We start from the raw sequence: 115,343 nt of genomic DNA on the forward strand, positions 1-115,343 counted from the left end.
AATTTCTATTTGAGTTTATAACTGAACGGAAAAGGTCTGAATCGAATGTATAAGTTTAAAAACTTAGAGTGTATAGATAGTGTACCTTTTCCGTTCTTTAAAATATAAAAAATTTAAATGCAAATCTAAAGGAGTGCTTCGACCAGAGGAAGAAGTGTATCGAGAATAGGGTTTTGGATCAAAAAAGCTGTTCTCGATACATTTTGTTTTCATGAGCTCTCAACTTCGCTCGAGGTGACATGAAAACAAAACACTCGAACTGACGCTTTTTTTTACCATATTTTCAATATATACAACGGTTTAGATTTATTATATTTTTATTTCATTGTTCACTTACACATCCAATTCAACAACAATCGGGCAATGATCACTATGTTTTGCTTCCGATAAAATAACGGCTCTTTTTAATTTATCTTGCAAGGGCGTTGATACCATTCCATAATCCAAACGCCAGCCTTTATTATTGGCTCTGGCATTAGCCCTATAGCTCCACCACGAATAATTATGTGGATCTTTGTTAAAATGCCTGAACGAATCTATAAATCCGCTATTGATAAAATTGCCTATCCATTCTCGCTCTACAGGCAAAAATCCAGACACGTTTTTGTTACGCACGGGATCATGAATATCTATAGCCTCATGACAGATATTATAATCGCCCAAGATGACCAGGTTTGGATGTTGCTGTTTAAGTGAATTTATATACTCTTGAAAATCGGCCATATATTTTAATTTATGCTCTAACCGATCCATATTGGTGCCGCTGGGTAAGTATAAGCTCATTACCGATACTCCATTAAAATCAGCTCTTAGGTTACGCCCTTCAAAATCCATGTAGTCTATCCCGGTACCATATTCTACATGATCTGGAGCCGTTTTGGATAAAATTGCTACACCACTATACCCTTTTTTCTGGGCACTAAACCAATAGTTATGCGAGTACCCGGCTTCTGCAAACACATTAAGATCCAATTGGTCTTTGTTTGCTTTTATTTCCTGAAGGCATATAACATCAGGATCTGCTTGCTGTAACCATTCTATAAAACCTTTGTTTAATGCGGCTCGAATTCCGTTTACATTATAGGAGATGATTTTCATGAACTTTTGGATTTTTAATTTTTTAGTAAAAATAAGATTTACTGCAATTCTGTCGTTATGATATACAAAATAAACATATTGAATTCATCTGAACATATTTTGATAAATTTTTATGATCTTTAATGTAAACAATCACAAATCATGAAAAACATGTTTCTTAAAACCGCTTGCTTTATCCTTATATTAAGTACTCTTAATTGTACTTCTGCACAAAAAGCAGGAGCTACAGATACTTCTGAAACGAAAACAGATGCTCAAAATATCCCTGCAAAAGAAATGATAGAAAAAGGATTTAGCAAAGGCACTTTAACCGCTAGCAAATCTGAAGGTTGTCCTTTTATCCTTAATGTTGAGGCGTATAAAGACAATTTAGATCCTATTAATTTAAATGATTTTTTTAACCCCGATGAAGTTCCTGATCAGGTATGGGTAAAATATGCAAATCTTAGAATGCCGAGTAGATGTAATGATGCCCGACCAGTATCTCTTTTAGAAATTCGTACACGTAAGGAATAAGCTATTGCACTATAAACTTAGCAGATCTATTTTTTTCATTCTTATCGCCTAAACGCACAAAATAAATCCCAGTACTGGCATAAGACATGTCTAATTCGTATACAAATCTTCCATTAGCGTTTTTTTCTACGAAATTAGAAACGATAATTTGGCCTGTTATTGTAAAAACATTCAGCTTCAAGCGTTCTTCTGCACCAGGGTCGCTCATCGTAATCAAAAACTGCCTGTTTGGACGATTAACCACGATCAAATCTAATATTGGAGGTTGATTATCCCCAATATTTACGGTATAATCGTGAGTAGTACCAAATTGCATAGATAAACAAGGATCATTAAGATCTTCTTGGGTATTTTCTTGGGTATCGCCCGCTCGTACCCTAAGAAGATGAGTTCCGGTAGTGGCATTGCTTCCTAGTGAAAAAACAAAACTCTGATCTTTATTTGCTTCTCTAATGACTTCATTACTCAATAATCGTTCAGTATCTCCAAAAATTCCATCATCGTTAAAATCAATCCAGAGTGACATCTGTTCTATTGCATCTCTGGCAAACCCAGATTGAACTGTAACTCTATATAACCCAATAGGCCCATCTAGATTAATAACCAAATTTGTAAAATTTTCATAACCCGAATTACAAAGGATAGGGGTATTAGAGATATTTGTCAGTTCAAATGACGTAATACCATCACCTTGCAATCTACAATTTGAAGTTGGAAAACACGATTGATGTTCTATGTCTAGTATGATACGATCATTTTCGGCATTTTCATCGCTAGTTAATGCTGTTCCTATCTCGAAGGTATATGTTTTAAATTCTAATAGATTTGCCGTGGTATTAAATGTATACTCGGCAGATTCTCCTGGCTCAATTGTCCCCGTAAACACCTCGTTAATGGTTCCTTCATTGTCCAAGATATAAAAAACAGGAATATTAGATTGTGGTGCTATTCCAAAATTCTGAATAGTAATGGTAATCGGTTCATTAGAAGAAATTCCTGATCCGGTTACTGGAGAAACTAACCGTACTGCGCCTACATCATTTTGAAGCAAACCTGATACCTCAATGGTAGCACAATCATTTTCGGGCACGCTGTCTGAGGCGAGATTTGTTTCGGCTGTTATCACAAAGTTATTATCTAGTGTAAGATCTGCTGGAGTACTAAAAATGAAAGACATGGTTTCTCCTGCGCTAATGGGTCCCGCAAAAACTTCGTTGACAGCAGTACCTCCATTAATCGAATAACTTACCGGAATATTAGTTTGAGTCGAAGTTCCAAAGTTTTGAATCGTTACTTCAATTTCTTCGGTAGCCGTAAAAATTTTGCTTAAAGGGTTATCTATACTAACAACACCTACATCATTGGTTACATCATTGGCAATTTTAAAAACACCTACAACATCTCTGGCATTATCTCCGGTATCTTCAAAATATTCGGCAATATGCCAAAAAGTAGCATCATCAACAGGGTCGATACTAAGATGTGCATAATCTCCATATCGTTTTCCATTATTGCGTTGCACATCGGTCCCTATTATAATGGTTTCTTCAGCAATTGTCATAGTCCCTAACGGATCTGTTGCTAATCTACCTGTATATCGAATTGAAGCAAAGCTATCTGCCGTTGCTCCATCTGCAATGGTTCCCATCGTGGTGTAGCCCATGCCTATATTTCCGAAAACATCCATGGCCATACTAGCGCACCAGGCACTTTTTCCATCAGGTGAAGTATAGGTTCCTTCCTGAAATATTGTCCATGGTTCTCCGTCACCATTTTGTCGTAACTCGTACCAGCGTATCGCCGCAACATTATCGATATCCCCACCAGATCCATCTGTTCTATCATCAATATCGATAACAAAATTAAGTACAACTGTATTATAACTACAAAACCTACGGTAATTGGTGGCGTACATAACAGCCCCTTGTATCGCATCGATATCCTGGCCATCTGTGCCCGGTTGTGGTAGATTGCCAAAATCTCCACCATCAAATGTAGAATCAAAAGGAGTTACGGCTAATTCTTCGGCTTCAACAATGGTTGAATTACTCGGAGTAATCCAATCTACATTAATAGTCCATAATTTTAAGATATCCCCACCAATAGGAACACCTGCCCATCCATCATCCTGGTAATAAATAATTTTTGCATCCCCTGGAGGAGGCAATACTTTACCTGTAGCATTAAATGAAGCTGGGCTATAAAAATTATCAATTTTTGCTCCTGGCAACGGAAAACCAACCATTTTTACATCCTCTTCACCCGCCAACATTTTTTCTCGTTCAATAACATACACCACCTCGCTGGTTTCTTGCGAAAACTGATCTTTATTGGCTGTAATATAATATCCATCTGACCAGATAGAGAATTTGGTATAATCAGGAAAAGTACCTGTATTAAATCGATAGGTAAACCAACCATCATTTACTGGATCTGGTCCTTGAGATACTGCCACTAAAAATCCATTTGGAGTACTGCTAAATTCTGTAATCACAAATCTATCGGCAAAATTATCGTAAAACACTATGGGGTCTCCTTCGGTTTCGCCAGGAAAAATATTAGCTAAAGAAGTTGAAGAAACTATTGGAACACCATTTCTGTCATGTATTGCAAATGCAGAATTTTTTGCACTTAGATAGTGATTTGGTCCAATTGCTCCTGTAGGATCTGAAGGCGATTCTACTCTTGAATTTACTTCAAAAACCTGAGATGGTGCTTTACCCGCTCTTAAGTTTTGAGCACTTTTTTGTTGTACTAGTAAAGGATCTATCCCTAGAGGTAATCCTTTACCAGGAATATGTTTATTACCATCTGTTCTTCTATATTCTTTACCCCCTTCGCGAGGTTTTTCAGGAATTAATTTTTTTCCTAGTAATGAGGTTACCTCTCGCATATACGCAGCTTCAGTAATCAATGTAGCTTTATTGATTTCTTTTCTTTGAGAGAAACCAATAAAAACAGAAAATAAAAAGACAATTACTAAAACCTTATTCGGCATCATAATCAGGAATTTATAATATGCGTTACCCTATACTTTTGACTAAAATACGATTAAACTTCAAAACATGAATAACGATCAAATAGTAATTATGTAATACATGCAAAAAAGCTGCCAAAAGATTTGACAGCTTTGTATTTTATGCTCTTCATTCAAAGCGATTATTTCAACCAATATTCTGCATCGGTTTTTTCTGAAATAAGCGATTTTAATTCGGCAATAGGAACTCTTTTTTGTTCCATTGTATCTCTATCTCTAATAGTAACTGTTTGATCGTTTAACGTATCATGGTCTACAGTTATGCAAAATGGAGTACCATTAGCATCTTGTCTTCTGTAGCGTCTTCCTATAGCATCTTTTTCATCATAGATAACATTAAACTTCCATTTTAGGTCATCAACAATTTGTTGCGCAACTTCTGGCAAGCCATCTTTTTTAACTAGTGGAAGTATTGCTGCTTTTATTGGAGCTACAACTGCAGGTAATTTAAGTACAACTCGACTACTACCATCTTCTAAAACTTCTTCTTGTAATGCTGAAGAAAAAACAGCAAGGAACATTCTGTCTAATCCTACAGAAGTTTCTACTACATATGGTACATAACTTTCTTTTAATTCTGGGTCAAAGAATTGTAATTTTTTACCTGAATATTCTTCATGAGCTTTCAAATCAAAATCGGTTCTAGAGTGAATCCCTTCCAGTTCTTTAAATCCAAATGGGAAATCAAACTCTATATCTGCTGCAGCGTTGGCATAATGTGCCAATTTATCGTGATCATGAAAACGATACTTTTCTTTCCCTAATCCTAGAGATAAGTGCCAGTTTAATCGGGTTTCTTTCCAATAGTCGTACCACTTCATTTCTTCTCCAGGGCGAACAAAAAATTGCATTTCCATTTGCTCAAATTCGCGCATTCTAAAAATAAATTGACGAGCTACAATTTCATTTCTAAATGCTTTTCCGGTTTGTGCAATCCCAAAAGGAATCTTCATACGTCCGGTTTTCTGCACATTAAGGAAGTTTACAAAAATCCCCTGAGCGGTTTCTGGTCGTAAATAAAGATCCATAGCCGAGTCTGCAGAAGCTCCTAATTTTGTTCCAAACATAAGATTAAACTGACGCACATCGGTCCAGTTTTTAGACCCTGTTTCTGGGCAACCTATTCCTAGATCTTCTATTAATTGTTTAAAACCTGCAAGATCATTTTCTTCTTGAACTCTAGTGAGTTCTACAGTAATTCTGTCAATTTCTTTTTGACGTCGAACAACATTAGCATTGGTACTTCTAAACTCATCTTCATTAAAAGCATCGCCAAAACGTTTTTTAGCTTTGGTAATATCCTTTTCAATTTTCTGATTGATTTTTTCTCTGAAATCCTCTACTAAAACATCGGCTCTATATCTTTTTTTAGAATCTTTATTATCAATAAGAGGATCATTAAATGCATCAACATGCCCTGAGGCTTTCCAAGTGGTGGGATGCATAAATATTGCTGAGTCTAGCCCTACAATATTTTGATGCATGTTTACCATGCTTTTCCACCAATACTCTCGTATATTCTTTTTAAGTTCTACTCCATTTTGACCATAATCATATACCGCACTTAGTCCGTCATAAATTTCACTAGAACCAAAAATGTACCCATACTCTTTGGCATGGGCTATAACCTTTTTAAATTTATCTTCTTGCTTTGCCATTATATTTATTCTCTTTTTTAAAAATACTATGTCACTTTATCCTTGAGACACCTATTTTTAAAATTGGTCCCGCAAAAATAGTTGAATTTAAATGAATTGGAAATGAATTTGGTCAATTAATAGTTAGAGTAGGTAATTTCTGATAAAAGCATAAAAAAACCGTCATATTAATTAAAACATGACGGTTCAATTTTATATAAAAAGAATTATTTCAATTCAAACTGTGTATTAGAAATCATTCTTGGTCCAGAGAAAAGGTTTACTACATAGTTTCCTTTAACTAATTCTCCTTCAGCTGCATCTACAAGAACACATACATCTAAAGCTTCATTTTCATAAAATACTTTGTTACGACCACTATACGTAAGTACAGCATCATCAAAGTTTACAGAAACTTTATCACCGATAAGGTTATTTTCTGGATTAATTACCTGTACAAAAAGTTCTTTATCTCCTTTTTCAGTAAGCTTGTTTGGCGAAAGCGTAAAACATACTCTTACTTTTTCTGCCTTACTAGCTTTTGAAGATGTTGAAATTTTACCGCTATTACGCACACGTACACCTTCTGCTTTTATATTTGCTGCAGTAAGTGCAGATCCTCTTTCAACGATTTCAGCAAGTTGTGCATTTTGTGTTTGTAAAGAGTCAGATAAGATAATTCTCTGATTTAATGCCACAGAAGTACTATCTAGATCTGTTGCTAATTGAGCATTTGCAGTCGTTAAACTATCGGCAAGTTTAAATAATCTTTCGCGCTCTCTTTTTAGTTTTCCTACTTCTCTTCTGTAGCGAGAAATTAAAGCCAAATTAGCATCGTTGTCTTTTACACTATCTAATAACACAACAATACGCTCTTTTGCCTTAAGTAAATGGTCATCCATTACTTCGTTAAGCGCGATAGCATTGTCATATTTTGTGATCAATTCTCCTAATTCGCTTTCAATAAGATCTTTTTCTTGTTGCAAAATTGCTTTATTTTGCTTCTCTTCGTTGTAAAACTTATACGTAAATATCCCTAAGATAAGCAACAGTGCTCCTAGAACACCGATAAGGATTTTAAGGGTTAAGTTATTGTTTTGAGCTGTCATAATATTTAATTTCTAATTTTTGATGGTTATTTTCAATCGCTAAATATAATAATTAATGTTAATCTGCCTAATAAAATGCTAAGAGACTTAGCCTACTTATTTTATCCTACATACTGTGCTGCCTGCGACAGTCCATTACATAAGAACGAAAGGTTGCTATGTACTTCTTGTCGACATGAGCTCCCTTTGGGCAATTTTCATAACGTAAACGCAAAAAAAATTGAAAAAGTATTTTATGGTCGTATCAAAATTGAAAATGCTGCATCTTTACTTGTATTTGAGAAAAATGGAAGGGTACAAAACTTAATTCATAACCTAAAGTATAGAGGGCGAGAAGAAATAGGAGAAGAATTGGGCAAATGGTTAGGGGAAAAACTAACTCAAATGCCTAATTATCAATATGTTGATATTATTATCCCTGTACCTCTACATAAAAAAAGACTTCGAGAAAGAGGGTATAATCAAGTAGAAAAGTTTGGAATTGAAATCTCCCGAAAACTAAATGCGACTTATATAGATTCTGTACTAAAAAAAATTTCATACTCTCAAAAACAATCTAAACGAGGAAAAGGAAGTAGATGGGACAATACTTTTGAAACATTTGGTATACAAAGCGAGTCTTTGCTCATAAACAAACATATTTTGTTAGTTGATGATATTGTGACCACCGGAGCTACTATAGAGGCTTGTGTACAAGTATTAGAATCTATCCCGGGCATTAAAATTAGTATTGCTACTATGGCAATAACAGAATAGGTTAGAATTCTTACTTTTGATCGCAATAATATAACATCAATTAACAGTAGTTATTAAAATCAAGAATCTTATTCCGTTTTTTTGTTTTTTAATATAGTTGTTTCTTTGTGGTTTAAATTGGCTAAAGAGATATGAGCAAAAAATTAAATATGGTATTGGTTACTTTGATGCTACTGGTTCTTGTAATTAGTTGTGCAAAAAAAGGAACAATAAACGGAGGGCCAAAGGATGAGACTCCGCCAGTGTTTATTAAAGCTACGCCACCAGATTTCTCTACAAATTTCAATAGTGATGAGATTCGAATTTATTTTGATGAATATATCACATTAAAAGATCCACAAAAACAAATTATCATATCACCTCCAATGGATCCCAAGCCCACTATTACTCCACTTGGAGGGGCCAATAAATTTATAAAGATTAAATTTTTAGATACCTTACTAGAAAACACTACATACAGTATCAATTTTGGCGAAAGTGTTGTCGACAACAATGAAGGAAATCCTAATCCTTTTTTTAGATATGTATTCTCTACAGGTGATTTTCTTGATTCATTGAGTATCAAAGGAAACATAACCGATGCCCTTCAAAAAAAGACAGATCCTAATATAACTGTCGCTTTATATGAAATTGACGAAGAGTATTCTGACTCTCTAATTTATACCAAGGTACCGCGCTATGTTACTAACACTTTAGATTCTACATCTTTTAATTTCTATAATTTAAAAGAAGGAAAATTTAAACTTATAGCATTACAAGATGCGTCTAACAATTATACATACGAACCTAAACTCGATAAGATTGGGTTTTATGAAGAAATTGTGAATTTACCTGAAGATACTGCCAAAGTTTTTAATATTACTTTGTTTAAAGAAATTCTTGATTTTAAGGCTATAAAGCCAAAACAAGTCTCAAAAAACGAATTTATTTTTCCGTTTGAAGGAAATGCAGACAGTATGAAAATCAAGTTGCTTAGCCAGGCACCAGATAATTTTGAAACCAGAACAATTCCTGATAAAGAAAAAGATACGCTTCACTATTGGTTCAGACCCTTTTTCGAAGCTGATTCATTAATTTTTGAGGTCACTAATTCAAAATATCAAGATACTTTGATTACCAGATTTAAAGATCAGTACAAAGATTCGCTAAAACTCTCTTCGGTATATGGATCGTCCCTACCTCTTAATAAAAATGTTCTTATTTCGGCAAGTACTCCATTAGACAGTATTAATGAACAGCAAATTACACTCACCGATAAAGATACTATAGCTGTCCCGTTTTCAATTGCTGTGGATACATATAAAAACGAGGCGAAGGTTGTCTTTGAAAAAGCAGAACAAAATATTTATTCTTTAACATTTTTACCCGAAGCGATCAAGGATTTTGTAGGCAATGTTAACGATACAGTATCCTTTAATTTTAGAACTAAGAAATTGGCAGATTATGGAACCATTTTTCTTACATTGGAAAATGTTGAGTCTTATCCCGTATTGGTTCAAATAACTAATGAAAAAGAAGAGGTAATTTTAGAACAAGTTTCTACAAAACAAGAAACATTAACTTTTGACTATCTTGATCCTGCAAAGTACCTAATTAGAGTAATCTTTGATACAAACAACAATGCCAAATGGGATACTGGTAATTTCTTACAGGGAATTCAACCAGAAGTTGTTCGTTATTTCCCCGAAGCCATTGATGTAAGAGCTAATTGGGAGATAAAACAAACCTTTATACTAGAGTAATTTAAACTGATCTGCATCCTGCAAAAACGGAAGTTTTTTTCGTATTTCTAAAATATGAGACTTCTCTAAAGTGATATATTGAACGGTTTCCGTTTCTATAGGATTTTCCTTTAGAACAGAGTTGCCCAATACATCATATACTGCAGAATGACCATTGTATTCATATCCTTTTCCGTCAACGCCAACTCGGTTTACACCAATGCAATAAGACATGTTTTCAATTGCCCTAGCTTTTAGTAAAACATCCCAAGCATTTATTCTAGGTTTTGGCCAACTGGCAACATACAACAAAACATCATACGCTGAAGTATTTCTCGCCCATACTGGAAACCGGAGATCATAACAAACCTGCAGTTTGATTTTCCAGTCTTTATAGTCGACTATAACTTCATCCTGACCTGCTGTAAACACCTCTTGTTCTTTTGCCAACGTAAACAATTGATGCTTATCATACTTCTTATATGTCCCGTTAGGAAACATAAAAATTAAACGATTATAATATGAGTTATCTTCTTTAATGATAAGGCTTCCTGCTATAGCACAATTCTTATCATTAGACATTTGCGTTAACCATTGCAAAGTCTCTCCTTCCATAGTTTCGGCAACCTCAACAGCATTCATAGTGAATCCCGTATTGAACATCTCGGGTAAAACAATAAGGTCAACTTTGTGAGAAATTGAATTAATTTTTTGTGTAAAAGCCTCTCGGTTTTTAAGAGCGTTTTCCCAAACCAAATCAGCTTGAATAAGTGCTATGTTCAAAGTCGAATTCATAGGTTAAAAATAGTAAAACTAATTGTAGATAAATTAGGTAACCTTTATACAGGGTATTTTTCCATGATTACATTTAAGTCTTTTTCATCTTCCATATATATTGGTAGATGAAACTCATCTAGTTTTTTTAGAGTCTTTAATAATGCTATCTGTTCACTTTGGGTTAAACTTCCACTTACCATTTTTGCTGCTTTATGCGCTTCTGAATATGCTTTTATAACATTTTGTTCTCCAATTTTGGTTACTCGCAATAATTTACCTCTTTTGTCATCGGGATTAGGAAACTGTTCGATAATCTTATTTTTAAGTAAACGCTTAATCACTTCCATACCAGAAGACTTATCATACGCCATTTTCCTGATCAAATCCGTTTTTCCTATAGATCCCGATCGATGAAGTATTGCTGTAAAGGCAAAATCCATATCGGTGGCAAATGGTAAATCAACCAAAGCAGATTTGATATATGAATTAGAATACCTACTCATTCTACCAATATATGCAGCTATTTCTGCTTCAATACTATGACCAGTTATCTCATACTCCTCTGTAGAAACGGTTTCATCCAACCGCTTAGACAACCAATTTGCAAATGATTTCATCTGTATATCTTGATCTTTTCTATCTTTTACAAACTCTCCTGTGAGGTCGATTAACTGCTTTATTAACTTGTAAATCTTCATCAAAACTATTATTTAACACTAAATTATAATAATATGCTATTATAAAATACTTTTTTGTTTAATATTTGCACAAAAAAATTAAACAATTTATTTAAGAATGCTCTTAAACTATTAAAAACCTATGATTATGAATACCAAAAATACTGTTTTAGTACTTTCTTTACTATTAGTTTCAAATCTGTATGCACAAGTATATGGTGAATTGTCTGGAAATGTAACAGATCAAACTGGTCAGCCTATTTTAGGAGCTTCAGTTTTTCTTGAAGGTACAGAAAAAGGTGCACAAACTGATTTTGATGGAAACTATCGCATTGAGAATATAACTCCAGGATCCTATAATCTAATTGTTAGTTATGTCGGTTTCGAAACACAAACAAAATTTAATGTTATTGTACGATCAAAAGGAACATTACCGAGTAATTTTATACTTAATGAATCTACTGAAGCACTGGATGAAGTGGTAATCAGTAATGCAAATAAAATAAGTAGACCTAAAGAAACTCCATTATCCACACAATCCTTATCGGCCGTAGAAATTGCTACATATCCAGGAAGCAACAATGATGTGGTACAAGTTGCACAAACGCTTCCGGGAGTGTCTCCATCCATTGGAGGTTTCCGTAACGATTTGATTATTCGCGGTGGGGCTCCAAATGAAACTGTTTATTATCTGGATGGGATGGAAGTGCCCAATATTAATCACTTCAGTACACAAGGTAGTGCAGGAGGACCGGTAGGACTTATTAACGTATCTTTTATTGATAATGTTACCTTATCCACTTCTGCCTTTGGAGCTCAATATGACAATCCTCTTTCAGGAGTATTACAGTTTAGTCAACGCACAGGAAACAACCGAAACTTTAGTGGTAACTTTCGTGTTAGCGCCAGTGAAGCAGCACTTACTCTAGAAGGGCCGCTCGGAAAAGGTAAAGCCGAAGAGGCAAAAACCACTTTTCTGGTATCGGCAAGGCGCAGTTATCTTCAATTTTTATTTGAAGTTATTGGTCTTCCCTTTAGACCTAATTATTGGGATTATCAATACAAAATAAACCATAAAATTGATGCATATAATGATATTAACTTCATTGGCCTAGGGTCTATCGATGATTTTTCGGTAGAAGCACCAGAGGATTTTGATGCAGAGCAGCAAGCACAATTAGAACAAGCTCCTTTCATAAACCAACGTACCAATGCAATTGGACTATCATGGAAACGACGCTTCAAAGATGGATCCGGCTTTATGGAAACAACAGTGAGTAATAACACTTTAGTTAATGAGTTTACACGATATGAAGATCCCGAAAATGAAACGGGAGTCATTTTTAGAAATGATGCAACTGAGTCTGAAACTAAACTCCGATATCAACTAACAAAATTCTTTGGTGATTGGAAGCTTACTACGGGTTTTAACACTCAATATTCCGATTATAGCAACGAAACACTAAACCTAACCGATAATAATATTTTTAATACCGAAATTGATTTTGTAAAATACGGTTTGTTTGCAAATATGACTAAATCATTTTTTAATGATAAACTAGACCTGTCCTTTGGCTTTAGAGTTGATGATGACACTTTCACAGAAGAAGACAATTTATTATCTACATTTTCTCCGCGATTCTCTCTCTCTTATGAGTTTAAAGAAAACTGGAGATTAAATGGTTCTTTAGGAAGATATTACAAATTACCACCCTATACTATTTTAGGATTTAGGGATAACAATAATGTTCTGGTAAACCAAGATGTAGATTACACCGTGAGTGATCATTATGTACTCGGCTTACAACATTATTTTGGTCCGTCATCAAATATCTCTTTAGAAGGGTTTTATAAGCGATACGAGGATTATCCAGTTTCAGTTCTAGATGGTGTATCCCTTGCCAATAAAGGCGCGGATTTTGAGATCTTAGGAAGTGAAGATGTAGCGACTGTTGGTAGAGGGCGAAGCTATGGAGCAGAACTTCAATTTCAACAAAAGCTTTCAAATAGCTTCTATGGCATATTTGCTTATACTTGGTTTTATAGTGAATTTACTAGTTTTGATAGAGATACATATCTCCCTTCGGTATGGGATAGCCGCCATCTTGTTTCATTTACAGGAGGATATAAATTAAATCGAAATTGGGAAATAAGTGCCCGATATCGTTTTGCAGGAGAAACGCCTTTTGTACCAACAGATTTAGACGGCACGCTTGCCAATTACCCCGAGGTTATTTTGGATTATAATCGTTTAGGTGAAGAAAAACTAGATATCTTTAGTCAACTTGATTTGCGAATAGACAAGAAATGGAATTTCAAAAACCTATCTCTGGACATTTTTGTCGAAGTTCAGAATATCTTAGGGCAAGAAATACCCCAACCTACGGAGTATGGTTTGAATAGAGATACCAACGGAACCATTCTTCAACCTCGAAGTTTAGCGGTGATCGAAACAGAATCTGGACAAATAATACCTAGTATCGGAATCGTAGTTGATTTTTAAAAGGGTACATAAATAGTTCAATGTATTCAAAGTCTTCTAGAATATTTCTGGTTGATTTTGGATACATTTTTGACACTTTTTTACGAAAAAATCAAAGACTTTGTTAAAAAACCCGATTCAACACACATTTATTTTATATCACACTTCAATTTGGCTTCTCTTTTTCTAGAAAATCCTTATTTTCGCAGACTTAATAGAAAGAACGATCAAATGAGCACGAAGTTTCCTGAATATAAAGGACTTGACTTACCCAAAGTAGCCGACGAAATACTAGAGTATTGGCAACAAAATAACATTTTTGAAAAGAGTGTTAGTGAGCGTGATGGGGCAACGCCATATGTATTTTTTGAAGGACCTCCTTCAGCAAATGGACTACCTGGGATTCACCATGTAATGGCTCGTGCAATCAAGGATATTTTTTGTCGTTATAAAACCCAAAAAGGATACCAGGTAAAACGTAAAGCAGGATGGGATACGCATGGCCTGCCCGTAGAACTTGGAGTTGAAAAAGAATTAGGAATTACCAAAGAAGATATCGGTAAAAAAATTACCATTGAAGAATATAACGAAGCTTGTAAAAAAGCAGTGATGCGTTATACCGATATCTGGAATGATCTTACACAAAAAATAGGATACTGGGTAGATATGGAAGATCCATATATTACCTACAAATCCAAATATATGGAAAGTGTATGGTGGCTACTATCACAAATCTATAAAAAAGGATTGCTGTATAAAGGATATACTATCCAACCATATTCTCCAAAAGCAGGTACAGGACTAAGTTCTCACGAACTTAATCAACCCGGAACATATCAGGATGTAACCGATACTACTGTTGTGGCCCAATTTAAAGCCAAAGAAGAAACACTACCATCATTCTTGCAAGATGTGAAGGGTGATATCTATTTTCTTGCCTGGACGACAACACCTTGGACACTGCCTTCAAATACAGCATTAACTGTGGGCCCAAAGATTGACTATGTTCTCGTTAAAACATTTAATCAATACACTTTTGAGCCTATACATGTTATTCTTGCCAAAAACTTAGTTGGAAAGCAATTTTCCGGTAAGTTTATGCAGGTAGAAACAGAAGAAGAAATAAGCGCATTCAAAGAAGGAGACAAAAAAATTCCATTTTACATCGTTAAAGAATGTAAAGGAGCAGATCTCGTAGACATTCGCTATGAGCAATTATTGGATTTTGTTCAGCCCTATCACAATCCGGAAAATGCTTTTAGAGTTATTGCTGGGGATTTTGTAACCACCGAAGATGGTACTGGGATTGTACATACCGCACCTACCTTTGGTGCGGATGATGCTATGGTAGCCAAACAGGCTAAACCAGAAGTACCTGCAATGTTAGTTAAGGATGAAAATGACAATTTAGTCCCTCTGGTTGATTTACAAGGTAGATTTACAAAACATGTAGGAGAGTTTGCCGGCAAATATGTTAAGAATGAATACTATGATGATGGCACTGCTCCAGAAAAATCTGTCGATGTAGAAATTGCTATTAAACTAAAGATAGAAAATAAAGCCTTTAAGGTAGAAAAATATGTACACAGCTATCCTAACTGCTGGCGTACAGACAAACCAGTATTGTATTACCCATTAGATTCATGGTTTATTAAAGTAACGGATTTTAAAGATCGTATGCACGAACTTAATCTGGGTATTAACTGGAAACCAAAAGCAACTGGTGAGGGACGTTTTGGTAATTGGTTAGCAAATGCCAATGACTGGAATTTATCTCGATCTCGTTTTTGGGGCATCCCATTACCTATCTGGAGAACTGATGACGGTAAAGAAGAGCTTATTATTGGTTCTGTTGAAGAATTAAAAGCCGAAATGCAAAAGGCATTGGAGGCAAAAGTGCTTGAAGCAGATATTTTTGCTGATTTTGTTGTTGGTGATATGAGCGAGGAGAACTATGATAAGATCGACCTTCATAAAAATGTGGTCGACAAAATTATTTTAGTTTCTCCAACAGGAAAACCTATGAAACGTGAGAGTGATCTTATCGATGTATGGTTTGACTCTGGATCCATGCCATATGCACAATGGCACTATCCTTTCGAAAATAAAGAAAAAGTTGAATCTGGTGATCGCAAAGCAGATTTTATTGCAGAAGGAGTAGATCAAACACGAGGGTGGTTCTATACACTACACGCTATTGCTACCATGATTTTTGATGATGTGGCCTATAAAAATGTCGTGTCTAATGGCCTTGTATTAGATAAAAACGGACAAAAAATGTCCAAAAGATTAGGTAATGCAGTAGATCCATTTGAAACCTTAAAAGCCTATGGTCCTGATGCCACTAGATGGTATATGATCAGCAATGCGAATCCTTGGGATAATCTAAAGTTTGATTCTGAAGGAATTGCAGAAGTACGTCGTAAATTTTTTGGCACATTATACAATACATATTCATTCTTTACGCTTTATGCAAATATTGACAACTTCACTTATGCTGAAGCTGACATCAATTTAGCTGAACGCCCTGAGATAGATCGTTGGATTCTAAGTGAGCTACATACGTTAATCAAAAATGTAGACGAATATTATAATGATTACGAACCAACAAAGGCTACCAGAGCTATTTCAGATTTCGTACAAGAAAACCTAAGTAACTGGTTTGTACGTTTAAGTAGAAGAAGATTCTGGAAAGGTGATTATGAGCAAGACAAAATATCTGCATATCAGACGTTATATACTTGTATGCTAACCGTTGCAAAATTAGGCGCAGCTGTAGCACCATTCTTTATGGATCGATTGTATAAAGATTTGATAACCGGCACCAAAAAAGAAACGTTTGAAAGTGTACATCTTGCGCATTTTCCAGAATATAACGAAGCTTTTGTGGATAAGGTATTAGAGCACAAGATGCAAAAAGCGCAAACCATCTCTTCTTTAGTCCTTTCTTTACGTCAAAAAGAAAAGATTAAAGTTAGACAACCGCTACAGCGAATAATGATTCCTGTGCTTAATGATGCAGATAAAAATGAGATAAATGACATTGCCGAACTAGTAAAAAGTGAAGTAAATGTGAAAGAAATAGAGCTTATAGATGATGCTTCGGGTATCTTAGTAAAACAAATTAAGCCTAATTTTAAAGCATTAGGCCCTCGTTTTGGAAAAGATATGAAGTTGATTGCCAATAAGATACAAGAATTCGATCAAAAAACTATTAAAATTCTTGAACAAACAGGGCGTTTTGATGTAGAAATTAATGATAAAATTATTACATTAGAAACCGAAGATGTAGAGATCAGCTCTCAAGATATTGAGGGGTGGTTAGTTGCGAATTCAGGTTCATTAACGGTAGCATTAGATGTTACTATAACTCCAGAGCTAAAAAAAGAGGGAATAGCCAGAGAACTTGTAAATAGAATCCAAAATATTCGTAAGGATAGCGGATTTGAAGTGACTGATAAAATAGAAATCGTTTTTCAGAAAAATGAAACCGTTCAAGAAGCTGTTGCAACTAACGAAACCTACATCAAAAACGAAACCTTAACCGAGACAATTGAATTTGCAAAAGACATAATAAACGGCACAGAAATTGCGTTTGATGACATTGCAACCCAATTGATAATAAAAAAACATTAAGATATGGCAGAAGATGTAAAAGTAAGGTACAGTGACGCCGATTTGGCGAAGTTTAAGGAAATTATCCTTGAAAAAGTGGAAAAAGCAAATAAAGATTTGGAATTGCTACAAAGTGCTTACAAAAATGACGGAAACAATGGTACAGATGATACTTCACCAACGTTTAAGGCCTTTGAAGAAGGAAGCGAAACTATGTCTAAAGAAGCTAATACACAACTTGCAATACGACAAGAGAAATTTGTACGCGATTTAAAAAATGCGCTATTACGCATTGAAAACAAAACCTATGGTATTTGCCGCGTAACCGGAAAATTAATTAACCCCGAAAGATTAAAATTAGTTCCTCATGCTACACTAAGCATTGAAGCTAAGAATATGCAGAGCTAAGAGTTAACAATCGTCTATAATTTATTTAAGACCCTACGAGTTTATAACTTGTAGGGTTTTTTTGGAAAAAGACATTGTATTACTCATCATAAAATTCTACAAGCTAACTGTATGAGTGTATATAAACCAAAATAAAATACTATTTTTGTCCGTCGTTGCTTTCAAGACCAATGCAAACCAATATTTATGTCCTTAAAAAAATCCATTTTAGTTATAATTTTAGTTTTGTTGATTGACCAAATCACTAAAGTTTATATTAAAACTCATTTCACATTACATGAAGAATTACCTGTTTTTAGTTGGTTTAGAATTGTATTTGTAGAAAACAAAGGAATGGCATGGGGTTTTGAACTTCCGGGCAGCTATGGAAAATTAGTTCTTACTCTTTTTAGGTTGGTAGCTATTACCGGAATTGGATATTGGCTATATGATTCTGTACGCAAGAATAGTCCTAAAATACTTACATTTTGCATTGCGTTAATCTTTGCAGGAGCTTTTGGAAACATTATAGATTCTATATTGTATGGAGTTCTTTTTGATGCCAGTACAAATATCAACGTTGCAAGTTTCTTACCTGAAAATGGAGGCTATGAAAGCCTGTTTTATGGCAAAGTGGTTGATATGATTCAATTTACATTCTATGATGATATTCTACCAGAGTGGATACCAATTTGGGGAGGTAGTCATTTTTCATTTTTTGATCCCGTATTTAATATTGCTGATTCTGCGATAAGTGTTGGTGTATTCTTGCTAATCATTTTTAACAAGAAAGCTTTTCCAAAAGGCAATCTAACCTAATACTCTTACAAAATCGTCTAACTTTATAGGCTTAGCGAGATAATCAGAAACAACATCAATAGATTTAGCTCGGTCAATATCTCTTGTATCTATAGAAGAGCTTACCACATAAAGATCTATAACATCGCTTATATCATTACGGATTTTTGAAAATTCTTTTAGAAATTCCCAACCATCCATTATAGGCATATTTATATCCAGAAAAATAACTTGAGGTACTTCTACTTCCAAATCTGTGCGAATGGATTCATGAAAAAAATCCAAAGCTTCTTTTCCATTATTAAAGACAAGTACCGATTGAGATAATCTCTTTAATTGAATAATTTTACTAACTAAATTTATATAAATACTATCATCATCGATGATGCAAACACTTTCTATATTTTGGGACATTATTTTGGGGGTAAAAAATTATATGTACCTAATATAGAACAAAGTATCCTTGAAAACAAAAAATGTTAATTAAATCTTAAAACGATGTGTTTCTCGCGGAGTAACACAAAGGTCTAAACGTATATCTGTTGGTAAAACTTCTTTTATTTGGGTTTCAGCAGGAAAAAGAGAAAGTCCTATTTTTATAGTTTCTGGGTCACATTTACTTAAAAATTTGTCATAAAACCCTTTTCCATAACCGATACGGTTTCCTTGCAAATCAAATGCTAAAAGTGGGACAAAAACCACTTCTATTTTGTCTTCGGGAATAGAAATCCCTTCGGTAGGCTCTGGAATACCCCATGAGTTTATTTTTAATTTTGTAGTATCTGTTAGTAAGATATGTTCTAAGGTATTGTTTTCAAAATTACTCTTAGGTATAATTACATTCTTATCTTTTCCTTGTAGTATTTGCAGAATATACTCGGTATTGATTTCTTTTTGTTTTTCTATTGGTAAAAAGATGTGATAGTATGATTTTTCCCAGATCGGTAATTGAAGTGATTGATTAGCAATATCTATACTTGAGTTATCCAGTTCTTCAGCACTTATCTGTGTTCTTAATTTTTTATATTTTTCGCGCAGTTCTTTCTTATTCATTTACTAGTTCTTTAGTAATCCTAAAAATAGCATCTCCTTTATATACTATTGGAGATTCATTAGCATTAATAATATATCCCTCATTGTGAGCTTTAACCACATGTCTCATTTTACCGTATGGATCAGTAATTGTTGCCAGAATTTCATCTTTTTGGACATGTTTTCCTACTGGTATTTTAATATGAAGTAACCCACTATATTTTGCGCGCAACCATACACTTTTGTTAATCAAAATACTATGAGAATCAGCTATAGGCACAGTAAAATCTGTATGCAGCATTTCTAAATGATGAAGTATTCTCATTGTACCTTGCACGCCTTCTCTTGCAATTTCTTTACTACTATTTTGAGATTTCCCTCCTTCAAATAATAAAATATCTTTGGCTTTTTTAGCACAAGTAGCACGATATGATCCTTCAAGGTTTTTGGATAAAAGAGTAAAAGGTGCATTAAATATTTTGGCAAACGCTACGAGTTTTTCATTTTTAGGATCTACTCTAATATGAGGAGCATTAAAACGACTAGCTCCTCCGGTATGAAAATCCAAACAAAAATCAGCTACTGGAAGAATTTCATTAATGAATTGATGTGCAAATCGACTTGCTAAAGAACCATTTTTAGTCCCAGGAAAAACCCTATTCAAATCTCTTCCATCAGGAAAAAATCGATCCATATTCAGGAAACCGAATACATTAAGTACTGGGATACAAATAATACTTCCTCTCTTAGGTTTGTTGATTTTTTTTGCTATAATCTGTCTTACTACTTCTACGCCATTAATTTCATCCCCATGAATTCCTGCAGTAATAAGTACCGTTGGGCCGGGTTCTAATGACCTTTCAATTATAATAGGTATCTCTACTTTTGTAGATGTATATAATTTAGCAATATTAAAATTTATGGTAGCACTTGTTCCTGGTAAAACTTCTTTACCAAGAATATTGAGTATATTTTCTTCATTCGTTTTTGTCATAATGTCTTACAAACTTCTTTCGATATAGCGTATTATAGATTTTGCAATATCATTACCAGTAGCATTTTCTATACCTTCTAAGCCTGGAGAAGAATTAACTTCTAATATAAGTGGCCCTCTATTACTTTGCAACATATCTACTCCTGCTACTCCCATTTTTAACGCTTTTGCAGCTAGAATAGCGGCTTGTTCTTCATGTCTACTTAATCTAATCACTTTGGCAGTCCCCCCTCTATGTAAATTTGATCTAAACTCTCCTTCTTTTCCTTGTCTTTTCATAGCACCTACGACTTCACCATCTACAACTAAAACCCGTATATCTGCTCCTTTTGCTTCCTTAATATATTCTTGTACAATCACACGAGCTTGCAACCCATTAAAAGCTTCCAACACAGATTCTGCAGCAGTTTTGGTCTCTGCCAATACTACGCCCAATCCTTGAGTTCCTTCTAACAATTTAATAATTAATGGAGCTCCACCTACATGAGAAATCACCTCAGATACGTCTTTAGAATAATTCGTAAAAACGGTTTTTGGAAGTCCTAGCCCCGCCTTGGATAATATTTGTAAACTTCTTAGTTTGTCTCTGGATTGTATTAGCGCTTGCGATGTTAGTGTTGTAAACACATTCATCATTTCAAACTGTCTTACTACAGCCGTTCCATAAAAAGTTGTAGAAGCTCCAATTCGAGGTATAACAGCATCAACATGATCTAGTCTTCTACCTCTATAATAGATCTCTGGTTTTTGTCTTTCGATAACTATATCACAATTAAGGGGATCTATTACTTGTACATTATGTTTGCGCTTTACCGCAGCTTGAACCAATGCATTAGTAGAATACAAACTCGCACTACGCGACAAGATTTTTATATTCATTCTAGTTTTTGATTATAAGACTGGTTTTCTAATTGAGGGTCAACTAAAAATTTTCCACTTAAAAATTTACGACCAATTAACACAGGAAAACGCATATCTTCTCGTGGTGATAACGTTAAGGTTATAGGAAAGGTTTGGCCAAATAATGTAATTTGAGTTCGAATGGCATATCGCACTTCTACTTTGCCGGTATTACTTTTTACGGCAGAAATATCATAATTTTTGAATGTAAATCGTTTGCCATTATACTCTGGATGAGTAGCATCCAAAAAACTACATTGCAAAGTTTGATCCATTTCTCGAATATCAACACAATGGATTGATGACGTATAAGCGCCTGTATCCATCTTCGCATCGATATCCTTCAATTCTAAAAGAGGAAAATCTGCTTTATCAGTCCTGCCAATTATTTTCTTTTCTTTTTCCAAAAAATTATTGATAAATAGGACTACTAATGTAAGAAAAAACAAGATGTATTGCATTGTATACCTAGTTTTTAATCTTATAATAGTCAATCAGCAAGATTTAACACAATTTAAATCTTATAAGTTTGTACGCAGATTCCGGTAAACTCTTAACTTTACCATTAGAATATGCAACAAGCTTCTTTAGACATACAAATTAAAACATTGCCATCGAGCCCAGGGGTATATCAGTATTACGACAAAGATGATAAACTGCTATACATTGGTAAAGCCAAAAATCTTAAAAAAAGAGTAGCTTCCTATTTTACTAAAAGTCATGATAATTACAAGACTAAAGTTCTCGTAAAAAAAATCCATTCTATACGACATATCGTTGTTGAAACCGAGACCGATGCATTATTATTAGAAAATAATTTAATCAAAAAACATCAACCCAGGTTTAATGTGATGTTAAAGGATGATAAAACATATCCTTGGATTTGTATCAAAAAAGAACGTTTCCCAAGAATTTTTCCTACTAGAAATTTAATCAAGGATGGTTCAGAATATTACGGCCCGTATACAAGTTTTAAAACGGTAAACACCTTATTAGATCTTATCAAAGGATTATATCAACTTAGGACTTGTAATTACGATCTGTCTCAAGAAAAAATAGACAATGGTAAATACAAAGTTTGTCTCGAATACCATTTAGGCAATTGCAAAGGACCATGTGAAGGGTTACAGCCTGAAAAAGAATACAATGAAAACTTAGAAGCTATACGCCAAATTGTAAAAGGTAATTTTAAAGATTCTTTACATCGATTTAGGCAGCAAATGATTGCCCATGCAGAAAAAATGGAATTTGAAGATGCCCAACGAATTAAAGAAAAAATTGAGGTTTTAGAAAATTATCAGGCCAAATCTACAGTTGTTAACCCCAAAATAAGTAATGTAGATGTGTTTTCAATTATCACAGACGAATCTTTTGGATATGTCAATTTTCTTCAACTATCTTATGGGGCCATCATAAGATCTCATACCGCCGAGATTAAAAAGAAGTTAGAAGAATCAGACAAAGAACTTCTCGAATTAGCAATTATTGATATACGCCAGCGTTTTGGATCTAAGTCTAAGGAAATATTCGTTCCTTTTGACGTAAATGTAGGCGAAGGATTAAAAATTACTATCCCACAATTAGGTGATAAGAAGAAAATTATTGACTTGTCTTTAAGAAATGCAAAATACTACAGACAAGAACGTTTTAAGCAAATTAAAATCATTGATCCTGATCGTCATGTAAAACGTTTGATGGCGCAAATGAAAAAAGATCTTAGGCTTCCAGAAGAACCCAGGCATATAGAATGTTTTGACAATTCTAATATACAAGGAACCAATCCGGTTGCCGCATGTGTGGTTTTTAAAAATGGTAAACCCAGCAAAAAAGAATATAGAAAATTTAATATAAAAACTGTAGAAGGGCCAAACGATTTTGCCTCTATGGAAGAAGTAGTATATAGAAGATATAAACGTTTATTAGATGAAGAACAACCCCTACCTCAACTTATCATTGTCGATGGTGGAAAAGGACAACTTTCATCGGGATTAAAAGCCCTGGACGATCTTAACTTAAGAGGCAAAATTACAATTATAGGTATTGCCAAAAGATTAGAAGAAATTTATTATCCGGGAGATTCGATCCCATTATATTTAGATAAAAAATCAGAAACATTAAAAGTAGTACAACACCTTCGAAATGAAGCCCATAGATTTGGAATTACTTTTCATAGACAAAAAAGAAGTAAATCTGCATTAGATACCGAGCTTGATTCTATTCCGGGTATAGGAGAAAAAACGGTAATCGAATTATTAAAAAACTTCAGATCTGTAAAAAGAATACGCGAAGCATCAAAAGAAGAGCTTGCTCAAGTGATAGGAGATTCGCGCGCAACCAAAGTGTTTAATTATTATCTTTCTAAAAAAGACGAATTGTGACCATAAAACACATTATAAAGACTATTTTGATCAGGGTATCACTTATACTTATATTCTGTGTTTCGTTTTCTATGTGGTCGCAAGAAAAACAAGATACAGAACCTCAAGATAATCCTGTTGCAGAAGATGTAAAAGTCGGTTTAGTATTAAGTGGAGGTGGCGCAAAAGGACTGGCACATATTGGCGCTTTAAAAATTATTGAAGAATCTGGTGTGCGTATTGATTATATTGGTGGAACAAGCATGGGAGCTATTGTAGGTGCTTTGTACGCTTCTGGATATCGAGCGCAAGAACTTGATTCTATTTTTAGATCTGTAGATTTTGACACCTTTATACAAGATCAACTACCCAGAGACGCTAAAACATTTTATGAGCGAGATGACTCAGAAAAATATGCAGTGAGTCTTCCCTTTGATAAGTTTAAAATTGGTTTGCCTAAAGGATTATCAAAAGGGCAAAATTTTTATAATCAATTTTCTCGCTACACCTCACATGTTAACGATATTAACGATTTTGGAAAACTACCTATACCTTTCTTCTGTATTGCAACGAATATTGAAACAGGAAAACAAATACTTCTTGACAAAGGATATTTACCAGAAGCTGTTGCTGCCAGTGGGGCACTACCTTCTATATTTAGCCCAATAGAATTAAACGGAGTTTTAATGACTGATGGTGGGGTTTCTAACAATTTCCCTGTAAAGGAAATTAGAGATAAAGGTGCCGAAATTGTAATTGGAATTGACGTACAAGATAGCTTAATGTCTGGAGATCAATTAAACTCTGTGGATAATATCCTATTGCAAATTAGCAATTTCAGAACCTACAATGCAATGAAAGATAAAATCCCTGAAACCAATATTCATATCAAACCTGAAATAATGGAATTCTCGGTAATGTCTTTTGACAAAGCAGATGAAATTATTGCCAGTGGAGAAAAAGCAGCCCAAGCTAATTATGAAAAACTAAAAAACATTGCCCGACGCCAAAAACCTTCAAAACCTAGACCCAGAATTCCTAAAAATGACGAAACACTATTAATCAACAGCCTAGTGATTACAGGAAACACTAGATATACAAGAGCTTATATTAGAGGTAAGTTAAAACTCAAAGTCCCTAGAGTTACTACCTATGAAAAGTTAAATGAAGGTATCAACAACCTATCAGCAACAGGAAATTTTGATAGGGTAAGTCATCGATTAGTAGACAAAAATGAAGGAAAAGAGTTAGTCGTTAATGTAAAAGAAAGTGATAATAAAATGTTATTGCGCTTTGCATTACATTATGATAATTTGTACCAGACTGCTGCTTTGGTAAATATTACCAGGAAAAGTTTATTCTTTAATAATGATGTTCTATCTGCAGAAGCAGCTCTTGGAGACAATATTCGCTACAACGTAGACTATTATATCGATAAAGGGTTTTATTGGAGCACTGGATTAAAATACAGTTATACCAACTTTACAAAAGCCATAGATTTTGATTTTATCGGACAATTTGGGGAAATCCCAGATCTTGATATTAATACAATTGATGTGGATTATACAGATTTAAATGCTCAGGTATATGCTGAAACATTATTAAGCCAAACCTTTTCGGTGGGATTAGGAGCCGAATATAAAAGGCTTAGGATTATTTCTGAGACGTTTGGACAAGATGAGAATGCCGTTCCAGGTACTGTATTTGACAATAGTGATTATTGGAGTGCTTTTGGGTATTTTAAACTGGACACCTATGACAACAAATATTTTCCGACCAAAGGATTAGTTTTTGAAGGAGGTATACATACGTATCTTTTTTCTTCTGATTTCACAAATGATTTTGAAGAGTTTTCTATCGCCAAAACACAATTGGGATATGCTGCGCCATTATCAAATAGGCTGGCGTTAAATGTTAGTTTTGAAGCCGGCACCAAGATTGGAAACGCTTCATTAAACTCATTAGATTTTCTTCTTGGTGGTTTTGGAGCCCGTACCATTAATAATTTTATCCCATTTTATGGGTATGATTTTTTAGGCATTACTGGGCAAAGTTTTGCCAAAACTACAGTGACTTTTGATTATGAAATCTTTAAAAAAAATCATTTAAATGCTTCGGCAAATTTTGCCAATGTAGGCAATAAATTATTCAGTACAGGAAGATGGTTTGAATCCCCAGAATTTTCTGGGTATGCTCTTGGATATGGATTAGACACTTTTGCAGGTCCAATACAAATTAAATATTCTTTCTCTCCAGAACTGGACCAAAGCACATGGTACTTTAGTGTTGGATTTTGGTTTTAAATCTTCTGGAACCATTCAAAAAAAGACACCTTTATATTTAATATCCTTAAAAGACATTAAAATCTATATTCTTTTCTCTGGTATCTTTATCTTTTGTAAAGGAAATATTTCCGATATTTGTATCATTATGAGCTTGTTTTGGCAGGATTTATTATTACTATTACACTATCTTATTAAGCGTAACCCAGAATAAGGCAGGTTATCTTTCATTATTATATTGAAAATAATCGTTTACTATCAAATACTAAAACATCATGCCTTTTTATCATACTCTAGGAGAAATACCACCTAAACGCCATACCATCTTTAAAAAACCTGATGGCAGTCTTTATTACGAACAACTATTTGGAACCATAGGCTTTGATGGTATGTCCACCAATATGTACCATTGCCATAGACCAACTCAAGTGAAGGAAATAAAAGGGAGCTACAGTGTTGCCCCAAGGATTTCAATAAAAAACAATATAAAATCATATCGTTTTCATGGTTTTAAAGTTAGCCCTGAAAAAGATTATTTACAAAGCAGAAAAAATGTTCTTACTAATAGTGATGTAAGTATTATTTTATCTTCTCCACAAGAATCAACATCAAGTTATTTTTATAAAAACACAGATGCCGATGAGCTAATTTTCGTACATCGAGGAAGTGGTAAATTTAGAAGCCATTTAGGAAATCTTGATTTTAAATATGGTGATTATATCTTAATTCCCAGGGGTACTATTTACAAACTTGATTTTGAGACTATAGATAACCGTTTGTTTATTGTTGAATCTCGGAGACCAATATACACTCCTAAAAGATATCGTAACTGGTTTGGTCAGCTTCTTGAACATTCTCCATTTTGCGAAAGAGACCTAAGAGCCCCGTATGAATTAGAAACTAATGATGAAAAAGGCGATTTTTTGATCAAAGTAAAAAAACAGGATGAAGTTTTTGATATGATCTATGCAACGCATCCTTTTGATGTTGTTGGATATGATGGGTTTAATTTTCCGTACGCTTTTTCGATTCATGATTTTGAGCCCATCACTGGAAGAGTGCATCAACCGCCACCAGTGCATCAAACTTTTGAAACTGATGCTTTTGTGGTATGCTCTTTTGTTCCTAGGCTATACGATTATCATCCAGATGCTATACCTGCACCTTATAATCATAGCAATATAGATAGTGACGAAGTACTGTATTATGTTGATGGAGATTTTATGAGTAGAAATGATATCGATGCCGGTCATATTTCATTACACCCGGCAGGGATTCCACACGGGCCTCATCCAGGGGCTGTAGAAAGAAGTATAGGTCAAACCAAAACTGATGAACTAGCAGTTATGGTAGACACTTTCAAGCCCCTTATGGTAACCGAAGAAGCTATGAAAATAGCAGACGATGATTATCACAAATCATGGTTAGAGTAGTCAATTAGAAATATTAAAGACAATATCATTCTAATAAAAAGATTAAGAAGAGCGCATAAAATCTTAAATAGAATTATAAAGTCTTCAGTCAAATCAATAAATAATCGGAAAAATGTTAAATTATAGAACTGACATAACTCCCCATATAAGAGCTATGTGGTAATTAGGATTTGATTCATTTAATTCTAATTTATTCAGAGAAAACATTCTCTCATTTTCTAATTACACATTAACTAATACAAAAAAATATGTCAACCAATATAACACCTCAAGATTTAGAAAAAGTAGTTCCACAAGCAGAGGATTTTTTACCGCTTTTAGGAACCGATTATGTAGAACTTTACGTGGGCAATGCCAAACAAGCAGCTTATTATTATCAAACGGCATGGGGATTTGAACCCATAGCATATGCGGGTTTAGAAACAGGGCGTAAGGACAGTGTTTCTTATGTACTTCGGCAAGATAAAATAACATTAGTACTTACTTCACCGCTGCAACCCGATGGTGATATCAATAAGCATATTAATGCACATGGTGATGGTGTAAAAGTAGTTGCGCTTTGGGTAGATGACGCCACTAAAAGTTATGAAGAAACTGTAAAACGTGGTGCCAAATCATATATGAAACCAAAAACTGAAAAAGATGAACACGGAAGTGTTGTTTTTTCGGGAATCCACACCTATGGAGAAACGGTCCACATTTTTGTAGAACGAAAGAATTATCATGGCGCTTTTTTACCTGGATTCATGGCCTGGAATAAACCTTATAAAACGGCTACTACTGGACTAAAATATATAGATCATATGGTAGGAAATGTAGGATGGAATGAAATGAACAAATGGTGTGAGTTCTATGCCAAAGTTATGGGGTTTGCTCAATTAGTATCCTTTGATGATAAAGATATTTCTACAGAGTATACTGCCCTAATGAGTAAAGTAATGAGCAATGGTAACGGGCGTATTAAATTTCCAATAAACGAACCAGCAGAAGGAAGAAAAAAATCTCAGATTGAAGAATATATTGACTTCTATAATGGTGCTGGTGTACAACATATGGCATTGGCAACAGATAATATTATTGAAACCGTTTCTGATCTTCAAAATAGAGGAGTCGAATTTCTAACAGTTCCAGCCAGCTATTACGAAACCGTATTAGACAGAGTAGGCGAAATCGACGAAGATCTTGCCCCTCTTAAAGAATTAGGAATCTTAATTGATCGCGACGACGAAGGCTATCTTCTTCAAATTTTTACCAAACCCGTATTAGATCGACCAACTATGTTTTTTGAGATTATACAACGTAAAGGAGCACAATCTTTTGGAAAAGGTAATTTCAAGGCACTATTTGAAGCCATAGAAAGAGAACAAGAGCAAAGAGGAACTCTTTAAAAATAAGTGTTTTATACTTTTTTGAATATTCTAATCAAGAATGTTAATATCTTATAGAAATTGAAATATTGTGATTATTTTTATAAGTTTTTGTTAAATTTCGTAATAAAAAAACGTTTTCGATTGATAATTATTCAAAAAAAGTTGATATTTGCAAATATGAGTGGAGTGGTTACCACTTATATCTAAAACAATAATTATTCTCATAATTTAAGTTTTTAGTTGGTTAATAAAAGTAAAAAAGAGAGCTGTGGTGGCTCTCTTTTTTTGTTTACATTTTAATACATTGATAACACTTTCATTTTTATCTCTTTACATTAAATAGTACTTTTGGAATAGAAATTGTAATTAAATAGAAAATTATATGTTTATCTATTGCTAGTAAAGCCCTAAATTATGAAAAAGCCTATTTTAATATTACTTCTATTGAGTATGTCAATTACAGTTTCTGCTCAAGAAAATCATAAAGCATTTGATTCTGGAGAATGGTTTAGATTTAGAATACACTATGGCTTGTTTACTGCAAGTTATGCAACGCTAGAAGTTAAAGATGATACTATAAATGATATTCCTGTTCATCATATAGTTGGTACAGGAAAATCTTCTGGATTATTAAGCGTATTTTTTAAGGTTGAAGATTATTATGAAACCTATATAGACAAAAACGAAGTTAAGCCCTATAGGTTTATTCGTAAAATTAATGAAGGAGGTCATACCAAAGACATAGAAATTAATTTTGATCATCAAAAAAGTCAGGCGTTAGTATTTAACAAAAAATACAATACAAAACAGAAGTTCCCCATTCAATCTAATGTACAGGATATGATGTCTTCTTTTTATTATTTGCGTAATACTATAGAAACATCTTCATTAAAAAAAGGTGATGAGCAGTATGTAAATATGTTTTTTGATAATGAAAACTACCCTTTTAAGTTAAAATTTCTAGGAAGAGAGGTTATTAGAACTAAAATGGGTAAAATTGCATGTTTAAAATTTAGGCCATATGTTATGGCAGACAGAATCTTTAAAGAAGAAGAAAGTATGACGGTTTGGGTTAGCGATGACGACAACCGTATGCCAGTACGAATAAAAGCTGATATATTAGTAGGCTCTATCAAAGCAGATTTAGATGCTTTTAAAGGCCTTAAACATCCTTTTAAAATTCTAGTAGATTAAATGAATCAACCCATTAAACCAGAAATTGCTGAAAAAATACAGCAATTAGAAAGAAAATTTAAAAATTCGGGCCAAGATTTGGGATCATACCTTGACGGTCTCCTTCATGATAGATATCTAACCTATTGGGATTATATTCATCTAGACACCCTACTCAGTTTACAAATACCAAGGACTCATTTTCCTGATGAAGAAATTTTTATAGCCTATCATCAGATCACAGAGCTTTATTTTAAACTTATCATACATGAGCTAAAACAAATCATAGACGATAAATTACAAAACGCTAAGTTTTTTACAGAAAAACTACATCGCGTTAATCGTTATTTTAGAGTGCTAATTAATTCTTTTGATGTTATGATCAAAGGGATGGACAGAGAACAATTCTTAAAATACAGAATGTCTCTTCTTCCGGCTAGTGGGTTTCAATCGGTTCAATTTCGACTTATCGAAATTTATTCAACTCCACTAACAAACCTGGTTAATCCTAAAGAAAGAGGACAATTTTCTGAACAAGATCCTCTTGAAGAGGTGTTCGAGCATTTATACTGGAAATTTGGTGCTACGGATTTAAAAACCGGAGAAAAAACTCTTACCTTAAAACAATTCGAATATAGATATACACCAAGAATGATGCGTATTGCTCATCAAGTAAAAAGCAGTACTATATTCCATAAATACCTCGATCTGCCAGAAAAAGAGCAAAATAACGTGCACCTTATCGAAGCATTACGTACTTTTGACACCAATGTCAATATTAATTGGTTATTAATGCATATGGGTGCTGCCTATAGGTATCTCAATAAAGAGAAGGGTGAAGTTTTAGCTACTGGAGGGACCAATTGGAAAAAATTTCTACCACCTAGTTTTCAAAGGATTACATTTTTTCCTAATCTTTGGAGTGAAGAAGAGAAGGAAAATTGGGGCCAACAATGGGTTGCACATCAGTTTAATACCACAAAATAAAATAGTCGTCAGTTGAAGCAAATAAGTTACTTGCTACTTATAGCAGTAGTAGCATTTTCGTGCCAAAAGGAAAAGAAAGAAGCAAAGGTTGTTGTTCCTGAAGAGATTAAAGAAGAAACACCTCCTGTGGTCAAAAAATTTGGTTATATCTTAGATCATTTTAGTGTAGTCAATGATACCATACGACCAGGAGATAGTTTTGGAGCCATTATGGATACTCATGGCATTAGCAGATCAAAAGTATTTGAGATCACAAACAAAATCAAAGATACTTTTAATGTTGCACGGATCATGGCAGGAAAACCCTATATGCTTCTTAAAGCTAAAGATACTACAGAAAAAGCTCAGGTATTTATATATCAAAACAATAAAATTGATTACACAGTAATTGATTTCAGAGATAGTATTATAGCTACAAAGCGTAAAAAACCAGTAAAATTAGTAGAAAAAACTGCTTCTGGAACCATCAATAGTAGTTTAATGCAAACTTTTGATGATTTAGACCTTAATTTTCTGGTTGCCTACAACATGGCAGACATATATGCCTGGACCATAGATTTTACCAGACTTCAGGCTGGAGATAGATTTAAAGTTATGTATACCGAAAAATTTATCGACGATACTATTCCTGCAGGAATTGACCAAATAAAAGCAACTTATTTTGAGCATAGAGGTAAACCGATATATGCATTTAGATTTGTAGACGATTCAATAAATGGCTCTATAGATTATTTTGACGATGAAGCTAATAATTTACGCAGGGCATTTTTGAGAGCTCCAGTAAAATTTAGCAGGATTTCTTCTAGATACAATCTCAGACGTAGAATTAAATACTATGGCAATAAAATAAGACCACATAGAGGTACTGATTTTGCCGCTCCTATTGGGACACCCATATTAGCTACTGCAGATGGTATTGTTACAAAATCAGAACGTAAAGGAGGTAACGGCAAGTATGTAAAAATAAGACATAATGCTACTTATGACACCCAATATTTGCATATGAGCAGACAAGCCGTAAAAGTTGGACAATTTGTAAGGCAGGGTGATGTTATAGGATACATCGGTATGACCGGTAATACCAGCGGACCACATGTATGCTACAGATTCTGGAAAAACGGAAAAGAAGTTGACCCTTTCAAGCAAGATCTACCAGCCTCAAAACCTTTAGCTGATAGCTTAAGGCCGGGATTTTATAAACATATAGAACCTTTAAGAACTGCTTTAGACAGTGTGCCATTTAAACCACAAGAAACTATTTTATAATATTATGTCATTACCAACTATTAACCCAACCACCACAAAAGCCTGGGAAGCCTTAAAATCTCATTACGAGAATATAAAAGATACGCATCTTAAAGATCTTTTTAAAAACCATGAAAATCGAGCTCATCTTTTTTCTGTCCAATGGAAAGATTTTTATGTAGACTATTCTAAAAACAGAATAGACAAAACCACTAAAAAATTATTACTTGACCTTGCCAAAGAAGTAAAACTTGACGAAGCTATACAATCCTATTTTGGAGGAAGTATCATAAATGAAACCGAAGAAAGAGCAGTACTACATACCGCACTAAGGGTTCCTTCAAGCCATACAATAGAGATTGAAGGCAAAAATGTAATCCCCGAAGTTGATTCGGTAAAAGAAAAAATAAAAGGATTTAGCGATCAGGTTATTTCGGGTAGTTTAAAAGGATATACTGGTAAAGCATTTACTGATATTGTAAATATTGGTATTGGCGGATCAGATCTTGGACCAGCAATGATTACAGAATCTTTAGAGTTTTATAAAAATCATCTTAATGTGCACTTTATCTCTAATGTAGACGGAGACCATGTACATCAAAACTTAAAAGGATTAGATCCTGAAACAACCCTGTTTGTGGTAGTTTCTAAAACTTTTTCTACTCAAGAAACATTATCTAATGCAACTACAGCAAGAAACTGGTTTACACAACACGCTTCAAAAGAAGCAGTAAGCAAGCATTTTGTAGCGGTATCTAGTAATATTCCTAACGTAACTAATTTTGGGATTGCTGAAGAAAATATTTTTCCATTATGGGATTGGGTAGGCGGACGTTTTTCACTTTGGAGTGCTGTAGGATTGTCTATTAGTCTTTCTGTAGGGTATGAAAATTTTGAAGCTCTATTAGAAGGAGCACATGAAATGGATGAGCATTTCAAAAATACTTCTTTTGAAGATAACATACCTGTTATTTTAGGAATGCTTAGCATTTGGTACAATAATTTCTTTGAAGCCGAAAGCGAAGCGATTATTCCTTATTCTCAATACTTACATAGATTACCTGCATATTTACAGCAAGGAATCATGGAGAGTAATGGAAAAAGTGTAGACCGTAATGGTAACCCTGTTGCATATCAAACCGGAACTATTATTTGGGGTGAGCCCGGTACCAATGCTCAACACGCTTTCTTTCAGTTAATTCATCAAGGCACAAAATTGATTCCGGCAGAGTTTATAGGTTTTAAACATTCTTTGTTTGAAGATCAAGATCATCAAGATAAGTTAATGGCAAATTTCTTTGCACAAACAGAAGCATTGATGAATGGTAAAACAGAGGCCGAAGTTGTAGAAGAATTAACATCCAAAAAACTTTCTCAAGAGAAGCTTAAACAATTACTGCCTTTTAAAATCTTTGAAGGAAACAAACCAACAACAACAGTTCTAATTGACAAACTAACTCCAAAAAGTTTGGGTGCATTAGTATCCATGTATGAACAACGTATTTTTGTACAAGGTGTGGTGTGGAATATCTTTAGCTATGATCAATGGGGTGTAGAATTAGGAAAACAATTAGCTACAAAAATCTTAACAGAAATTAACAATTCACAAGTTTCTGAACATGATTCTTCAACACAAAAATTACTACAGCACTATTTAAGTAAGTAAATTAAAACAGATAAATATTTAGAACCAGCCTGATTATTAGGCTGGTTTTTTCATTTCCTGACGCTTTTCTGACAGCAATGTTGCATAAAATTATGCCACAATAATTAACATTTCTTTAGTTAATAACTTGTGAATATCTTCAATTGCCTGATAACCAGCATCACTTTGAAATATACTTACCTTTGATTGATGGTTTTTTTGTTAAAAACTCTTAACATTAAGGTAAACTTAGTTTGCAGAAAGATTCGTTCTTTTGCGGCGATTAATTAACTCAATTATTTATAATGAAAAAGATTACATTTTTATTTGTTGTAATCCTAATGGCATTCGTTGGGGAAACGTATGCACAAGGGGTGGTAACAGGAACAGTATTCGACGGTGAATCAAATGCACCATTACCAGGAGCAAACGTAGTTCAATTACGAACTTCTAACGGATCATCTACGGATTTTGATGGTAAGTTTTCTCTTAAAGTAGATAGCCCTACAGGAACTATTAATATTTCTTATGTAGGATTTGGATCTAAAAACATCGAGTATGATGTGACTAACGGAGATCAGGACCTAGGTACAATTACATTAAACCTGGATAACTCTCTAGAAGAGATTATCATTGTAGGTACAGGGGTTATCGATTTAGCTGATGATAGAAAAACACCTATCGCAGTGTCTACTATTAGAGCTAATGAAATTCAGGAAAAAGCAGTTGGTAATGTTGAATTACCAGAAATTATCAAAAGTACACCTTCTGTATTCGTTTCTAACCAAACTGGTTTTGGAGATGGTGCTTTATTTGTAAGAGGTTTTGATGATACTAATACGGCCATCCTATTGAACGGTCAGCCTATCAACTCTCAGGAAGATGGGCGTGTATTTTGGTCTAACTGGGCAGGTCTTTCAGATATTGCTAATGCAGTACAGGTACAACGTGGTTTAGGATCTTCTAAATTGGCTATCTCTTCTGTAGGAGGTACGGTAAACATCGTAATGAAAGCTGCCGACAGAAAAAAAGGTGGATTTGCTAGATTCTTAGGAGGTAACGATAGTTATGCCAAAGGAACGTTGGCGTATGATACAGGAATGAATGATAAAGGATGGGCTTTTTCTGTATTAGTAGATTACTGGCAAGCACATAGAAAATGGGCTGAAGGTACTTTTGGACAAGGACAAACATATTTTTTTGCTGCAGGATATAAGCCAAACGAAGAGCACACATTTAATTTCTTAGTTACTGGTGCTCCTCAAAAACATGGGCAAAGATGGTCTCAAAGTGATGAAATCATTGCTGCCAACCCGAGATATAACCAACATTGGGGATTCACTGAAGATTTTAATCCAACAGCAGGTAGTAATGGACAGTATACTTCTAACATTGAAACAGAAAGAGGGAATTATTACCACAAACCAGTAGCCAATTTAAACTGGGACTGGACTATTAGTGATAAATCTGAATTATCTTCTGTATTATATGCATCATGGGGTCGTGGAGGATCGATAGGACCAAGAGGTGCTAGAACCTTAAGAACTGATGATCCTGACGGAGATGATGGGCCTTTAAGAGGGCAAGTAGATTTTCGTGCAATTGAAGAGCGAAATGCTGGAATAACTGGAGGTATAGGAGATAATGAAGCTCGTGAAGGATATGTAAGAAGAAACTCTGTAAACAATCACCAATGGTATGGGTTGATCTCTAACTTTAACACAGAATTGACAGAGAAAATCTCATGGAATGTTGGAGTAGACTTTAGATTATACCGTGGAGATCACTTTAGGCAAATTACTGATTTTCATGGACTACAAGGTTGGGCTAACGACCGTGCAGATGGAGGTTTAATTACTGAAACATTTGATTCTGATCCATGGTCTGCTTTATTCAACTTTGCAGACGAAGATCAACGTGTTGAATATGACTACTCAGAAAATATCAACTATCAAGGAGCTTTTTCTCAGATAGAATATGCTGGAGATAAGTTTAGTGCATTCTTCCAGGGAGCAGTTTCTAACCAATCTTTTAAGAGAGAGGAGAGATTCTTTAATGATGAGGAATCTGATCTTCTAAATAAAATTGGATATAACCTTAAGGGAGGATTTGGATATACTATTGAAGATACTCATACTTTATACTTGAATGCAGGATATTATTCAAGACAACCGTTCTTAGATAATGTATTCCAGTCAATTAGAACATCTAATGATTTTGTTCAACCAGAAGTGGATAATGAAGATATTACTGGTGTTGAATTAGGATATCGTTTTAAGATGAATGCCTTACAAATTAATTTTAATGCGTACTATACCAATTGGGATAATCGAGTTATCTTATCAAGTGGTCGTGTAGATCTTAATCCTGTTCAAACTCCAGATGACCCAGATGATGATACTAATACTAATATCTTTGATAGAGGTGTTAATCAAATTCATATGGGAGCAGAAGCAGAATTTGTATATAATGCGGCTAGCTGGATGGATTTAAAAGGATATATTTCTGGAGGTTCTTGGAGATTTAATGGTGAAATATCAAAAGAAGAATATAATGATGACACCAATGAGTTAATCTCTTCTGAGGCCGGTCTTGACTTAAATGGAGTAAAAGTTGATACAGCTCCTCAATTTACTGCTGGTCTTGGTACCAAAGTAAATGTAATCGAAGGACTTTCTGTTGATGCTAACATCAACTATTATGCACAACACTACTTAGATGATCCTGATAGTAGAGGTTTACAAACTAAGAATGTTGGAAAAATAAAGCCATTCTCACTTACTGATGTAGGGTTAACGTATAACTTTAAGTTCGATACAAGCAAACTTGTATTTAGAGCTAATGTATATAATGTTTTTGATGAAGTAAGACAGCAGTCTACTGATGATTTCGGAACTTTATTTACTAACGGTGTAACGTTTAATGGTTCATTAAGTTATAAGTTCTAAATCAAATTAGAATAAAATTGTTAAAACCCTCATCGATGATTATCGAATGAGGGTTTTTCTTTTATGTATCCACTGTCTCCTTAGATCTTTTTAATTAATCTACAATTGTTCTGGATTGTTGATATTCGTTGTAAAACTCTGCGTTGATATATTTATACCGTAATAATAACGGATCAATAATTTCCCGTAATAAACGATTGGCCTCATCTACATGTCCACGCAATGTTTTCTTGGAGGCATTAATCTTTGCCTGACGTTGTCGTGTAACCCCCACCAAAGGAGCATATTCATCTAAGGTGGTCTGAAAATCTTCTACTTCAGACTCAGTAACTCCATAATCAGAGGTAAAGGTTTGTTGTAAAGGTACAATCGTATCGGCCATGATACCCGCATAGGTAACCAATTCGGTTTCTTTAAGACGTTCCAGGCCAGACTTACTGGTAATTAATTTTTCTTTTAAGGTTTCATTTTGTGTAAGTGCAGCATGAGCGGTAAGCGCACCAGATAACATCAACGTTTTTTGTTCTACTGCAGAACGTATTTGGTTTTTGTCCCGAGTTTGTCCTTTAGTATTTAGAGAAGCTTCTTTATCCAAAAGACTAATCGCTTTTACTTCGCTATCAAAATTGGTTTTGGTTTCAGCAAATTTTGGATTTCCACTCCATATCGAGGTGTTGTTTTCCAAAGTGTTTTTTACTGCAATAAACATTCGGTAATACTTTACTTCTTCTTGATTCATTTGTGTGAATTTATAGTTTTAAAAGTTTGAAGTCACAAACCTACAGCAAATAACCATATGATTTTCTGGGGATTAAACCCCTTTTTGATGCAGAGGTTTCCGACAATTTGGGTTTGGGGTGTACTCGATAATCGAAATTTTCTTGTTTTCGATACACCAAATCATAGATTTGGCACTCAAACTGACGAAAATTTCTTATCCAGCATTCACGTTAACTATGCTTTTAAATTAGAAAATCACGTCAATTCGAGTGCTTCGACTTTAGGAGAAGTATATCGAGAATAGTGATTTTTCAAATCGAAAGAAACTTATTATTGATACTATTTTTATTCATTTTCTTGCAAAAAAATCGACTCGAACCGATCATTGTTAACTAACCCATTTGTATTGTTACTCCCCACAAGTATAATGTAAGCCATCTGATCTTCATTGTTACACAAAGTAAGGGTGTTGTTATCTACCTGAAGTGCATTGTTACGCGCCTGACTGACATTGTTACGTACCGGAAACGCATTGCAATGCATCAGACTGACATTGTTACAGATCCGAAGTGTATTGTTATGTACCTGTTGGCTATTGATATACACCTTTAGGATATTGTTAGATCCATGACGGTTATTGTTATTCTATTATTTTCTTACTACTCATCTAATTGTCATCCCAGCGTGTCACATTGAGCCCTTCGACAAGCTCAGGGCGAGCTTGTCGAAATGTAGGCGGAGATCCACACATACTACTTGGTCTTTTTGTTATGTGGATTCCGTGTCAAGCACGGAATGACAGCTTCTTTATATTATACTTATTCCTATGTTGTCATCCCTTTGCAGAAAGGGATCCATTCTCGTTTTCACTTAACCCTTTTTCTATAATGGTTTCCTGCCAAAGTTTATCCTGAGCGATAGACGAAGGGCAGGAATGACAAATAAACACTACTCCACAACGATCTTTCTTAACGCCCTTCCATAAGGAGTTTCTAATACAATGGCATAGACTCCTGTGGACAGTCCAGACAGGTCAAATGGGATACTATACTCAGATTGCCTATCCTGCTGTTGTTGTGCCATCATACGATTACTGATTAAGCTAAATACCTTGATATCTACCTTACCTATATCACCCAGGGTGATATCTACCGTAAACTTACCTCTACTTGGATTAGGATAAGGTAGAAAATCTTCGATCTTCTTTGCACTATCTTCTTCCTGACTCTCTGGACCCACACTAGTTTGTTGATCAATGACTAATACCGTTTTCATTTGTATCTCTTCGCAATCTCCCAACTTGGTTAACAGCCCAACTTCATACTCTCCGGCTTTGTCAAAGGTTAAGATCACTTCATCCTGATCTTGCTTTTCTATATTTGCCTCTTTAGGTAAAATCCATTCTATACTATCGGGTAGAGGGTAACTAAGATCAATCAATATCACATCGTCTCCCGTAAATACCTGGCTCGACACCCCAAACTCGGCATCAATCTCGGCTTCACTAAGCACAACAGTTATACTATGGGTAGCTACACATCCCTTTTGATCGGTAGCCACTACAGTATAGGTTGCTGCTGTGTTGGGGAGTGTTACCAAAGCAGTACTACTGCTAAATCCATTGTCTGAGCTCCACAGATATGTAATAGGACCTTGACCTGTTATGGTAGCGTCTAATACAGGCTCTTGATTGACACAAAACGTTTTAGTATCAGGTAGAGGAATAATCAACTCATCTGGGTTAACCACCTCATATGTACGTTGTTGGGTGCCATTAGGTAAGCCGTCTATGGTAACCGTATAGAATCCAGCACATAAACCTGTAATGTTACTACCAGTCATTCCATTATCCCAACTATAGGTAAACGTCCCTATCCCTTGATTTACCAGTAATGAGATAGATCCGTCACAGCCCTCAAAACAGGTAGGATCGGTAATGGTTTCTTCAATAATATCAGGTTGAGTAATGGTAAAATTGGTTACTAACACACATCCATTGATACTTCCTGTAGTTGAATTTGCATCGCTGACCACCAGCATATATTCTCCGGCCTCTAATGTGGTAATATCTTCACTAAAAGAAACAAATCCATTGTCAGCACTCCACTCATAACTATAAGGTGGTGTACCGCCTTGTATAGTTACCGAAATAGCACCATCATTACCTCCAAAACTGGTTACCTCATCTTTGATGTCAATAAACAATTCTATCTCGTCGGGTTCATACACAAAAATATCAGTCAGTGTATTAGAAAGACACTCATTTTGGTTACGTACAGTAATATCATAAAACCCTCCGGTTACAATTGGAATCTCATTACCTATCATAGGGGTCCAGGTAGTAGTTCCTGCTAATTGATATTCATAACTCGTACCCCCATTTAGATCCAGAGTAATTTTACCATTGGCATCGCCATAACAAATCATATCGGTAGCTACCGGATTGCTAATAACTACTTCGGCTGGATTTGCTAATGGGATTACAGCCGAACTTATTACCGTTTCTGGGATTGAGAAGTCTCCTCCTGCAGGGATCACCTCTAATCGATACTCTCCCCATGATAATCCCTCTGCACTTACCGTAACGGTAGCCATCGGATCGATGTTCCCTGTTTGTATTGGAGCTGCTTCACCTACTTTATACCATCGGTACGAAGCACCATTTGTAACTTCGATCTCTATTTTACCATTGGCATCATTAATACATAAAATCTCTGTAACAATAGGAGTACCTAATTGAGGCACCGGAAGAGAACTTACCGTTAATACATCGGTATCTACACTACAACCTATAGCATCTGTTACCTCGACAATATAATCATCTGGCAATAGATCTATAAACGTTGTTGAATCTGTGGATATGTTTTCTTTACGACTCACTTCTGTATTAGTACCTGATTCTTTAAGAATATACGTATATGGCCCTGTACCATTACTGGTCGATACAATAAGTGCACCACTGGCCGAAGTTGGATTATAGGCCGGTTTGGTAACACTAGTACCCGGTGCAAAAATGCCCAACGAATTGGTGATCTCATTAATGGTTACTAATCCTGTAGTGGTGCCTTCGCAAATCGTACTACCAAATCTACGGCGTGAGAGAAAACGATATCCTACACCCTGATCCAACTGATCAAAAACATTGGATGATTGCCAATCTCCACTTCCTGCAATACTATACTCTAAAACGCCTGCACCAAAGTTAGTGCCTCCTGTAGAAGAAAGTGTTACTATACCCTTAGCACCAACACATTCTGGTTGAATCGTATTTGTTATCCCTGTGACAATCTGAGAACGGCCATCAATAGTAAACCGTGGCGTAATCTCTCCGCTTTTGACGGTAACTGAAGTACCACTAAATCGTACCTCCTGGTAAACAATATAATAGTTACCCGGTTCTAAATTACGTTGGGTAGCACCACTATACGTATCATTACCGTTATTAGTTAACGAAGGTAAAAGATGATCGGTATATGCCTGGGGCAACGTACCTGACTCTGGATCACCTGTAAAATCACCAGGATTTCCCTGGTAAATAAAATAACGCATCTGGTACCCTGAAGCGATATCATTGTCAAATGTTAATCGAGCACTACCGTCATTAGCACCATAACAACTGGTATTAGTAGGAGAAGTACTTACCCAACCCGGTGAACAGGCCTTGACATCAAATGAATACGGATCAGAATATAATACATCACTAGTAAAGGTGGCAGAGACCTTATATCTTAAAAACAATGTTCTGTTAACAAAATCATCAGCTTTTGCACCTAGAATTTCTTTGGCTGTATAGTTAAGAGGAAATCGATTTCTATGATTTGTTATGGGTTTCCATCGATTATCTAAATCTCTGTACTCCCAAGCTATATTTGGTTTACTTGCAACTTGATTGTTATACTTTTTAAACAATTTACCTTCTTCTGGACACGGGGATGGGTTCTCAATGTCTAATTTAGGTAGAAATATAGCTTGATATTTTACATAAAGACACACATCAGGAATATCAATATTTCTAAATTCCTGCATTGGAGAGAGTGATCTGGTAATTCTTTCATTACAAAACCATGCAAAAACACCACAAACTCCACTGCATCCATCGGAGACATCATCATTATAACCAAATCGATAACCAACACGAAGGTCAACGGTATTTTCCGAAATGTTATATTTGCCCTGATTGTATGCATAACCTTTTCCATACATCAACTCTCCCCAACGCTCTCTATCTGCATTTTCATTATAATAATCAATTTCGTCCCAATAGACAGTCTCATCTTTTAAGACATAAAGCTTATTCTGGCTAAAACCTGAATACGTATATCCCAATACAATACATAGTACAATAAAAATTCTTTTCATGTTTTTACTTTTTCCCTGTTTTAGCCCTTACTTATTTTTGATTTGTGTTTTAGATTCCTGCCTGCATTTCGACAAGCTCAATGTGACACGCAGGAATGACAATTTATTTATACTCTACTTGTTCTTATTTTGTCATCCCGTTGTAGAACGGGATCCATATTTGTTTTCTCTTTATCATTCTACTATAATGGATTCCTGCCAGCTCAATGTGACACGCAGGAATGACAGTTCTTATGCCTATACACGTGTTCTTGTCATCCCTTTGTAGAAAGGGATCCACTAATGTATTGATTATTCTATATCGTGATTTTAACATATTTACTTTATTATGGATTCCTGCCTGCATTTCGACAAGCTCAATGTGACACGCAGGAATGACAACATATTATTTTTTTAATACTTCACTGTTATCTTTTTTAGTACTGATGGCGTGCTTCCCTTTACCAATACTTGTAACCCATAGGTATATTCTGATCCTGCTTCAAGCTCTGTATCCTTATAGGTATCCTTTGTTCCCTCAAAGGTTTTAAACAGTTGTAATTTTTTATCCCCATCACCACGATACAAACGATATTCAGCAATAGCATCATTTTTTACCTTCCATGATAATTGGATATATCGCAATTCTCTATTGGCTACTCCAGAAAACTTAATATCTTCTGCTTCAATAGTTTTTGGAGCAATAGTAACTTCAATAGGAGTCGCTGGTGAACTTTCTAAACCCGATGTATCCTTAGCCATTACGGTGTAGCTATACACCTTGTTTTGCTCAGCACTTTTATCGACATACGTGGTATCAGTTATATTTGTTTTCTCTATAATATTTTCCCATAATCCGCCTGCTACAGACATATCCTTACGATATACTATATGAGCCATCACATCATCACTGCTACTTGGGATCCATACTACCTGCACTCCTTCTTTAGTAACTTCGTATTTTGATATCACCGCCGGCGAAGGAGGGGTTAGATCTGGTTTATCGATAGCGAGCATCTCAGAAAGATCAGAGGCATTATAGCGTTGATCTTCTGCCGTTATCTTATAGTATATCTTTTTATTCATATTCTTGACGGCAATTGTATCGGTATATTGATTATCTCTTACTTCAGAACGTGTGATCTGCGTAAATTCTGCATTAGGATTATTGGCTCTATATACGCGATATCCCAGCATGTCTTCTTCGGTATTAGGAGTCCAGGATAATTGTACGACTCCGGTAGTATCGATGACTCCGCTTAATCCTACAGGAGGCTTTGGCGGAATAGAATCTATAGGTTGTACTATGCTAGGAAACGATTCACTTTCGGCCCCATTTTTTGCCTTGGCAACGATCACAAAATAGTTTATTCGCTTTAATCCTTTATACGTTATTGTTCTTGCAGTAGGCAGAATACCATCTTTAACGGTAGTAAAAGGGCCATCATTTTTGTTGCTTCTTCTTAGTTCAAACCCAGTGATGAGCTCATTCGCTTCTTTTGGGAACTTCCAATCCAAAATTACGGTATTGTTATCGGGTATCTGTTTTTGAGAGATATGAGGAAGAAAATTCAATCCTTTTTCAGCTTTTCCTTCCAGAATATCAGATGGTGGGCCCATTTCTCCAAACGTAGTTTTACCTTTTACCCGATAGTAAAACATCTTATCATTTGGAATCGAATCGTTATAAAATAGTGAGTATGATGGTGCATCCTTTGGTTGCTGCGCATTAAATACCGGAGACCCACTTAACGGCGTGTACTTAATTTTATCCTCTGATCGTTCTACTATATAATTAGTGTAGATACTTTGCAGTAAATTAAAATTCCAACTTAATACAACATTACTGTCCCCAAAATCTCCTGCCAACCCAATGGGTTTTGGTAATTCTTCATACAAATCCAAACTTGTAAACACAGAGCCTTCATTAATCTTTATGGATTCTTCTGGGGGTATAGCAACAGACACTTTGTAAAGATATTTTTCTCCCTTTTTTGCTTCAGTATCTATCAAACCCCAGCCGGCAAATAGTGCAGCTTCATAACTTTGCTCTGCAGCCACCAAACCAAAAGTAAATCTTTGTTCAAGCTCTTTGTTAATTGCCACCACGCTTTCCATCGTATTCATAGCATCGACGGCAAAAGTTTCACCATATAATGACTGTGCAATTACGGCTGCATTTTGATCTTTTTTGGCAAGAGGCTCCCATTCCATTAAAGGTTTAGGCTTTAGTGCTGTAGCGGTTAGCATTTGGCTTTCTTTAGGAAGTACTGCCTCTCCATTTCTGGATATGGTAATACGTTCTACAAGGAAACCGTATTGGTTTGCTTTTTTCCAGGCATTGGGTTGATCTACTGCCCAACGTAACATTACCTTATCCTGTAAAGGACGAACTACTACTTGTACCGATGCCTCTTGTTGAGCGGTGGCAAGAGTAGATATAAACAGTAGAAAGAACAACACCCTCACCCCAGCCCTCTCCCTCAAGGGAGAGGGAGCATTGGGATATATTGCTCTAGTTCTGTCATCCCTTTTTATAAAGGGATCCACTAACACATTGATTATTTCGTCTTTAATTTTTAACATTTTTACTCTTCTTTGGTTTCCTGCCTACGCAGGAATGACAAAATCACTGTTTTTTTATTATTCATTTTCCTTGTCATCCCTTTGTAGAAAGGGATCCACTAACGTATTGATTATTCTATATCGTGATTTTAATATATTTACTTTATTATGGATTCCTGCTTATGCAGGAATGACAATTCTTCTCTACTACTCAAACCAATCATGGCTTAAATCATTCCAACCTAAATTATCTTCTTCGATTAAATTAATCTTCCACTGTCTTTTCCATTTTTTAATTCTTTTTTCTCTTATAATAGCATCGTTTACATAAGGATGTACTTCAAAATACACTAGCTTATCCAAACCATACTTTTTTGTAAACCCTTCGATGAGTTTATTCTTATGTTCAAAAATGCGTCTTTCCAGATTATTTGACATCCCAACATACAGCGTTCCATTCTTTTTATTAGTAAGGATATATACATAATATTGATGTTCTGGTTTTAACATTTTTACTCTTCTTTGGTTTCCTGCCTACGCAGGAATGACAGTGCTTTTATTATTCATTCAATACTTTTCTGCTTCGTTTTGGATTCTTGCCTACACAAGAATGACAATATTATTATTTTTATTATTCATTTTCTTGTCATCCCTGCGTAGGCAGGGATCCATTACTAGCATTAAGTATTCTTCTGTCTTTTGGATTCCGTGTCAAGCACGGAATGACAAAATTCATTTTAATCATTCTTATATTTAATCTCATATCCTTTTTTATAGATATCCCCCGGAGTTCTATATATCAATTGAGCTCTAAAATCTCCTAAAGGCAATGCCGGGAAAGGCGTTTCAATCAAATATTCATATTTATCATACATGGCTCTATTTATAGTATTGCCATTTACATATCGGTTTACAATTCTATTTCTAAGATAAACCATATCCTTTTTATATTGATATGGAAGGTTGTATATAAATGGAATACGATTTTTTACCCAATACGAATCAGGGTTCTTTTTGTAATTTGCCAAATATTCATTTCCTAAATAAAACGATCTTACCGGGGGCACTCCTAATATTTTTTCATCGCGATCCATTATAATATTTCCATCCAAAGGATATTCTTTATAGATCATTGGGTTTACCAACCTCTTATAATAACTATCTTTTAATAGTGCTTCAGCATATATCAACGACTTAGAATCGGTATGCTTATTCCCTACTATATCAGGAGCATCAAAAGTTTCATAGTTAGCCACTTCTATCGACATGGAATGTACATCTGCATAGATAAAATTGGTTACATGATTTGTAAACTTAAGGTCTCGTACTTTTTCTTTGAAAGTAGCATATTGACTGGTCTTAAACGTGTAGTCCAGAATTGACTTAGGTGTTGCATTAGATACTTTTGCACTACTAGCTTTTTTATTTGATACTGTTGCTGTACCACTGGCACTTACTGTTTCTGTGCTTCCACTTGCAGGATCAAACCAACTTGTATCTCCTTCTTCATCATCGTAAGTAATATCGGTTTCTTCAACAACAATCTCTGTAGGCACTTGTTGTCCTGCAGGAAAAGCGAGTAATCTAAATTCCAGATCAGATTTTAGATCCGTTTCAGGAATTGGAAAATATACGATAGCTTTTTGCATATCATAAGAAGCATCAGTACGGCGTATAACTCCTGTTTGTGATCTAAACTCTCCTTTTATGGCAAATCTATTATCAAATAAGTAATCTTGATTTTGTTTTAGCTTTACATACCCTGTTGTATATTCTTCTGGATGAAAATTCTTTTGTTTTGGCACTGGATACAGATACGCAATATTTCCCCATGGGATATGATCTGGTGCTTTATCTGTAGTAAAAGTAACCTCTCTTTTCTCGGTAACAGGCTTTCCATTTTCGGTAAGGGTGACAAAGGTTTGAAAAATCTTTTGTTCAAAACTTACCTCAACCGTGGCGGTTACCTTTTTTTGAGATGGTAATGATTTTCGTGGGAAGAACGTTACAGCATCATTAGTGTCGTTCCATTCTAAAGTACCTTCTATCTCCTTACCTTCAGAAGTTAGCGTAAATTGTTTAAGATGCAATCTAAATGTTTTTACTCCCTCGTCGGTATCAACAACAAACTCTGTATTTGCCGGATAATTAAATACTGCCTGCGGCGCCGTAAATACATCAATCTTTTGATTACCATCTGCCGGAGAAACATCAGAGATGATCGGAACCCCAACCGCATCTCCTACATTTTCTAATATACATTCTTCTCCAATATCAATTTTAAGACGCATTCTACCTTTAACCAATCCACCAAGAATATTAAAATACATCCCTACAAATCCCTCAAAATAGGCAGGATTAGGAAACTGCCCTCTAAGCATAGCTGCTAATCCAGCTTCTGCAATCAGGAAACGTCCTTTAATAAATCTAAGATCTACATGTACTCCAAAGGCTCCATATAAATACGCATACACTTGCCCCATCGAGTACCAACCGTCGTTTCCAACAGGACCACTACGCCCTCGACATTTCGCATTAGGGAAGTACCCATGCATTACATCAAATCCAACACCGGCTTCGAGAGATGCAAAAAAGACCAAATATTCATAATTACGACGATACGTAAAACTCAATCCAAAGGCAAAACCTCGAGCTGCATCAAGTTGATTATCTTTTCTATTATTATCCAAGATATCATCTCCTAATATTTGAATTACTCTTGGGTGCGGATCCAGCTGGCTGGGTAGTTTGTTTCCGGTCATAAAATATCCCCCAACCTCAAACTCTACACTCTTACCAATCGAAAATACTAATGATAATCTACGTTGGGGTGTTCCCACATGCAGATACCAGTCTTTAGGGCCTGTATGTATTTTAGCAAATCCGGCAAAATTGTCTGGGCCACCACCACGAACACCTTTAGTTTTCATATAGAGCTCAAACTCACCATCAAAAGTGTTGTTTACAAAATCTTTTTCTATCCCAACATACACTCCGATTTTACCTTGAGATGCAATATCTCTTTGGGGAATGGCTTCTTTAGACAATCCAAGAAAATTACCATGTTTCTTTAGCTGGTCTACTATTTTGGCATTTTTGGTCGCAAAGTCCTGGATTTTCTTTTCTATACCGGTAAGCGCTCTTTTAGGAGTGAGTGCCCCTTTCTTGCCCTTGGACATGAATGATCCTTCTCCCATAAAGCCGATCCTATTCAGACCTCCTCTGGTATTGAATTCCATTTCAAGATATGCTTTGCCACTAAAAGCATCGGCATTTACGGTACCAACCTCTACACCAGCGCGTAGTCCTAAACCTGTATTTTCGTCGGGTTCGTATACAGCATCAGATGGAGTAAACCCATTACTATTACCGCTTACTTTTTTCATTCGGTTTGATAACCCTCCTACAAAAGAGTTAATCAAAAGTTTACTTTTACCAGGATTATTATTTCGTTCTGTCCAAATATCTACAAACCAATATCTGAAATCTTTGCTTCCAAACATGGCTTTACCATTGGCAGTAAAATTAAGCTTCTTGAATGATGCCGAGAGACTTCCTGAGAATCCATTGCCATAGATAGGATCATCTTCCATGACTTTTAAGCTACCTTTTAGTGTAAACCCACTCTTTTCATAATCAATCTCTATGCCCCCAACTTTTACTTTATGGAATTTCCATTTATGTACTGGGGCATCTGTGGGTAATTTTCCGAGAACCTCTAAACTGGTTGTTGCATGAGACCCATTCTTATCCAAGTTGATCTTAAGGTCAAACGCTAAACCTACCTGGTCTTGCCCGCGGTTTACCATTTGTAAGTCGCTTATAGTAGCAGGAAACAGCATTAAATTGATATCACCCTCATAACCAAACTGCTTGGCCTGGATAAATCGTTTTCCGGGTTCGGTTTGTAGTTCGAGCTCCTGAAACGTTATCCCTTGCATGCTAAACCCTTTATTATCTTTTTGTGATGAATCGGGAGCTGCTTCGGTGCCTTCATCTTGATCTATCTTACCAGCCATCGAAAGGCTACCTGTAAGATTAGCATATGGATATACCTTATCATCTTTAACTTTTACGGCTACACTAGAGTTTTTTTCTAATTGCATATGCCCCAGAAAAACAGGGGTATTGTATTCTCCTTTTAGGGTTACTTTCAAGCCATATTCTTTTGGAGCTATCCAACCCTCGTATCCTAATGGATCTTTCATTACGGGTACTTTAATATCTCCTCGTATAGCACCTCTTCTAAGGGCATTAACTGCTAGTGTTACTCCAACAGAATCTATACTAAACCCCCATTTTCCTGCTGCTCCTTCATCTTGACTTAAAATATTGTTTGCATAAAAATCTCCTGAAACTCCGTAACTATCGATCACCAGGTGTTGCGCTCCAAAACTAACTCGCTTTTTTCCTGATTTAATTCGTTCTATCCCTTGTGGTAACCATACCTTAACTTCTTTAGCATACACCCCTCGCCACAAACTTTGCTCTTCTAACGGAAACAGATCCTGATACTCCTTTGGAAACACCAGATTATCAGCATTACGAGAATCACTAAGGTCCAACACCGCTTGTTCGATATGAAATCCCCACCCTTTGAAACCGTTGATTTCAAATTTTGGAAGAGATACTTCGAGTAATAGGTCATTCCAACCTTTTGCTTTGATGCTAAACGAGGTACCTACATAACAGTTTGTATCTATAATCTTATTTTTATTTTCGTCTTGCAAAAGATTGCCTTCTTTATCTTTTGCATACTGATTGTCGGTACTGGTACCGCACACATAATTACCCTGGTCATCAATTGGCAGTAATACATTACGGGATACACGAAGGTCTCCTTCTAGTGAGATCTCTTTTAATCCCGAGCAATCAAATTCTACAAAAGATTTTTCACCAAAGGTTCCTGTTTTAAGGTTGACATCTCCTTTGAGCGTTAGCAACCAGTTATCTCCATTAATCGGAATAGCCTGATCACCCAATAATACCAGTTTCATATCCCCGATAATCGCACCATCATGTGAGAGTTTAATCCCTTCTGCTCCAAAATAGAGTTCCCGCGAAGGCTCTCCGTTAGGTCCTTTTACGGGTATAATTAACTTTGCCCAGGCATTAAACTCGGCATATTTAGGTAAAAACTTTACCTCAGTGATGGCTAGTTCTACCTTATTACCCGAGGTAGAATCTTTTTTGCTCAGTCCTACAGGTAGCTCTAACAACTCTTTACCTGTAATGATCTCTGCAAAGTTTTGCAGTTTTTTTATTTCGTCAAAAGCGGCTTTTGCTTTTGCTTTTAACTTATCTACTTTAGGATTCTGGGGAAAGTTTTCTGCCAGATAGGTTGTATTAAACTCTGGTACTCTTTTAGCAAGAGGAATCATAAACGATTGCTGCTCTAGTTGTGCAGCATCTAGTTTAGGAAACGCCCTGAATTTTTGAGATACATTTGGTTTTGCTGTTGTATTGGTAACACCCAACACCCCTTTTTTAAGCAGTAGCTGCTGTTGTAGCTGTGATAAATGTTCTGTATTTGCCGTATACGATAGTACCGTGTCCTTATCTTTTGAAGGAGTGGTAATACCCGGGGTATTTGTATCAACACCATCAATCCCCGCTAAGGTGATTAGAGGTAGTAGAAGGGTTAGTATACGTAGGTAGTAGTTTTTCATACTATTTTGGGTTGATGGTTCTTTCTCTTAATTGTCTTAAATGATAACTTCTTTTAATTACTCTAGCCAATATTTTCATTGAAAATATCTTCTCTCAAAAATTTTCTGCCCCAACCTTCATTTTCTGATATTGGAAATTTTTGAAAGAACTTGATGTTTGGTAATGTAATACCTCTTTCTTCCATTACATCTATGATTTCTTGTAAATATTTTAATGTGTCTGGAGAATTATTTATAATAGAAGAGTATAAATCACGAGTGCCTATTTCAAATAATTTATCTATAATATAATTTATTGTATTATTTGAATTTTTATATAGTAATGACAACTTTTCATATTCATCTCTATCTATATATTCCATTTCTTTTGAAGAGTAATCAGCATCAAACATAATTGATTTAGGAGTAGACTCAGCCATAGGATAGTGCCAATTTCCAACTTCATCTTTAGTATAAGCCCATAATAAATTGAAAATATACAACCAATCAAGATTTTCTTTTTCATAAAACCTTATCGCATTTTCTAAGCAAATTATAGCGTAAGCTACTCTTCCTCTAATTGAAATATTACTAAAATCTAAATTCATAACTATTCACTTGTTACGTGCATTCCTTTAAAAATATCCTGACACTCGACACATCTTACCACATCTGAAACATTTCCATTTGGTCGGATATCGATGGTGTGAATTTGAATATCTTCCCATTTTGCTCCATTATGCAAAGCTTGATTTACAGTTCTTCCGCTAAGTCAAAGACTTTGTTAAGCGAGTTGTTTTTATGTTTTATTACTACTACTTTCATAAGTAATCAAGATTATTCACTACATGAAAAACTAGCTTAAGACAAGTTATCAAGCAAAGGCTTTAAACCTTCATCCCTTAGGAATTCAGTAAAACTGTCTTTATATTTTATAATTTTATTTGTATCAAATAAAAAAACTATAGGATTATCTTCTTTTAAAGAACAATCAAAAAAGAAAAAATTATAACCTTGCCATTGAGCAAAGAAAAAGTAGCTATCTTTTATTTCTGGTTTTTCAATTTGTGTTTTTCGATCATCAAAATTAAGCTCATGAAAAACATCTCCCTTATTGTGAATTAATTCTGGATATTCAATATAATAACCGTTCAACAAAAACCCAGATTTTCTTCCAAAACTAAATAAGAACTGCTTATATGCTAAAGGTAAATTAACATTAAAATCTTTTTCTATTTGATTAATCTTATCAATACTTAAACCAATAGTTTCACCAATTTCATTGGCATAATCATTCAAAAAAGAGACATAACTTTTTTCCATTTTAATAATGTAATTTTGATGTTGTTGTGATATCAACGGTAACATTTGGAAACATATCACTAAATTGTTGAAAAATAGATGAGCAAGATGGACAAGGACAGAGGTCACTTGTTAATCTTACCGTACCATTAATTTTTGGATATTTAACTCCTTTAACCGCATTTTTTAACTTGGCAAAATACTCTAAACCTATTAATTCTGTATCGAGATGTCTCGTCGAAATTGAAGGGGTAAATACCCGTTGCCCTTTTTCTAATTCCAAAACAAAATCTTCTGGAATAAACTTACCACTTTCAATCATTTGACCATTATAACCTTTTCCACTTGCTATTAAGTACTCCTTCCCATCAAATTCCATTTTTACAATATTCCTTTTTCGTCCTATTCCAAAAGAATTTTTCGTCCTCGCTACAAATTCAACCCACTCATTACTTGCTATTTTAACAGATACTTTTGGGTTATTAATACAAAGTTTTTTAAACGCTTGAAAATCTGGGTGGTTTTTTATAGTCGGAAAAAGCTCATCAATTAGACCTCCTAAGTTATTAACCTTAAACCCAACTTCATCTCCATTTTTAAGTATGGCTAATGAACCTATAGTTTCTTCACCTGCATTATCAATATACCGAACATTTTCTATAACTTCAAGAGTATTCCCTTTATCTATCCATTTGATCTGTCTATAAATGCTCTTAGCATCTATTTTTGCAACAATCTTATTAATGTTTAGACCAGCATAAAGAATAATTGTTCCAGCAGATTTTTTAATTGACAGTCCTGTTCGAGATGCTAATTTAAATAAATCTAACGCGCCTTGTAGAGGGTTCACCAGCTTAATAATACTGGTAACCTTACCAGCTTTAGTTACTGAAGTAAATGAAACAAAAATAGTTGCAACAGCCACAACATCCTCTCCTGCTTTATAGCCAACCATGGCAGTAGACTGTCCCATATATCTTTGGGCTAAGCCTTGTAATATTGTATTTAGGACTCCTGCTTCTATAAGCTTATCTATATCCTCTTTCAACTTTTTTCGGTTTTCCTCGGAATTAGAAATTTTGATAAGCATAGAAGCTAGTTCAGGAATGGCTTTGGCTTCTCTTATCAAGCCATTAAATATCCCGCACATAAAAGCATTCTCAATAGGATCAGGCCCAAACAATGGAGAATAGTCTAAAATATCTGAATTATAATGTTTTTCAGGTATTTTAAAGTTTTCAATACCACCAACTCCCCAGTCCAATAATTTAATAGCTATTAATGCCATTATATTTCCATCATAAGCTTCCGCTTCTTTAACAAGTGTATAAGAAAGTACGTTGGCTTTTATCTCATTAAATACTATAGATTGTTTTAATTCCGTAGAAGTTGAATCTTTTATTATTTCGAACAACTCCTCTTTTGTAACACCATTTTTTAATAAATCAGCGTTAACTTTTATACCTAAACTTATTTTAATTAATGATTTATCCCCTTTTTTCTGAATAAACAGGATAATTTCATCTTCTTTAGGGACTATAGATTCTATATCATTTAATAGTTCAGTTTGAGAATTATAAGTAAAAACCCGAACCTTATACTTATCGCCAATACGTAATTTCTCGAAAAAGCTTTCAAATTCACTACTTAACAACCCTTCATAGTCAAAAACCTGAATGGAGATGTCCGAAGGTTTAATGCTAAGTGGGAGCTTTTCTTCGGTATATAACACATCAATTGATTTAGGTATTTCAAAATCATATGATCTACTAGCTACACTACTCTGTCCCTCCTCTTCATCCTGGAAGATATAGAACTTAAGATCGGGGTTATGTATTTGTGCCCAATCCATATGGCTAAGTAGATTATCATCCTTACCAGCACTATAATCCATTAACCATGAGGTTTGGCCTTCATCGGTTTTTAACTTTGTAAATGGGTGTTGTAATGCAAATACCCCATGACCAATCTCATGGGCAATAGTCTTGGTAAGGTCACCTTTTCCTTCTTCGGGAGCCGTTATAGTATTATCAAATACAAAACCATATTGTCGCTGCAATGGCATAAAGCCTGCTATATTTCTGGAAGGCGTTATATCACTAAATACAAAAACATAATAGGTGTTTTTATTATAGTTTGATTTTGGATCTTGTTTAAAGGCGGCCATCACACTTTTCTGCTCTTCGTTATACGCAGTAAGCCATGGGCTATCACCTACATCCAATCCATTGGCGCCTAAGCTATTTTTATCAAAAGTAAAGGCTTCGCCAACTTTGATATTGAGTTTTGCGGCACCTTTCTTAAATATATCGGCAACCTGTTTTACCTCGTTAGCACGCAGAGATGCGCCATTAACGGGGACCAAAACAACATCAACAGTTCTTTCGGTAAGGTGCCATAATGTAAATGCTCCTGCCGTAAGCTGTTTATTTTCTTCGGTCTTTGACGGTACTACAACATAAATAGTCTCATTCTCGAAGGAGTAATGCCCTTGTACGGTAACCTCTATTTTATCACCAACAACCTTGGAGTTTAACTTTTCTCCCTGCTTGGTTTTAAAGATAATATCGTTAAGCTCATAGGCATTGCCTTGTTGTTTAACCTCTGCAATAACGATAGTGCTATCTCCTTTTTGAACTGCTTGATGAATTAGCGTATAATCTTTCCCGGCCTCATCTTTAATAGTCAGATAATGATCGGTTAGTTTAGCTTTTTGTGAATCTGGCACCTGGTCAAAACCAAATTTTCCAGTGTCTTTAAAGTATACGACAAGTCCTCTGGCGGTTAATGACTCTATTTCGCCATTATTAGATACCCCATTAACATTATTAGAATTTACAATACCGCCTGGGTCTTTCTGTCCTCCTTTGGTAATTTTTCCTTGCTCATCTACATGATACACATCACCACTGGCATCTGTGATTACGGTATCATCACCCATAGCGTAATCGAACTGATCTCCTGTTTCTGGGTTAGTAATTACTATTCTATTATCTACAATCTTGATATCTTCTTTTTCAATATCAAAATTGATATTAATCTCATCGAGATCATTATCATCTTCAAAGAGTTCTCCTACGCCTTCAACAACATCACTTACCGTATCTATAGCATCATCAACATCTATGATATTACCAGCATCAATATTATAAGAAGTAACGACCATACCTTCGGCCAATTGCTTATCGGTATTGATCAAAATATTAGTGAATTTCACACCAACCTTTATACTTCTAAGGTATGGGATTGTAACATACCCTTCGCCGGTAAATCTTCCTTCGGCACCGCTAACTTCGAGTATCTTTATATCAAAATCTCCTGCTTTAAAAGATTCTCCTTTTTCGATGCTGGGTAATGGGTTTTGATTTTCGAGGTTAATATCTGGCGGTATCCCACAATTATACAACGCCGTTTCGTCTTGCTCGTTTCCTGTGGTAAAGGTGTCTATGATTGTCCAATCACTTTCAGATACTGAACATAATTTACGGATCTGAAATTCGTAAGTGGTCTCAGATCTTAGATCCCAAAGTGTAATCCAATTTGCCGAAGTTTGGCTATAAAACCACTCCCCATTGTCCCCTTGCTTTCTATATCTAACCTTAAATTTTGGAATCTCGGTAGTGAAGTCTTCCCAAGCGATATTAACCTGATGGGCTCCTTTACTCTCATGAGTAACCGATACCGGTTTATCACATGGAGTAGCATAACTAAAGGAGAAAATCTCGCTATATCCCTGGTTTTTAAATAATCCTATTTCTTCTGTACCTCGTTTTGCTTTTGCCTGTACGCGCCAAGCATATTTTTTATTAGGTAAAAACAAAGGATCTGCTGGTCCATAAACATAGGTAGTAGCCGTTGTAGTGGTTTGAAAAACAGGAGGGGAGCTCAAAAATGCAGTTTGAGGATCTACATAATTATCCCAAATTTCTACTATACTTAATTCGTACTCCACATTAGTTACATTAATATGCCTTGGAGTCCATTGAAAAACAATATTCTGAGGGTTTTGTTCCTGAATATTCGTTTTATCCAAAGGTGAAACCAGAAATGGAGGGTCATTTTTAAAAATGACAGTAGTAACACAGCTTCGATTAGATAACCTTCTACCAGTCAACACGTCATATACCTCAAAACAGAACTGATATACCCCTTCTGGAATTGTTTGCCCATATACATTGGGAGAAATCCCAGTAATATTTTCAAAACGAAAATAAGGTGCTAATTCTACATTTGTTAATATGGTTGGGATACCTCCTTCGAGAAATAAAGAAGGTGCTCCTGATACATTATCATTGCTCTGAAACGTAATACCATTGCCTTCAAAATATGTTTTTAGTCGTATCTCTCTATTGCTTATTGTAAAATCATTGAGAATAATTTGTACTCTAAGCGGGCTATTTATGGTAGTATTATCTGCATAGTCTGAAAAAAGAATTGGTGCAGGAGGAATCGCTTGCGGGATTACCTGAACCGGGAAAGATTGTGACTGTGATACTGCCAAAGCAGTATAAAAACACAGGGTTACAAAAAGCCATAGTTTTTTCATATAAACAGGTTTAGTTTTTGTTTATGTATCTAAGTTCAAATACGTTTGGGTCAACGAGATCTAATGATTTTTTATAATAAAAATCGATAATCTCTCCTTCTAAATATATTTCAATTTTCTGAATATCATCTTCCTTATCATACATTTGATATGTCATTGGTGCCATTAATGCTTTAAATTCTTTTAAAAAGTCTTGCGCAAATTCTACCTCTTCTTTTGTCCGGAATTTTTTAAATCTTTTTTGCATCCATCGATGACCTACCAACTTCTTCTTTCTTTCTTCAAGTTGAGCTTTAACTTCTTGAATTTCGGGACTATTTTCAGGGTTTTGTTGTACAGTTTTATCAAGCTTAACTCTAGTTTTTACAAGACTTCTTTCCAGTTTAAAATCAAGAAATCTCATATCTCCCTTTACTCTCAAAATAGCATTATACAGTGCCGTATTGAATACTTTTTGATAGTCTTCATAGCTATACAACTCTTTAAGAAATACGAGTGCACTTTCTTTATATTCTTGTTTCTTTTTTTGTTGTTCTACAAGGGATAACAACCTAGTAAGATTATTCCTTTTGTTATTTGGGATGTCATTAAACTGAGTGCTATTAAAAACATTACTTAGTTGTTCATTAATCTGTTCGGGAGCTCCACTATACGTAACATCTCTATACCTAAAACTAATATGGTTTTTAGCTTTCTTCTGAGTCTCTTGTTCAAGTAACTCTCGCTTCTTCTTTGATTTGAAATTTAGGCCATCAAAACTATAGCTGTATCCAAAAGTTGCGGTAAAATCAGAATTACTATCGTCTGAAGTATTTCTGAGTAAGGACAACAAATTTAAACTAAAGTTATGATGATCTAGCCATAAATAATTCCCTCCTAATCTAAAATTAAACACACTATTCTCTTGTTCTCCATTAGTATAGCTAGTATTGTAGGAGCTAGAAAAATTGGTTCGCAATTTCTTATCAAAAAATTGTTTACCTATTGATAATGTTGGCCCTAAAATTAAACTCTCATTTTCTCCAATAATGTTATAAGAGGTATTAGCAGCCAGTGTAATATTTAGATCGTTTTTAGGATATCCGATAGTATACCCTGCCGTACCATTGTAAAAATTATTTGTCCCTTCTTCGAGCTCTGTGCCATCCTGCAGGTTTTTAGAATTTTGATAGACCAAATTCAAATTGGTGCTATGCTGCCTAGTTTCGGTTTTTTTGATGGTATAATTGAACCCTAAATTTGCATTTTGAGTAATCTGCCTATAATTAAGTGTATCTATGTTATCAAACTGGCTTACCTGATTAATGTAATCAAATTGATCTCTGATATTAGTGTAAGACTGAAAATTGGAATAAGACCCATTTATTCCTAATTTTTCTGATGCATTATAGTTAAGATTTATAGCACTTACAATTCTTTGAAGTTCGGTAGATTTTGTTTTATCAAGATTATCTCTTTGCAGACCAACATTAATACCAATATTTACCTTATTATTAAAAATTGTTTGGTTGGCGTTTGCGGTTATATTTTCTAAATCATTATTAAAAAAGTAAGCTCCAAATGTTCTATACTCTGGATCAATACGTTCATAACTAGCTCCAACTGTACCGTTACCAGCAGGATATGTTAAAGAAGCATTAAATGCGTTATAGTAATTCGTACTTATATTCTCATTTAAAAGAAATGACAAAGGTCCATTTTCAGAACGTTGATCGGTGAGTCTTGTATCTTCTGTTACTCCGGATAACGCATATTCTATGTGTATTTGTGCTTTGTCGAACAATGACATATTGGTTTCAAAACTTAGTACCGCATTATCTTTTGGAGTAAGCTCGAGTTCTGTTGGAAAAGGATTTTCTATAGAGTTTTCTTTGTCTTCGGCCTTAAAAAAAGTAATCCCAAGTAACCATTTTTCAAACTGGTATGATGTCTTAAATCCAAAGCCGTACCTATCATAAGCAGCGATAGCATCTGGCTCATCAGGATTATACTCTGTAGCTTTCAGTAGACGCCCATACATTGCACTAATTTTAAAAGGGCTGTCAGGAGTTAAGTCAAAACCAAAACCGGTAAATTGATGACCACTTAATGTATATGGAGAAAAGGTCATATTAACATCACCTATATGTGTCGTCACCCATTTATAGGATGGATGGATACTTAATCTATTAAAAGAAAATGGATTACTATAATTAAATTCCTGATTAGAATATGAAAAAGAGAGCGGAATATTGTAAACCCCACTAATATTTATATTAACGTTACCATTTACGAAATATGTAAATGGTTCTCTGTTAGATTCACCTTCATAATACACGGAATTTGCAGAAATACCTCCAGAAAGAGCAAATAGTTTAGCCTTACCAATTTGCCCTAAATCTTGACTATAGGATACAAAAAGACAGCATAAGTTTATCGCAACAAAATAGAGTAATTTTGGGGTCAAATAGTAGGTTTTATAGATTGAGGGACCGCAAAATTAAGTTTTTTTTAACAAATCGACAAGCATACTAATCCCTTTTTAATGAAAAAGTTACATTTCAATACTTTCAAGAAAATCACCCTATCATTAAACACTCATCCCAAGTTACTTCAACATCAGAAAGGTAAAATAATATAGCTAACCCAATTCCAGCCACACCGGTTAAAAAATTGGTTTCATTTTTCCATTCGTTCTCTTTTCCTTGCCAGGCTTTATAACCTGCATACCCATCTTCAAAAGTAGCCATCGCTAGTCCTTGTTCGATCCAATGTGTTGCAGCTTCTTTAAATACTTCATCATTAGTTTCACGATATAATCTCCCAAAGATTTGTGCATTACCATAAGACCCATGACATAGTCCAGCATCTTTAACCAAAGATTGCTCTATAGTTTTTCTTTGAGTAGCATGCTTTAAAACCCGAATAGATGTTTGATATAGTTCATCGTCTTTTAGCGCTTTTGCAGCAAGCCTTAGAGAAAGTCCAATACCTAAATCACCATAACACCAGGCTAACCTACTATCAACACCTCTTGTTGTATCGGTTACATTGTTTGGAAATAATGAAAATGCGGTACTGTCAGGGTTTTCAAAACGCACTAAATATGCAGTTCCTCCTTTGAGCAACGTTTCAACAGCATTTTTAAATTCTTCATATTGATGTAATCGAGAAAGAAAATTAATAATACCCGATATACCATGTGATAAGCCAAAATTATATTCTTGAGCTTCTGTTTTTTTATGTACTACTTGAGGCCATTTGATTCCTTCTTTATCATTTTCAGATATTTGTTCAAGCACCGAAACCAGTGATAGTAAGTATTCCACATATCGTTCTTTAAGCACATCAGATTTCGTATTTCTATATCTCTTCAAAAAATAATATCCATACCCTATCGCTCCGTGTAAAAAATCATAATTGCCTTCTTTTATATTGGACATCATAATACCATAAAGATATTCATCCAAATCAGATAATAACTCATCAGTATCCAAATCAACAAAATCTTCCTCTACTAAATGATCAAACACCCATCCTGCACCAGCTATCCCCGTACAATATGTCGGAAAATTATATCCATTATTAATACGATGTACAGATTCGCTAAGCACCTCAATTCCAGTATCAAAATGAACGTCTGTCTCTAAATATTTTGAATAATAGAAGTGAAAAAGAGAAATCCCAGAAATACCCGACAAAACTCCTACCTCAGAATTCTCTGCGTAGTGATCTCTAAGAATTGAATGTATCGTTACTAGCTGTTTCTCTAATTCTTCGGTATACGCTAAATGCATGTATTGTATCTTTTGATTTTTTCAGACAATTTAAAGTTCTAAATTTAATTAGAATACTACTTACATTAAGAATTCCTGATTGTTTTTTTATTCATTATACTTACCTTTGAGAAAATCAAACACATCACTATGTACGAAGCTATTCAAATCGTTCACTCATACTGGGCTTACCTGGTACTTCTCGTTGTAACTTTAGCAACAATCAATGCTCTTGCAGGATTTTTTAGCAAACGAGAATATGCTCCTAAAGACTTTAGAGTTTCTTTATTTGCTCTTATTGTTTCACATATTCAACTGTTAATAGGACTTGTTATTTTCTTTATATCTCCTCTCGTAGTGTGGTTCTCTGGAACTCATAAAATGGGTGAAATAATGAAGGATGCTACTTTACGACTCTATAATGTAGAACATCCGATGATAATGATTCTAATGATTGTTTTTATTACTATTGGATATTCTAAGCATAAAAAGAAACTAACTTCTACACCAAAATTTAAGATGCTTGCTATTTTTTATACCATAGCATGGATCCTTATGTTGTCTCGCATTCCATGGGCAAATTGGTTTAGTTAATGCTTAGTATTAAAAAGCTATTCCCCTCTACCTAGAAAGAAGAACTCTTGGGGATGTCTATCAAAAAAAAGTAGCGAACAACGTAGGTTGTTTAAAATTAAGTACCATAAGCAGTTAGTACTAGTTTTCTAGCACCACCATAATCACGATGTTCGCAAAGATAGATACCTTGCCAGGTACCTAGATTAAGTTTTCCATTCGTAATCGGTATTTGGATAGAAGCACCCATTAACGAGGATTTGATATGTGCCGGCATATCATCTGGCCCCTCATATGTATGTATATAATACAAAGCATTTTCAGGAACCATAATATTCATATGGCTTTCAAAATCTTGTCGTACTGTAGGGTCTGCATTTTCATTGATCGTAAGACTCGCAGAAGTATGCTTAATAAACACCTGTAATTGACCTATCGTTATCTGTTTAATTTCAGGAATTGAAGACATCACTTCATCGGTTATCAAATGAAAACCCCTTTTATAAGAAGATAATCGTATTTCTTTTTGAAAGAATTGCATACACTTTGTCATTCCAATGCAAGTTGAAATCTTTTTTTATTTGGTTAAGTTTCCCTTCAAAAAAAGGAGGGAAGGAAAAAGGATATCAACTAATTTAATACAAATTTTACAGTTATTGTCATCATATTTCTATTGTCTACTATACCTTTACACTTTTAAACAACTTAAGTTTGTTATAATTTTTAATCGATCAAAATCTGTCAAATTGAGTAATTTTTCGAAATAAAATGAAGAAAAATTGTATCGAAATTAGGGTTTTGTAAGAAAATTGCTTGTTTTCGATACATTTTTGCTAATGCAACAACACTTAAACTGACGTAATTTTCTTATATCGAACTCACTTTAAATAAATAGTTATGGATTTATCTCAAATAAAACTTATTGCTACGGATATGGATGGCACACTCCTTAATTCTAGAGGAGAGGTCAGTCAATCTTTCTATTATTTATTTGATGAATTAAGGGATTTGGGCGTCACTTTTGTGGCCGCAAGCGGAAGACAATATTATAGTATCATTCATAAGCTAGATGCCATTAAAGATGATATTATTGTCATTGCAGAGAATGGTGCCTTAACCATGCATAAAGACAAAGAGCTACAAACTACTGAAATTGATCGCGAAACCTATTTAGAACTATTAGAAATTTCAAAAGACCTTAAAGGTTCGCAGGTTATTCTTTGCGGCAGAAAAAAAGCATATATCGAAAACTACGGACAAGATTTTACAAATATGCTTGAAGAATTTTATGGAAGATATGATATTGTTGAAGATTTATCTCAAGTTCTAGATGATCAATACCTCAAAATAGCGATTTGCAATCAAAAAGGATCAGAAAAATACTTATACCCTGCATTAAAACATCTCGAAAATCGATTAAAAGTTAAAGTATCAGGAGAAATTTGGTTGGATTTATCACATAATTTAGCAAATAAAGGATACGCATTACAGCAATTACAAAACAGTTATAATATATCCCCCGAAGAAACTATGGTTTTTGGAGATTATAATAATGATCTTGAAATGATGAGTAGAGCCACCTATAGTTTTGCGATGCAAAATGCACATCCAAATGTAAAGGCTGCTGCCAATTATACTACCAAAAGCAATAATGACAATGGGGTAGAATATATGCTACGTAAAATGATTGAGGCTAAGAAATCAATACGCAGTTTATAATACGCATTGAGTAGTAACCGCCAACGTACAATTATCTACTGTAAACTTAATCATTCAACTTCAGTACAGCCATAAATGCTTCCTGAGGAATTTCAACGTTACCTACCTGGCGCATACGTTTCTTACCTTTTTTCTGCTTTTCAAGTAATTTACGCTTACGAGATATATCTCCACCATAACACTTAGCCGTTACATCTTTACGCAATGCTTTTACTGTTTCTCGAGCAATAATTTTGGCACCAATTGCAGCTTGAATCGGAATATCAAATTGCTGACGTGGGATTAATTCTTTTAGCTTTTCACACATCTTTTTACCAATATCATATGCATTGTCCTGGTGTAGCAGTGCAGATAAAGCGTCTACTGTGTTCCCGTTAAGCAGTACATCAACTTTTACGAGCTTAGAGGCACGCATACCAATAGGTGTATAGTCAAAAGAAGCATACCCTTTGGATACTGTTTTTAAACGGTCATAAAAATCAAAAACAATCTCTGCCAAAGGCATATCAAAAGTAAGTTCTACTCGTTCAGTAGTTAAATAGGTTTGATTTGTAATTTCTCCACGTTTTTCAATACATAATGACATTACTGGTCCAACAAAATCAGATTTGGTAATTATCGAAGCCTTGATATACGGTTCTTCAACCCTATTCATCTTTGAAGGATCCGGAAGATCAGATGGATTGTTTACAATAATAATATCATCTGGCGCTTTGTTGGTAAATGCGTGATAGGATACGTTAGGTACCGTTGTAATCACCGTCATATTAAACTCACGCTCTAATCGTTCTTGTATGATCTCCATGTGTAGCATCCCTAAGAATCCACATCGAAATCCAAAGCCTAAAGCTGCAGAACTCTCTGGAACAAAAACCAAAGAAGCATCATTAAGCTGCAGTTTTTCCATCGAAGCACGAAGCTCTTCATAATCCTCGGTATCTACGGGATAAATCCCTGCAAATACCATAGGTTTTACATCCTCAAACCCTTCGATTGCGTTTTGAGTAGGCGTTTTGGCATCGGTAACTGTATCTCCAACTTTTACTTCTCGAGCATCCTTAATCCCTGTAATCAAATATCCAACGTCACCTGTTTTAATCACCTGTTTTGATACCTGATTTAGCTTAAGTGTACCTATTTCATCTGCAAAATAGTTCTTTCCTGTAGCGACAAACTTAATTTGCTGCCCTTTTTTGATTTCACCATTAACTACTCTAAAATAGGTTTCAACTCCTCTAAACGGATTATAAACCGAATCAAAAATCAAAGCTTGTAATGGCTCATCAGGATTTCCTTCTGGTGCAGGAATGCGTTCGATAATTGCTTCAAGAATTTCTTCGATCCCAATCCCTGTTTTTGCGCTGGCCGGAATCACATCTCCCGGATCACAGCCCAAAAGATCAACGATATCATCAGTTACCTCTTCAGGATTAGCACTCGGTAAATCTACTTTATTTAAAACCGGAATAATCTCCAGGTCATTCTCTAAGGCAAGATATAGATTAGAAATCGTTTGTGCCTGTATACTTTGTGCAGCATCAACAATTAGTAATGCACCTTCGCAGGCAGCAATAGAACGAGAAACTTCGTATGAAAAATCAACGTGCCCCGGGGTATCAATAAGATTAAGGATATACTCCTCTCCTTTATACGTATACTCCATCTGGATGGCATGACTCTTAATCGTAATCCCACGTTCGCGCTCCAAATCCATATTATCTAACAGTTGCGCCTGAGCTTCTCTTGCAGTTACTGATCCCGTAAAATCTAATAATCGATCTGCCAGTGTACTCTTACCATGGTCTATATGTGCAATAATGCAAAAGTTTCTAATCTTCTTCATTCTATTTTTTTTGGCGGGCTTAACCGGGCTATCCGCTGTATCTTTTTTATTTTTTTGTACCCTGAGGCTCTCGAAGGATAAAAAAATAAAAAAGGATGTCGCTGCTATCCCTGCCCGTTACCTCCGATTCAACTGAATCAAAATCATTTAGTCTGCAAATATAATCGATTTTAGAAGGTTTATCTCATTACTTTCTCATTATTTAAAGCAATATTATTTTATATAAATCAGACCTCGCAGGTCTTCAAGACCTGTGAGGTCTAAAAGAATTCGTATTTTTGACAAAAATTTATTGCTTTGGCTAAGATAGGAGACATAGATGTAGGAGAATTTCCGTTGCTACTTGCACCCATGGAAGATGTGAGTGACCCACCCTTTAGAGCATTGTGTAAAGAACAAGGTGCCGATGTAGTGTATACTGAGTTTATTTCTAGTGAAGGATTGATTCGTGACGCTGCCAAAAGTGTGATGAAATTAGATATCTACGAAAAAGAGCGCCCAGTAGGAATACAGATTTTTGGTGCCAACCTGGATTCGATGCTAAAATCTGTTGAGATCGTAGAAGCATCCGGGCCCGATATTATAGATATTAATTTTGGATGCCCGGTAAAAAAAGTAGTGAGCAAAGGTGCCGGAGCTGGGATCTTGAAAGATATTGACCTTATGGTATCGCTCACCAAAGCTATGGTAGAGCACACAAAATTGCCCGTTACTGTAAAAACCCGGTTGGGCTGGGATCATGATTCAATTAAAATTGTTGAAGTAGCAGAGAGGTTACAAGATGTAGGCTGTAAGGCCATTGCTATACATGGTCGTACCCGAGCGCAAATGTATAAAGGTAATGCCGACTGGAAGCCTATTGCCGAAGTTAAAAATAATCCAAGAATGCATATTCCTGTATTTGGAAATGGAGATGTAGACACTCCCGAACGCGCTAGGGAAATGCGAGATCAATACGGATTAGATGGTGCTATGATTGGACGTGCCAGTATTGGATATCCCTGGTTTTTTAAAGAAGTAAAACATTATTTTAAAACAGGAGAGCATTTACCTCCTCCAACTATAGAAGAGCGCGTAATTGCCGCACGAAGACACTTGCAAATGGCTATAGATTGGAAAGGAGAAAAACTTGGTGTATTTGAAACACGTAGACACTATACAAACTATTTTAAGGGGATTCCGCATTTTAAAGAATATCGAATGAAAATGGTAACCAGCGATCATCCTGATGATGTTTTTGCCGCTTTTGATGAAGTACTATCAACATTCTCAGGATTTGAGTTTGTGTAAACTGATTATTAGGAATTAGCGTGAGGGATAGAAACTAGCTACCGTGTAGCGTGTATAGCCCGACCCGGAGTGTAGCGCAGGGGGACGCACAAATAGTATAAAATTCTAATGCAAGGCTAGTTCCAAAAGAATTGTATCTCTTGGTTGCAAATGATATCATCGCTATAATAACCCATCTTGAAATCATGCTGCCATTGATATCTCCAATCAACTATACTTGTTGTACTAAATACAATACAAAACCCGAACAGCAGTAAAAACACACCCCATATCCTGCACGCCAATCGGTTAATTGGAATGTTTAAACGCTTTATCCCCAATAATAGAATATATAGAATTACGGTCCAAAAAAGCATATTTCCTATAAAACCTAATATATATAACTCTCCTGATAAAGAATTGACCCAGGCATTACTGGTTCTATAAATAAAAGGGAAACCATAAAAACGTGGCCCGCCATCCTCGTATTGACACGTATACTTAAAAGAAACAAGTTCTAAAAAAACCAAAGCTGGACTACAAAACAAACTCCATAATAGTTGTTTCATAGCTCTATAATTATGCGACCAATTTTTGGTTAATTCTACTAGAAGCCAATAATGAAGCGATAAAACCTATAATCGTAATCGTAAGAAAAACAACAATAAAACTAACCGCTGTGATGCGTGTCGGATATGGTAACGATGGTGTAATCATTAATAATCCAAATTGCTGTTGTAACGCAATAAGAATAAACCCTAATGCTAGCCCCAATAAAGCTCCTAGTATCGTCATAAGAGAGCCTTGAAACAAAAATATTTTTCTAATATTGGGCAAAGAAGCTCCGACATTATATAATGTTTTTACATTACTTTTCTTATCTATAATCATCATAATAATTGCTCCTGCCACATTAAACAAAGCAATAATGGCAATCAATGTAATAATGAGATAAGATACCAGATTTTCGGTGTTTAGCATTTTATACAAGGTATCATTAAGCTGTATCCTGTTTTTTATGATTACCTGATTATCAAAAAGAGATTGAAGTTCTTGAACAACCGATGTTTCATTGGCTTGTTTCTCTAATTTTAACTCTACGTGGGTAACTTTGTCTTTGGGCAGTTCTAGCAAAGTACGTGCTAAACCCACTGTAGCAAAAATGTATTTTTGATCCAATTCTTCGTTTACACTATAAATCCCAATATTTACAGCTTTTTGTGACCTAAACCCTTGAGAAGGGTCATTGATGAGTCCTTTGCCTGGTTTTACCACATAAATACTAAGCAAATTGGTGTAGGTTTGCTCGACACCCATACTGAGTTCTCTGCTAATACCATTACCAGCAACTACCTGAAAATCATTATTACTGATCCAATCACCATAGGCTAAAATACTATCCGTTTTTATGACATTACTGTAATTAGTATCTACACCTTTGATAAAGGCCGTTTTTTTCTTATCTCTAAACTCCAAGAAAACACGTTCTTCAACAATTTCAGAAAAATGAGCGACTCCTTCTAATTGGCTCAGTTTTTTCTTTTGTGCATCATCAAAAGTAAATGTTTTTCCGCTTGACGGGAAAATTTTAAGGTCAGGATCAAAATATGACGAAAACTGAAGACTAAAATCCTTAAGCCCTGCAAATCCCGATAGCACTATGAATAATGCCATTGCACCAATCACCACTCCTGCAGCAGCTATCCCAGTAATGATGTTTATAGCATTACTGCTTCCTGGAGAAAATAAATATCGTTTAGCAATGTATAATGAGAAGTTCAAATCTTTATTTTGTGATAAAGATAACAGAAATTGGCTTTATCCTAAGCTATTTTAGAAAAGTCCCAGTACTATTTATTTCTTTTTTCGCCTTTCGAGAAGATCTGGGTTTTGAATCGGGTTTTCTTCACCTTTAACCGCTTTTTCGATATTAGAAATATACTCTAGAGAGTCATCTATAAAAAAAGATAGTTCTGGCATGCGTCGCAACTGATTTTTGGTTCGCAGTGCTACCTGATGTTTGATTTGAGATTTAACAGCATTAACTTCTTTTAATACTTTCTCTCCCTCTTGATGCGGGAACACACTCATATATACTTTACCTATCGATAAATCTGTGGTGACGCTCACTTTGGTTACAGAAACTAAAATCCCTTGTACTCCAGCTTCACGTAATGCCTGTTGTATTACATCTGCAACATCGCGTTGTAATACTCCTGCAATTTTTTTCTGTCTGTTTGTTTCCATGATGCAAAAATACATATTAATTGTACTTTTACGACATAGAGATAAAAGTATATTCTGAAATGAGCCATCCCAACCAAGTTGTTACCAACCGAAGTGTTCAATGGCACATTCCATACTTGTACTGGGCATAGTCGAAGTATGACAATTAAAAACCATAAAATAAAAAAGAACAGATGAATCATATCAATAAAATAGAACATCTGGGTATTGCGGTAAAAGATATAGATCAAGCCAATGCCTTATATGAAAAACTTTTAGGGGTACCTCCTTACAAACAGGAAGAAGTAAAAAGTGAAGCTGTAATCACTTCTTTTTTTAAGGTTGGTGAGAGCAAAATAGAATTACTGGCCAGTACCGATGAAGAAGGTCCTATTGGTAAATTTATTGCCAAAAAAGGAGAAGGGATTCATCACATTGCTTTTGATGTAACTGATATTGAAAAGGAGTTAGACCGATTAGAAGAAGAAGGATTTCAACTCATTAATAAAACTCCAAAACCGGGAGCCGATAATAAGCTTGTTGCTTTTATACATCCAAAAAGTACCAATGGAGTGTTAGTAGAACTATGTCAAGAACGTTCTTGATCCTTTTTAAAGCGGTATAACTGCTTAAAAACAGTAAGACAAAGGGGCTTTAGTTTTGAAAAATGTCGAACATTTAAAATTATAGAAAGAAATGTTTGGCGTGTTTATGTCAAATCCTTAAATTTGCCCTCCGTTTTAGGTCCCATAGCTCAGCTGGTTAGAGCACCTGACTCATAATCAGGGGGTCCTTGGTTCGAGCCCAAGTGGGACCACCTTAATTTTCAAAGAGTTACGATAAATTAATTTCGTAACTCTTTTTGTTTTTATACAGATCACCTAAAATTTGCTCGGTTTTTGCTCGGTTTTTATGGTTTAATACGGGTCTAAACAGGCTTATTCAATAGTTTATGATGTATAGGGAAAGATTCTTGAGTTCTTCTTTTCACAATAAATTCTGATAGTTTTATCACTTCTTTGACGTAATTGAAAGTAGGGCCAACCCTAATATAAATACTACAGGTCCAGAAAACAGTAATACATACAGACCTGGCCAATGCAATATTTTAAACATAACACCTAAGAAGAAAAGTAGTATCCCAAGGATAATGAATGGTACTCCAAACACTTTAATCCAATTCATCGATGTTTTGAATTTTAGTTTTCTCTATGCTCTAACCACCTCAACGCTCTGTTGTATGTTGTTTTAGAAAACCCAAATTTTTGACAAACATCATCCATTCTTAATCCTGGGTTTACGTTTATATTATTTTTAATTTCAAGAGTTTTTTGAATAGATTCATTTTTGGGTCTACTATGTCTGCCTGATCCCACTTTTTATGTATGATACTTCCTGTTTTGTAAACCTTTTACATTAAAAAGGATATCTTCATTTTCTAGAAGCTCAATTCCTTTTTTGGTTTTGAGTATTCTAGAGGTTAAAGAAGCATTTTTTTATCATGCTCGTGGATATAGTTATAGACAAAAATTGAAACCTCGAACTTTTTATAATGCTACAGAAATACTTACTTTCCCATCAAGTCACGGATAATAAGTTGTTCTTTTTTAATAAAATTTTCTACCTCTAGTTTAGCCTTCTTAGATCTCGATGGTTTTTTGTGTTTAAGACTATCTTGCCAATTTTTCTTGGCTAAAAATTCAACAAGAGCTGCTATTTCATCTTTAGTAGCCAGACATAGTTGAAAATTGTATTTATTTTTAAGATTATTGTCATTATCTCATTTGTTTTTGACCACGATAAATATTTTAATAATAAGTGTTGGGCTTAAATTCAGGACGATAAGTAATCGGATTATTCCATTTTCATAATAGAGCTATTGGTCACATAAAATAGGCCAACCTATTTTGGTCCTATAGAATTGTTCTAAACAAACCCTGAACAATTTACTGTCTTCATAATTATGTATCTTGGATAGATCTAAATATTGAAAAGTCCATTCATAATCCTTTAATTCTTCTAATTGATAAATCGCTAAACAGGCTGTGCCCTTAGATCCTTTAAAATGCTCAGATGCTCTCTGTCTTAGACAATACGAGTGCCCACTATATACAACATATTCATCGTTTTCTTTTTGTCTAATCCTTAAGTTTTCTGGAAGTTTGTTTGTGTTTTTTATTTTATTCGAAATATTATAATGTTTAGGATCTTTTCGTAAATGAATTTCTTCCAAAACTTCTTTTGGGGTTGAAGTTAATATATTATAAAGCCCTGGCTTTCTTGGAACCTCTTTCAAAATATCTTTTATTCTTTCCAAATCCATTTTTATTGTATACCATGGACTTTCTAATATTTTTTCAATGTTCATCAATTATTGCTTAATTGAACTTTTATTTTTTAAGAGAAATTACGATCTTAAATAGAAGGTAGACCTAATCCTTTGAGAAATTCATTATGTTTATCTCTGGCTTTTGTCACTCTTTTTTCGATGTCTTTCAATTGAACATTAACCTTTTCCAGGTCTATTTTTTCTTCTGGTTTAGCTGTACTTATGTAACGCGAAATATTTAGATTGAAATCATTTTTTTCAATTTCTTTCATTGATACTCTCCGAGCATATCGTTCTACTTTATCAGGACGATTTTGGTAGGTTTCTACTATTTTCAGAATATCATTTGGGTCTTCTTCGGTTCCTTCTCCATCACGTAAGATATTTTGACGTTTCTCTTTCTTGTAATGTTCACTGGCATTTATAAATAATACATCATCTTCTCTTTTACATTTCTTCAACACCAATATACAAACAGGAATTCCTGTTGAGAAAAACAGGTTTGATGGAAGTCCAATTATGGTGTCAATATGATTGTCTTTTAGCAGTTTTTCTCTTATGCGAGATTCTGCACCACCTCTAAATAAAACTCCGTGAGGTAAAATTATGGCCATTGTTCCTTCTTCACTTAAAAAATGAAAACCGTGTAATAAAAATGCAAAATCTGCCGCTGATTTTGGTGCCAACCCATAATTTTTAAATCGAAAATCTTCGCTCATAGTTTCCGATGCATCCCAACGCAAACTAAAAGGCGGATTGGCTACAATGGCATCAAACTCGTACTTCTTTGCTGGATTCATTTCGTTTAAAATATCCCAGTCGTTTTTTAAAGTATCACCGTGAAATATTTCAAATTCAGAATCTTTAACTCCGTGAAGAAGCATATTCATTCTAGCCAAGTTGTAGGTAGTTATATTTTTCTCTTGTCCGTAAATTCTATTTATAGTCCCCCCACCAGGTTGGTTTTCTATTTTGTTCTTTACGTTTAAAAGCAACGAGCCAGAACCACAAGCAAAATCGAGTACTTTATTAATTTTTTTCTTTTTACCTGCTTTTGGATTTTGACTATCTAAAGTCACTATTTCAGATAGAATAGTAGATAATTGCTGTGGTGTATAAAACTCTCCTGCTTTTTTACCTGAACCTGCTGCAAATTGACCAATTAGATATTCGTAAGCATCTCCAAGTGTATCGCTATCTGTATCAAAATCTTGTATTCCTTCTGCGATTTTTGTAATAATCTTACAAAGCTTTTCATTTCTAGCTTCATAGTTCTTTCCTAGTTTTTCTGAATCTAGGTTAATCTCTGAGAACAAACCTTTAAAAGCACTTTCAAAAGATTCATTTTCTATGTATTTAAACCCTTTTTGAAGTGTTTTTAATAAATCTTCGTGCTGTCTTCTTGCAAGTTCTGAAATACTACTCCACAAATAATTTGGCTCAATGACATAATGCACTTTTCTGCGCATTTGTTTCTCGAACTCAATTACGAATTCTGGATTTTCTTTATACCAAATAGAAAGTGGTGTACGTTTATCGTTTTCCTCTAATGTTGGATAATCAGGACCTAATTCTTTTTTTACAGAAGCCTCATAATTATCTGATAAATAACGTAAAAAGAGAAATGATAGCATATAGTCACGGAAATCATCCGCATTCATAGCTCCTCTAAGCTCATTGGCTATTTTCCAAAGGGTTTTGCCTAATTCTTCTTGTTTTTGTTGTGCTGTCATTCTTGTACAGTTTCAATTTCTTCGTTAAAGATTTCAGGTAAATAAAATTCATATTTCTCTAAAAATCCATTGAATATTCTTTTAAATAAATCTTTGTTATCTGCTCCCATTTCTCTTGGGTCAAATATTGAATACTTTCCGTGACTAAATAGATTTAATGCTCGCTCAAAAAGCACTTCGTCATCTAATCCGTAAATACATTTGTCAATCTTGTCATAACCGAAAAAACTTGCGGTTTTTTCCAAAACACTTCTTAATGTATTAAAATGATGAGTATAAATATTGTCTGATGCAACAACTTGTTTAAGTTGACTTATTATTGCGATATGATGAAAAAATGGTACATCTCCTGTGTCTTGAAGTGTATAACTTTCAGAATCTTTAATATGCAAATAGTAGCTTTTGTTTTTTACTTTTCTTCTTAGTTCATTAAACATTACATTAAAGAAAAGACTATGATGTGTTGATACTACTGTTTTTATTTTATTATCCTCTCTTTTAATTAGATTACCCAAATCGCAAGCCACAGCAACAGCTTTATTTTCATCAAGTGAGGAAATTGGGTCGTCTATGTAAATATACTTTACCCAATTGTAAGCTCCTGTATCTTCTTCGCTATTTACTTGGTCAATAGCTACCTCACAAATGGCAATAAAAAAGCACCAAATAAATAGGTTTTCTTCTCCTCTTGATATTTTAATGTTCTCAATCGTTTCTTCATTTCCTTCCTCATTTATGATACTACGAGAAAAAACAACGGTATAATTATCATAATCAATTATAAAACTCAGGTTGACATAATTCTGAAAAAGTGAGCCAATTTTGGTTTCCATTTCTAATTCCTGTAATCCATCAAAAAAAGCAGAATCTTTATTAAAAGTTAAAACTCTATCTCTGTCATTATCAAGGTCATTATTCCATACAAAAAGGTCTTCTGTAAACGCGTTGAAGTATAGTGTGTCTCTTGGTGGGTTAGCTGTTTTACCCATTTCTTTAAACTCCATTGACAACCTTGTTTTTCCAGTACCATTATGAGCAAAGAAAAGTATCAATCTTTTTTCGGGACGATTATCTCCTATGAGGTCTTTGCGAAAATGAGTAGCAACCTCTGTAAGTGTATTAAAGTTGGTTATCGTACTCATATTACTAAACTATTTACATTTGGAAATAACTGTTGCATCAGACCTTTTTTATGTTTTTTTAAAGCTTTAATTTTATGGATTTGTGATTCTATTAATTCATCTGCTGTTGAAATACAATTCGCTATTTTTTGTTGCTCTTTTTTGTTTGAAGGCAACAATACTTCACATTTTCTTAGTTCATCCATATTAATTTTACAAGGTGCAGCTTTCAACAATGACCTTCTTAGTATTTCATTTTGAAACCTGCTTGATTGGATATAAGCTTGTAGATAATAAGAGTCAAATTTCTCTGATTTTTTTACAACTGCTAGAGTTACGTAAATGCTGAATTCGTATTCCCAATCAACAACTTTTGGTGTTCCAATATTGCCTATTCTTGTAATTAGGACATCTCCAAATTCAGGTTTATTGTTACGAGTTTCATATAAATAATCCTCTCTTGATATATATTTGTTCTTACGACCGCTTATAAGATTTTCGACACTAAAAAAAGGAATACCTTTCTTAGTATATTTTGGGGTTTGGTGAGTTCCATCAAAAATTGAGGATGAAATTTTATTTAAAGTTGAAACTTCCCAGTCTCTATCATTTTTAAACTCCGGAAAACGAAATTGTGGCTTAGATTTACCTTCGATAGGAAATAGCTGTTGTAATAATCCTTTTTTGTGGTCTTTTAAATGGTCTAATTTTTCAATTTCTACTTTTAATATAGCATCTAATGAAGAAAGGCAGTTGACTATTTTTTGTTGTTCAGAAAAGCTAGGTAAATATATTGGCATTTCTGTAATCATTGCTCTTCTTACCGAATCAACAGAATTTTTTGCACTTAGTTGCATAACTCTACGATAGAAATGCTCTGAAAAGTAATAATAGACAAATTTACCAGATACTTGATTTTTGAAATTAAATAAACAATATACTCTTTGGTGATAATCAAATTTTCCTATTATGTAATGATATATTTTTCCAACACCAACGCCATCTCCTGATGTTAGTATAGCTTCTCCATCAAAAGAAAATGAATTTATTTTTTCAATTGTTTGAGATCGAACAAAAAATGGATACTTTCCATTATTAATTTTGTCTTGCGTATCCTTACCTCCAGTATTTACATTTGCAATATCCTCTATTGTTAGTGCTTTCCATTCCCTATCGTTTTCGAATTCTGGAAAACGAAATGCAGGAACTAATTTCTGTTTTTCGTTATTCATAAGCATTCAATCCTGCTATTTCACGCCCTTGGGCTAGTTTATTTAATAGAGGCACTAAGTCTTCCATTAATGCCAATTCTTTCACTCTACGGTCTTTCCATCCTAATTCTAATGGTGCTAATAAATCTGTGAGTTTTTCGCCATCAAATAGCATTCGGTTCATAATTTCATCTATAAACGCTTTTAGACTATCAATTTCCAATCCGTGTTTTATAGCTATGTCTATTAACTCTTTTTCTACTTTTTCGTCTTTAAAGGTTTGATAACCTTTACGTATGTCGCTTTCAGTTAAGCCTGTACCAACTTCTAAGGTTTTTATGTAGGCAATAATATCTTCTCGCTCGTCTATTAAGTTGGCACTAGAGCTTAATAGATTAATCAACTGCACACGCGTCATCTTTTGTTTAGATGGTTTGTCTTGCGTGTATTTGGCTATTAAACCGATAATGTAATCATAATCTATAATTGCAGAAGAGAACAGTACAAACTCAAAATCTAATTGCTGTACTTCTTTTGGTGCATCTGGCTTGTTTTGTATGTCGCGTAAAAGTTTTGCGGTATCTAAATAATTACTTTTAAAAGAACGGAAATCATCTGTTGGCAATAATGCTTCAATGGATTCTGCTTGTGTGTCTTCTAAGTCTGTATATTGGTCTAGTTGCGTTTTTAAACGTTGTACTTCTTTAAAGGTATTTATGAACTGTGCACGCGCTTCATCTCCTTTTAGATTACTCACTTCAGATGGTGTGCATTCTAGACCATTAGACTCCATAAAGCCTTTTAGATTTGCAACTGCTTCTTGGTATTTTACAATTACTTTTGGTGCGGCATCTACCACCCAAATTTCTTTCGGGTTATCTACATTAGCTCCAGAAAAAAGCACCATTGCTTTATCAACCGCTTCTTCCTGTTGTCTAAAATCTAAAATATTACCATAAGGTTTGGTGTCGTTGATAACACGATTTGTACGAGAAAAGGCTTGAATTAAACCGTGATATTTTAAATTTTTATCTACGTATAATGTGTTTAGGTATTTAGAATCGAAACCAGTCAACAACATATCTACTACGATCATCACATCAATTTTGTCTTTGTGAGGTACATCTTTGTATGGGTATTTTTGAAACTTTATGCGTTGCTGAACATCTTGATAATACCCGTCAAACTCATTTATTCTGTGATTTGTACCATATTGATAATTATAGTCTTCAATAATCTTGGTTAACGCTTCTTTCTTTTTATTCGGTTCTACTTCGTTATCCGCTTTTTCTTGTGGTAAATCTTCTTGTATTTGTTGAATGTCTTTATCTCCTTCTGCTGGTGGCGAAAAAACGCAAGCAATATTTAAAGGGCGATACTCTTCATTTTTTTTAATTTCCTCAGTTTGTAGGCCCTTAAATAGTGCGTAATACTGAATCGCATCATTTATGGAAGCTGTTGCCAAAACACTATTAAAACGTCTGTGATGTGTTGCTTTGTCGTGTTTGTTGATTATAGCATTTACAACTGCTAGTTTATGCAAATCACTTCCTGTAGTAACAACGCCATCAGGTTTAAAATAGTCGATATGAAAACGCAATACATTTCTATCTTCTATCGCATTTGTAATCGTGTAAGAATGCAATTCTTGTTGAAAAACGTCTTCGGTTGTTTTATATGATGCTTGTTGTCCTTCAATGGTTTTATAAGTAGCGTTTTCTTCAAAAATAGGTGTTCCAGTAAATCCAAAAAGTTGAGCTTTTGGAAAGAAGTCTTTTATCGCTTTATGGTTTTCTCCAAACTGTGAGCGATGACATTCATCAAAAATGAAAATAACACGTTTATCTGCTAGAGGTTCTAGACGTTCTTTGTAGTTTTTAGTGTTTTTTGAATCTAATGCTAAACCCAGTTTTTGAATGGTCGTTACAATAACTTTATCTGCATAATCTGTAGATAACATACGATTGACCAAAGTTGCAGTATTCGTGTTTTCTTCAACACTACCTTCTTGGAATTTATTGAACTCTTGACGTGTTTGTCGGTCAAGGTCTTTTCTGTCAACAACAAATAAGCATTTCTCGATATCAGGATTGTCTTTTAACAGCGTAGATGCTTTAAAAGAAGTTAATGTTTTTCCACTTCCTGTGGTGTGCCAGATATATCCGTTTCCTCTATTTTGGTGTATGCAATCTACAATAGCTTTTACCGCATAGATTTGATAAGGCCGCATCACTAATATTTTTTGCTCACTCGCAACCAAAACCATATAGCGACTAATCATTTGGCCAAGTGTACATTTGGTCAAGAACTTGTCGGTAAAGTCGTCTAAATGATTGATTTTTTTGTTGTCCTCACTAGCTAATGTATACACCGGTAAAAACTGTTCATCTGCATTAAAAGCGAAGTGCTCATTATTGTTATTGGCAAAATAGAATGTTTTCGATTTATTGCTGACTATAAATAGTTGCATAAAACACATTAACGAGTTGGTATATCCGTTTCCTGCGTCATTTTTATAGTCCACAATTTGTTGCATTGCCTTATTAGGACTTACTTCTAAGGTTTTTAGTTCTATTTGAACAACAGGAACGCCATTAATAAGGATAATAACATCATATCGATGATTGCTATTTATTGTGTTTATGCGAAGTTGGTTGATGACTTCAAAGTCATTTCTACACCAATCTTTGATGTTTACCAGTGTATAGTGTAACGGTGTTCCATCTTCGCGATTAAAAGTATTTGTTTTTCGCAGATAGTTAGCTGAAGTGAAAACATCAGGGTTTACAATTTCTTCTCTTAATTTATCAAATTCGGAATCTGTTAAGTTTACTCTATTAAGAGCTTCAAATTTTGCTCGAAAATTTTGCTCTAGAGCATTTATGTCTCTTATATCAGGACGATAGGTGTATTTTAAATCAGTTAATCTACTGATTAATTCATCTTCTATTTGTTGTTCTTTAGTCATTTAATATTAGCTCAATAGATCTTAAGATTTGATTTTCAGTAGTTTTTACTCAACCAAGAACTCGATAGTGATAAAAGTGTTAGAGTTTTTTATAACAACAACTTTCCCTTCAGTTCTATTCTCTGATTTTGTTTTGCCAAGATATTTATTAAATTTAATATTTCGTAAAATAATACAAAAAACGCTGATTTATATCATAGCTGAATTGATGAACATAAATTTCATATCCATTATTTAGTTAATAAAAACTTTTTACTTTTTTAAATTCTACTTGAGCTACAGAATATTATCTTTTGCCTTAGCAGATGAAAAAAATAACTCATTGATTATTAGTGTTTCAATTCTGTAAACGCTACAGTAAAGCATTAATTTTGAGCATGTTATAATAATAATTCGATCTATTATTCTAATGAAGAAAACCAATGTTATCAATAAAAATAGTGAATTAACTACTGTTCCGCACACTCAATTTCAAGGAAAAGTAAATTTGGCTCGCATAAAGCTAATAGCACTTTTTATAAGCACTTTATGAAAAGTACAGTCAGTAACCTTTTGAGAAGCTAGCTATTCTGCTCAAACAGGCTTATCTCTAAGACGTATTCACTGTTTTATAGCCAATTATTCACTACAGGCAGACTTGATTGTTAAACCTACTATGGTACGTTTAATAATGACATCTATTTTTAATTTTGCTAAGGCACCAAGATATTCATCATATTTCTACACTTGCGTTTCAAATATTGATTCTTAAGCTATCTCTACAGCACCCATAATTTCTTTACTGAATATATTGTATTTGATTCCTGTAATCCCATAGCGGTTTTTAGAAGTAACTGAATAGTTATTTCTGAAGGAATCATCGGCTCTTACCACTTCGATATTAATACCGGCATCAAAAAGTGGAGCTGTTCCTCCTCTGATTGTCTTTTGAGTAGTACGTTGAAAAATCACAATGAAAATGGTATCGGGATTCTCTTTTCGGAGCTTATCAAAATCTTGCGAGGGTAACCCAGTTTTGTTCCAACTATCAATAATGATTACATCAAAACTTTTGGTAGCATCTTGAATCGTTTTATATCCTTCAGGTAACTGGTCTGCTATAAAAATCTGGTGTTGATTTTCCGGTTGGAGGTACTCTTTTTTCATTCTAGTAATCAGGTCAGATCTACTACCTATTTCTAAAGAAAAAATAGCAATCTTATGCCCAATCTCCGCAAATGCATCTGCTAGTTGGTAGGTAAACCTTGTTTTTCCGCCTCCTTGGTCTCCTTCGACAGTTATTGCTAGTTCAAACTTCTCCAGGTCACCTAATAGTTCTCCCAAAGCCCCATTAAGCCTAAAGGTATTTTTATTGGTTCCCTGAGATTGCTCATTCATAGGAGAAAATAATGATGTTGTTTCTACAGGACGTATATCTAATTTTAAATTCACGCCATTTAATCCGGATAAAGTTTTAACAATCTTTCTAAGCTGCCTTAGCCATTTTCTATTAATTACAATTTTAATTTCTTCTTTTAGAATTAGCTTATTATGCTGTAAAATCAATCTATCCTGAATTTGCATCAAATGATCTGCTACCGGTGAGTCCCTACTAATCTCTTTTTTAGAAATTGCTTTCTGTAGATCAAAAATGTAGCGTTTCAAATCATCTCTGGTTTGAATAGTTCTATGCATATCCAGAAATCGTTTTATAAAATCAATTTCGATTACTGAAATCCCATGTAAAGTATCCATATCAACCCCTTCAGGTAGATGAGCATTCAGTTTCTTTAGATAAATATCTATAGTTTCTTTTATAATAGGTTCACTTTGATAAAAGTCCCTGGCATCCATAAAAAATTGATGACCTTCTTGTAAAATTTTAGGGAGTTGTGTAACATTTATATGAATAATCTCTTGATTATAATTCTCAAATGAAATGGCTTGTTTTTTCATAAAACAATACTAATACCTGTAGCTTTCCCGGTTTCGGGATCGTTCTGTTTCGTTCTGGATGAGAACTAATTTTGTAAACGTAGTTTTAAGGCTCTTGATCTTATCCTAATTCTTTCTAAATCCGGAATACCATATAGATTTGATACTGTTTTTTGGATATCATAATTTGCTGTAAGTACTTCAGTTTTCTTCTTTTTCGTTTGTTTCGTTACTGCTATCCTTTTTTCTACAGAATGTTGAAACCATTTGTTTTTCGTTCTATACTTCTCAAGTATATCTGAGGGATAGCTGCTCAATAAAAACTTTCCCTTGATTTTACTTATAACCTCCAATAGTTCTTTAAAGTCGTGTTCCGAATATCCTTTATAATGCCCCATATCAGAATTAAAATAGGGTGGATCGATATAAAAGAAACTTTCTGGAGTGTCGCGGCTCTCAATAACCTTCAGAGCATCATTACATTCTATATCGACAAGATCCAGACGATTACATATCTCTTTGGTAAATGTCTGCTTTTTATTAAAAATTGTTTTTGAAATTCCATTAGATTGTCTCTCGTAAGCATAGCCACCAAATATTCTTGCAGAAAAACTCATATTGGTTTGTACCCAAAATGCCCAGGCTCTTTTTATTTTATCCTTTTCCTTATCCCTTCTAAGAATCTCTGCAGCTTCCTTATGTAATTTTCGACTATGGGGTGTGGCCTGGATTAACTTATTAAGTTTCGGAAAATCTTGTTTACATACCTGGTAAAAGTTGACCACATTACCATTGAGGTCATTAATCACTTCTACAGCACTAGGCTCCTTTGCAAAGAATACTGCTCCACCACCAACAAAAGGTTCGCAATACAAATTATGCTTGGGAATTAAAGAAAGAATAAGCTTAGTTAATGCTTGCTTACCTCCATAATATGTAATTGGTGTTTTGGTTGTTTTTCCCAGACCGTTTAAAGGTGAGATAATCATTGTTTTTTAGACAATGATATTGGATTTCTAAATATTCGTTTCGGATTGGTTCTTAATGATCTTAAGAATTAATACTTTCTATATTTGCAAGCCTTTATTGAAGAGATGCTTTACGAAAATTATTTAATCTCTGATCAAACGTACAATTTGTTAGACATTATTTCCCGCGTTATATGGGCTTCTGTTTTAGGACTTTTCGGTAATAAGTTCTACCAACTGGAAGCGGATAGAAAAATCTCAAGAGTAATAAACGCGAATCTTTCAGAACGAGAAACAGAAGCCAAATTAGGCAAAGTTGGAGGAACTACGCTGACTCCACATTTAATATTAGTATTAATTATTGGTATCCTAATGTATTTGTTTCATCAAGGCTATTTAGATAATTATTAATAGTTATGGCTCCCCCAGCCGCTCAAACAAAAAACGTACGACTTCAGGTCTAAGAAGCTTAGTTCTTTTTTTATATCCAAACTGTTCTAATTCCTCAAGGTAAATATGAATCCAGGAAGAGAAGGTTTTAGTGCAAATATTGTATAATGCTGCCAACTCATATTTGTAATAGGCTTTAATCTTAACCGGTTGTTCTCCTTCAAAATAAATAGGTTGTAATCTAGTTTCCTTCATGATCATTAGTTCTTTTAAACGTTTCTTCATTAATCAATTCTTCTCCGAGACAGTTTCCAATAAATCCACCGATCAAAATAAAAGGATAAGTTTCTTTTGGGGAGTATTTTTTGGCAACGATAAACCCTAACATACTCCCTATTAATGCTAATCCTGCTTTTTTTGTATTTTTCGATAGCTTCATGTTCTAATTCATTCGATTCAGTAACAATAACCCACCTGTAGTGGCTAATACTCCCCAGGCTATATAACGAAATCGTCTTCGACGCTCATCCCTAAAATCCACTAGAGTTATCGTGTAAGAATTCCCGTAACGATGACGATGTTCCTTAGCCATATTCATAAAACGATTAAAGTCTTCAGCATTGGCAAATACCAGACAGCCTGCTGAAAAGTCATCAATCACTTTGGTGATCCCTTGTTTTCTTGCTCTATGAATATTAATTCCAAACTTTCCGGTATCTGTAATTCCAGACTCAAACCATTTAAACAATCCTCTGCGCTGATAATCCCTTATAATGGTTACCGGAGCTTTTTGTATCAGTGCAGGGTAGACTCCTCTATGCAGACCTACACTATAGGCATCTTTATATTGGCCTTTCTTTAAAAATGCCGTCCCTTGTGGATGTATTGGATTTTCTAACCAATACTGTCCTGGATCCGTAGTAGCTTTAAAGATATGGTAGACCCATTTTCCCTGATCATTGGTATAGAATACATGAATCTCATCATCAAATTGATTACTTCGAACAAAACGACTTCTATACCCAACAATATTCAACCTATAAGGTTGTCTGTAAATTTCGTACCCTTTGCTTTGTAATATTTGTAAACTCTTGGCAAGCATTATTAAAATATTCTTATTTAATTGGTCGTCGGTCCTACCGACCCGACGAAGTTGGATACTGCCCATACCTGTTTTTTTAATCGACGTTTTCTATATACCCCATCACCTTCCCGTGATCCATTGGTATTGGTATTCCCTTCTACAGTGGTAATCCATGTCGCCCCCCATTGATCGACAAAACCAATATGTGCCGGTCGATTAAGGTTAGGATACCAGATCATAAAAACATCGCCCGTTTGTGGCTTTTTCTTTAGAAATTTTCCTCGCTCATAAATACGATTACTCATTAAAGCATAGCTGGGAACCCAGCCGCTTACCGGGGCATTGACCCCAGCGTTTTGGTAACACCAGCTTACAAAAGCTGCACACCACGCATAGCCCGGATCAAGCCCAACGCTGGCCAAATACATCGCTACATGGGCTCCTTGATTATCTCCACCAGTTTCACGCACTCCCACTTGGGAATCATACAATTCTTTGACACATTTTCTTAGCTCCATTTCTTCTAAAGTTTCCTTATTAGAGATTAAGGAATCTACAGTGTCCTGGCTAAAAAGGCTACTGCAAATAAAAACGCAAAGAATATAGAGGTGGATAGTTTTAGTTTTTGCCATGGGGTTATGGTTTTAAAGTCTTCTCGAAAATATTGGTCCAGATACTGTTCTGAAGTGGGCCAGATAAGTTTCATAAGGATACGAACAATCCCATGAAGTATAAAGATCCCAATGATGGCAAAGAGATAGACCTGGAATACCCCTGCATCATACATTCCTGCTGTTGGATCGATCCAGCGCAGGAATACCGCACTATGAATCCAAAGAATAAGGCCTACTGCCAATGAAGATAATTCTCTCCATATAACAAAGTATCCACACAGTGGATTTAGTTTGTTAAGCGTCTTTTTAATCCATTCGGTTATTGTCTTCATTATTTTTTATTTTTTCAATTTTACGTTTACATTGACGATAGGTTCTTGGTAGGCGCATAGACGGTCTCTCCCGATTGAGTAAGAATTTGTGTCATTTCATCATGAATGCCAGTAATATAACCCACTACAGTATTGGGTACTAGTTCAGGAACAATAAGGGATCCATCTTCAGCTTTGAGTAAGGTTGGCCTTTCTGCTATAGCCAGATTCCATTCCTGTTCAATTTGATCATTCATTTGATCAAAATTTCTAAGAGTACCTAAACTTGGAATAAACCATACCCCACGTGCATTTTGTTTGAGTCCCATTCTTCTAAACTCTGCTCTTATTTTTACCTTCTCCAGTTCTTTGGATTTAAACGCTACACTCAATAGTGCATTGACTAATGAGGTTACCCGAGTTCCAAGTATCCTTACATTTTGAAAAAATACACTCACCTGTTTATATTGATTAGGAGAGCTTATCTTCTTAAGTCCCATAAGAACCCCAAACAGATTTCGTTTGTTGGCTGCATCGATCAATTCTTTGGCAACAGCTCCCCAACTCCCAAAGGAGGCATTCGTATTCTTGCCCACCAGTGAGGTAAACGTACTTTGTGTTATCACTGAAGGGAATCCGGCAGCTCGCAGAGCACGCAGGGTTCCTGTGCCAAATATCCCATCGGGTTTGCCATTTCTAAAACTGGTCTCTTTAATGATGAGTGCTGGCTGTCCTCCTTTCTGCACTAATGCATTTTGTAAGAGTTGCACTAAGGAACCTCGCGCTCCTTTTCGAAGTGGAAAACTGCTCGGTGATGCCACAGGAAGTGTAGGAGTAGTTACAATATCTCCAGGGGTTATTGGGGGTATGGGATCTATTGTACCTCTAGTAGTGACTCTTCGATTTCTAAAGTAATTGTAAGCAAGATATCCACCACCAATAAGAGCAGCAATCCCAAGGCCATACATGACATATTTCTTTTGATCTTTTTGGGTTTTCCTACTTTTATTTTTGATCTGTCGCTTTGCGAGTGTTTGCGTTTTCATAGCTTATGTTTTTGAATTGATAATCTCCAGGGCAATGGCATACTCCTGTGTGGATAGTTCGCTTTTTAAATCAGCAGAAAGGTTGTTTTTATATAAATCTTTATATGCACGTAGCACTTTTCTCATCAGAGAGGCTGAAGGTACTTGCTCCAATATGCGATATACCATCTCTTCATCTGTACCCCATCCAAAGGCGTTGTCATTTTCAAAGGCCATTTTAAGCTGGGTAGCAAAACTGGCTGGATTGCCTTCTTGTAAAGCCAGACGTTCCCGATTATTGCGCTTAAACTTCCCAATCAAAGCCCGTACTCCAAAAAAAGCTCCTAATCCCAATCCCGCTGTCAATAATACCGTGGTCACTTTAGAAGTAATCCTTGCTTTTGGCTTGTCTTTTATTGCTTGCATTGCAAGCGCTGCTGCGGGTAATGCCATAGTTTCTTTTTTTACAATTAATCTCTGGCTATGCCAGTTTCATTTTAACTAGGTTTCGGATAAAAGCATCTTTCAGGAATAGCTGTTCCATTCGAATAATCCCTTTGGCACCAAAATGTTTGTTCATCGTCTCAAAAGCTTTTTTAACCTGGTGTGCTTCTGTTTTGTCCTGTACTTCTAATCCTATGGTGATTTGTGTATTCATACTATTTTAAGGTTTCTAAGTTTTAAAGAATCAAGGTGTATTATGCTATTTTGTAGCATTATCACTGTGTGGGGTATTATTTTTTAGTTGATCTATGTAATAAGCTATTTTTTGAATTAGGTGAGTATCGTTTTTAATTTGTTCTCCGACCTGCATCATAAGCTCTATAACCTGCCCAAATTGTTCTTCTGTAAATAGTTCTCTTAAGTAATTTAGAATTTGTAATAAATGATCTTGGTCCTGGTTTATTTCATTTTCCGCTGTGCCCGTGGCACTGAGGCCTAAGCTTCCCAGAGTACTTGCAATGCCATGCATCTGTTTGGGGTATTGTTTGGCTAATCCAGAGATGGCTCCGGGAAGCAAGGCCTTGCCTAATTCTACAAATCCTAATTTTTTAACTAAAGCTTCGATCTCTTCCTGTTTTGCTTCGGTTTCTTTGTTAGCTTTTTCAAGGCTTGTTTCTAATTGTTCTATCTTCTTTTTACTGGCTGTAAAAGACTTTTTGAGTTCTTCATGATCTCTTTTTTGCAATTCTTCTTGAAGCATGGAATGTACTTTATGATGTACCCCATTTAAGGTTTCTTCGCTGCTCCTGCTCATCTCTTCGAGTTTCTCCTGGAGTTTTCGGTTTTCCATAGATAACCGTTGTATAGTTAATTGGTCTTCCATCATACCGGAATTTGATCTTTTTTCACTGACCACCGGTAGTGTTCTTACCACATTTTCAGGAGGTGATTTTAATACCTCAAGCTTGGATTGCCCTTGTCCCATTTTGTATTTTACATAGGCGCTCTCACTGTGAAAGCCTAGTTGTTCCATTTCCTGGTATTGCCTGTCGTTTAATCGAACAGATCCGGGTTTTTTATGTCTTACTTCCATCATCTTTAGTTTTTAAGATCACCTGTAAAAAACGAATGGTAGCCTGCTCATCCCTGGCATTTCGAATCTCGATATGATCCCCATGCTCATAAGAGTTTTCTACAATCCCCTGGGTGTACCAATGTTCATGTCGGCCATAGTCTGATTTTACAATCAGTCCCCACCCGATATGGGTGATGAGCCAGAGTTCATTGTTCGCGTGAAACTTGAGCATTCCTTCAGCAGGAATTACAAATTCCCGATATACAATTCGGTACGAATCGTATCCTCTCTCTTTGGCCCTTCTATCGGCATATTGTATTGCAAATTCTTCCTGCATAACACCTCTTATATTTTATTGTCTCACACGTAAAGCATGATATATTACATTATTCCTACACATACTCCATCCTTTTATCACACGTGATTCGTATGATTTCAAATGCCCATTATGGACTGGATTGACTTTCGATAAGAACCCATACTGTAATCTCATAAGGATAGTTGGCTTTTCCATCATCTTCAAAGGTGGCTGTGATATAATCCGTATTTCCGGATTCATCTACTGGATTTACTCTGAAGCTTTCATGAGCCTTTTGATCTGAAAGAGCAACATCACCGTTTAGTTCGTTGTTTTCTATGTTGGAAAACTGATCTGCACAAGCGATGTGTATCTCTTTATAAAACACCCCTCTTTTTTGATGAAGGGTGAGTGTTCCTAGTATCATAATTCATTCGTTTATATGGAATCAGTAAATGAGATCGATAGCCCGGTTCCCTCCAGAGGAAGAATTCCGCTCCAGAGATAGTAGTCCTGCGGATCACAATACCCCTCCAAATTAATAGTAATTGTTTTGGGCGCTATTCCTAAAGCAAACCCATTTAAGGTGATCATCGGCTTTCGATCCAGGATAGGATGTGCAAAGTACCACCACTTGAAATCAGAAAAAATATCGAATGTAAGATCAGGCGGGTAGGGTTGGGCATACTCTTCCCCCGGATTGGTTTCTAAAAAAGAAGCATCTTGTATTTGATTGTCGGTAACTCCGGTATAATATCTTGGAGCAAAGGGGGCTTTATTACAGGTGTTTACCTTTTTAACGGTAAGCACTCCAATCACTTTAGATGTAGTAAAAGGAAGTTTGGCCGAGGCGTTTACAAATTGGTTTTCCTTTGTTATTTTAAATTGTATAGGCACAAACTTCCTGCGAACTATAACACTCTTACCGTCTTCTTTATTGTATGTCTCAATCTTACATTTCATTTTTTCCATTTTTAAATACCGCTATACGGCTTCGTGGATGAGTATGATTAGGCTTACCTTGTATCCTTCTCCAAAATCCGTACTGGGATGATCAGTATCCTGGTAGCGCACTTTCACTGATAGGTCTCCCGGTAATACCGCTCCTAAATCGAAGAATCGTTCTTTAGGAGCAACACTTAAAGAAGACATCAAGATCTTACTATCAAACCCGTCGGGGAAGAGTTCCTCGCCACCAATCTCGATACGTTGACTTCCCCTATAGTACAGCTTATCGGGATAATCCGAGATCAGCTGAAGCCCTTTGACCATTTTGGTGTGTTTAGGCAGCTCCAGGTTATCTACGGTAATCAGCTTATTGGCCTCAGAAATCCTAAAAGAGAAGGTTACGCGCGTTTCTTTGGTACTATTTTCCATCATCCAATGAATTATGCCGGAATGGTCACTGTTCCTGCCAGAACTACCTTAACCAACGTTTTCTCCGGGGCATCATCACCCAATTCGATATTGAATTCAAACTCCTCATCATCGCGAATAAATCGTGGACTCTCCAGGTAGTAGGTTCCTAGATTGGTCATCAGATTATTATCGGTCACAAATTCCTGCATCGGACGCTCATCAATGATGGTCTTTTTATTGGCCACCAGGGAAAAGACTCCATTTTGTAGGCCTGCTACCTTTTTGATACTATCAAAGTTGGTTTGCTTGATCGTTTTTTTTAGTTGGGAATCACTATCAGGCAGATCGCCATCAATCTCAGCTGCTAACAGGATAATACGGTTGCATAAAAACAATCTATCTTTCTGTAACTTGGATTGGGTGACGTTTGTGATCCCAATCTCCTTGGCATCCTGGGTTTCGAACATATCAATATTAGCCCTGTTGCCTGCAAACTTGATAGAGTAATAGGCAGCATCGGCCAGTTGTAATCTTCCATCTTTAATATCCATAGCTACCTTGACCATAGCAGGATCGTACTTTTTTGCCTGGTCTCTAAGGGAGATATGGGCATTGACAATTTCTAAAAATTGTGCTCTTGAACTTTTTTTCATGGTATTCATTGTATTATTAGTATTAAGTAGTTAGTAATGAGTAGTTAGAATATCTTTTACAGTAGTATTGAAAACTCAATACCTTGTACTAACGACTCTAATAATTTATAGCTGTCGCCTTGCGACTTAGGCTACTGCGTTGAGTTCTGTGATATCTTCTGACCCTTGTAATTCGGTCATGTCGAGGTTTCCAAAATGTATTGCCCCCATATCACCGTCCACACCCTGGGTGAAATCTTCCTGTATGTCAGCTGTGGGAATAGGTTCTCCGGCTTCTATCCGTTGGATCACATCATCAATCTCATCGGTATCAAAGTCACCTTCATCCACCATACCCGACCCCATAAATACCAGGGGACGATCTTCTAAATTCCCTAGAGAAAGTTTCTGTGCCATGGAAGGCGATAGCTTATCAAGGTATAGTTTTTTACCAATGGCCTTTAAAGAGTTGACTGCCCTGTCTTTAGCTTCTTCCAGGTTGTCTTGGATACCATCAATACCATTGGTGGTTTTCGACTTCCCTCCAAATCCATTGGAGAATGCCATTCCGACTCCTGCCGAAGTAATCCAATCTTTACCGTAGTAGGCTCCCCCGAATATGGTCAGCGCACCAAGGGCGAGGGAATACCTACCTACGGCAGAACCAGCTACCATTCCTAATACTCCTGTACTCAGGTGTTTTCCTACTTCCAGGAGACTATCTTTTGCATTTGCTTTTGTTTTCATAATTATTTAATAATGTTTAGTTCATTTCTTTGCCTTGTCGGCGCACTATATTTATCCTGTTTATTAAGGAGATTTTGTATTGGAATTATCTGACGATCTAATTTCAATTACTAAAATCATAGCAGAGCCTTGGGGATTAGTTTTTCTGGGGCTTTTCGTTTTACTGTTCTTTTCTTTTTTACAGTATGTCCTTTAGTAAATCGTCCAAGTGCATCTCTACCTGTATTTTTTTGCTTCCCTTGCTTGAGGCGTTTTCTAGGAACCCCGGAAACTGGTCTCGAAGCTTTCTTAGTATTCGATTTTACCGCTATGGCAATGGCACTTCCAGCTACCAAAACACCTGCTCCTATAAGTAACGGGGTTTTATTCCGTTCGATCCAGCTTTTCTTTTCAGCTGATGTTGTCGTATTGGTTTTAGCGGGTAGCGGTTTATTTCTTGAAATCACTGCAGGCACAGACCTTGCAGGTCCTCTTGAAATCCGGGTAGGGCGTACGCTCGTTCTTGGAATAGAACGTGGTAGAGGTTGTGGTAAAGGTCGGGGCGCAGGAGGTCTTGGAAATCTCCTTGGTTTTTGAAACAAGGTTTGTGCTTGTTGTTTGACCTGGCTTACCTGGGATACTACTTTGTTGGCTTTTCCAAAAATGTTTCCAATTTTGCTGAGTACCGTAGCCACACTAGCAACCGCGCCACTGGCAGCAGCAACTGCAGTTCCGGTAGCAACTGCTCCTAATCCATCCAGGTGTCCTTCATTATTTAAAAATGCTTCAAAAGTGTCCACATCTGATTCTACCACGAATTTTTCAAAAGGATCACTATAAAAGATCGGTTCCTCATCAATACTTCCAATGGTAAAACCACTTAATGGTACTTTGCGATCCCTGTTCCCTTTTCCGGTAAGAATAGCTTTTCTAAGGTTTCTACCTCTTCCTCCGGCCACGCGATAAATTTTCTCTGCTTTTTCTACCGCTTTTCGAAGCTTACCAAACTTGCGCATATCGACTCCCATTTTCTTGGCCTGGGTGGTACTGAGATACCCAAAGCGAAGTCGGCTGGCAACCTTCATCATATCAGACTTCATGGCCAGTAAAAATCCATTACGAAGTAAGATGGTCACCGGATTAATAAAACGATTTAAGGTTCTGACCACAGGTTTAATCACATACTTACCTACTTTTCGGGTAAACTTCTTTAATCCACGTCCAATCTTTTTAAAGAAACCTCCCAAGCCATCGATCACATAAATATTCTCTTCGCTATCGGCATATAAGATCACATTACCATCTTTATCTAAAATTTCATAAGCGATATCAGGGGCGTCATTAACGCCTTTTAGCATCAGATCAGGTTCCTGTAGGGATAGGCTTTCTGTGATCTCCATATGATCTAGTCCGCTGGCATCAAAGCCATCCAATCGGTGTAATTCCATAGGTGTTATTTTTAAGGGTCATAAGCCCGATTTATTTTTTTACGTATTTCGCTCTTTGCGCTTTTTTGGTCAATAGCTTGATGACTCCAATTCCTGCAGAAACGGAAATCACCGAGATAAGTAGGTAATTCAGTAAATTGAAATCTTTTTTAGAGGTACTCGTTTTTGCATTTTGATGTTCCTTAAACCGAAAAGGAGATACCAGAGTTCCTGAGGTTACAACCTTTCGTTTTCCTTGAGTAGATATGGAGCTTGGTGTACATTTTATCCTTGTCGTCCTATTGGGAATCATCTTCCGTAATGGAATACGTTCTTGGATTATACCATCCAGGCTGATATCCGCCGTATCAACACCACTTAACCCGGTGATATCTTGAGTATCTATGGTATCGTTAATCCCAATGTCTTTCTTTTCGGAATACGGGACTTCGTGATTGAATTTATCCGTCACACAATCAATGGTAATATGACCTCCGGGTATAGGTACAATAGGATATACATGCTGAAAGTGCTTTTTACCTCCGTACTTGGTAATTCTCATTTTAAAAGGGATTCCAAGATTAAAAAGGATACTACTGATAAAAACCGTATAACAATCACAATCCACTCCGCTATTGCGATCAGCCCATGTTCGGGAAGGTCGACGTACTTGCTCTATACCGGTTTTATCCATGGTATATTGGATATGACCATAGACAAACTGCCAGATATTCTTGCAGGTCTCGTTCACAGTATGTCCTTTTAAGTGTATAGCAAGTGTCGCAGTATCTTCCTTAGTCTCCTGAATAATCTTTTTCATCAGGTTCAGGGTATCTTGTAGCTGCGCTTTCCCGGAACCTATAACCACCGTATCCTTGCTGATACGTTGAGGGATCAAATGAGAAAACTGCGCTCCCGAACGGATATGTCGTTTTGCCTGTGCCTGCATTAGAGTTGTACTATGATGTTATCCATTTTTTCATAAGGCAATCCATTGACCCTTGTGGTTACCTGTGTTTGAATCTTTAATTGAATAGGAGCTCCGGATCGAATATCGCTTACTACTTTAGTTCCAAGTATTTGGATGAGTGTCAGCCATCCTGCGGATTGAATCTGTAATTCAAAATTCTTTTGGCTGTTCTCGGGAATCTCAATAACCTGGTTTTCAATCGTGGAACTGCCCAACAGTTTATCTTTAAATAAAATTTTGACAAATGGATGTTGAATATTCAAGGATATCGGATTGGGATTTTGTAATTGCACTTCTGCTTTTAGTTCGATCCCGGTAAGATTGATCTTATGGATACGCACTCTTATACGAGAGGTGATATTAGTACTTGCCCGTTGTAACCGGGATAAGTATCGTATCGAAAAAAATGCGGCCAATCCTCCGGCAATCCATTTGAACATAATTCTTTGTTTTATATCAAAGAAATAGGGTTTGAAAACAGCAAACAAATGAGATTGTATAAGCCTGTTTTAGCTATGGTTGTTACTTGAAATCCTTGTAGTTTAGTGGGGTTACTGGGCCGAGTTTACAAAACTGGTAAACATTTGGTTCTTGAAGTTATAAAAGTCTAAAACGAATTAAAATAGTACTATGAAAATGAGATTTTGGAGTAAAGCAGAGCTCGCTTTAAAGTTTGGTATAAGCCGTGAAACCCTGAGATTAAAACTTAAAGAAATTGAAGGATTGGATACAGGGCGGAGGCAGTTGTTATATCCTTATGAGGTGCGGATGGTGTTTAAGGCTTTTGGGGTGGAGGAGTGATTTCGATAGTTTGATAATTAAACTTATAACAATCTTTAATACTATCTTCGACTGGCACATATCCAAATTCTATATTAAATGTTCTTTCAGGAATTTTTTGATATGGTATATATAAAAAATGATCAGTGGAATCTATCTTATTGTATTGAAATACATCATTATTTAATCTTAAGAAATTGTATTTAATCTTATTATTCATACTATCTGGAATATCCTGAATCAGGATAAGAGAACCATTTTTCATAAATACTGGACCTTTAAAAAAAACATATTGATCCTCTTCCCCATACACTAAGCAATCCCAATCTTTAGGTTGTGGGTTATTTAGGTTTCTATGTTCATAATCCAAATTAGTATTTTGAAATTTTTGTGTCCAATATTTTTCTGTGTTCACTACCTCGAAGGTGTTTATAAAATTATCTGCTATTTTGGTATACCTAACTATGTCTTTATATTTAGATAAATATCTAGCAGATGCCCTGTAAAAATAATCTTTTGTAGATAACCAAAAATCTTTGGTTATACTATTACGAACGGTATCTTCTGCAACTATAACAAGTTTTATATCATTGTCAAGATTATTTTTCTCAAATGATTTTATTTCCAATTCATTATCTGTATAGTATTGTTTTATACTTTCCTCTAGGTCTTCAAATTCAGGAATTAAATATTGAAAAGTAACTAGTGCTAATTCCATATTATATTTATCAATTGCAAAATATCTATAGCTATAGCCATTTATTGAATCTATTCCTTTTTCAAATTTTGGAGTCTGTGGGAAGTATGCTTTGGCTCCGGAGTAAAAATCCGTTACAAAACCTGTTTGATTTGAATAATATTGTAATAAAGAATCAATTTTGTATTCCCAAATACTTTGATCAATACTCGAAATACTATGGTTCGATTCTTTATCATATAGTTTTTGCATTTTACTTTCTTTGATTTTAAGTTCAGAGAGCTTTTTATCATAAAATGAGTAATCCTCATTAGGATTATTTTTTATGAATTCATTCATTTTTCTAGCAAAAATCTCTGCAATGTTAAAATGATATTGTTCATGATTTAAAAGATAATCTGAAATTTCTTCTTGCTTTTTTTTCCAGGATTTTTGATTATTTTGAACTGCATATGCTATAACAGAGGAATCAGAGTCATTATACTCTAATACAATGTCACTACTTATAGCTGCATCAAATTTTGTAAATGGTTGTGTGATACCATTAAAATCGTCCCATGTCAACTTATCCCATTTTTTTAAAGTTGGCTTAGCATAAAAGTTATTCTGCACTAAATTTATCGACAATAATAGGCTAAATGAAACCCCAATGATGATGATTTTAATCTTTAAAGGATTTCGCATTTCAAAAGTTTAAATAGTCGTTTAACAATTCCAATAATAGCTTCTATTGGTAGGATTAGAAAAGATAGAAAAATAATAGCAGGGATATCATCGGTAGTAATAGTACTGGTAATTTCAAGATTTATTATTGAAGTATAAATACCCCATAAAATAAAGTACATTATGATAAATATAACATCATGAATTAACCTGCCTATTAGATTATTAGATCGTTTATGTTCAAAACGATAAAAGGCATGATTTATAGATAATAATAGAATGAATGAAAAGCCCCACAGGAATATGGAATTATTTTTTATAAAGTCCTCTCCCGAATAATATCTAAAAAGCGTATGAACAGAAAGGAGTAATATTCCAAGAGCGAAAGAAGTCAAAAAATCTCGATAACTTAATGTTCTTAAGAACGGATCCGTATCTAATCTATTTACGGGTTTTCTCTTTTTTGATTCGAGTGTTTTTATAAAGGGTTCAGGCTTTACATGTATTCCTTCAGATTTTCTATTTTCCAATATTAACCGAGCAGCATTTACGGCTTCCTCTTGATAATCCGTTGCATTATTCAAAATGAAAATTAGATCATCATCCGTTTTTTCTTTGAATTTATTAATGAAATGTTGTTTCGCCGACATTATTAAAAAATCTAATTTCTACAAATGTAAAACTATATATACCAATCAGCCTGATTCGGTACTAATCGCTTATTAATAAAATCTTGTAAGCTATCATACCTCTCAATTGACGGCCAACCTTCTTTTTCCTTTTTTCCGCTCCAAGTAAGGTGAACTACAAAATACTCTTCAGATTTGATATTTTTAAACAAATAATCGTCACTAGGTCCATACTTTGCAAACAACTTTAGGTCTTTTATTGTGTTTGAAAGTTGGTGTTTAGTTCCAATTTCTTTTTTAAACTCATTCAGAAAAGTAGCTTTTGTTTCTTGATCAATTGTAAATTCCCAAGGTTCAAAATCTAGATATTCTGTTGGAATTTCAGAAGTTAACCATACATTCTGTTCAGTTTTATAAAACTTCCAGCCTTCTTCAATGAGTTTTTTAGTATTAATTTCGATGATAAACGGTTTACCATGCCTGCTTCCCACATCTTTAGCCATATCAATTGCTTCAGACAGATGTACATACTGCCGTTGTTTAGATTTTAATCCATTGGCCATAATGCTTTCTAAAAACTTTGTTGCCGTGCCATGATATAAAACTTCCGGAGGAGTTTGTGATTCTAGTTCTTGTAATATACATATAGAATGCCCATGGGTAGCTTTGATTTTATGATTCAACTCATCAATTTTCCACCTTATTTTATTAAAACTATTACTTAATTCGATTAAATCATTTTGAGTGGACTGTATATTGTTTGCTTTTAGTGCAGCCAATATGTCTTTAATATTGGCCCACCCAAACTCGTCTAAAATGATATTTTCATCCTCGGGTTTGTGACGTAACCAGTAACTAATGAGTTTGCGTATTTGGGTTTGAGTTTTATTCACTTTTTAATGACTCTAATTCATTTTTAATAATCGATTTTTCAATTTTCTCACACCTAACATTTTTAAGATCAAGATCAGATATAAATCTAAAAAAAGATGCTGTTTTTCGATTTGATGCGTACCAAACGTAATTCGTTTTATTTTTAAATACATCAAGTAAAACAATATCAACTGATTTACCGTCTATACATGTAGATGTTTCTTTAAAAAAAGAATCCATTGACTTGTTCAATTCATCCGGTAGAACCGATAAGTACACACCTCCTTTATGTTTTGTATTTGTAATCGTATAATTTTATGAACTAGTCGAGTTATTTGAAATGGATTGATTACATCCAAAAATTACCCCAAGGGTAATAATGATTAAAGTGATTCTAATATTCTTCATAAGAAATGTGTTTTAATCGCGATACGTTATTTCATAGATAAGGTATTAATTTAATGAACATCAATTCCATCAAAGTATATTTCTGTTATAGCTGTATCGTCGTACTTATTTCCCTTATAGACATCCAATATCTCAAATTTGATAGTGAACTTGTCCTTTTGTTTAAGTTCTTCGGAGTTTTTTCTATCTGAATGCCCTATTGGATCTACCTCAAAGTATTGTTCTGCATATACGTCTTTTAAATTAACAATTGCGTAAGGAATGTGGTTAACGTACATTTTGATTTTTTTGGCTCTTGAATTATCTTCCCAAGCCTTTTTGCTCTTTACATACCCATTAACTAAAATTATTTTTGTTAACCTTGGATGCTCAGGATTAAAGGTGAACTTAATATATTCACCAATTCCATATCCGCTTACTCCTTCTACCCAAGCAGTTTTAAAACTAAAGTCTTTTAAATTCTTTGGTTCATAACTAATATTTCCTTGTGAAGATAATCTAGAAGATGTAGTAACTTGATATCCGCCTGCTCCGCAATACCAACTACATCCACCCCCAATTACATCCCACATACTATCATATACTTCTCCCATTTTTTAAGTACTGAATGTTCAATTTCAGTAAGTTGATCCCAGGATTTTATATTTTCTTCCAGATCTTTCATGGCTTTATCTCTTATGATCCATTCCTTTTGGATTTCAGGCCCAAAATCTAGTTCCCTGCTAATTTTGGCATCTACTATCTTTAAATCTTGGGCGCAAATATGGTTACAAAAAAGAACTATTAATAAATTACGTAATAATTTCATGATCATACTTGTGAACTTTTAAAGATTTACCCATAACAAGGTAAACTACTATTTTACTTTTCGCCTTTTTTGTACCACTATTATTTACCTGGTATCGTTACAAAACCAGTCCAAATCATAACGATGTATATTTGACACATCATTGATGCCACTTTAAAAAACAAAGTAAAAAATTTAAAAATGAATGGTGCTTTTTCGACCAATCCTGTGTTGCTTCTTTTATTAAACTCTTTCAGCTTTCCAACAAGTATTGGTCCGATTTTTCTAAAAAAGAAAAATCCGAAAAGCATAAATAATGAAAGTCCAATTTTAAATCCCAATTTTGTTTGTTTTAAATGTTAGATAATGTTCTATGTAATATACAAATTGTTATCCTTTGTTGTTTTTTACCAACCATTGTTTAAAATAAAGATTTTCTATTTCTTTTCTTTTCTCCTGATTGAGTATTTCGACTGCTTTTGATTTTGTTGATAGGTCAATCAAATACCAAATTTTTTCATCTTTTTCATCGAATTCCTTGTTTCCATTTGAATCTCGTAAGGTTCTGAAAATTATTTTGTCAGTATTAGGTACTATTTCATATTCAATTAAATTTTCATTGATAGGACTAAGTCTAGAAAAATTATTTCCATCAATGTCAGAGATGAAAAGTTGATTAGGATCAACATATGTTAATTTTTTGTCCAAATTATAATCCGTATCTCCGGCCTTATATAAAACACTCTTTTTGAGTATTGGGCCTACATTTTTAAAATTTGTAGTAAAGTCTAAAATTCTCGTTTTTTTCTGAGTGAGCAATTTGGTTTTTCCGCTCTTTATGTCAAAAAATATTAAATTCCAATAGTTAGGATAGCTATCTGCGTAATAGGATTTAGCACTATACCTACTTTTATCACGAGCGTTCTGAGTGGAAATCGGAAGGATAACTTTTTCCATACTATCAATGAAAACAACTCTTGAATACTCAAAATTGTATTCATCTATAATCGAATCAATTTGTTTCTGATTTAGATTTTCATCTTCTATTATCTGGATTCTATCCTCTCTTTTATTACAAGATAGAATCATTAGCGAAAGTAGAATAATTGATATTGATTTCATGATATAAATAACTTTTAATATATTTATAGTAGCTAGTTTTACTTTATTTCTTTTAATTCAGTTAGTCCTTCAAAGTTCTGAGCACTTTCTATTCTTTTTACGATTAGATTGAAGCCTGGAATTTCTTTTCCGTCTTTCACTTTAACCCAAATTTTTCCGTGATCAATTAAGCATTCAACTGTGATTTCAAAATTTTCATTACCAAGAATTACCTCATTTAAGATTAGTCCGGTAGAACTTTGTCTATAGTTTTCGTCATCTACGTGTATCTGGAACTCTTTCAAAATTAATTCATGTCCAAATAAACCTTTGAAATCTCTAGCAATTTGAGACTGAATTTCATTAACAGCATTTTCAAGTCTATTTTGTATATCTAATTCATTTTTTATGTTGATATACAAGCTTGAACTTATATTTTTTATTGTTTCGTATGAATACATTTCTTAATTGGCTACAATAGTTACACAAAATAGATGTGTCTTAATATTCTTATTTATGGCTAAACTCAGATGTTTGAGATGATTTTTTTAGTCCGTTCTTTATAAAAACTTCTTACTCCTTAGTTTTCTTATATAGCTGTTCATAAATTGGATCCTCTGCTATTTTGCTTAACTTTTCATTTAGCAATTTTATTTCATCGAGTTTACTTTTTATCATTCTGGTCGAAATACCTTTATTTTTGATTAAATCAACTATTCCACCAATTAATTTACCTGCGGCAAAACTAATAAGACTCGTTTCTTTTTTTTCCTTTGTGATGAAATGATCTATCTCATTTTCGAATATTGAAGGGTATTTATCAATTAGACTTGACATAAAAGTTGAGTTCCGTTCATTTGCAATTTCTTTAAGGGTCAAAATATTTCTTTCATGTATTTTAACAAACTCTCTACCGTTTGAAATTAAATCTACATTGCCATTAAACTGAGATATTAACTGAAGTGATTTTATTAATATTTCTTTATGGTCTTTCTTCATTATTACTTTATTTATCTCTACATACGTGTCATGATAGAGCAAAATGTTACCTAACCCTAATAAATTTTATAGTATCAGTTACTATTGGTTCTTTCCATCCAACACCTTTTTTAGGGTTCTTTTGTTCTAATATCACATTAATAGTATCTCTTAATTCATTTAACTTAATGCTTTTATAACCATCTTGAATTCCACCTGCATATTCATTATCTATATATCTAAGTTCAAATTGAAAATGTTTAGGATTTTCTTTGTCAAATCTTATTTGTAGATTATAATTCTCGTTTAAAATTTGATCGTTCTTATCTAAAGATAAATCGATCTTCGATGAGTAAATATCTAAACTCGTGCTGTCTAAAAGAAAAAACCTATTTGGAATTGATTTATAAAAAACTTCTTCTGTTTTAGCTTCGTCTGGGTCTTTATTTGTTTTAGTAGTCCTTGTATAAGCTATAAATCCATATGTCATTAAATTACCTACTAAAAGAGGAATAAATAATCGTTTTAATGAATCCTTAAAAATCAGACTTACTGTTACAGTTTCAATAAAAACACTTCCTAAACACATTAATATATAAGTTGCGATCCAATTAATTATGTCAAATGTTGCATTTGGGACAAAATTGTCAGCAATTAGATGCCAGAAAAGCATTGCCCACATCATTACGAAGGTACCTACTAGGCCTGAAACTAAATTTCCAATTATTGAAGATAAAAATGATTTAGTCCAGGTGTACTTTAAAATCATCTTAATTGCAATGGTTTCTATAGTTATAGTTGCAAAAACTAAAAACCAAAAACGCCATATTTCGTCATAAACGTAAATGGCTGGCCATATCATGTTGAGTGAAATCATGCTTTAATTTTCTGGAGCCTTTATTAGTAATGTATATTTTTAGTCCGCTGCTAAATTACAACATCCCAGTTTTAAAAATTGAAACTGAGGTGTTTTCCCGAAAAAATCATGAATTTCCGTTGTACATAACAATTACATAAAAAGACATATTCCTTTTATTTCCAAACTTTTAAAAATCCGCCTAATGCTTGTAGTGACGAAGGAATAATTGATAAAATAAGAAGCACTGCCAAATTAATATTAGAATTCTTACTCCAAATAGAAAGATTGTCACTGAAATTAAAAGGAGTTTCAATTCCACTAATATATATTCTGTATAACAACCACAATATTCCTCCATTTCCTTTTTTCCAGTCCAAGTCCGTGGGAGAATTTATAAAAGCCAAAAACCAAATTAATATTCCTATAAATGCAATAGCGCAATAATTCTTAATTTGAAACTTGTCTATTCCGTTTGTCAACAAATAACCACTCATCAGATATAAAATCAAAACAATGATAAAGTGGAAAAGTGAGTAAAACATTTCAAGACTTTCATCTTCAATATATTCATAAAAATATGTCAATCCGAAGATTGAAATTATGAATATGACTAAATGTGCCAAGAACAATTTTAGTATCTGTTGCATTTTCAATATTGCCCAATAATTATACGAAAGATATATATCCTTTATTTCTAATTAGCTTACAAACATAGTATATAATTCTAAGACTCTTAAAATAACCTAACACCATCCCTATATTTAGCAATTTCCCTACCATTGGGTTGGTTTTCATAGATAATTGCCGTTTCCCACTTCCCTTTAAAGCGTAGCAGAAGCATTTTTTCCAACCTTTTTAATCCTAAAATCTTATTAGGTCTTGCGTTTCTATGACTTTTATCTAAAGAATAAAAAGTGCCACAATTTCCATCTTTAAAATAAACTATACATTTGGACAATGCTACACTGGATAGGTTTGAAGGAATCATTGGGTTAATTTTTTGGATAGTATTCTTTGTAAACTGTTTTCATAAACTTTGAGTAATGTCTTATCTCTATAAGATTCAAGGTGTTTGAGTTGTAAACGAAATAATTGTAAACGACTTTTATCTTTATGTTTACCTTCTCCTTTATCATGATCCAACCATTCTTTTTCCGCTTTTTGTATAAGTATTCGATTCCGGATATTTCGCTTGAGATTTTGTTGTTTTAAAAACCATTGATATGTACTTTTAAAATTATTACGCTTATTATGTGGGTGAAAATATAGATGAGCCGATGGGATCCATCGATAAGGATTTCGATCTAACCATCGTTTTACCATCTCAACCCTTTCATACAAGCCGTCCTGATAGTCCTTCCAATCTTTGTAACTTCCTTTAACCTCAAAATTTCTGTAAATGGTTGTTGTAATATTCTCCAGTACTTTTAATTCTTCTTCTTTAGAAAATATATCATCTGGGAACAATTTTGAACGAGCGTAATTCCAAAAATTATTAACCAGTCCTTGTAAAAAAGCCGGTTCCAACTCATTTGCTTTCGCATTATCGAAATTGGAAATCCAGCTTTCCTCCGTGTTCTTGTGATGTTCCTGTAGTGTTCCAGTAACATTTATTAAACAATTAACATCACTATTATTATTCTTTTGTTCTTGATGTTCTTGAACTAATGGGTGAATTTTTTTCACTCTTTCATCAAAAATTAATGGATTAATCCATAATTCTATCCCTGTTTTACCATGATGAACTTCTTTAATAATAAACCCTGCAGCTTTTAATCGTTCTTTATGATTAATTATAGTTCTCACTGTACATCCTTTACAAGATGCTAAACTAGGATTATAAGTTTTAAAGCCTGGAAACCCATCTTCAAAAGAGTCTCCACGGGATATAGCTTTATTTAATTGTTTGGCATACAATCGTGTAATCAGTTCTGCGGTTGCCCTATGATTTGCATTAATACGGCTCTTTAATTCAAAATTATTTTTATTATAATTATCTATATAGGATTTTGTTGTCTTAAACAGTTTACCAAAATCATAATTCAATTGTACGGGGGTAAGTTCCATTTCTATTTACTTTTTATGTTTTGTAATTCTCGAATGGAAGTAAGGACAGATTCATAGCAGAACATTGTATGATCAATTTGTGTCGTAAAAATTTCATTGTTCACTTCTCCGAATTGTTCGCTAATTTGTTCTAATAGTTGGATTTTTTGATCGCAGGATGCTTCTAGAAATACCAATTGTTCCTCAAGTGTAAGCATAGTAGTAGTGTTTACAGTTGTTTACCTAACAATGTGTCGATTTAGATACTCGAGTATACTGGTTTTAGAGTAGCGAATAACTTTACCGGCTTTAGAGTATAAAATCTCATCAAAATCTCGTAGTTCTTGTAGTTTTGTTTTGCTTTTTATTCCTAATAAACTTTTTGCCTCTTCGGGAGATAACCAATCGTTTGCGGGATCCATATTTGCTAATGCTTCTTCTTTAGCTTCACGTATGGTAGTTCTTACCATTTGTAACATTTCTCGTTGTAAATTGAGATATGCTTCAGATTCAAATACAATTATTTCCATATTCCTAATTGTTAACTCTAATTTCTAACTGTTCTAGAAAATCATCACGAGATATTAAAATGATGTTGTTTTTGGAATCTTTATGAGAAACAATCCAATCACCATGTGGTAGGTTATTTCTGTCTATTCCAGACCAATCTATCTTTTTATCTTCTGACACTTTTTCTCGATTAAAACTTATTTGGGACAAAGAGAATCATTAAGACCATATTAAAACAGTGGTAAAGGGGTTTATAACCCTTTGTTTAAATTTTAATCAATTGAAAAGCAGTGAATTAAACTGAAAATAAATTCGACATTTGAGGGAGATAATGGTATATTGTCATCCTAAACAACTATATAATCATTGATAATTATCACCCTAATGCAACCCCTTATTTTAAAAAATTCCATAGAAAATTTAAACCTGTCCAAAGAAATCAAAACATTCATGCAAAAACATAACATTCACACACTCGAAAAGTTATTAGAAATCAAAGGGTCCGAATTGTTAGAAATGGATGGATTTTCGTATCGAATGCTACAGCAATTATTGGCTTTTTTACATGATCACAATTGTTTACACCTTTTTAAAGAAAAATAACTATAATTCTCCTTTCATTTGATCCAATTGAAGAAGCATTCCTTTGAGTATCTTTTTTACTGACCTTTTTGAACTTTCACTTACCGAATAATAATTGTTACTTAAGCTTTCTGATGAAATTAGAGCTGCTTTTTCTGTTCTAAAAGTCTTTGAGAGAAATGAAAACAATTCAGTTCTAGGACCATCAATTACTTTAGATTCATATAGCAATTTTGTGATTAAAGAAACTTCAGGTACCGAAACCTTTAAAAGTTTCCTGTTATTGAAGGTTTCTTCTAATACTCTTGATTTATCAAACTTTATAAGCTCTTCATAAAAAGCTATTTCTTCGGTGACCCAATCTAAAAGGTTTTTTCTTAATGGTGGCAGTTCTGGATTTAATCGATAGGGGATAGTGTTTACAATGGTTTTGACTTTTTTTAAGTATTCTCGATACAGTTTTAGTTTATCCTCATTATTTTTTAAGCTTTTAACCTTGTTTTTAATGTCGTCAGTCATAAAAAAGAAAATCTTAAACGTATTAAAATCCAAACTGATAAGCACCTCATATAGTTGTTCTTTGGAAGGAAGTTTTTCTTTGTTAAAAAGATGATCTAAGACTTTTATAAAGGTTGAATAATATTCTTTGGATTCATAAGTAAGATTTGAAATTCTGTTATCTTTTATCTTGGACAATAATTGGTGTATTTCATCTTTAACAATTTTTGGAACCTTGAGACTGTGGATTTTACTTTGTATAGTATTTATTGTATCCTGATTTTGATGTGCAAACCATATTCTTTGTTGGTATGGAATATCCAAAGATTTATCTATATACTTAAGAAAAGTTTCTTCTAAAAAAAGCAATATAGAATCTAATGTTTTGTATAAAATCTTAAAAATGTCTGTATTAGTTTTTTCTTCAGAAATTTTAAATATTGATTTCCTATCTTCAGCTGATAAATAGTTTTGTTCTATAATTCTCATATAGTTCAAAACATAGTTCTGGTAATTTTTTATAAGATGATCTATATCCCCAACTTTTTTATCTAGAGAGAATAACTTTTTGTGCAAGTCCCACTTAATATTTTGCAGAGTATGATTGAACAAACTTTGGTAATACCAAAATTTTAAAGTGATGGTACCAGTGTTGGTCATCTTCAAATCTCTAAAATCACACCTCCCTAATTCATCATGTTTTTTATTTTCAAGATAGGTTAGATAATATTCTTTTGTCTTTTGATTAGTTAATGGATGTAGATCCCCATGAAATATCCTGTGGAATACATTCATATGTTCCATAAATGATGTGTTTAAATTAATTTTTCCCTTTTTATGTAGTAGTCACATCATATGTTTAATTCGGTTAAGGCTTAATAGTTGTTAGTATTATGAAGATTTACTTTTAGCAATTTTCTAATAAATTTCTTCTTTTTAATACTTCTGTTTTTTGTTAGGAAATCTCTAATGTCTACCTCTTCACTTGTGCCTTGAAAGTTTTCTAACAAATTCTTTTTAGTAAGTTTTGTAATTTTTGAGAAAGGGTGCTCAATTTTAAAATAATAGGTATCGAATATCTTCCATTTATAGATTCCTTTCTTTTGTTCTTTGTAAATACAAAGCCAATCGTTTGCACCTATACACTGACAAAATTTTCCATTAGGAAGGACTGTAAACGAGTGTATATCTAAATCCTCTTTAACATCTTTATCGATATCAATAAGATGTTTAATCTCATTTCTAGTTAAAGTGCCAGAAGTATAGGATAATAACATCTCAATTTTTAATAATAGATCTAAAATATCTATCCTTTGCATTCCTATACATTGTCTCAAGACTTTATATACTGCTTGTTGCTCTTTCTTCAATGTTGTTAATTTTGACTTTATGAGCATTTTAGTGAAATGTCTGCTCTTAGAAAGCTAAAATAGAATGTATTAGTTTCATTTTTCGGGAGTAATGATTTTTTTTTGAATACATCAATATTAATTTCATAATACGACTTTAAGAATAAATAAAAATTGTAGGCATAGAAACATAAAAAAGGATTAATTTAATTAAAACTATCTCATTAAAGAAACTATGTAAACAGGAATATTATTATCATATTTCGAAATATGCATTAATCTATTTCAATGAAGTATAAAAGCCACAACATAGTAAAAATATAATTATCCAGACTCATTTTTTGAAACAGGTTTGTTATATTGCAGACTCTTACTCATCACTAATCACAAACCGGTAGGGAAGAGCACTGATCAAAAATGTAAAACTTAAATCAAATGCATAAATGATTTTAAGAATTTATTGTAAATCTTGTTCTAAACCTAACAAAATTAATAGCTATGCTTCTGACCGAGTAGAACTTGCAAAAGAAAAAGGAGATCTAATCAAAGTTAAATGTAATAATTGCTCAAAAACTCATGACTATTCTGCTAATGATGTAATAGCAGAAGGTAGTATTTTAAATTTAATCTTATTGGTTGGTATGATTATTGGTACAATAATTATTGCTAACTTCTTAATACAGTATATAGATAAAGGAGGTATTTACTCTATGTTTTTATTACCGGTAGGAATATCGATCCCAGGAATTATTTACTATAGCTGGTTATTAGAAGAAAAAAAAAGAATCAAAATATTTAATAGATTTAGAAAATAACCTTTCTCATGCAAAAAACATTTCTTTTTACTATAGTTTGTGTAATAATTAATTTTACTGGTAATTCTCAAGTTCATGAAGAACAAGAGATTTTATTAATAAAACCTACAAAAAAAGAACAAGTTTATAATAATGATATGGTAGATGAAAAAGCTATATTTAAGGGAGGAGATTCTAAACTATTTAAGTTTTACAAAAATAACTCAAAATTCAAAATTAAAGATTTTGAGATACCAAATAAATCTACTTATTTTAAATTATATATTGATTGCGATGGTAATGTTTATAGCCATAAAATAATTAAGTCAATCAGTGTTAATCATGATAAGGAAGTAGAAAAATTGGTAAGCTTAATGCCTAAATGGAAACCTGCTAAAAATAATAACAAATTGGTAAAGGTAGTGCTAATTGATTACATTACTTTTCAATAAAAAAAGGACACTTATTTCTAAGCATCCTTTCTATATTTTAATTATTCGGTCATTTTATTGTTGAGTACTACTTTTTAATGCTTTATAATCTCTGGAAGCTCTTTGTATCCAATTCTTACCAGAATACTTCCCTTTATTAGCATTTAAAAATTGATTCCAAGAATTCTTAATTTTACTAGCATTTGTCTGACTACTACCTCCGGAAACGGATTTACTTATAGAGCCGGATTTAGACGAAGTCTTACCTGAAATGCTTCGATAAGCAGGAGATTTGCTTATATTGCTTTTGAACATATTTCTAACAGCTCCTCTTGCTGATGATTTAGAACCATCTAGGGCCTGTTCTAAAGAACGCCCCGGCTTTCTTAACGCATTATAACCTCTTTGAGCAACTCCTCTAGCTCCTCCTTCTGGCATAAAATAATGCTTAGCCCCAAACCAGAAAGCTGAATTAGTTCCCCATTGTTCAACATATTGATCAACGGCAGTTTTACTATGAATTGGAACTGCTTGTCCATTAGTTTCTGCTTCTTGTATTAACCCCCAAAATACTCCTCCTAAACCTTTTAATTCATGTCTTTTTTTCAAATCTAGACCTGTATAACTATATCCCGATACTGAATTATACCCTTCGGGAATATCAGAAGTGGCATCATAACTTGAAACAAAAACACTATTTTCGAGTTCAGCTACATACACATCATCTCCGGATACAGAGGCTAAACCTAAATTTTCTCCTTGATTATTAGTAATACCAACAAACTGAATTTCACTTCCTCCAACATCACTTACCCACTCTAATTGATTTGTATCAGTATTATATGACCAGACATCTGTTGCACTATTTCCATCGGGGTCTATAAAATAAATAGGATTGTTAAGAGCATAATTATAAGGGCTCCATTCTATATAATCTTCACTCAGATTATCAATATTCATCCAACGACCAATGGAGGAATTATAATTCCTCGCGCCAAAATCTAACCACCCTAAACTAATCTCATTTTGTTCTTCTTTACCACTAAAACTTAATAATTGCGCTGTAGAATTCCCTAAAGAAGATACGAAGTTATTATAGCCTAGATGAGTCAGTCCAAAAGGATAATAATTTCTCTCTTCAACAATCTCTATACTACCATTATCATTCTTAGTATAGCTTAAACGAGTATTTCCTAAGTGATCTTTATATTGATACACGTATCGGTAAGAACTTCCATTTGGAGTCACATACCCTTCTGGTATAGAAAAATACTCAAGTTGGTCATTCTTATAGACATATCCACCCGCATACTCCGTTTCTGTAAAAGAACTTCCACTAGGAGCGATCTTCTTTAATTTTGCTCCTGTAGCGTCGTAAATATAGGTAATATTTCCGGCACCTTCGCTATTAGAGATGGTAACTATTTCGGGTAGGTTTAGGTGGTTGTAGGTAATCCCTGTAATACCTTTATTTTGATCGATGATCATATTGCCATTGGCATCATACTCAAAATCATCATTGGTATTGGCCCCGTCTTTAAAACCATAATCTTTACTTCCTGTATCGGCTACGCTTTTTAGTTTGTTACCATGGTCATAGGTATACCCCAGGTTATCCATTATCCCAAAATGCTCACCTACCGCAGGGTTGATATTTTCTACAATAGCACCTGTGCGTTGCAGAGTTAGGATATTCCCCATCTTATCATAGGTAACACCAGAAAGATTATAACGACCACTGCCACTTTCTGCTTTGGTAATACGGTTAAGAGCATCATAAGAGTAGGTATACGCTTTTAAAGCATTGTCTTGGTTAGCTGTACGCCAATACGTCTGGCTTATATTACCGTTATACAGTGCTTTATCCAGGTATGCTGTTGCAACATCATTATAATACAATCTAAAAGAAAATAAATCAGCCCCCGGATTATTAACATCATTAATGCCTTTGAGCCACCCTCGTATATTGTATTGGTAGTCTACATCTTGCAACCCACCTCCTACGGTTTTTGATTGTAGTTGTCCTAATTCATCATAGGTGTTGGCTATAATTTGTTCTTCTTGTTGATCATTAATCTTTTGGGTTTGGGTAAGTAATCGACCTATATGATCATAGATAAAAGTATCCACCGTTTTAATTGTTGTATAACTCCCTTTGGTATGTGTAGTAGTCGTTTCTAAAACTTTACCTACAAAATCTAGCTTGGTTGCTATAATATCGGTAGTTTCTAAAAACTCTTTATTGCTTGAGACGATATAGATCGGTCTGGCATTTTTATCGTAATAGGTAGCCGTGGTGGTCCAATATGATGTACCTAACACTTTTACTTTTGATCCTGTGGATAACGATTTTGTGTTGTTACTTACCGGTTCACCATACACTATCGTTGGGTTATTAAAGACAGCATCTTCATGAGCTAAAAACCCATAATCATCATAATAGTTTATAGTTAATACTTCAGCAGTACTTACTTTAGGATACCCTCCATCGGTATAATACATAGTAACACTTCCAATACTTGCGGCATTAGCCCTTTCTACCCATAGGTTTTCTGTATACGCATTCACTTCGTTTTGTAGAGCCGTTCTATCTTTATCTTCTGTAATCTTACCGGTATAGGCTACTCGACCATAGGCATCATATTTAGTAAACAACCACTCATCTTTAGCCCTGCCAGAGTTTTCTTTGCGCATATTGGCATCTTGAGTCATTATCGGCTGATCCAATTTATTGTACACAATATACTCCCAGCCTTTACCTGGGATTTTCTTTTCGATCAGACGGTTACGGTGGTCGTAGTGGTATTGATAACATAGCTCGGCAAGTTCGCTAACCGATACTCCATTGTCAGTAGTTACTTTGGGTGGTAGTACATAAGTAAGATTTCCAAAGTCATCATACACATAATAGGTATCATGTTCTACTCCTTCATTATAAGTACGTTTTAAAACTATTCTACCTAGTTTGTCTGTATACTCTTTAGTAGTATGATCATTAGGGTAGGTTTGACCAGGTTGCCAGTTTTCATCTTTTGTGATGGTTACAAATAGTTTCCCTGCAGTATAATTAGCAGCATTTTTGATGAGTTGTGGCTTTTTTGCATCACCATTCTCAAAGGTCACTTCAAAATGTACCACCTCATTGATGCTATTGGTACCCCAATCAAATTTGATGGTATGATCAGTATCACTGCTTGCATTGGCCTTCCATGCTTTTCCCGGTGCGCCTTGCTCTCTAACACGATTAAGAGGAGAGGCTTCATATACACTTTCGCTATAGGCATTGATCTGATTCATGTCTGTAATTCCAGGAAAATCATTAGTATACTTATTTTTATAGTAGGTATTGATATGGTGTGACACATTAACTTCTCTATAGCTTCCTGATGTTTTGGATGCTACATAGGGTAAATATTGCTTGGTTTGTCTACCATAACTATCATATTTAATATGAGTAATAATATCTTTACTATTAGGCGAAGCATTAATGGCCGTTTGTTGCATGGGTCTCCCCAATCCATCATAATAGGTGATATTATAAATCTTTTGTTCTTGTGGAGCCGTTTCTAACTCGGTTACGTTGGCAAAAGGTTGTTGTGCCTTAACCGCCATCATATAGTTTTGGCCATCAGAAAGCTCTAGCTCTTGCCCATAGGAGGCTACAATGGTTGTTAGCACTACTATGATATATATAGATGTATTGATTATTGTTTTCATCAAATCGTATGTTTTATGTCTTTGAATTATCTTGTGTTATCTTTATTGATTATAGTTATCGCTATTATCAATTGGGTTTGGACCATCGCCATTACCTCCACCACCTCCACTAGAACACCAGGATGGATTAACGGTAAATGTTCTAATTGCTGTAGCCGTTTGGCGAATACAATTATCTGTGACAACACATTTTACCTCTATAGATCTTGGTCCACTACAAGACACTCTTAACCTTGGAGAAGAACCGCTTTGTCTTACACCATTGACATACCATTGGCGGCTATAATTTCCAGATCCATCAGAAAGGCGTGCACTTACATCAAAAGTCTCTGAGGTTGAATTCTGACTTACAGGATGTTTAAGGATTGTAGCGGTACGCGGCTTCATTTCTCCTACCGTTAAGGAAGTATTGATCGTTTTACTCCTTTGAGTGACATTATCGGTAATCACACAGGTTACAGCTACATTACCATAATAATAGCACCCCATGGCTCTGCTAAAAGACTTTTGTGCAGAAGTAAAACTGTGATTCGTGAAGGTATTTCTAACGGTCCAACTGTAGCTATAATTTCCTGATCCTCCATTAGGCGCTGCCGAAAAACTTGCCGTAGTATAAAGATCTACTTGTGATGGGTGATTGGTTGTTGCTGCTAAAGGATGATACACTGATATTGATTTACCCGCCGTTCTTTCTATTCCGGTAAGCTTATCTTTTACAGTAAGGGTTATGGTTGTCATCCCAGTTGTATTGCCCGTCTGTAGATTAACATCTTTAGTGCTGTAGTGTTCAATCACATTACCCGGTTTAGTCACCTTCCAGAGGTAGCTAAAATTGTCAGACCCTCCCTCTATAGATGGTTTAATAACAACATTGGTTCCTGTTTCCATCCATGGATTCGAAGCAATGCTTATTTGCAGAGGAGTATACAATTGATCGGTATAGTTATAATAAAACTTATCAATGATATGACCTTCGGCATCACGTATATGCATTAAACGATTTAGGTTATCATATTCGTAATAAGTCGTATATCCTTTGGGGTCTGTGATACTGGTTACTCCTATCAAAGGATCATAAGTATAGGTAGTAACCATTGCCTTGGGTAACCCATTTCGTAATTCTTGCAAAGCCACTTTTAGAATTTGTTCTTTACAGTTAGCCGATCTACAATTATCATTATCTGCATTAGCTTTTGCTTTCAGATCAGCCTCATACGGTTGTACTTCAGTATACGTAGCATTTTCAATTTTAGCAATAGGGTGGATATCCTGATATCCCCATACATAAATGATATGCGTACCATCTTCTTTTGATACCGCTAATGGATTACCAAAATCATCGTAATTATAATACATTAACCTGGGTTCTTGAGGGTCAGTCTGTTTTGCCGTTTTGATCACTTCAGGAAGTAGGATGTTATTCCCCCAGTTTTTATATGTGGTGTTTTGAGTATTAAGCAGTTTTTGATCTTCGAATAGTTGGGTTTGTATGGGTGAAGAAATCCTGTTCAAACCAGATAAACTATTTGCTATAGCAGTGTTGAAATCGTAAGCATAGAAATACTTGGTAATAGTTTTCTCAAGATCACTATTGATCGTTTCTTGTTCTTTAAGATGGCCCTGTGGGTTATTATATCGATAAAAATTCTGGGTGTTTATACTAGAGCCATTTAAATGATCAGTGACTGAGGTTTGAATCAATCGATCTACATTACGACTTGCATCAAATATTTCTGTATCCACGGCATAGATTCCGGGACCGGTGGGGATAAATCCAGTTTGTCCTACTTTTACAGAATACACTCTACCAGCATAGTTGAGATTATCATCAAAATCATAGTGATTTACTGTTTCTTTTAATACTGTACCATTAGCATCAGCAACTTCTTCTTTAAGAGTTTTTCCATTTTTATAAGCATTATCATCTTTTGCTGGAAATGGAAAAACAAGGGGTTCTGGTATGTTATGACCAAAAGTTAATTTTCGTGTCCCATTGGTACCATTAGCTGATGTAAATTTTTCTGTAACCTGTTTATAAATAATATGGCTTCCCATATTATACCCTAACGGCATATTACTAGAACTTGAATAGCTTCTGAACACGCAAGTTTGAACACCTCCAGATACGGAAGACGTAGTTCCGTACTCATAGGTAGTTAAATTTCTTCGTCTAAAAAGAACTCCTTGACTAATATGATCAGCAGTCTCATAACTATATTCTTTAGTAATGCAGTTTGCTGGGTCGGTATCAGGGCAACTTGTAATCGTTTTTATTCTGATTCCTCCCGTTTCTCTTGATCTTGCTTGTACAGGAATTTCGTTGCCTCTATTGACATTTACACGAACAGATCCCTCAACATGACCATCAGGAGCGGCATTTCTAACTGATACTGAAAGAGAATAGGTCCCTGCTTTTAAATACACTTTTTTTGTAAAACTATTTTTAAGCTCTTGACCTGGCTGTAAAAACCCTCCTCCGTAGCTAAGTTGTGCTATTGAACATGGATAACTACGATTACATTCGCCTATACTACTTGATTGACAAGCAGTTTCCGCATCATCTGCAGTGTTTTTCTCATGAATTTTTGCAATAACACTACCAGCAGTAGCCGCTTTGGTTACAGAAATGGTAATTTCGGCGGCAGTATTTTCTGTAATGGTAAATTCATTTGCTCCAAAATCGTCTCCCCCCGTTGCTGAAGCAGCAGCACCATAAAAACTATTTGAGATTGCACAAGGAGAATCACCAACATCATAAAAATCATCATATTCATCACCATTGATTCCTGGATCATAGGTGTTTTGTTCATACTCAAACTCTGTACTTCCTTTGGTGGGATAAATGATTTTTTGCAATGCTCCTTTAGAACAATCCTCAAAACTAGGTTTTCTTGGACCATAAAGATCATCAATATTGACTAACTTTCCTGTATTATTTGCATTAGCATATCCCCAAAAATCCTGCTTATAGAATAAAATATTATCTGATGCAGCTCCATTATATTCAAATTGGTAGCGATTGCTGATATCATTATTAATAGTGATTCCCGTAAGTAACTTTTTGGTTTTAGTAGCACTATCATATTGAAGGCTATAATTAAAAATTTCTTTGCCAAAAGTGTCTTTTACCTTTATGTTATCTAGGCTAGCGAGATACTGGTTGAGCTCGGTAATATTTGGTCGAGTTGTAGCAAACTCTATTGTACCTAAAGAAAATGAGATACTTTCTATGATTTTTGAAGATATGCTATATCTTGCTCTTGAACTTCTTAAGTTATTTGCACATCCACTTGATCCTATCGGTTTCGTATACGTTTGTGAAATTGTTTCTTGTGTATGATAATATCCAGTGTAATTAAGATGAATGCTTCTATGGTTTGGGAGTTCAATTTTAGTTAGTTTCCAGCTAGAAATATAGCCAGTAACAGGAGTGGAGAGAAGATCATTGATCCCAATTGGAGGAATCCTTTTGGTAATTTCCGTAGCTTGAAAAAAATACTGTATCCCATTATCATCAGTTACTTTAATCCCCTGGTTAAAATCATCGTTGATTACTTCAATGTTATACGGCTTATAGGGTTTGATCACTGCATTTTTGTTTTCATCAAAGTAAAAACTAGCCTGAACATTGCCTACACTGATCATAAACTTATCTGGTTGGGTATCCCATATACCTGAAGCTGCATTTTCTTTAAATGTATTTTGATCTATTGAGGATAGTTGATTGTTTACATATGGGATAACCCATTTTTTACCCATTTGATTGGTTCCGATATAACCATTAGGTTCTTCATCGGGTCTACCTCTAAGCTGTCGGGTAATAATACCACCGGCATTTAATGACCACCCTAACCCAGTGATCCCTGGGATTTCATCAACAAGTAGCCCTGTATATGTGTAACTTAAACTTATGGGTAATTCAAAACCATTTTCTTTAATGGTATAGATAGGTATTGAATGATTAATGGTACCTATACTTAAATTTACCGGGATATCCCCATATTTTCCTAGTGTTGATGCTTCGGGAGAAGCTGGAAACAAATTAGGAATATCAATAGGGCCACTTCCAGCTTGAAACTGAGCAAATAGTCCTGTTTTTAATAAAATGAAAATAATAAAATATAAATATTTCTGCATGACTGAACTTGATTGTTGTTTTTGTTTTCCTGGTGCAATGTTAGACAATACCAGTTTCATTTTTCGATACTGGGGGATTTCTAAATGTTAAAATTTAATATTGTTAATTATTGTTTGTAGACGGGTTGTTGCTTTTTAGATGAATCAAAAAAGCAATTACATATAGAAGTTACTATCTTTACTCAGTGTGTCTAGCTTAAGCACTTACTTGTTTTTTATCAAAAAAACCAACTCTAAATCCTACGGCTTTTTCATATACAAAACTTTGTGCTTTAAAATCATAAACGATAGGGGCATCCAGTTCTTTCATTACATTTATAGTGCGATATAGTTTCGTTTTTGAAACCCCGAGGCGATATGATAAATCCTCTGCAGGACCCGTGGCTTGCATACGAATTAATCTGTCGATGCGTTGTATGAGTTCTATTTGTTTGATAATGATGTTCATAGTTTTTTCCCTTTAATGGTTATTAATTTTGAATATTGATTACAATCATGGGGGAAGGTTTACGTAGTTGGTTTCTGGCTGTTATTTGTTAGTTGATGGTTTGTTGGGATTTGATATATTTCTTTGGGGTTTAGAAGTACATATCGGATAGCTATACAAGCCAGTTGTTGGGGTGAGTAATATTATATTTCTTGCTTTATAAATGAGCTGCAATGCTTCTTCGCTAGTCTTGCCTTTTTTATAGAGCTTAACCATCCAGCGATACAGTAATGTCTCATATGGACTATGATGCACAAGATTATATATAAATGCATCCATTTTAAAATGCAGTGCTTGCAAGATAGTCGCAAAGTAATGGTGCTTTTGTTGTTGTAGGTAGGCTTCCATTTGTTTGTTTTTGTTGGGTCAAAAGTATGGGAAGTATCAAGTGATTTGCAAGGGGAGTATCCCTCAATTTATAAATTTTGAATGTAAAATTTATAAATCTATTGATAAAAATATCGGCGCTAACCTACTGATAATTAACTAATTTTATATTTTGATTTTTGAATTGTATCTTAGCCGCTAGATTATAATAATTGAAATATTTGAAAAGATAATTATGATCTTTTACCCCTAAATTATTAATTTAATAACTAACACACATTCTTAGAATGATGTTAGTAGCCTGGCACTATTACCTACTATAAAAATGAATAACCTTGCTTATGTATTTACTATTTCTATTTTAAGTTCAGTATTTTCCTGTGTTTTCTCGCAAAATGAGTCTAATGTATCAGATAATTTTATAAATGAATCTATCCGGATTGAAAAAAAATCTGATTCATTGTCTAAACAAACTTTTAAAGAGATTGAAAAAAACTTCTACATCAATAGAAACGATTCCATACTTGCTAAGGCATATGCTAATGCATATTTAATAAAAGCTAAAAAACTTATAGATACGTTTGAAATTGCCAATGGTTATCATCTGTTCTGTAATTTGAAGATACGCAAACCAAAACAAGTATTATTATACGCAGATTCAATCATAGCAATTACCAAGAATAAAAAATACTATAAATATCCTACAAGAGGTTATTTGTTTAAGGGACTTATTTTGTACGAAAAAAATCAATATAGTGAAGCTTTGGATGCTTATCTATTGGGACTTGAACATGCAGAATCGCATAGTGATTCTGAAAATGTTGTCGCTATAAAACATAATATCGGACTATTAAAAAATACTATAGGAGAAAATGAAGAGGCATTAAAAACCTATTTGGACAATCTAGAATTTATAAAAAAACAAGATACTTTAGATAAATTTCGCCCTCATTATGTAATTTCATTGTTCAAAATATCTGGTACTTATAACAGGCTTAATAATATTGATTCAGCACATGTTTACGTCAAAAAAGCAATTACTGCAACTCTTAATGGTGAAAAGCAATATTATTACCCAGAAATATTAGTGACTTATGGAATAAATAGCTACCTAAGAAAAGACTTTAAAACTGCCATTGACAGCCTGTCAAAAGCGAATGAATTACTGTCTTCAAAAAAAAATAATTCAAGTAAAGCCGTTACATACTTATGGATTGGAAAAAGCTTAAATGCAATGGGAAAACAAGATAAAGCTTTGGTATATCTAAAAAAGGTAGATTCGATCATGGAAGTATCTAATTATTCTCCTAATGTTAGAGAAGCATTTACTTTATTAATAGAACATTACAAAACTGTTGATGATAAAAACAATCAACTTAGGTTATTACAGAAGCTAATTCGTTTCGATAGTATTCATAATAAAAAACATAATAAACTTAATATAGATATCATCAAGAATTATGACACTGCGAAATTAATAAAAGAAAAAAACTTATTAATTGATGGGATTCAAAATAAAAATGAAAAATCAAAGTATAACCTTATTCTAATTGGAATAAGTGTTATTATACTACTAACATTGTTTTATATTTATTTTCACAAAAGAAAACAGGCACAATATCAAAAGAATTATAATGAAAACCTTCTTAAAATAGAAGCAAAAAGTTTGAACAAACCTAAAATTAAAGAACTTGAAATAGCAGCTGAAGTTACTGATGATATCATCAAGAAATTGAAGAGTTTTGAAGAAGAACATATGTTTTTAAAAAGTGATCTTACTATGACCAAAGTTGCCAAAAGTTTTAAAACTAATTCCACCTATTTGTCTAAAATTATTAATACCCATAAAAATAAAAATTTTGCAAATTATGTTAATGATCTTAGAATAGAGTATTGTATTGAACAAATAAAAACTAATAATAAGTTTCGACTTTATACTATAAAATCTATTGCGAAAGAGGTAGGGTTTAATAGTATACAATCCTTTTCTAGTGCTTTTTATAAGAAAACAGGACAACATCCCTCATATTTCATAAAAAACTCTGAAAATCAGTAAGTTTAGGTCAAAAAAAACGATTTAATCACGTTTAAAATTTATAAATTTAACCATACTCTAAGGGTAGTTTTGGTGAAATTATAGTTTAATTATCTACTTTTACACCAGTAAATTAAAATCATAAAAATGAAAAAACAGAGTTCAAAAAAATTATCTTTAGACAAGATTAAAGTAACAAAATTGAATAGTACAAAAATGACCCAAGTTAAAGGAGGAAATGGATCAGGGGATTGTGATGTTGCAGGAGGAACTATTTACTCACAAAATTGTGACTAAAATTAATAATATTGACTTCCTGTATAGAAATGCAGGGAGTTTTTATTCACCATAACGATTTAATATATTTGAATGAACAAACTTTTTTACATTTTGTTGTTATTAGTTTTATCAAGTTGTGAATTAACTTCTCAAAATGTTCCGGTTGATGTCTATTTTGGGCATAAAATTGAAGATCCACATAGATATTTAGAATATGTAGAACGTGACAGTTCCATTTTAGATTGGGTAAAAAAGCAGAATACCGAAACTAATCTTCTATTAAATAGTATTCCCAAC

The 115,343-nt window shown here is 34.4% G+C and carries 103 protein-coding genes and 1 tRNA gene (1 of these 104 running past the window's edge); 29 read left to right on the plus strand and 75 right to left on the minus strand.

Annotated elements, in window-relative coordinates:
• Positions 1–333 precede the first annotated feature (333 nt).
• On the minus strand, positions 334–1,098 hold the full coding sequence (locus tag JJQ60_RS17015) for an exodeoxyribonuclease III (RefSeq protein ID WP_201923141.1): 765 nt from the start codon (positions 1,096–1,098) through the stop codon (positions 334–336).
• 141 nt (positions 1,099–1,239) lie between these two features.
• On the opposite strand from JJQ60_RS17015, the gene JJQ60_RS17020 reads away from it, so the two are divergent.
• Positions 1,240–1,614 carry a hypothetical protein gene (locus JJQ60_RS17020; protein WP_201923145.1) on the plus strand — a complete coding sequence of 125 codons (375 nt, stop codon included), beginning with the start codon at positions 1,240–1,242 and terminating at the stop codon, positions 1,612–1,614.
• Between the two features lies 1 nt (position 1,615).
• Here the strand turns inward: JJQ60_RS17020 and JJQ60_RS17025 are convergent, their stop codons facing one another.
• The 3 genes from JJQ60_RS17025 to JJQ60_RS17035 all read right to left on the minus strand — a co-directional run bounded on the left by JJQ60_RS17025 (position 1,616) and on the right by JJQ60_RS17035 (position 7,397).
• Positions 1,616–4,615 carry a T9SS type A sorting domain-containing protein gene (locus JJQ60_RS17025; RefSeq protein ID WP_201923148.1) on the minus strand — a complete coding sequence of 1,000 codons (3,000 nt, stop codon included), beginning with the start codon at positions 4,613–4,615 and terminating at the stop codon, positions 1,616–1,618.
• Positions 4,616–4,773: 158 nt separating this feature from the next.
• A complete protein-coding gene (locus JJQ60_RS17030) occupies positions 4,774–6,309 on the minus strand; it encodes a glycine--tRNA ligase (protein ID WP_201923151.1) in 1,536 nt (511 codons plus the stop codon).
• A gap of 206 nt (positions 6,310–6,515) precedes the next feature.
• Positions 6,516–7,397 (minus strand): hypothetical protein, encoded by an 882-nt coding sequence (locus JJQ60_RS17035; protein WP_201923154.1) that lies wholly within the window; start codon positions 7,395–7,397, stop codon positions 6,516–6,518.
• 75 nt (positions 7,398–7,472) lie between these two features.
• Between JJQ60_RS17035 and JJQ60_RS17040 the strand changes: the two genes are divergently transcribed.
• Both JJQ60_RS17040 and JJQ60_RS17045 read left to right on the plus strand, forming a co-directional pair.
• Positions 7,473–8,153 (plus strand): ComF family protein, encoded by a 681-nt coding sequence (locus tag JJQ60_RS17040; RefSeq protein WP_201923157.1) that lies wholly within the window; start codon positions 7,473–7,475, stop codon positions 8,151–8,153.
• Between the two features lie 131 nt (positions 8,154–8,284).
• Positions 8,285–9,895, plus strand: a complete 1,611-nt coding sequence (locus JJQ60_RS17045) for an Ig-like domain-containing protein (protein ID WP_201923161.1) — start codon at positions 8,285–8,287, stop codon at positions 9,893–9,895.
• Here JJQ60_RS17045 and JJQ60_RS17050 read toward each other — a convergent pair.
• Positions 9,887–10,669, minus strand: a complete 783-nt coding sequence (locus JJQ60_RS17050) for a nitrilase family protein (protein ID WP_201923164.1) — start codon at positions 10,667–10,669, stop codon at positions 9,887–9,889. The two genes, JJQ60_RS17045 and JJQ60_RS17050, sit on opposite strands and share 9 nt — an antisense overlap.
• Positions 10,670–10,713: 44 nt before the next feature.
• Positions 10,714–11,349 carry a MarR family winged helix-turn-helix transcriptional regulator gene (locus tag JJQ60_RS17055; protein WP_201923167.1) on the minus strand — a complete coding sequence of 212 codons (636 nt, stop codon included), beginning with the start codon at positions 11,347–11,349 and terminating at the stop codon, positions 10,714–10,716.
• 127 nt (positions 11,350–11,476) lie between these two features.
• Here JJQ60_RS17055 and JJQ60_RS17060 point away from each other — a divergent pair, with 127 nt between their 5' ends.
• The 4 genes from JJQ60_RS17060 to JJQ60_RS17075 all read left to right on the plus strand — a co-directional run bounded on the left by JJQ60_RS17060 (position 11,477) and on the right by JJQ60_RS17075 (position 18,631).
• Positions 11,477–13,831, plus strand: coding sequence for a TonB-dependent receptor (locus JJQ60_RS17060; RefSeq protein WP_201923170.1), 2,355 nt, complete (start codon positions 11,477–11,479; stop codon positions 13,829–13,831).
• Positions 13,832–14,041: 210 nt separating this feature from the next.
• Positions 14,042–17,446, plus strand: coding sequence for an isoleucine--tRNA ligase (ileS, locus tag JJQ60_RS17065; RefSeq protein ID WP_201923174.1), 3,405 nt, complete (start codon positions 14,042–14,044; stop codon positions 17,444–17,446).
• A gap of 3 nt (positions 17,447–17,449) precedes the next feature.
• Complete coding sequence (locus tag JJQ60_RS17070; protein ID WP_201923177.1) at positions 17,450–17,833, plus strand: TraR/DksA family transcriptional regulator; 384 nt, start codon at positions 17,450–17,452, stop codon at positions 17,831–17,833.
• A gap of 186 nt (positions 17,834–18,019) precedes the next feature.
• Positions 18,020–18,631 (plus strand): lipoprotein signal peptidase, encoded by a 612-nt coding sequence (locus JJQ60_RS17075; protein ID WP_201923180.1) that lies wholly within the window; start codon positions 18,020–18,022, stop codon positions 18,629–18,631.
• Here JJQ60_RS17075 and JJQ60_RS17080 read toward each other — a convergent pair.
• From JJQ60_RS17080 to JJQ60_RS17100, 5 genes are all read right to left on the minus strand, one after another.
• A complete protein-coding gene (locus JJQ60_RS17080; RefSeq protein WP_201923182.1) occupies positions 18,623–19,024 on the minus strand; it encodes a response regulator in 402 nt (133 codons plus the stop codon). The two genes, JJQ60_RS17075 and JJQ60_RS17080, sit on opposite strands and share 9 nt — an antisense overlap.
• Positions 19,025–19,093: 69 nt before the next feature.
• A complete protein-coding gene (locus JJQ60_RS17085; protein WP_201923184.1) occupies positions 19,094–19,663 on the minus strand; it encodes a 5-formyltetrahydrofolate cyclo-ligase in 570 nt (189 codons plus the stop codon).
• A complete protein-coding gene (locus JJQ60_RS17090) occupies positions 19,656–20,636 on the minus strand; it encodes a succinylglutamate desuccinylase/aspartoacylase family protein (protein ID WP_201923186.1) in 981 nt (326 codons plus the stop codon). Before JJQ60_RS17090 ends, JJQ60_RS17085 begins: the two co-directional genes overlap by 8 nt.
• Before the next feature lie 6 nt (positions 20,637–20,642).
• Positions 20,643–21,515 (minus strand): 30S ribosomal protein S6--L-glutamate ligase, encoded by an 873-nt coding sequence (gene rimK / locus JJQ60_RS17095; protein ID WP_201923189.1) that lies wholly within the window; start codon positions 21,513–21,515, stop codon positions 20,643–20,645.
• Positions 21,512–21,997, minus strand: a complete 486-nt coding sequence (locus JJQ60_RS17100; RefSeq protein ID WP_201923191.1) for an ATP-dependent zinc protease family protein — start codon at positions 21,995–21,997, stop codon at positions 21,512–21,514. Before JJQ60_RS17100 ends, rimK begins: the two co-directional genes overlap by 4 nt.
• Before the next feature lie 111 nt (positions 21,998–22,108).
• Between JJQ60_RS17100 and uvrC the strand changes: the two genes are divergently transcribed.
• The 9 genes from uvrC (at position 22,109) to JJQ60_RS17145 (ending at position 36,976) form a co-directional block, all read left to right on the plus strand.
• A complete protein-coding gene (gene uvrC, locus JJQ60_RS17105; protein ID WP_201923193.1) occupies positions 22,109–23,914 on the plus strand; it encodes an excinuclease ABC subunit UvrC in 1,806 nt (601 codons plus the stop codon).
• Positions 23,911–26,196 (plus strand): patatin-like phospholipase family protein, encoded by a 2,286-nt coding sequence (locus tag JJQ60_RS17110; RefSeq protein ID WP_317194023.1) that lies wholly within the window; start codon positions 23,911–23,913, stop codon positions 26,194–26,196. Before uvrC ends, JJQ60_RS17110 begins: the two co-directional genes overlap by 4 nt.
• A 254-nt stretch (positions 26,197–26,450) precedes the next feature.
• Positions 26,451–27,608, plus strand: coding sequence for a homogentisate 1,2-dioxygenase (locus tag JJQ60_RS17115; protein WP_201923196.1), 1,158 nt, complete (start codon positions 26,451–26,453; stop codon positions 27,606–27,608).
• A gap of 248 nt (positions 27,609–27,856) precedes the next feature.
• The gene (hppD, locus tag JJQ60_RS17120) at positions 27,857–28,996 is read left to right on the plus strand and encodes a 4-hydroxyphenylpyruvate dioxygenase (RefSeq protein ID WP_201923197.1); all 1,140 of its coding nucleotides are present in this window, start codon (positions 27,857–27,859) and stop codon (positions 28,994–28,996) included.
• Positions 28,997–29,392: 396 nt separating this feature from the next.
• On the plus strand, positions 29,393–30,172 hold the full coding sequence (locus tag JJQ60_RS17125; RefSeq protein ID WP_201923199.1) for a DUF3108 domain-containing protein: 780 nt from the start codon (positions 29,393–29,395) through the stop codon (positions 30,170–30,172).
• Complete coding sequence (locus tag JJQ60_RS17130) at positions 30,173–31,138, plus strand: tryptophan 2,3-dioxygenase family protein (protein WP_201923201.1); 966 nt, start codon at positions 30,173–30,175, stop codon at positions 31,136–31,138.
• A gap of 12 nt (positions 31,139–31,150) precedes the next feature.
• Positions 31,151–32,404 carry a peptidoglycan DD-metalloendopeptidase family protein gene (locus tag JJQ60_RS17135; RefSeq protein WP_236669161.1) on the plus strand — a complete coding sequence of 418 codons (1,254 nt, stop codon included), beginning with the start codon at positions 31,151–31,153 and terminating at the stop codon, positions 32,402–32,404.
• A 4-nt stretch (positions 32,405–32,408) separates the two neighbouring features.
• The gene (gene pgi / locus JJQ60_RS17140; RefSeq protein WP_201923202.1) at positions 32,409–34,049 is read left to right on the plus strand and encodes a glucose-6-phosphate isomerase; all 1,641 of its coding nucleotides are present in this window, start codon (positions 32,409–32,411) and stop codon (positions 34,047–34,049) included.
• 284 nt (positions 34,050–34,333) lie between these two features.
• Positions 34,334–36,976: a TonB-dependent receptor gene (locus tag JJQ60_RS17145; RefSeq protein WP_201923204.1), complete on the plus strand. Its 2,643-nt coding sequence runs from the start codon at positions 34,334–34,336 to the stop codon at positions 36,974–36,976.
• A gap of 94 nt (positions 36,977–37,070) precedes the next feature.
• Here the strand turns inward: JJQ60_RS17145 and JJQ60_RS17150 are convergent, their stop codons facing one another.
• Positions 37,071–37,715 (minus strand): hypothetical protein, encoded by a 645-nt coding sequence (locus tag JJQ60_RS17150; RefSeq protein WP_201923206.1) that lies wholly within the window; start codon positions 37,713–37,715, stop codon positions 37,071–37,073.
• Positions 37,716–37,802: 87 nt separating this feature from the next.
• Here JJQ60_RS17150 and JJQ60_RS17155 point away from each other — a divergent pair, with 87 nt between their 5' ends.
• Complete coding sequence (locus tag JJQ60_RS17155; protein WP_201923208.1) at positions 37,803–38,000, plus strand: hypothetical protein; 198 nt, start codon at positions 37,803–37,805, stop codon at positions 37,998–38,000.
• Between the two features lie 644 nt (positions 38,001–38,644).
• On the opposite strand, the gene JJQ60_RS17160 is transcribed toward JJQ60_RS17155, so the two are convergent.
• The 9 genes from JJQ60_RS17160 to JJQ60_RS17200 all read right to left on the minus strand — a co-directional run bounded on the left by JJQ60_RS17160 (position 38,645) and on the right by JJQ60_RS17200 (position 59,871).
• A complete protein-coding gene (locus JJQ60_RS17160) occupies positions 38,645–42,055 on the minus strand; it encodes a T9SS type A sorting domain-containing protein (protein ID WP_201923215.1) in 3,411 nt (1,136 codons plus the stop codon).
• Positions 42,056–42,448: 393 nt separating this feature from the next.
• Entirely contained in the window at positions 42,449–44,620 is a 2,172-nt protein-coding gene (locus JJQ60_RS17165) for a fibronectin type III domain-containing protein (RefSeq protein WP_201923217.1), read from the minus strand.
• A gap of 186 nt (positions 44,621–44,806) precedes the next feature.
• Entirely contained in the window at positions 44,807–45,109 is a 303-nt protein-coding gene (locus JJQ60_RS17170; RefSeq protein WP_201923219.1) for a GIY-YIG nuclease family protein, read from the minus strand.
• Positions 45,110–45,336: 227 nt separating this feature from the next.
• Positions 45,337–50,268, minus strand: coding sequence for a hypothetical protein (locus JJQ60_RS17175; protein ID WP_201923221.1), 4,932 nt, complete (start codon positions 50,266–50,268; stop codon positions 45,337–45,339).
• 62 nt (positions 50,269–50,330) lie between these two features.
• Positions 50,331–50,855: a hypothetical protein gene (locus tag JJQ60_RS17180; RefSeq protein WP_201923223.1), complete on the minus strand. Its 525-nt coding sequence runs from the start codon at positions 50,853–50,855 to the stop codon at positions 50,331–50,333.
• A gap of 253 nt (positions 50,856–51,108) precedes the next feature.
• Positions 51,109–51,570, minus strand: coding sequence for an SMI1/KNR4 family protein (locus JJQ60_RS17185; RefSeq protein WP_201923225.1), 462 nt, complete (start codon positions 51,568–51,570; stop codon positions 51,109–51,111).
• A gap of 1 nt (position 51,571) precedes the next feature.
• Entirely contained in the window at positions 51,572–56,095 is a 4,524-nt protein-coding gene (locus JJQ60_RS17190) for a deaminase domain-containing protein (protein ID WP_201923226.1), read from the minus strand.
• A gap of 10 nt (positions 56,096–56,105) precedes the next feature.
• Positions 56,106–58,541 carry a hypothetical protein gene (locus JJQ60_RS17195; RefSeq protein ID WP_201923228.1) on the minus strand — a complete coding sequence of 812 codons (2,436 nt, stop codon included), beginning with the start codon at positions 58,539–58,541 and terminating at the stop codon, positions 56,106–56,108.
• 112 nt (positions 58,542–58,653) lie between these two features.
• Positions 58,654–59,871 carry a lanthionine synthetase C family protein gene (locus JJQ60_RS17200; RefSeq protein ID WP_201923230.1) on the minus strand — a complete coding sequence of 406 codons (1,218 nt, stop codon included), beginning with the start codon at positions 59,869–59,871 and terminating at the stop codon, positions 58,654–58,656.
• A gap of 129 nt (positions 59,872–60,000) precedes the next feature.
• On the opposite strand from JJQ60_RS17200, the gene JJQ60_RS17205 reads away from it, so the two are divergent.
• The gene (locus JJQ60_RS17205) at positions 60,001–60,444 is read left to right on the plus strand and encodes a hypothetical protein (RefSeq protein WP_201923232.1); all 444 of its coding nucleotides are present in this window, start codon (positions 60,001–60,003) and stop codon (positions 60,442–60,444) included.
• Positions 60,445–60,541: 97 nt separating this feature from the next.
• Here JJQ60_RS17205 and JJQ60_RS17210 read toward each other — a convergent pair whose 3' ends face one another.
• On the minus strand, positions 60,542–60,964 hold the full coding sequence (locus tag JJQ60_RS17210; protein ID WP_201923613.1) for a secondary thiamine-phosphate synthase enzyme YjbQ: 423 nt from the start codon (positions 60,962–60,964) through the stop codon (positions 60,542–60,544).
• A 356-nt stretch (positions 60,965–61,320) separates the two neighbouring features.
• On the opposite strand from JJQ60_RS17210, the gene JJQ60_RS17215 reads away from it, so the two are divergent.
• Positions 61,321–62,142, plus strand: a complete 822-nt coding sequence (locus JJQ60_RS17215; protein ID WP_201923234.1) for an HAD family hydrolase — start codon at positions 61,321–61,323, stop codon at positions 62,140–62,142.
• A gap of 46 nt (positions 62,143–62,188) precedes the next feature.
• Here JJQ60_RS17215 and lepA read toward each other — a convergent pair whose 3' ends face one another.
• On the minus strand, positions 62,189–63,985 hold the full coding sequence (gene lepA / locus JJQ60_RS17220; RefSeq protein WP_201923236.1) for a translation elongation factor 4: 1,797 nt from the start codon (positions 63,983–63,985) through the stop codon (positions 62,189–62,191).
• A gap of 297 nt (positions 63,986–64,282) precedes the next feature.
• Here lepA and dusB point away from each other — a divergent pair, with 297 nt between their 5' ends.
• Positions 64,283–65,275, plus strand: coding sequence for a tRNA dihydrouridine synthase DusB (gene dusB / locus JJQ60_RS17225; protein ID WP_201923238.1), 993 nt, complete (start codon positions 64,283–64,285; stop codon positions 65,273–65,275).
• Positions 65,276–65,391: 116 nt separating this feature from the next.
• On the opposite strand, the gene JJQ60_RS17230 is transcribed toward dusB, so the two are convergent.
• The 3 genes from JJQ60_RS17230 to rbfA all read right to left on the minus strand — a co-directional run bounded on the left by JJQ60_RS17230 (position 65,392) and on the right by rbfA (position 67,501).
• The gene (locus tag JJQ60_RS17230) at positions 65,392–65,823 is read right to left on the minus strand and encodes a hypothetical protein (protein ID WP_201923240.1); all 432 of its coding nucleotides are present in this window, start codon (positions 65,821–65,823) and stop codon (positions 65,392–65,394) included.
• 10 nt (positions 65,824–65,833) lie between these two features.
• Positions 65,834–67,036, minus strand: a complete 1,203-nt coding sequence (locus tag JJQ60_RS17235; protein WP_201923242.1) for an ABC transporter permease — start codon at positions 67,034–67,036, stop codon at positions 65,834–65,836.
• A 72-nt stretch (positions 67,037–67,108) separates the two neighbouring features.
• Positions 67,109–67,501, minus strand: a complete 393-nt coding sequence (gene rbfA / locus JJQ60_RS17240; protein ID WP_201923243.1) for a 30S ribosome-binding factor RbfA — start codon at positions 67,499–67,501, stop codon at positions 67,109–67,111.
• Between the two features lie 173 nt (positions 67,502–67,674).
• On the opposite strand from rbfA, the gene mce reads away from it, so the two are divergent.
• Together mce and JJQ60_RS17250 are read left to right on the plus strand one after the other, a co-directional pair.
• Positions 67,675–68,085 carry a methylmalonyl-CoA epimerase gene (gene mce, locus JJQ60_RS17245; RefSeq protein WP_201923245.1) on the plus strand — a complete coding sequence of 137 codons (411 nt, stop codon included), beginning with the start codon at positions 67,675–67,677 and terminating at the stop codon, positions 68,083–68,085.
• A 138-nt stretch (positions 68,086–68,223) separates the two neighbouring features.
• A tRNA-Ile gene (locus JJQ60_RS17250) sits at positions 68,224–68,297 on the plus strand.
• Between the two features lie 194 nt (positions 68,298–68,491).
• Here JJQ60_RS17250 and JJQ60_RS17255 read toward each other — a convergent pair.
• From JJQ60_RS17255 to JJQ60_RS17295, 9 genes are all read right to left on the minus strand, one after another.
• On the minus strand, positions 68,492–68,665 hold the full coding sequence (locus tag JJQ60_RS17255) for a hypothetical protein (protein WP_201923247.1): 174 nt from the start codon (positions 68,663–68,665) through the stop codon (positions 68,492–68,494).
• Positions 68,666–68,679: 14 nt separating this feature from the next.
• Entirely contained in the window at positions 68,680–68,856 is a 177-nt protein-coding gene (locus JJQ60_RS17260; RefSeq protein ID WP_201923249.1) for a hypothetical protein, read from the minus strand.
• Between the two features lie 500 nt (positions 68,857–69,356).
• Entirely contained in the window at positions 69,357–69,848 is a 492-nt protein-coding gene (locus JJQ60_RS17265; RefSeq protein WP_201923251.1) for a hypothetical protein, read from the minus strand.
• Between the two features lie 47 nt (positions 69,849–69,895).
• Entirely contained in the window at positions 69,896–71,542 is a 1,647-nt protein-coding gene (locus JJQ60_RS17270) for a type I restriction-modification system subunit M (protein ID WP_201923252.1), read from the minus strand.
• Positions 71,539–72,684, minus strand: a complete 1,146-nt coding sequence (locus JJQ60_RS17275; protein WP_201923254.1) for an AAA family ATPase — start codon at positions 72,682–72,684, stop codon at positions 71,539–71,541. The genes JJQ60_RS17270 and JJQ60_RS17275 overlap by 4 nt, the downstream gene beginning before the upstream one ends.
• The gene (locus tag JJQ60_RS17280; protein ID WP_201923256.1) at positions 72,681–73,895 is read right to left on the minus strand and encodes a restriction endonuclease subunit S; all 1,215 of its coding nucleotides are present in this window, start codon (positions 73,893–73,895) and stop codon (positions 72,681–72,683) included. Before JJQ60_RS17280 ends, JJQ60_RS17275 begins: the two co-directional genes overlap by 4 nt.
• On the minus strand, positions 73,888–76,842 hold the full coding sequence (locus JJQ60_RS17285) for a type I restriction endonuclease subunit R (protein ID WP_201923258.1): 2,955 nt from the start codon (positions 76,840–76,842) through the stop codon (positions 73,888–73,890). The genes JJQ60_RS17280 and JJQ60_RS17285 overlap by 8 nt, the downstream gene beginning before the upstream one ends.
• 747 nt (positions 76,843–77,589) lie before the next feature.
• Positions 77,590–78,777 carry an antirestriction protein gene (locus tag JJQ60_RS17290; protein ID WP_201923260.1) on the minus strand — a complete coding sequence of 396 codons (1,188 nt, stop codon included), beginning with the start codon at positions 78,775–78,777 and terminating at the stop codon, positions 77,590–77,592.
• Positions 78,778–78,842: 65 nt separating this feature from the next.
• Positions 78,843–79,745 carry a DNA adenine methylase gene (locus JJQ60_RS17295; RefSeq protein WP_201923262.1) on the minus strand — a complete coding sequence of 301 codons (903 nt, stop codon included), beginning with the start codon at positions 79,743–79,745 and terminating at the stop codon, positions 78,843–78,845.
• Positions 79,746–79,850: 105 nt separating this feature from the next.
• Here JJQ60_RS17295 and JJQ60_RS17300 point away from each other — a divergent pair, with 105 nt between their 5' ends.
• Entirely contained in the window at positions 79,851–80,135 is a 285-nt protein-coding gene (locus JJQ60_RS17300) for a hypothetical protein (protein WP_201923264.1), read from the plus strand.
• Positions 80,136–80,138: 3 nt separating this feature from the next.
• Here the strand turns inward: JJQ60_RS17300 and JJQ60_RS17305 are convergent, their stop codons facing one another.
• From JJQ60_RS17305 to JJQ60_RS17470, 34 genes are all read right to left on the minus strand, one after another.
• The gene (locus tag JJQ60_RS17305) at positions 80,139–80,369 is read right to left on the minus strand and encodes a DUF4248 domain-containing protein (RefSeq protein ID WP_201923266.1); all 231 of its coding nucleotides are present in this window, start codon (positions 80,367–80,369) and stop codon (positions 80,139–80,141) included.
• The gene (locus JJQ60_RS17310) at positions 80,356–80,553 is read right to left on the minus strand and encodes a hypothetical protein (RefSeq protein WP_201923268.1); all 198 of its coding nucleotides are present in this window, start codon (positions 80,551–80,553) and stop codon (positions 80,356–80,358) included. The genes JJQ60_RS17305 and JJQ60_RS17310 overlap by 14 nt, the downstream gene beginning before the upstream one ends.
• Before the next feature lie 3 nt (positions 80,554–80,556).
• Entirely contained in the window at positions 80,557–81,216 is a 660-nt protein-coding gene (locus tag JJQ60_RS17315; RefSeq protein ID WP_201923270.1) for a hypothetical protein, read from the minus strand.
• A gap of 17 nt (positions 81,217–81,233) precedes the next feature.
• On the minus strand, positions 81,234–81,830 hold the full coding sequence (locus JJQ60_RS17320) for a CHAP domain-containing protein (protein ID WP_201923272.1): 597 nt from the start codon (positions 81,828–81,830) through the stop codon (positions 81,234–81,236).
• Entirely contained in the window at positions 81,752–82,144 is a 393-nt protein-coding gene (locus tag JJQ60_RS17325) for a hypothetical protein (RefSeq protein ID WP_201923274.1), read from the minus strand. The genes JJQ60_RS17320 and JJQ60_RS17325 overlap by 79 nt, the downstream gene beginning before the upstream one ends.
• A gap of 26 nt (positions 82,145–82,170) precedes the next feature.
• A complete protein-coding gene (locus JJQ60_RS17330; protein WP_201923276.1) occupies positions 82,171–83,169 on the minus strand; it encodes a peptidoglycan-binding domain-containing protein in 999 nt (332 codons plus the stop codon).
• Positions 83,170–83,172: 3 nt separating this feature from the next.
• Positions 83,173–83,601, minus strand: a complete 429-nt coding sequence (locus JJQ60_RS17335) for a hypothetical protein (RefSeq protein WP_201923278.1) — start codon at positions 83,599–83,601, stop codon at positions 83,173–83,175.
• Between the two features lie 28 nt (positions 83,602–83,629).
• A complete protein-coding gene (locus JJQ60_RS17340) occupies positions 83,630–83,806 on the minus strand; it encodes a hypothetical protein (RefSeq protein ID WP_201923280.1) in 177 nt (58 codons plus the stop codon).
• Between the two features lie 45 nt (positions 83,807–83,851).
• A complete protein-coding gene (locus JJQ60_RS17345) occupies positions 83,852–84,688 on the minus strand; it encodes a hypothetical protein (RefSeq protein ID WP_201923282.1) in 837 nt (278 codons plus the stop codon).
• Entirely contained in the window at positions 84,669–85,004 is a 336-nt protein-coding gene (locus tag JJQ60_RS17350) for a hypothetical protein (protein ID WP_201923284.1), read from the minus strand. The genes JJQ60_RS17345 and JJQ60_RS17350 overlap by 20 nt, the downstream gene beginning before the upstream one ends.
• 109 nt (positions 85,005–85,113) lie before the next feature.
• Entirely contained in the window at positions 85,114–85,392 is a 279-nt protein-coding gene (locus JJQ60_RS17355) for a hypothetical protein (protein WP_201923286.1), read from the minus strand.
• Between the two features lie 11 nt (positions 85,393–85,403).
• Positions 85,404–85,928, minus strand: a complete 525-nt coding sequence (locus JJQ60_RS17360) for a hypothetical protein (RefSeq protein ID WP_201923288.1) — start codon at positions 85,926–85,928, stop codon at positions 85,404–85,406.
• Between the two features lie 21 nt (positions 85,929–85,949).
• Positions 85,950–86,117, minus strand: a complete 168-nt coding sequence (locus tag JJQ60_RS22110; RefSeq protein ID WP_236669162.1) for a hypothetical protein — start codon at positions 86,115–86,117, stop codon at positions 85,950–85,952.
• 236 nt (positions 86,118–86,353) lie between these two features.
• Positions 86,354–86,977: a hypothetical protein gene (locus JJQ60_RS17370; RefSeq protein ID WP_236669163.1), complete on the minus strand. Its 624-nt coding sequence runs from the start codon at positions 86,975–86,977 to the stop codon at positions 86,354–86,356.
• Between the two features lie 126 nt (positions 86,978–87,103).
• Positions 87,104–87,523, minus strand: coding sequence for a hypothetical protein (locus JJQ60_RS17375; protein WP_236669164.1), 420 nt, complete (start codon positions 87,521–87,523; stop codon positions 87,104–87,106).
• A gap of 296 nt (positions 87,524–87,819) precedes the next feature.
• On the minus strand, positions 87,820–89,130 hold the full coding sequence (locus JJQ60_RS17380; RefSeq protein WP_201923296.1) for a hypothetical protein: 1,311 nt from the start codon (positions 89,128–89,130) through the stop codon (positions 87,820–87,822).
• 31 nt (positions 89,131–89,161) lie between these two features.
• On the minus strand, positions 89,162–90,058 hold the full coding sequence (locus tag JJQ60_RS17385) for a transglutaminase-like domain-containing protein (RefSeq protein ID WP_201923299.1): 897 nt from the start codon (positions 90,056–90,058) through the stop codon (positions 89,162–89,164).
• Positions 90,058–90,519, minus strand: a complete 462-nt coding sequence (locus JJQ60_RS17390; protein WP_201923300.1) for a hypothetical protein — start codon at positions 90,517–90,519, stop codon at positions 90,058–90,060. The genes JJQ60_RS17385 and JJQ60_RS17390 overlap by 1 nt, the downstream gene beginning before the upstream one ends.
• A gap of 335 nt (positions 90,520–90,854) precedes the next feature.
• Positions 90,855–92,240: a hypothetical protein gene (locus tag JJQ60_RS17395; RefSeq protein ID WP_201923302.1), complete on the minus strand. Its 1,386-nt coding sequence runs from the start codon at positions 92,238–92,240 to the stop codon at positions 90,855–90,857.
• The gene (locus JJQ60_RS17400) at positions 92,225–92,869 is read right to left on the minus strand and encodes a hypothetical protein (RefSeq protein ID WP_201923304.1); all 645 of its coding nucleotides are present in this window, start codon (positions 92,867–92,869) and stop codon (positions 92,225–92,227) included. Before JJQ60_RS17400 ends, JJQ60_RS17395 begins: the two co-directional genes overlap by 16 nt.
• 32 nt (positions 92,870–92,901) lie before the next feature.
• Positions 92,902–93,741: an RNA 2'-phosphotransferase gene (locus JJQ60_RS17405; protein ID WP_201923306.1), complete on the minus strand. Its 840-nt coding sequence runs from the start codon at positions 93,739–93,741 to the stop codon at positions 92,902–92,904.
• 438 nt (positions 93,742–94,179) lie between these two features.
• Positions 94,180–94,722, minus strand: coding sequence for an NADase-type glycan-binding domain-containing protein (locus JJQ60_RS17410; RefSeq protein WP_201923308.1), 543 nt, complete (start codon positions 94,720–94,722; stop codon positions 94,180–94,182).
• Positions 94,689–94,937 (minus strand): hypothetical protein, encoded by a 249-nt coding sequence (locus JJQ60_RS17415; RefSeq protein WP_201923310.1) that lies wholly within the window; start codon positions 94,935–94,937, stop codon positions 94,689–94,691. Before JJQ60_RS17415 ends, JJQ60_RS17410 begins: the two co-directional genes overlap by 34 nt.
• 80 nt (positions 94,938–95,017) lie before the next feature.
• On the minus strand, positions 95,018–95,257 hold the full coding sequence (locus JJQ60_RS17420) for a hypothetical protein (RefSeq protein WP_201923312.1): 240 nt from the start codon (positions 95,255–95,257) through the stop codon (positions 95,018–95,020).
• A gap of 49 nt (positions 95,258–95,306) precedes the next feature.
• Positions 95,307–96,038 (minus strand): hypothetical protein, encoded by a 732-nt coding sequence (locus JJQ60_RS17425; RefSeq protein WP_201923313.1) that lies wholly within the window; start codon positions 96,036–96,038, stop codon positions 95,307–95,309.
• A 38-nt stretch (positions 96,039–96,076) separates the two neighbouring features.
• Positions 96,077–96,439, minus strand: a complete 363-nt coding sequence (locus JJQ60_RS17430) for a hypothetical protein (protein ID WP_201923315.1) — start codon at positions 96,437–96,439, stop codon at positions 96,077–96,079.
• Positions 96,440–96,590: 151 nt separating this feature from the next.
• Positions 96,591–97,016 (minus strand): hypothetical protein, encoded by a 426-nt coding sequence (locus JJQ60_RS17435; protein ID WP_201923317.1) that lies wholly within the window; start codon positions 97,014–97,016, stop codon positions 96,591–96,593.
• A 46-nt stretch (positions 97,017–97,062) separates the two neighbouring features.
• Entirely contained in the window at positions 97,063–97,872 is an 810-nt protein-coding gene (locus JJQ60_RS17440; RefSeq protein ID WP_201923318.1) for a hypothetical protein, read from the minus strand.
• A gap of 155 nt (positions 97,873–98,027) precedes the next feature.
• Positions 98,028–98,501 carry a hypothetical protein gene (locus JJQ60_RS17445; RefSeq protein WP_201923320.1) on the minus strand — a complete coding sequence of 158 codons (474 nt, stop codon included), beginning with the start codon at positions 98,499–98,501 and terminating at the stop codon, positions 98,028–98,030.
• Positions 98,502–98,587: 86 nt separating this feature from the next.
• On the minus strand, positions 98,588–98,842 hold the full coding sequence (locus JJQ60_RS17450; RefSeq protein ID WP_201923322.1) for a hypothetical protein: 255 nt from the start codon (positions 98,840–98,842) through the stop codon (positions 98,588–98,590).
• A complete protein-coding gene (locus tag JJQ60_RS17455; protein ID WP_201923324.1) occupies positions 98,839–99,921 on the minus strand; it encodes a hypothetical protein in 1,083 nt (360 codons plus the stop codon). Before JJQ60_RS17455 ends, JJQ60_RS17450 begins: the two co-directional genes overlap by 4 nt.
• A 2-nt stretch (positions 99,922–99,923) precedes the next feature.
• Positions 99,924–100,118, minus strand: coding sequence for a hypothetical protein (locus JJQ60_RS17460; RefSeq protein ID WP_201923326.1), 195 nt, complete (start codon positions 100,116–100,118; stop codon positions 99,924–99,926).
• A gap of 21 nt (positions 100,119–100,139) precedes the next feature.
• Positions 100,140–100,430, minus strand: coding sequence for a helix-turn-helix domain-containing protein (locus JJQ60_RS17465; protein ID WP_201923328.1), 291 nt, complete (start codon positions 100,428–100,430; stop codon positions 100,140–100,142).
• A 4-nt stretch (positions 100,431–100,434) separates the two neighbouring features.
• Entirely contained in the window at positions 100,435–100,590 is a 156-nt protein-coding gene (locus tag JJQ60_RS17470) for a hypothetical protein (RefSeq protein ID WP_201923330.1), read from the minus strand.
• Between the two features lie 270 nt (positions 100,591–100,860).
• On the opposite strand from JJQ60_RS17470, the gene JJQ60_RS17475 reads away from it, so the two are divergent.
• Positions 100,861–101,013: a hypothetical protein gene (locus JJQ60_RS17475; protein WP_201923332.1), complete on the plus strand. Its 153-nt coding sequence runs from the start codon at positions 100,861–100,863 to the stop codon at positions 101,011–101,013.
• Here the strand turns inward: JJQ60_RS17475 and JJQ60_RS17480 are convergent, their stop codons facing one another.
• Positions 101,014–102,294 carry a hypothetical protein gene (locus tag JJQ60_RS17480; protein WP_201923334.1) on the minus strand — a complete coding sequence of 427 codons (1,281 nt, stop codon included), beginning with the start codon at positions 102,292–102,294 and terminating at the stop codon, positions 101,014–101,016.
• A gap of 71 nt (positions 102,295–102,365) precedes the next feature.
• Positions 102,366–102,860, minus strand: a complete 495-nt coding sequence (locus JJQ60_RS17485) for a hypothetical protein (RefSeq protein ID WP_201923336.1) — start codon at positions 102,858–102,860, stop codon at positions 102,366–102,368.
• Between the two features lie 422 nt (positions 102,861–103,282).
• On the opposite strand from JJQ60_RS17485, the gene JJQ60_RS17490 reads away from it, so the two are divergent.
• Both JJQ60_RS17490 and JJQ60_RS17495 read left to right on the plus strand, forming a co-directional pair.
• Positions 103,283–103,654, plus strand: coding sequence for a hypothetical protein (locus JJQ60_RS17490; RefSeq protein ID WP_201923338.1), 372 nt, complete (start codon positions 103,283–103,285; stop codon positions 103,652–103,654).
• 8 nt (positions 103,655–103,662) lie between these two features.
• Positions 103,663–104,085: an energy transducer TonB gene (locus JJQ60_RS17495; RefSeq protein ID WP_201923340.1), complete on the plus strand. Its 423-nt coding sequence runs from the start codon at positions 103,663–103,665 to the stop codon at positions 104,083–104,085.
• 54 nt (positions 104,086–104,139) lie between these two features.
• Here the strand turns inward: JJQ60_RS17495 and JJQ60_RS17500 are convergent, their stop codons facing one another.
• The 4 genes from JJQ60_RS17500 to JJQ60_RS17515 all read right to left on the minus strand — a co-directional run bounded on the left by JJQ60_RS17500 (position 104,140) and on the right by JJQ60_RS17515 (position 112,753).
• Entirely contained in the window at positions 104,140–107,781 is a 3,642-nt protein-coding gene (locus tag JJQ60_RS17500; RefSeq protein WP_201923342.1) for a DUF6443 domain-containing protein, read from the minus strand.
• A gap of 42 nt (positions 107,782–107,823) precedes the next feature.
• Complete coding sequence (locus tag JJQ60_RS17505; RefSeq protein ID WP_201923344.1) at positions 107,824–111,978, minus strand: RHS repeat protein; 4,155 nt, start codon at positions 111,976–111,978, stop codon at positions 107,824–107,826.
• 136 nt (positions 111,979–112,114) lie between these two features.
• The gene (locus JJQ60_RS17510) at positions 112,115–112,366 is read right to left on the minus strand and encodes a hypothetical protein (RefSeq protein ID WP_201923346.1); all 252 of its coding nucleotides are present in this window, start codon (positions 112,364–112,366) and stop codon (positions 112,115–112,117) included.
• 81 nt (positions 112,367–112,447) lie between these two features.
• Positions 112,448–112,753, minus strand: a complete 306-nt coding sequence (locus tag JJQ60_RS17515) for a hypothetical protein (protein ID WP_201923348.1) — start codon at positions 112,751–112,753, stop codon at positions 112,448–112,450.
• Between the two features lie 439 nt (positions 112,754–113,192).
• Here JJQ60_RS17515 and JJQ60_RS17520 point away from each other — a divergent pair, with 439 nt between their 5' ends.
• The 3 genes from JJQ60_RS17520 to JJQ60_RS17530 form a co-directional block, all read left to right on the plus strand.
• A complete protein-coding gene (locus tag JJQ60_RS17520) occupies positions 113,193–114,788 on the plus strand; it encodes a helix-turn-helix domain-containing protein (RefSeq protein ID WP_201923350.1) in 1,596 nt (531 codons plus the stop codon).
• Between the two features lie 126 nt (positions 114,789–114,914).
• Positions 114,915–115,064 carry a class I lanthipeptide gene (locus tag JJQ60_RS17525; RefSeq protein WP_201923351.1) on the plus strand — a complete coding sequence of 50 codons (150 nt, stop codon included), beginning with the start codon at positions 114,915–114,917 and terminating at the stop codon, positions 115,062–115,064.
• 72 nt (positions 115,065–115,136) lie between these two features.
• Positions 115,137–115,343: the start of a prolyl oligopeptidase family serine peptidase gene (locus JJQ60_RS17530; RefSeq protein ID WP_201923353.1), read on the plus strand. Its footprint extends 1,938 nt past the window's final position; only the first 207 of its 2,145 coding nucleotides appear in the window; it begins with the start codon at positions 115,137–115,139; its stop codon lies off the right edge, out of view.

The organism is Aquimarina mytili (assembly GCF_016735115.1).
GTDB classification, from domain to species: Bacteria; Bacteroidota; Bacteroidia; order Flavobacteriales; family Flavobacteriaceae; genus Aquimarina; species Aquimarina mytili.

Coding starts and splice junctions, on each gene's coding strand:
- JJQ60_RS17390 (WP_201923300.1), bottom strand. CDS start 90,519: ATGTTCAAATGGATTGCCGGAGGATTGGCCGCATTTTTTTCGATACGA.
- uvrC (WP_201923193.1), top strand. CDS start 22,109: ATGCAACAAGCTTCTTTAGACATACAAATTAAAACATTGCCATCGAGC.
- JJQ60_RS17435 (WP_201923317.1), bottom strand. CDS start 97,016: ATGAAGAAAGACCATAAAGAAATATTAATAAAATCACTTCAGTTAATA.
- JJQ60_RS17305 (WP_201923266.1), bottom strand. CDS start 80,369: ATGAAGGAAACTAGATTACAACCTATTTATTTTGAAGGAGAACAACCG.
- JJQ60_RS17490 (WP_201923338.1), top strand. CDS start 103,283: ATGATTTTAAGAATTTATTGTAAATCTTGTTCTAAACCTAACAAAATT.
- JJQ60_RS17090 (WP_201923186.1), bottom strand. CDS start 20,636: ATGACAAAAACGAATGAAGAAAATATACTCAATATTCTTGGTAAAGAA.
- JJQ60_RS17130 (WP_201923201.1), top strand. CDS start 30,173: ATGAATCAACCCATTAAACCAGAAATTGCTGAAAAAATACAGCAATTA.
- JJQ60_RS17060 (WP_201923170.1), top strand. CDS start 11,477: ATGAATACCAAAAATACTGTTTTAGTACTTTCTTTACTATTAGTTTCA.
- JJQ60_RS17035 (WP_201923154.1), bottom strand. CDS start 7,397: ATGACAGCTCAAAACAATAACTTAACCCTTAAAATCCTTATCGGTGTT.
- JJQ60_RS17190 (WP_201923226.1), bottom strand. CDS start 56,095: ATGAAAAAACTATGGCTTTTTGTAACCCTGTGTTTTTATACTGCTTTG.
- JJQ60_RS17415 (WP_201923310.1), bottom strand. CDS start 94,937: ATGAAATTATTACGTAATTTATTAATAGTTCTTTTTTGTAACCATATT.
- JJQ60_RS17215 (WP_201923234.1), top strand. CDS start 61,321: ATGGATTTATCTCAAATAAAACTTATTGCTACGGATATGGATGGCACA.
- pgi (WP_201923202.1), top strand. CDS start 32,409: ATGTCATTACCAACTATTAACCCAACCACCACAAAAGCCTGGGAAGCC.
- JJQ60_RS17155 (WP_201923208.1), top strand. CDS start 37,803: ATGCAGAGGTTTCCGACAATTTGGGTTTGGGGTGTACTCGATAATCGA.
- JJQ60_RS17045 (WP_201923161.1), top strand. CDS start 8,285: ATGAGCAAAAAATTAAATATGGTATTGGTTACTTTGATGCTACTGGTT.
- JJQ60_RS17370 (WP_236669163.1), bottom strand. CDS start 86,977: ATGAAAAAAAGTTCAAGAGCACAATTTTTAGAAATTGTCAATGCCCAT.
- JJQ60_RS17100 (WP_201923191.1), bottom strand. CDS start 21,997: ATGCAATACATCTTGTTTTTTCTTACATTAGTAGTCCTATTTATCAAT.
- JJQ60_RS17515 (WP_201923348.1), bottom strand. CDS start 112,753: ATGGAAGCCTACCTACAACAACAAAAGCACCATTACTTTGCGACTATC.
- JJQ60_RS17325 (WP_201923274.1), bottom strand. CDS start 82,144: ATGAAGACAATAACCGAATGGATTAAAAAGACGCTTAACAAACTAAAT.
- JJQ60_RS17160 (WP_201923215.1), bottom strand. CDS start 42,055: ATGAAAAGAATTTTTATTGTACTATGTATTGTATTGGGATATACGTAT.
- JJQ60_RS17180 (WP_201923223.1), bottom strand. CDS start 50,855: ATGAATTTAGATTTTAGTAATATTTCAATTAGAGGAAGAGTAGCTTAC.
- JJQ60_RS17285 (WP_201923258.1), bottom strand. CDS start 76,842: ATGACTAAAGAACAACAAATAGAAGATGAATTAATCAGTAGATTAACT.
- JJQ60_RS17200 (WP_201923230.1), bottom strand. CDS start 59,871: ATGCATTTAGCGTATACCGAAGAATTAGAGAAACAGCTAGTAACGATA.
- JJQ60_RS17020 (WP_201923145.1), top strand. CDS start 1,240: ATGAAAAACATGTTTCTTAAAACCGCTTGCTTTATCCTTATATTAAGT.
- rimK (WP_201923189.1), bottom strand. CDS start 21,515: ATGAATATAAAAATCTTGTCGCGTAGTGCGAGTTTGTATTCTACTAAT.
- JJQ60_RS17345 (WP_201923282.1), bottom strand. CDS start 84,688: ATGATGGAAGTAAGACATAAAAAACCCGGATCTGTTCGATTAAACGAC.
- JJQ60_RS17500 (WP_201923342.1), bottom strand. CDS start 107,781: ATGAAAACAATAATCAATACATCTATATATATCATAGTAGTGCTAACA.
- JJQ60_RS17150 (WP_201923206.1), bottom strand. CDS start 37,715: ATGAATCAAGAAGAAGTAAAGTATTACCGAATGTTTATTGCAGTAAAA.
- JJQ60_RS17395 (WP_201923302.1), bottom strand. CDS start 92,240: ATGCGAAATCCTTTAAAGATTAAAATCATCATCATTGGGGTTTCATTT.
- JJQ60_RS17375 (WP_236669164.1), bottom strand. CDS start 87,523: ATGGCATTCTCCAATGGATTTGGAGGGAAGTCGAAAACCACCAATGGT.
- JJQ60_RS17055 (WP_201923167.1), bottom strand. CDS start 11,349: ATGAAGATTTACAAGTTAATAAAGCAGTTAATCGACCTCACAGGAGAG.
- JJQ60_RS17460 (WP_201923326.1), bottom strand. CDS start 100,118: ATGCTTACACTTGAGGAACAATTGGTATTTCTAGAAGCATCCTGCGAT.
- JJQ60_RS22110 (WP_236669162.1), bottom strand. CDS start 86,117: ATGTCTTCTTTAAGTGTTGCTCCTAAAGAACGATTCTTCGATTTAGGA.
- hppD (WP_201923197.1), top strand. CDS start 27,857: ATGTCAACCAATATAACACCTCAAGATTTAGAAAAAGTAGTTCCACAA.
- JJQ60_RS17040 (WP_201923157.1), top strand. CDS start 7,473: ATGCTAAGAGACTTAGCCTACTTATTTTATCCTACATACTGTGCTGCC.
- JJQ60_RS17315 (WP_201923270.1), bottom strand. CDS start 81,216: ATGCTTGCCAAGAGTTTACAAATATTACAAAGCAAAGGGTACGAAATT.
- JJQ60_RS17075 (WP_201923180.1), top strand. CDS start 18,020: ATGTCCTTAAAAAAATCCATTTTAGTTATAATTTTAGTTTTGTTGATT.
- mce (WP_201923245.1), top strand. CDS start 67,675: ATGAATCATATCAATAAAATAGAACATCTGGGTATTGCGGTAAAAGAT.
- JJQ60_RS17205 (WP_201923232.1), top strand. CDS start 60,001: ATGTACGAAGCTATTCAAATCGTTCACTCATACTGGGCTTACCTGGTA.
- JJQ60_RS17495 (WP_201923340.1), top strand. CDS start 103,663: ATGCAAAAAACATTTCTTTTTACTATAGTTTGTGTAATAATTAATTTT.
- JJQ60_RS17115 (WP_201923196.1), top strand. CDS start 26,451: ATGCCTTTTTATCATACTCTAGGAGAAATACCACCTAAACGCCATACC.
- JJQ60_RS17185 (WP_201923225.1), bottom strand. CDS start 51,570: ATGGAAAAAAGTTATGTCTCTTTTTTGAATGATTATGCCAATGAAATT.
- JJQ60_RS17400 (WP_201923304.1), bottom strand. CDS start 92,869: ATGTCGGCGAAACAACATTTCATTAATAAATTCAAAGAAAAAACGGAT.
- JJQ60_RS17425 (WP_201923313.1), bottom strand. CDS start 96,038: ATGAAATCAATATCAATTATTCTACTTTCGCTAATGATTCTATCTTGT.
- JJQ60_RS17480 (WP_201923334.1), bottom strand. CDS start 102,294: ATGGAACATATGAATGTATTCCACAGGATATTTCATGGGGATCTACAT.
- JJQ60_RS17440 (WP_201923318.1), bottom strand. CDS start 97,872: ATGATTTCACTCAACATGATATGGCCAGCCATTTACGTTTATGACGAA.
- JJQ60_RS17445 (WP_201923320.1), bottom strand. CDS start 98,501: ATGCAACAGATACTAAAATTGTTCTTGGCACATTTAGTCATATTCATA.
- JJQ60_RS17085 (WP_201923184.1), bottom strand. CDS start 19,663: ATGAATAAGAAAGAACTGCGCGAAAAATATAAAAAATTAAGAACACAG.
- JJQ60_RS17145 (WP_201923204.1), top strand. CDS start 34,334: ATGAAAAAGATTACATTTTTATTTGTTGTAATCCTAATGGCATTCGTT.
- JJQ60_RS17410 (WP_201923308.1), bottom strand. CDS start 94,722: ATGGGAGAAGTATATGATAGTATGTGGGATGTAATTGGGGGTGGATGT.
- JJQ60_RS17310 (WP_201923268.1), bottom strand. CDS start 80,553: ATGAAGCTATCGAAAAATACAAAAAAAGCAGGATTAGCATTAATAGGG.
- JJQ60_RS17385 (WP_201923299.1), bottom strand. CDS start 90,058: ATGCAGGCACAGGCAAAACGACATATCCGTTCGGGAGCGCAGTTTTCT.
- JJQ60_RS17335 (WP_201923278.1), bottom strand. CDS start 83,601: ATGGCATTACCCGCAGCAGCGCTTGCAATGCAAGCAATAAAAGACAAG.
- rbfA (WP_201923243.1), bottom strand. CDS start 67,501: ATGGAAACAAACAGACAGAAAAAAATTGCAGGAGTATTACAACGCGAT.
- JJQ60_RS17125 (WP_201923199.1), top strand. CDS start 29,393: ATGAAAAAGCCTATTTTAATATTACTTCTATTGAGTATGTCAATTACA.
- JJQ60_RS17025 (WP_201923148.1), bottom strand. CDS start 4,615: ATGATGCCGAATAAGGTTTTAGTAATTGTCTTTTTATTTTCTGTTTTT.
- JJQ60_RS17340 (WP_201923280.1), bottom strand. CDS start 83,806: ATGAATACACAAATCACCATAGGATTAGAAGTACAGGACAAAACAGAA.
- JJQ60_RS17330 (WP_201923276.1), bottom strand. CDS start 83,169: ATGAAAACGCAAACACTCGCAAAGCGACAGATCAAAAATAAAAGTAGG.
- JJQ60_RS17230 (WP_201923240.1), bottom strand. CDS start 65,823: ATGAAACAACTATTATGGAGTTTGTTTTGTAGTCCAGCTTTGGTTTTT.
- JJQ60_RS17015 (WP_201923141.1), bottom strand. CDS start 1,098: ATGAAAATCATCTCCTATAATGTAAACGGAATTCGAGCCGCATTAAAC.
- JJQ60_RS17505 (WP_201923344.1), bottom strand. CDS start 111,978: ATGAAACTGGTATTGTCTAACATTGCACCAGGAAAACAAAAACAACAA.
- JJQ60_RS17300 (WP_201923264.1), top strand. CDS start 79,851: ATGCTTTACGAAAATTATTTAATCTCTGATCAAACGTACAATTTGTTA.
- JJQ60_RS17475 (WP_201923332.1), top strand. CDS start 100,861: ATGCAAAAACATAACATTCACACACTCGAAAAGTTATTAGAAATCAAA.
- JJQ60_RS17360 (WP_201923288.1), bottom strand. CDS start 85,928: ATGAAATGTAAGATTGAGACATACAATAAAGAAGACGGTAAGAGTGTT.
- JJQ60_RS17290 (WP_201923260.1), bottom strand. CDS start 78,777: ATGAAAAAACAAGCCATTTCATTTGAGAATTATAATCAAGAGATTATT.
- JJQ60_RS17465 (WP_201923328.1), bottom strand. CDS start 100,430: ATGGAAATAATTGTATTTGAATCTGAAGCATATCTCAATTTACAACGA.
- JJQ60_RS17255 (WP_201923247.1), bottom strand. CDS start 68,665: ATGAATTGGATTAAAGTGTTTGGAGTACCATTCATTATCCTTGGGATA.
- JJQ60_RS17450 (WP_201923322.1), bottom strand. CDS start 98,842: ATGATTCCTTCAAACCTATCCAGTGTAGCATTGTCCAAATGTATAGTT.
- JJQ60_RS17210 (WP_201923613.1), bottom strand. CDS start 60,964: ATGCAATTCTTTCAAAAAGAAATACGATTATCTTCTTATAAAAGGGGT.
- JJQ60_RS17275 (WP_201923254.1), bottom strand. CDS start 72,684: ATGAGTACGATAACCAACTTTAATACACTTACAGAGGTTGCTACTCAT.
- JJQ60_RS17320 (WP_201923272.1), bottom strand. CDS start 81,830: ATGGCAAAAACTAAAACTATCCACCTCTATATTCTTTGCGTTTTTATT.
- JJQ60_RS17380 (WP_201923296.1), bottom strand. CDS start 89,130: ATGGAATTACACCGATTGGATGGCTTTGATGCCAGCGGACTAGATCAT.
- JJQ60_RS17350 (WP_201923284.1), bottom strand. CDS start 85,004: ATGCAGGAAGAATTTGCAATACAATATGCCGATAGAAGGGCCAAAGAG.
- JJQ60_RS17265 (WP_201923251.1), bottom strand. CDS start 69,848: ATGAACATTGAAAAAATATTAGAAAGTCCATGGTATACAATAAAAATG.
- JJQ60_RS17070 (WP_201923177.1), top strand. CDS start 17,450: ATGGCAGAAGATGTAAAAGTAAGGTACAGTGACGCCGATTTGGCGAAG.
- JJQ60_RS17525 (WP_201923351.1), top strand. CDS start 114,915: ATGAAAAAACAGAGTTCAAAAAAATTATCTTTAGACAAGATTAAAGTA.
- JJQ60_RS17165 (WP_201923217.1), bottom strand. CDS start 44,620: ATGTTAAAAATTAAAGACGAAATAATCAATGTGTTAGTGGATCCCTTT.
- JJQ60_RS17455 (WP_201923324.1), bottom strand. CDS start 99,921: ATGGAACTTACCCCCGTACAATTGAATTATGATTTTGGTAAACTGTTT.
- JJQ60_RS17270 (WP_201923252.1), bottom strand. CDS start 71,542: ATGACAGCACAACAAAAACAAGAAGAATTAGGCAAAACCCTTTGGAAA.
- JJQ60_RS17170 (WP_201923219.1), bottom strand. CDS start 45,109: ATGTTAAAACCAGAACATCAATATTATGTATATATCCTTACTAATAAA.
- JJQ60_RS17030 (WP_201923151.1), bottom strand. CDS start 6,309: ATGGCAAAGCAAGAAGATAAATTTAAAAAGGTTATAGCCCATGCCAAA.
- JJQ60_RS17080 (WP_201923182.1), bottom strand. CDS start 19,024: ATGTCCCAAAATATAGAAAGTGTTTGCATCATCGATGATGATAGTATT.
- JJQ60_RS17510 (WP_201923346.1), bottom strand. CDS start 112,366: ATGAACATCATTATCAAACAAATAGAACTCATACAACGCATCGACAGA.
- JJQ60_RS17050 (WP_201923164.1), bottom strand. CDS start 10,669: ATGAATTCGACTTTGAACATAGCACTTATTCAAGCTGATTTGGTTTGG.
- JJQ60_RS17280 (WP_201923256.1), bottom strand. CDS start 73,895: ATGAATAACGAAAAACAGAAATTAGTTCCTGCATTTCGTTTTCCAGAA.
- JJQ60_RS17295 (WP_201923262.1), bottom strand. CDS start 79,745: ATGATTATCTCACCTTTAAACGGTCTGGGAAAAACAACCAAAACACCA.
- lepA (WP_201923236.1), bottom strand. CDS start 63,985: ATGAAGAAGATTAGAAACTTTTGCATTATTGCACATATAGACCATGGT.
- JJQ60_RS17355 (WP_201923286.1), bottom strand. CDS start 85,392: ATGATACTAGGAACACTCACCCTTCATCAAAAAAGAGGGGTGTTTTAT.
- JJQ60_RS17175 (WP_201923221.1), bottom strand. CDS start 50,268: ATGAAAAACTACTACCTACGTATACTAACCCTTCTACTACCTCTAATC.
- ileS (WP_201923174.1), top strand. CDS start 14,042: ATGAGCACGAAGTTTCCTGAATATAAAGGACTTGACTTACCCAAAGTA.